Raw genomic sequence first — 115,343 nt, 5'->3', positions numbered from 1 at the left:
ACTTGGCAATTAAAAAGAAAAATAACTATAAATCATTGGTTAAAGGAAAGAACACAGAAGAAGGTTGGAAATTCTTTACCGCTGACAGTATTAATATCGCAAAAGCGACACAAAGTATGGGATTTCGCTATAAGAAAACTGGTAATGATTATACGCATGCAGCTACAGTTATCGTACTTAGCCCGGAAGGGAAAATTACCAGATATCTAAATGGAACCTACTTTCTTCCATTCGAATTTAAATTGGCCATGCTCGAGGCATCAAAAGGGCAAGCCGGGCCAACCATTAATAAAATATTACAGTATTGTTATTCTTATGATCCTGTTGGACAGGCCTATGTTTTAAATATTACAAAGATCACCGGCACAATTATATTGGTCATGGGTTTAATCATATTCCTCTTGCTGGTGATTAAAAAACCACGAAAAAAGAAAGTTTAACTACTGATTACAGATAAATACCAATACATATGTCAGAAACCGTAAATCAGCACACCGAGGTGAGTTACCTTGAATACAAAGGAAGATTCAAAGGGCTGTTTGCCTGGATTTTCTCCACGGACCACAAACGAATTGGTCTGCTCTATTTATACAGCATGTTAGTATTGTTTAGTGTAGCAGCATTACTTGGGCTTGCAATGAAAATTGAGCTCATAGCTCCAGGCAAGACCATTATGGATGCACAAACGTATAATAGTTTCTTTACATTGCATGGCATTACAATGATTTTTCTAATTGTTGTACCAGGTTTACCTGCTGTTTTCGGGAACTTTTTCCTACCAATAATGATTGGAGCAAAAGATGTAGCTTTTCCTAAGTTGAATCTTCTCTCCTGGTGGATCTATATAGCTGGGGCATTCATTGCATTATCTGCTCAATTTATTGGAGATGGGCCACCAGATACTGGCTGGACATTCTATGCTCCATATAGTTTTAGAACAGGTACCAACATGCTACCTGCAGTTACAGGCGCATTTGTATTAGGTTTTTCATCCATTGCAACTGGTATTAATTTTATCGTAACCGTACACAGAATGCGTGCTCCTGGTATGACCTGGATGAAAATGCCATTATTCCCTTGGGCACTTTACGGTACAGCTTGGATTCAAGTATTGGCTACTCCAATTGTAGGTGTTACCCTTTTAATGATTGTATTGGAAAGAACCATGCACATTGGATTTTTCGATCCTGCATTAGGTGGAGATCCGATCCTTTATCAGCACCTATTCTGGATATACTCTCACCCAGCTGTTTATATCATGATACTACCAGCAATGGGCATAATCTCAGAAATCATCCCAACATTTGCCCGTAAAACCATTTTCGGATACAAGGCCATTGTAGTATCTACGCTTGCCATTGCATTTGTAGGATACTTTGTATGGGGACATCACATGTTTACTTCAGGAATGAGTGGTACAGCTTTGTATACATTCTCCATATTAACATTCTTTGTAGCCATACCAAGTGCTATTAAAATCTTTAATTGGGTAGCCACCTTGCATAAGGCTTCAATTGATATTCAAACTCCTTTTTTGTGGGCACTTTGCTTTCTGTTTGTTTTTATGGTTGGTGGATTATCGGGAATGGTATTAGGAGCATTATCAACCAATGTTTACCTGCATGATACTGCTTTTGTTGTTGCACACTTCCACTTCATTGTATTCGGAGGAACAGGTTATGCCTTCTTTGGAGCCATTCATTACTGGTATCCAAAAATGTTTGGAAAAATGTACGATAAATCTTGGGCAAATATTGGTTTGGCAATATTCTTTACAGGATTTAATACCCTTTACCTACCAATGTTTTATTTGGGTATGACAGGTATGCCTCGCAGATATTACGACTATGTTGAAGAATTTCACGGTCCAAACATTGTATCATCACTTGGTGCTTTACTGATGATATCAGGTTTAATTATCATTATCACCAACCTTGTACGGTCTGCCAAATATGGAAAACCCGCCGAATCGGATCCATGGAAAGGCAAAACTCTGGAATGGACTGTAGCAAGTCCTCCTATCCTAGAAAATTTTGAACAAATTCCTACAGTAACTAAACACCCTTATGGATATGAATGATCATCAGGTACACATAGACGAGCATAGAGACGATGAAGGTGCTAAAACAGGTATGTGGATTTTCATTTTCACCGAACTGTTGTTATTTGGTGGACTATTCATTGTTTATTCGGTATATCGATACTTAAATCCTTTGGCTTTTCATTTGGCTGCCGAAGAGTTAAATACTACTCTGGGAACAATCAATACAGCCATTCTATTGGTGAGCAGTATGACCATTGCCATGTCAATTAGTGCAATTCAATACAAAAACAAAAGGCTTACACTGATTTTAATGACAATCACACTTTTACTGGCTCTGGCCTTTATGGTAAACAAATACTTCGAGTGGAGTGGTAAAATTTCACATGGTATTTATCCGGGAAGTATGACTTTACAAGAAGCAAGTAGAGGTGAATTGCTATTTTTCGGCTTGTATTACGCCATGACAGGCTTACATGCGCTTCATATTGTAATAGGTATGGCATTTATTGGCTATGTAATGCATTTGGTTGTTAAAAATGAAGTACAACACGATAATTTTGCCATACTGGAGAACAGCGGTCTGTACTGGCACCTTGTCGATTTAATTTGGATTTTCCTTTTCCCATTATTTTATCTCATTACCTAAATAAACAACTATGGAAAAAGACCAACATACACACATCGTTAAGTACAAAACATATGTATTTGTATTAATAGCACTGTTGGCCATGACATCTATTTCTGTAGCAGTAACAGGAATAAATTTAGGACCATATACAGTTACAGTTGCATTGCTCCTGGCAAGTTTCAAATCAATTTTGGTACTGCTAATTTTTATGCATTTAAAATTCGACAAAAAATTTTACGGCATTATGGTAGCAAGTGTGTTTATGCTGCTTGCCTGTGTTATAGTTATTACATTCATGGACTACTTATACCGATAGCTTATGTTTTCGAAAGGAATAGCGGATGCTTCAAATTTTGTTAAAGGTGTTGATACCTCATTTGTGGTGATTTTAGGAATTATTTTATTCTTTCTTATTGGAATCACTGTTGTAATGATATACTTCGTTTTTCGATACCGCAAGTCGAAACACCCAAAAGCCAAACAAATTCATGGAAGTGTTAGTTTAGAAATATTGTGGACAATTATACCAACTGCCTTGGTTATGGTAATGTTCTACTATGGATGGATAGGATACAAACCTATGAAAGAAGTACCTGATGATGCTTTTGAAATCAAAACTATTGGTAGAATGTGGAATTGGCAATTTGAATACAAAAATGGAAAAACTACCGATACTTTATATGTACCCATCAATCGAGCCATTAAACTTGATCTGGTGGCATTGGATGTACTCCATAGTGTTTACATTCCGGCCTTTCGACTGAAACAAGATGTTGTTCCAGGACAAAAACATATGATGTGGTTCATACCAGGCAGAGAGGGCGAATTTGATTTGTTCTGTACGGAATATTGTGGCTTGCGACATTCCTACATGCAAACATCCGTAATTGTTATGCCTCAGGAAAAATTCGACTCTTGGTATATCGATACAACTCAAACTGTACAGTTGATATCGGATAAACCAGGTGCCTTAGGACTTTCCATTGTGAAGAAAAATGGATGTTTAGCATGCCATTCCATTGATGGATCGAAGCTGGTTGGTCCAACTTGGAAAGGTTTATTTGGTAAGATAGAAACTGTGAAAACAGGTAAACAAAAAAGAGAGGTTGTTGTTGATAGTGCCTATATTTTAAATTCTGTCTACAATCCAAATGATGATATCGTAGATGGATATCAAAAAGGATTGATGCTATCCTATAAGAACGAACTTACCGAGGAAGACATTGGAGAAATTATTGAATTCATGAAAACTTTAAGCGAGAACAAGTAACATATGAACATACAAGCAAAAATAGCAGTCATACTGGAATTAGGGAAAGTTAAAATAGCAGTACCAATAGCCATATCGTGTTTTACAGGTTTTATTCTTTATACTCCTGAAATTTCCTGGCAAATGTTTCATGTTGTTTTTGGCATATTTTTGATTGTAATGGGAGCTTCAGCTTTGAATCATATACAGGAATACAAGAAAGATGCTTTAATGAAAAGGACTAAATTCAGGCCTATTCCGTCGGGAAAAATTAGCATTTCCGAAGCAGTAAGATGGAGTGTACTATTTCTTTTAACAGGTTGTGCATTTCTTGCCTGGGGTGGAAATATTTCCAGTTTATGGATTGCTATCCTTTCTATTTTCTGGTACAATTTGGTATACACACCCTTAAAACAATTTACAGCTTTTGCCGTAGTTCCTGGTGCTTTAAGCGGAGCTTTTCCTCCTTGGATAGGTTGGGTAGCTGCAGGAGGTGATTTACTGGCTCCTCCAATTTTGGCTCTCTCCTTCTTCTTTTTTATAGGCCAGATTCCACATTTTTGGCTTTTATTGATGCTATATGGCGAAGATTATAAACAAGCAGGTTTTAAAGTGCTGATTGATGTATTCACTTTTAGTCAGATTCGAAAAATCACTCTGATTTGGATGTTGTCAACCATAGTTGTAGCCTTATTACTTCCGATATTTAGAGTGATTTCATCTCCAATTCTAATTTGGTCTTTATTATTTCTTTCCTTATGGATCATACCAAACAGTTTTATTTTATTGAAGAAAGATGAACGATTGAACATTAAAAAGTTATTCCTTAGACTCAATCTGTACTTTTTACTGGTCATGATCATGATCAGTATCGACCGATTGTATTTTTAGAATCTGTTACTAAAATGTTATTAGTAATTATTTACTAGACTTTTACACCTATACTAATTAAATTTATAAATCAACTAAACCAAAATACGATGAAGAAAATATTAATTCTAATACTGACGTTGGGATTATTTGCAGCATGTCAGTCGAATACAAAAAAATCGGAGAAACCTGAAGAGGCAACAGCTAGCCAAGTTGTAGAATACCAGAAAATGGAATTTGATGTTACAGGTATGACATGTACTGGTTGCGAAAACACTGTAATAAATGGATTAAAACAACTAGATGGGGTTAAAGAGGTAAAAGCTTCTTATAAAAACAATAAGGTAACCATTATGGTTGAAAAAGATAAAGTTAACCGTGAAGAGATTGCACAAAAAATTGAAACGGTAGGCTATACTGTTAATGAATAAAAGTTTTTGTAAGTGCTATTTTGTGAATGTAGAATTACAAGATTTTTCTACTTTTTACCATTCTTACTTTCAAGACTTTCATAAAAAAGAGACATCTGAGATGAAATGTCTCTTTTTTATGCGGCAAAATTCCTATTGTCCAATTTCATTTCCTTGAAGCTCCACTTTGATGTACTCAATAATCTTCCAGCGATCTTCAGGCTTAATTTGTGGGCCGTGGGCTCCCATTACTCCAAATCCTACAGTAATCACATGAAAAAATTCTCCTCTGGGAGTCTTTTTTAAAATATCAGTAGTTAAATTTTTGGGTGCAAAAGGATATTTCCCACTTGTATATAAAAATCCTTTTCCATCTCCCTTTTCACCATGACAGTTGATACAGAAAATTGTAAAGAGTTCCTTTCCTCTTTCCACATCTTCGCTTGTCATTTCAACCATATTAATAACATTCTGTCCTGCCCAAATTCTATTTTCTGGTGTTTTCTCAAATTCATATGGAATCATCTCTCGCGGAATAGTTCCTTCAGCCGGTAATCTTAATGTTTTTCCATCAGCAAAATTCGGATTTGATGAATAAGCCTCATAAGCTCTGGACAGTTGCATATCAGGAAAATAAGAATACCCAGGATGATTGTTATCCTTATCACAAGAAGTCATTATGCCTGCTAACAAAAGCACAAAAACCGATATGTATGTTTTTTTTCTCATAATCAATTTATTAAAGTGATTAAATCAAGTTTCATAATGAAAACTTTCTTTGAGTAAAGGATCATTTTTAACCAACAATGGTGTTTTGGTCAATGAAGCTAATACCACATACAAGAATCCTCCCAGATACAAGGCTGCGAATCCTATTTCCACTAAGCCAATCTGTGCTTCATTTCCTATGGTTCCCGGAATCACAAGCATATAAATATTCAACCAGTGACCAATCAATACAATGATTGCCACGAAACTTAACCATTTCAAATTTCGTTTCGAATCTCTTGTCATTAATGCCAAAAACGGGAACAAGAAATTGATAATAAGCACTGTAAAAAATAGAACCGTGTGATCCTTTAATCGTGGAGCAAAGTATGCCGTTTCCTCAGGAATGTGACTATACCAAATCAAAAGGTATTGGGAGAACCACAAATACATCCAGAAAATACTGAAAGCAAACAGGTATTTCCCCATATCATGAATATGTTCCTTGTTGATATATTCCAAATATCCCTGTGCTTTCAAGAATGCAATCAGTAATATAATTGTTGCGATTCCGCACACAAACATTCCGATAAAAATAAACCAGCCAAACAAGGTACTAAACCAATGTGCATCAATGGACATGATCCAATCCCAGCTCATGGTTGAGCTGGTTATGGCAAAAAATACCATGAACAAAGCAGCCAATATTTTTCCCCTTTTATGATATTTCAAATCTGGATTTAAGTCCTGATGTAGTGTATTCTTTCTTAACAGATAGGTTAAACCAATCCATCCTAGAAAATAAAATGCCATACGAGCAAAAAAGAATGGAACGTTTAGGTAAGCTGCTTTTCCTTCTAGAATTGGATCATGTAAGCCTTCGTGAGTCCAGTGATACAAGTCGTGCATTCCAAAATAGACCAGAAACATTAATACTGCCGATATGGGTAAGAATTTGGTTAATGCTTCAGGAATCCGCTTTAAAGCCGTATACCAACCTGCATATGCAATTTTATGGAGAGCCAAGAAAACTCCTCCAAAAAGCGCTATAAACAAGAAATACAAGTTATTGATCAAAACATTGGCCCATAGCTCTTGTCTGTTGGGCGATTCGATAAAATAGCCCAAAATCAGCAAGAGAATCCCAACGCCCGCTATGGATAAAATTCCATATTGTGTTTTTCGCTTTAAAATATATTTGTCTTCCATCTTGGTATGATTTTGAAGATTATTTCTCAATCTCTTTCACTTTTATTTCTCGGGCTTCTTCCTTAGCCAGGATTTCATTTACCATCTCATCCTGATTTCCATCCTCATCCAAATCAATAATGATCATGAAACGATCATCTGTAATTCTTTCATCGTGTATCGGATTATTGGCGCCAGGTCCTAACTTAGAACGAATCAGGAATGCGAAAACCATCCCAAATGAAGCAAACAGGACCGTTAACTCAAAAGTTATAGGAATAAAGGATGGTATTGCAAAATGTGGCTTCCCACCAATAAATAAAGGATAATCTACAATAAATGCCCAGGCCTGAAAACCAAAGGCCAAAATACAACCAATGGCTCCCGAAATAAAACCTACCGTAGGTATATTCGACCGTTTAAATCCTAAAATTGAATCCAAACCATGAATTGGGAAAGGTGTCAAAACATCTTGTATGGAAACTTGCTTCTCTTTTAAGTCCTTTGCTGCCCTTAAAAGATTCTCCTCATCCTCGAAATATGCTGAAATATATCTCCTCATGTCACTAATGTTTTTCAGATTTATCTTTCTTGTCTCCTGAGCTCTTCAATACACTCTTCACTTCGGCAATGGCAATCACCGGAAATACTCGAATGAACAAAAGAAAGCAGGTAAAGAACAAACCAAGTGTTCCGATAAAAATTCCGACTTCCACTATAGTTGGTTCATACATCGACCAGCTTGATGGTAAATAATCACGGTGAAGAGAGGTTACAATGATTACAAATCGCTCGAACCACATTCCAATATTGATGAAAATAGATAGAATGAAAGTAAAAACAAGATTACGCCTAAGTTTCTTAATCCATAACAATTGTGGCGAAATCACATTACATGTCATCATAATCCAGTAAGCCCACCAATATGGTCCTGTTGCACGATTTAGGAATGCATATTGCTCATATTCTACTCCCGAGTACCATGCAATAAACAGCTCGGTGATATAAGCAATACCAACAATTGAACCAGTTGCTATAATGATCTTATTCATCGATTCGATATGACCGACGGTAATATAATTCTCAAGATTTAAAACCTTTCTGGTTATTATCAGCAAGGTTAATACCATGGCAAAACCAGAAAAGATGGCCCCCGCAACAAAATAGGGTGGAAATATGGTTGTATGCCAGCCAGGTATCACCGAGGTAGCAAAATCGGTACTTACAATACTATGAACAGATAATACCAAGGGTGCTGCCAAACCTGCCAAAATCAAACTGATTGATTCGTGTCGCTGCCAGTGTTTTGCTGATCCTGTCCAACCAAAGCTCAACAGTCCGTATATCCATTTCTTGAATTTAGATTTTATTCTATCACGAATTGTTCCAATATCAGGAATCAAACCAACATACCAGAATAACAATGACACTGTAAAGTATGTGCTAATGGCAAAAACATCCCACAATAAAGGAGAGTTAAAATTCACCCAAAGTCCACGCGTATTTGGATAAGGGAAAACGAAAAATCCCAGTAAAGGTCGTCCCATGTGAATTAATGGAAACAATCCTGCACACATTACTGCAAACAAAGTCATTGCCTCTGCGGAACGATTGATACTGGTTCTCCATTTTTGACGGAACAATAGTAAAATTGCCGAAATAAAAGTACCAGCATGACCAATACCAACCCACCATACAAAGTTGGTAATCCCCCATCCCCAACCAATGGTTTTATTTAGTCCCCAGGTTCCTATTCCATTCCAAATGGTATATCCCATCATAGCCAGTCCAAATAGTAAAGCAGAAACAGTTAAAGTGATACCTGCATACCATGCTTTACCAGGCTTACCTTCAATAGGAGCGGATATTTCGTCCGTTATTTTCTTGTAGGTCTTGTCCCCTGTTACAAGGGGCTCTCTTATAGGCGACACATACATAAGCGTGGATTTATGAGTGGTTCATTTTTTTATTTCTAATCTTTGTCAAATAGCTTACCGATGGTAAAGTGTGAATCTCTTCCAGTAAATGGTAGTTTCTCTTGCTTGAGGTTTCTTTTACCAATTTACTTTCTTTGTCATTTAAATCACCAAAAATGATTGCTCCAGAAGGACATGCCTGCTCACAGGCAGTTTTGATTTCTCCATCTTTCACTTTTCTGCCTTTAATTTTCGCATTCAGTTTCCCTTCCTGAATTCTTTGAACACATAAAGAGCATTTTTCAATTACACCTTTGGCTCTAACTGTTACATCAGGATTCAACACCATCCTCTTTAAATCAATAGTCATTTCAGCCACATCATGAAGATTGTTCGGAATCGAATCTGCTTTGGTAAAGTCAAACCAATTGAATCGGCGCACCTTATACGGACAGTTGTTTCCGCAATATCTGGTACCAATACAACGATTGTATGCCATTTGATTTAAGCCTTCGCTGCTATGACTGGTAGCTGCTACCGGACAAACATTTTCGCAAGGTGCATTATCGCAATGTTGGCACATTACTGGTTGGAAGGATACATCCGGATTAAATTCATCTCCCGAAAAATATCTATCTATTCTAATCCATGACATTTCGTGGGCACGAATTACTTCCTTTTTCCCAACTACAGGAACATTATTTTCTGCCTGACATGCTATTGAACAGGCCCCGCATCCAACGCAGGAGTTTAAATCTACAACCAATCCCCAATGATGATTTGGGAACTTTGGTTTTTCGTAAATACTTGCATTTTCATAGGTATGATGCGATTCATTCCCAGCCGCAGGATTCTTTTTATACTCTTCCAAGTCTGCTTCCCTAACTATGGCTCTGCCCTCCATCGAATGATGTGTCTGAGTCATGGCCAAATCGTACTTCTCTCCCGTTTTTATTAGGTTCACATTGTCAATAAAATCGACACTTGAATTATGTAGAGAATTTACATTTACACCAACATTCTTTCCTACAATACCACAAACCTGGCGTCCATAACCTTTAGCAACTGCAACGGTATTATAAGCTTGTCCAGGCAATACATAAACAGGAAGTTTCACTTTTGAATTTACCTCAACAACATCACCAGTTTCCATCATCAATTCACTGGCTAATTTTGGAGAGATACACAAGTAATTGTCCCAACAGATTTTACTTATCGGATCTGGCATTTCCTGTAACCAAGGATTATTGGCCATCCTACCATCTCCAATGGCTATTGATTCATAAACCTGTAACTCTATTCCTTTACTCTTTGGCTGTTTGGCAAGCTCATCAAGAATATTATTTATTCCACCATAATTAAACTTGGTATCGGAAACTGATTTTAGATTTGGTTCGAATACTCCTAGTTGTAAAGTATGGTTCCAATAAGTAACAAAGTTCGGATAAGTATTTTGCATCGGGAAAAAATTCTTTTCCCAATAGGCTTTTATGAATTTCAAATAGTCTGGATCTTCTCCAATCCAGCTTAATAGTGACGACTGAAATTGTCTTGTATTAAATAGAGGTCGAATTCCAGGTTGCATTAAACTGTACCGATTGGCCTTAGGCTCAAAATCATTCCAACTTTCCAAATAGTGATTATCAGGAGCAACAAATTTCATTAAAGATGTCGTTTCATTTGGCACCTCATCCAAGGCAATCGTAAATCCTATTTTTTTTAGTGCTAAAGCAAATTCGTCACCTTTATGGTAATCGAAAACAGGATTTACACCATAAGTTAGTAAAGCTTTAACCTTACCTGCTTTCATATCTCCAAGCAAATTCTTCATGTCTGAATCTATTGCTTTTGAAGTTTTCAGCTGCTTCTCAAATCTTAGTGTTGATCCATAATTTTCCAATTCATAATTTATCGCATTAACGATTAGCTGAACGTTTACATCATTAGATCCTGATATCACTAGAGATTTGCCTTTGTGAGACCACAGATCTTTGGCTATGCCTTGCATGTCACCGTATGTATTTAGAACTGTGTAAGTATCCTTGCCTGCCAATTTTAATATCTCATTGTAGAGCTGTGTAAGCAGGAGTTTTTGCTCAGAAGGTTTTACAGGAATCCTTTTATCGGCATTACTGCCCGTAAGTGACAACCTGGATTCTAATTGTATATGTTGAGACATAGAAGTATTGCCATCACTCAGTTTTCTCTTTTTTGTATACTGTCTGATATACTCAACCGGCATAAGCCATGTGCCAAGAAAATCTGCATCAAAACTTACAATCATATCGGCATAATCAAATCGATAATCGGCAATACCAGCTTTGCCAAAGCACATTTTGTTAGCTTGAATCAGTGCGGAATGTGATTGACTGTCGTACTGTACCCATTTTACATTTGGATATTGGGCAATAAACTTTTGAATAACACTTATTGTGCTTGGACTATAAACACTCGAAGTAAGCAATACAACTTCCTCATTGGCATTTTTTAAACGATTTAGCTCCTTTCTAACAAATTCATCCAGTTCCTCCCACAATAACTTTTCGTTTTCTTTCTGTGGATTCTTATAACGACTCGTATCATATAAATCTAAAACCGAAGCTTGTACCCTTGAACTGGTTCCTCCATTGGTAACTGTTGACAAATCATTCCCCTCAATCTTAATTGGTCTTCCCACCCGGGTTTTAATTAAAATGCTACAAAAATCACTTCCTTTTGCAAAGCTGGAAGCATAATAGTTGGCTTTGCCTGGTGTTATCTCCTCAGGCTTAATCAGGTAAGGAATGGCTTTCTGAACTGAGTTTTCGCAGCTAGCTACCACTGTACTAATGGCAAGACTGTATCCACAAAGTTTCAAAAAATCGCGTCGGTTGCTTTTGGAACCATTTTCATTCTTGTCGAAAATATCTAAGATCTGCTCCAGATTTCCTTTTGGCATAGGTTGATCCGAAATAGAGTTTTCTTTATTTTTAAGTTCAGTAAGGCTTTTCCAATATTTCTTCATAGGTAAACGATTATCAAGTGATACAAATTAGATGGTTAAGTTTTGCCCTAAGTCCTCTAGTAATGACAACGAGCACACTCCCTTCCTCCGATATCCGTTACTCTAACACTATCTATTGCTCCCGAGGTAAGTTGCTCGTGTAGCTCTTTGAATGATTCAGAATAGTATCCATTTTCGCGAAAATCAACTGCTGTTTTATCATGACAATCCAAACACCACCCCATAGAAAGATCTTCGACCTGTTTCAGCACATGCATTTCCTCGACTACTCCATGACATTCCTGGCAATCTCTTTTCCCAACATTAGCATGTTGAGCATGACTAAAGAAAACATGATCCGGAAGTTGATGAATGCGAATCCATTCAACAGAGGTGTTATTTTCAATGGCAGCATGAATCTTATTAATTTCAAACTTTCCTGAGTTGGTTCCCTCACGCACAATTAAATGGCAATTGAGGCATAGGTTCACATGAGGTATTCCTGCCGATTTACTTTCATCAACGGTAGTGTGACAATATCGACAATCTATTTTGTTATCAGTAGCATGTATTTTATGCGAGAATTTAATTGGCTGAATAGGGGCATAATTTTGCTTTCTTCCAAGAGCCATCGCACCTTCGGCAAGCATCTGAATCTGGTAACCAAACGCAAAAATAAAAATCAGTACAGGAATAATTTTATACTTGATTTTCTTCGTAAAGAAAAGATCCACCAAAGCCAATGTGATTAATGCACCTAAAAAGAAAAACAAAATTAGGTTGTTCACTTTTGGTTTTGTTTCATAAAGAACGCTGTTATTCAACTTCTGTAAATAGGATTTAATATATCCCAACTCCTCATCAGAAAAGGAATAGTCTTTATGAGACTTTTCCATTTTTTTTCCCAATGGAGACATTAAAACCGAGCGAAATTCATCAATGGATTTATTAGCAAAAGTTCCTGCAATGTCTTTGGCAGAAGGATTCCAGTTTAATGTATCGATGTAATTGATATTGTGACATGAAACACAAGATTGCCACTCCACAGGAGTTCTCGTTAATCCTTTAAACAATCTTTCGCCTCTCTTTTCACTATTTAAAAAGTAATCAAAATGACTGGAATGATCATCTTTTATTGTAGAATCGGCCTCACTAGCAAGAATTTGAAATGGGGCAAGCTGCAAAATAAATATGAACAAGGCACATGTTAATCTGTAGGGTTTACTCATAGGTCAGGCATTAATTACAGATAAGGTTATATTATAGCAATTCGCAATCGTGCAATGTCAAAATGATTGTTTCTGCTCTTCTCTCCCCCCTACAATTCATCAACATTTCAAGAAACAATCCAGGCGAATCTTTTTCTAAATGACTCGCTCTCTACCAAATATAACAATTTAAACTATTAAATCACAGCCTTTTCACATAACAAACTGCAATAATTAGCATGATAATAAAAGACTGCAGTGTCTTTTATTAGTGTTTCCTAAGAATCCCTGAATTTCAAAAAAAATTTAAAAAACCAGTTTCTAAATAATTTTTGTGTTTAAAAACGGCTACAAACAAAAAGATGCCTCATTAACATGAAGCATCTAATGCCTGAATTTCTTAAACCTTTAAAGGTCGTACTTGGAACTTTTCAATGTTCTGCCTAGCACTTTTAAATGTTGTACCTAGAACTTGTTCAAGTTGTAGGTACTACTTTTATAAATGGTACCTACCACTTTTTATTACTCCAGTAATGAGTCTAAAATTCCCCCACTACTCTCTTTCGAAGCATTTGGTCCTCCTGTGCTTAGCTGGTTCACCAACTTACGAATTGGCATAGATTGAATCCAAACTTTTCCTCTTCCACTAAGAGTTGCAAGAAAAAGACCTTCTCCACCAAACAGCATCGATTTCAATCCTCCTGATTGCTGAATATCAAAATTTACTCCTTCCTGATAACCAACTACACAGCCGGTATCCACGCGAAGTGTTTCTCCGTTCAGCTCATGCTCTATTAAAGTACCTCCTGCATGAATAAAAGCCATACCATCTCCCTGTAGTTTTTGCAGAATAAATCCTTCTCCTCCAAAAAAACCAGATCCAAGCTTACGATTGAAATGCATACTAATTTTTGTTCCCAATGCAGCACATAAAAATGCATCTCGCTGAACTATTACCGATCCTCCCAACTTTTCCAAATCCAAAGGAACAATAGTTCCCGGGTATGGAGCCGCAAACGCTACATGACTCTTTCCCACTCCATGATGAGTAAAGTGAGTGATAAAAATAGATTCGCCAGTTATTTTTCTTGATGCGGCACTTAATAACTTTCCGAACAAGCCTTTATCAGGTTCAGAACCATCACCCATTTTTGCTTCAAACTCAATGCCTTCTTTCATGTAAAGCATCGCCCCAGCTTCGGCAATTACCGTTTCGTTCGGATCCAACTCAATTTCTACCAATTGGATATCGTGTCCTTTAATCTTATAATCAATTTCGTGTGATCTCATATTTTTTCTTTTAAAGTTAACAGATTATTACACAAAATCTTTCTTCATGGATATCAAATTTTATTGAGTTTAAAGAGAAGCAATACTTATTTGGCAGTAAAGCAAGATAATCTGTAACTTTAATAGGCTTTTAATAACTAAATATTGCTGTCATGAAAGTTTTAATTACCGGAGGAGCCGGATATATAGGTACCGAACTGTGTCGAAAATTGAATCAAAATCCTAAAGTAAGCCATATTACCGTATTGGATAATTTAAGTAAGGATAATTACAACCTGTTCCTTCATTCTCAAATTAAGCCTGGAAAGGTAAAGTTTGTAAAGGGTGAACTTTTAGATTCGAGAACACTTGACAGTTTAATAAAAGAGGTTGATGTAGTATACCATTTAGCAGCGGAGAATACAAATGATGAAAAGCTGCACCAGATACACGAGCAAGTGAATAATTGGGGAACTGCCGAATTGATTTATGCTGTAGAAGAAAGTAATGTTAAACAATTTGTTTATCTGAGTTCAACTGAGGTATATGGTTATTCCAACCAAGAATATGATGTTTATTCCATGTTGGAACCAACTTCATCGCTTGGTAATTCGAAGTTACGAGGCGAACAACATGTAGAGCGGATTATGCCTAAAATCAACACCCAAATTATTCGCTTAGGAAATGTATTTGGTTATGGTGTAAGCATGAAAATGAAGGGCATTCTAAATAGCCTATTGTTCGATTCCCATTTTGTTGGCAAAATATCGATTCACGGCAGTGGCAATCAGAAACTACCCTTTATTTCTCTTGACAAAACAACAAACATTCTGGATAATTTGTTGGGCGGAAGATTAGATTCTGGAGTTTATAATTTGGTAGAGTATAATAAATCGGTTATGGAATTGGTGGAAAATATTCAAAAGAATCATCCTAATATAGAAATGAATTTCACCAATCAACATCTGGAATTACCACAGCAAATAGTGAAAATTGATGAACGAATCATGAAATTATACAATGGAGAAAAGTTAAGTTTTGAAGAAGAAATGATTGTTTTGAAAAATCACTTTGAAACTTCCAGTATTTAAAATGTCATTAGTAAACAAGGATGATTCTATAGAATTATCCTTGTTTGTTATTTAACTCTTAAATATTGTATTGTTGATTTTTCAGGATCTTTAGAGTCTGATCCTAATCCTATTGTGTCATTATTTATAAACTCAACTTTAAATTCCTTATTAGTCCCCAATCCATAAGTAGCAAATAATGCACTTCCTATTTTCTTCTCTGTTAATCTAAACTGTGAATTTGAAGACCTTTTAATATTAATAACCCATGTCTCGTTTGGTTCCACAAAAAATCTTACATACTTATTATCGTTTATCTCAACAACTTTACCAATTAAACTTCCTGAATCGGTTTTCTTTATCTCGATCCTGATACCTTCTAGCATCGATCTTCCTTTTAATTCCCAGGTTCCTATGAATTTATCCATTGAAACCTTTTTCATGCTTTCTGTATCACAAGAAGACATGCAAGTAAGCAGACTAGTAAGAAGAAAAAAATTAATAATTAGTATTCTGATTTTCATATTTCTATAATTAAATATTCTGTGTTAATTTCTTTACAAATCGATATTGATTAAAGAACTCTTTAGCAATCACACGCATAATCGTGTAAGATGGTATTGCCAGCATCATTCCAATAATTCCTGCCATACTTCCTGCCATAATAATTACAATGAAAATTTCCAGTGGATGTGCATTCACACTATTGGAATAAATTAAGGGTTGGAACAAAACGTTATCGATAATTTGAACACAAGCAAAAACCAATGCCATATATCCAAGCAATGGTAAAATTTCAGCATAAAAATCAGCATGTATATTGGTTGCAATTCCTATAATCATTCCGAATATGGCTCCAATTATTGGCCCAATGTAAGGAATCACATTCATTATTCCTGCAAAAAGCCCAATTACCACTGCAGTTCCAAAAGGCAAACCAACTATACTCAAGCCAATGGTAACAAGAAATCCAACCAATATTACTTCAAAGAATAACCCCACAAAGTAACGCATCAGTAGGTTTTTAATTGAGTCCAATACATGAAGTACCCCTTCTTCGTGTTTTGCTGGCACCATTAAAACTACACCACTGGTAAACAAACTGCTATCCTTTAAAAAGAAAAAGGTAATGAATGAAATGGAGAAGAGCGCAATAAATATGTTTCCCAATGTACCTGCCAGAGATCCAAATATCGATGACACATCAGAAATCTTTACAAAAGAGGTAAAATTATCAATTACAACAGCTTTCAGGTTAAAATTGTCTCCTTCCGCAGAATATTTTGCAATTAATGTTTCGAGATTTTTAATAGGTTCTTCCAAACTGCGAGCTGCCGCATTTACATCTATGGTAGATAATTCTTCGGCCTGATCAGCAACCATTGGGATAAAGGTTCGGAAAAATATTACCATTACAAACCAAAGTAATATCAAGGTAATTCCTGCAGATAAAGCAGGTGGGCAGGTCCATTTCTTGATTTTTACCTTGTTTAAAAAATCAACAACAGGTCGACCAATAAAAGATAATACTACCGAAATTAAAATGTAAGTAACAATATTACTAAAATACCAAACCATTATGCCTAATATGATTAGACCAATGGCTACCAAAATATATTTCCCTTTTCCGTTCATTCTTGAAAAGCAATTAAATGTGTAATATCAGTAAGGAATAACCGAACTTAAAAGTAAGAATTTTTATGACACAAAGGTCTAAAAAAGAAAAAGGCTCTCGATTTGAGAGCCTTTATTTTAATTCTTATCCTGATTATATTTTCAGCGGGTTCTTAACTTTCTGCTTCATTAAAGCAATATCAAGAACTTCCATAATCTCATCTACAAAATGGAATTTTAATCCTTTTAAGTAAACATCCTTAATTTCTTCGATATCTTTCTTATTCTGGTTACAAAGAATAATCTCCTTAATTCCAGCACGCTTGGCTGCAAGGATTTTTTCCTTAATTCCACCAACTGGTAACACTTTACCTCGTAAGGTAATCTCACCAGTCATAGCAAGATTTTTCTTCACTTTACGCTGTGTAAATGCTGAAGCCATTGCTGTTACCATGGTTACACCTGCTGATGGTCCATCTTTTGGAATTGCTCCTTCAGGAACGTGAACATGAAGATTCCACTCATCAAAGGCTTCTTTCTTAATGTCCAAAGAATCACAGTGTGCATGCAAGTATTCCTGAGCCAACAATGCAGACTCTTTCATTACATCACCAAGATTTCCTGTTAAGGTCAATTTTCCTTTACCTGCAGAAAGACTTGATTCAATAAATAGGATTTCTCCTCCTACCGATGTCCAAGCCAAACCAGTAACAACACCAGCATAATCGTTGCCCTGATACTTCTCACGGTTGAACATTTCTGCTCCCAAATACTCCTTCAAATCTTCTGTTTTAAGATTGATATCGTATTTTTCATCCATGGCAACCTTACGAGCCACTCTACGCATAATTTTAGCAATACGTTGATCTAATGCACGAACACCAGATTCACGAGTATATTTATCAACCACCTCAGCAATTACCTCTTTCGATATTTTAATGTGATCTGAGGTAATTCCATGATTTTCCATTTGCTTAGGAATCAGGTGACGTCGAGCAATTTCAACTTTCTCTTCCTGAATGTATCCACTAACATCAATCATTTCCATACGGTCGCGAAGTGGTGCAGAAATAGATCCAACATTATTCGCAGTTGCAACAAACATCACTTTCGATAAATCGTAATCTACCTCAAGGAAATTATCGTGGAAAGCATTGTTTTGCTCTGGATCCAATACCTCAAGCAATGCAGAAGATGGGTCTCCTCTAAAATCACTACCTACCTTATCGATCTCATCCAATATGAATACAGGATTCGATGATCCGGCTTTCTTCATGCCTTGAATGATACGTCCTGGCATTGCACCAATATATGTTTTTCTGTGTCCACGGATTTCTGATTCATCGTGCAATCCACCCAAAGACATTCTGACATACTTTCTGTTCAAAGATTCAGCAATCGATTTTCCCAATGATGTTTTACCAACCCCCGGAGGTCCGTAAAGACATAAAATTGGAGATTTCAAATCACCTTTCAACTTAAGCACTGCCAAGTGCTCAATGATACGATCTTTTACTTTCTCCAAGCCAAAGTGATCATTATCCAGAACTTTCTGAGCATGCTTTAAATCGAAATTATCCTCGGTATATTCATTCCAAGGTAAATCCAATAATTCCTGTAAATAATTCAACTGAACTGAATACTCAGCTGCAGCTGGATTCAATCTTTGCAGTTTCTTTAACTCTTTCTCAAATGTATTAGCTACTTCTTCAGACCAGTTCTTATCCTCGGCTTTTTCTTCCAGCTCCATGACATCCTGATCGTTTGGACTTCCGCCCAATTCATCCTGAATGGTTTTCATTTGCTGGTGCAACAAGTATTCTCTTTGCTGCTGATCCATATCAGTCTTCACTTTCGACTGAATATCATCTTTCAACTCCAAAACCTGAACTTCACGAACCAAATATTCAAGAAGTTTCATTGCCCTATCGCGAATATTATCAAACTCAAGCAATCTTTGCTTCTGACTATGTTTTATTTCTGAGTTACTAGAAATAAAGTTGATCAAGAACGATGAACCTTCGATGTTCTTAATTGCAAATGAAGCCTCGTTAGGAATTTGAGGTGATAACTTAATTACCTTTATGGCAATGTCCTTAACCGAAGAAACCAAAGCTTTGTACTCGTTATCTTCAACCTCAGGTCGCTGATCCTTAATTGTTCTGATACGACCTACATGAAATGGTTCTTCACTAATAATCGCTTCAAGCTCGAAACGTTTTTTACCCTGAAGAATTACCGTAGTGGTCCCATCAGGCATTTCAAGAATCTTGATAATTTGAGCCACGGTACCAATTTTATTGATATCCTCGAAGTGTGGTTCTTCAACATTCAAATCCATTTGAGAAGCTGCACCCAACATTCCTTTGTTGTTATAAACCTCGCGAACCAACTTCAACGATTTTTCTCTACCAACAGAAATTGGAATTACAACTCCTGGAAATAAAACTGTATTTCGAAGAGGTAGTATTGGCAAAGTGTCAGGCACCTGCAACTCATCCAATGCACTCTCATCCTCATCGGTTATAATTGGAATAAAATCCGAATCTTCATCCATCATATTCGACAAAACTATATCACTAATATTGAATTCTATCTTACTACTCATTATCTCGTCTGCCTTTCTTACATTATATCTGTAAAGGAAGTAAGTTTTTATTAAACTGATGTGACAAAATGTCGCTTCCTCTAAAAAAAAATTTGCTGCTATGTACTTGGCAATCCCTGTGCCAAACAAAAAAGTCCTCACGATTATTTGTAAGGACTCTTCTTTTATTCTCTAAAATGATTTTCTATAGTCTTTCGTCACTTCAAAAATGTGAGACAGAATCCTCTTTTCTACATCATCAAATTCCTTTCCCCTGCGTTTCATAACCAAATCGGCAACCTCAAAGGTTGCATTTAAACGATACTCTTTAAATCCATGATTTCCTCCCATAGAGAAGGACGGAATAAAATTGCGAGGGAAACCCGAGCCAAATACATTTGCACTCACCCCAATTACTGTACCTGTATTTAGCATGGTATTGATTCCAAGTTTGGAATGATCACCCATTATGGTGCCACAAAACTGTAGACCTGTTCTTGCAAAATTCTCAGTTACATAGTTCCATAGTTTAACCTGCGAATAATTGTTCTTCAGGTTAGAATTATTGGTATCTGCTCCAATATTACACCATTCGCCAAGAACCGCATTACCCAAGAAACCATCATGTGCTTTGCTTGAATAACCAAACAATACCACATTATTCAATTCTCCTCCACACTTACAATAAGGGCCAAGTGTTGTTGCGCCGTATACTTTTGCTCCCAATTTAAGCTCTGCATGTTCGCACATTGCCAAAGGTCCTCTAACCAAAACACCTTCCATGATCACAGCATCTTTACCAATATAAATTGGTCCTTCTTGTGCATTTAAGGTGGCAAATTCAATTGTTGCTCCTTCTTCAATAAAAATATTCTCCTTGCCCAACACATTCACCGTATCCGAAATGGTTTGAGATTCTCTTCCATCGGTAAGCAAAGCAAAATCCTGACGAAGGATTTTATCGTTTAATGAGAAAATATCGTAGGTTTTGTGAATTCGATCAAATTCTCCTGAGAATTCGATGGTATTCACATCTTCTAATTTCTCTTTTTGTACCAGTGCGATCTCATCTGCATTTAAGCAAGCTGCAATCACAATATCATTTGCGATTAAGAAATCTCCATCCTTTAAATTCTGAATAGCATCAATCAATTCCTTATTTGCTATAACAGATCCATTGATTAAAATGTTCGTATCCTCTTTTTGCAAAGGATATTTTTCGCTCAAATACTCTTGAGTTAAAAAGCTACATTCAGCATTTAATAAGCGTTCCCATTTCTCGCGTATGGTAGTAATCCCGATGCGAACTTCGGAAACAGGACGAGTAAATGTAAGGGGAAGCAATTCGTTCCATGCTCCATCATCAAAAAGAATATAATTCATTGCAGTAGTAATAGTAAATCCTGAAAGGATTCGTGTGTTTCAAATTTTATGTATGGTCAAAAATACAAAAAAAGAGTTGAATAACTTGCTTTAATAATACATAGCAATTCTTCGCTCAGAAATCTGCACAAAAAAAAAGCTCCGAATATCGGAGCTTTTTTTCTATAGTAATTTTTGATCTTACTTCTTGAACTTCTTGTAACGGTTCATGAACTTGTCTACACGTCCAGCAGTATCTACCAAAGTCATCTTACCAGTATAGAATGGGTGAGATGTATTAGAGATCTCTAATTTTACCAATGGGTACTCAACGCCTTCAAATTCGATAGTTTCTTTAGTGTTAGCAGTAGACTTCGCTAAAAAAACAGTTTCGTTAGACATGTCTTTAAAAGCTACCAAACGGTAGTTTTCCGGATGTATTCCCTTTTTCATTTTAAATATCCTTTAAATTTCTTATAATCTTCTTCCAATGGAGTGCAAAGGTAGATATTGTAATTTATTTTGCAAAGAATTATTTAATTATTCTGCACTTTCCTTCGCTTTTTTCCTCTTCGCCTTATCTCCTCTGTTTTCCAGAGGGATAATAGGTGTTCGATGAAAAGGCTTATTTGGATCGAAAAGATATCTGTAAGTGAAATGAGTCTTCATTTTAACCCCACCAACCGATTCGTAAATGGAAATCATTTTCGGATTAAAATCTCCAACCCACGACAGTTCCAGTTCATTGTAATGTGGTTTGCGTTGCATCACTTTGTCCATATGCCAGAAAATTGCCGATTCAACACCAAATCTTTGATATTTCGGCACAACTCCCATAATCGTAATACGAGCTCGAGTAATTGTTTTTCTTTTTAGATAATACAAGAACTTTAACTTGTTCCAGAGGTTAAATTTCCCATTCATCTTTATTAGGATCTGATTGATATCAGGCATCGCAACAAAAAACGCAATTGGTTTTCCTTCATGATAGGCAAACCAAATGAATTCCTCTTCAATCACTCCTTTCCCTTCTCTGGCAATCTTTCTAAGATCTTCAGGATCTATTGGTGAAAAATTATCATGAAATTTCCAGGCTTCATTGTATACCGCAATAATATCCTGTACATACTTTTCTGCATTATCATATCTGAAATGCTCAAAAGAAAAGCCTGGTTTCTTTGCAATCCACTCAGCTATTTTCCAGAATCGCTCCGGGAATTTCTTTCTTAAGTCAAGATGATAGCTATATTGTTCAAAGAATACTTTAAAACCATACTCTTCGAAAAACTCCTTGTAATATTTCTGATGATATGGCATTCCATATCCCTGAGGAATGAATCCATCTACCAATAATCCCCAGTGATTGTCGTTCTCTCCAAAGTTAACCGGACCATCCATGGCTTCCATGCCATTATCGCTTAGCCAACTTTTTGCAGTATCAAACAAAAGGAACGCTGCCTTTTTGTCATTGATACATTCGAAAAATCCACATCCACCTGTAGGTTGGTCATAGGTATGGGCTTTTTTCTCGTTTATAAAAGCAGCGATACGACCAATGGTATCTCCTTTCTCATCTTGCAGGATCCAACGAATTGCTTTACCGTGAGAAAAGAAAGAGTTATTATCCGGATTAAAAATCCCTTCAATTTCAGCATCTAACGGACGAGCATAGTTAGAGTCATTTTTATACAGCTTTCCAGCCAGGTTTAAAAACTCTGAGCGATGCTTCTGATTTGTAACTTCAATAATATTCACAAGAAACTTCTTAAATAATGGATATCCAAAATTAAATTAATCACGATTGGCAATTTTAGCCAACAATCTTAATAATTCAACGTACAGCCAAATTAAGGTTACCATTAAACCAAAGGCGCCATACCATTCCATATATTTTGGTGCTCCCGATTGAGCTCCTTTTTCTATAAAATCAAAATCCAAAACCAGGTTTAATGCTGCAATCACAACTACAAACAGACTGATACCAATGCTCAATAAACTTGAACCATAATAAAATCCATTTCCGATACCGAACATGTTCATGATCCAGCTTACCAAATAAAATAGCATGATACCACCCGTAGCAGCAACAATTCCTGCCTTAAATTTTTGAGTTACCTTGATTAAACCTGTTTTGTAAGCAAATAACATGGCAAATAAGGTTCCGAAAGTTAAACCTACGGCTTGCATTACGATACCCGGATATGTGGCATTCATTAGTGCCGAGATACCTCCTAAAAACAAACCTTCGAACAATGCATAAAAAGGTGCGGTATAAGGTGATGCTTTTGGCTTAAACACAGTTACCAGTGCCAAGATTAAGCCTCCAATAGCTCCTCCTATCATCCAAGGGTAAACCGATGAAGTAATTTCTCCAGTACTGGTTACTGAAACCATTCCCCAAGTGAAACTTGCAGCAGCTACCACAAAAAATAGCAACATTCCAATTTTATTCACCGTTCCATTAATGGTCATGGTTTCACCATAAACCTCAGCTCTCGAAGTTTGAAATATTTTTTCACTTAATACCGGATTGGAACTCTTTGTTAATGCCATATATCTTAGTTATTTATCTACAATAATTTTGTAGTTATGATATTATTTAGAGCCTCAAATTTACTCTGTTTAATTCTGATTTCCTAGATTTTTAATCCTTAAGCCTCTTAAATATTCTTAAAATAATCTACAAATCAAGCTCATATTGCAAATCGTCCCATATTTCCTGCCAATTTTCATCCCTGGCACGTAAGTCGTGAACCTTATTGCAAATGGTATCCGCTATCTCTTTGTTCACGCGAACCATTTTACCCAAACTTCTTTTCAACTGATTTCTCAAATAAAACTCATCGATATTGCTTGGAATCATCTCTACAAATTTGAACAACTCGTTTACCTTCACCTCATCCTTTTTCATTGCCAAGCGGCCTGAAATAATGATTGCGCACAATACCCTTTGGTAATCTTTCGATTGCAACCACTCAGGTATCAATTCATAAACATTTGGCATATTCAGGAATAAATTCATGCTTACCTGCTCTATCAACTCATTTGAATCCATTTCACCGAACCAACGATTGATTTGTTCTTCATTAACCAGTTCAGGTTCCTCCAACAAACTGGCCAGAATTTTTGTTTCGCGAAATGCTTTTGTCCAAAGTTTATGTGCCAGCAAATGATCTTTCGAATACCCACTTGCCAGCTCCCTAAGGTTAACGATTGTTGCCCCTAATGATTTTTGATAGTTCAAACCATATTTTTTCATTTCATGATGGGTTTCACCATTACGCAAAATTTGAACTTTCTTAAAAATTTCCTGAAAAACTACTTCTGTTTCCTTATCGTCGATAAAAAATTCCATTTTTTTTAATTTGTTAACTGCCTACAAAGGTAGACTTTATAATTCTTTGGAAATATTTTTTTCATTTTTATTTGGATGATATGTTAGGATTTCTCTATATTTGCACCGCTAACGCGAAAATGGTGGATGTAGCTCAGTTGGTTAGAGCGCTGGATTGTGGTTCCAGAGGTCGCCGGTTCGACCCCGGTCTTTCACCCTATTTTTTTATACTACATGGTGGATGTAGCTCAGTTGGTTAGAGCGCTGGATTGTGGTTCCAGAGGTCGCCGGTTCGACCCCGGTCTTTCACCCTAAAAGAAAAGCAGGTTCTTTTTTGAGCTTGCTTTTTTTGTTTATTCAAATTTAGTTTTTCCTCACACTTCAAAAAAATCATTTCAAAATACTTTAATCAAGTAAAAAAACTATATTGCAAGCCAATTTGATTTGAATATGAATCCGCAAAAAGACATACAAAAAACACGATTTGAAATGGAACAATACCTCATGTTCCTATATATTTTCTCTGAACTTTAGCTTCCTGCTCAGACGAAAGTTCGTGTTGTATTCTTTATTTATTCATTTTCATTGGCACGATGGTATCCATGTGCCTGTTAAATCATGTATCCGCAAAAATGGAAGCACTTTATGCATGGTTGAATTCATTACAAAACAAAAACAAGAATGAATTCAGTCAATGGCCCCTAATCAAGTGGGCAAACCCTTATGTTATCGAAGATTATCAAAGACAAAGAGAGTTCTTACTTCAGAATTTAAAAGACAACTTACTTTACAAGGACACAAAGCCTTACTGGAACTATATTTCGAAGGGTTGTGAAATATGTGCATCAGGGAAATGGAGCTGTTTGTTCATAACAAACAAATGTAACGCAAAGTGTTTTTATTGTCCAACCCAACAAACAAGAGACGAGAAACCTTCTACTCAAGGCCTGGACTTTGATGATCCTTATGAGTATGCATCCTACATTAATCATTTGGGTTTTAAAGGTGTTAGTTTTAGCGGAGGAGAGCCTTTTCTTTTCTTTGAAAGAACCTTGAAATACCTCAAAGTTTTAAGAGAAAAATGCAGCAAAGATCTTTACATCTGGATATATACAAATGGAATTCTTGTTGATGAATCGAAACTAAAGGCTTTGGCAAATTTAAATTTGAATGAAATTCGATTCGATATTGGGGCTACCGGTTTTTCTCTTGATAAAGTTCGAATGGCAAAGGATATTATTCCTAATATTACAATTGAAATCCCTGCAATTCCTGAAGAAAAAGATAAAATCATTGCTCTTTTACCAGAAATGATTGAGGCTGGGGTTCGTAATTTAAATTTACACCATTTAAGGCTTACGCAACACAATGCACCACATTTGGTAAAGCGTGAATATACTATAGACAGCGCAGAAAGACCTTTGGTAATTGAATCGGAGCTTGCTGCGTTGGAAATAATAAATGCAGCCAAAAAATCAGGACTTAATATTGGTATCAATTATTGTTCTTTTCACTATAAGAATCGATTTCAGAAAGCAGGATATCGAAACATCATAAGTGATAAATTACTTCCTGCAGCGAAAATAACCAAGAACGGATACATCCGTGATTACAAGGATCATTCTATAAGTTATTACTCAATCAAACTTTTTAATGATTCGGATGAAGTCCCATTTGCATCCTCTATTGAGATTGGTAAATACAAATACTCATACACTGTAACAAAAGTGTTTGAGGAAAATAAACTATCTTCAAAACAGATGGAAGCAATTGATGAACTATTAAAAAATGAACCTACTAGTCCACCAACTGATGTATTACTGTTTACAATATGGCAATTTGAATACATAGAAAACGGGCTTAGAGATTGGTAAGGTTAGATCATACCAGATTCTGCAATCTTATTTTTTAAGGCTATGAAGACAAAATACAAAGTCTCAAAGCAATGTTGAAAAATTAGTATTTCTATCAATAGGTTAATAAAATGAAACGTCCATGAGTAAATAATTATTAACTCACACACGAAAATGATTATTTACTCATGGTAAGTTCCATCTGGCAAAAACATGTAAAAATAAACAGATGAAATTACATATTCGTAAAGCAGTAATCAAAGATTTAGATTTTTTGGAAGAACTCGAAATGGATGTTTTCCCTGCTTTTCAACAAAATTTAAAACAAAATCTAAGGAAAGGTATCAAAAGTAATTTTCAGGAGGTATTTATCGTTGAAAAAACTTACAATGGACAGCAGGCATTGGGTTCAATATGTCTATTTAAATACAAGCATTCATTAAGAATTTACTCAATAGCAATTGCCCAAAAATATCAAAACAAAGGAATTGGAAATGAGTTATTAGAATTCATTAAAGACTTTGCAATAAAAAACAACTTTAAAAATATAATTCTTGAAGCCAGATCAAAGAATCAAAAACTAATTAAATGGTATGAATCAAGAGGATTTCAAATCGTAAAAAAAGTTGAGGATTATTACTTGAAAGGTGAAGATGCAATCAAAATGAAGCTATCTGTTGATAAATACACATTCTGTAAGAATGTTATAATTATCGATCAACCTTATAAATGGGAAGAAAATGCGATTAATGCTAAAGTGATTTCTGTTAAGGAATACATCAATAATCCAATATATCAAAACAATTCTGATTTTAGGATTTATAACTTATGTAGTTCCTATAAATATCAATCTTATGGGTATTATGTGTCGCTTTTAGCCTCAGCGAGAGGGCAGAGAATTATTCCCAATATTACAACCATACAGGATCTTAAGATTGCTAATGTTATTCAATCCATAGCCTTCGATTTAGATGAATTTATCAATAAATCTCTATCAGGCAAGAATCCAGAATTATTCTCTTTGAACATTTATTTTGGTCAAACACTTACAAAGGGTTATAAAAATCTGGCTAAAAAATTGTACCAGATCTTTGAGGCTCCTCTGTTTGAGGTAACTTTTGTAAAGAACGATAAATGGCTAATAAAAAAGATTAAAGTCATTAATTTTAAACACATCACAGAAAGTGAGAAAGAGGTTGTATATGAATTTGCCTCAAAACACTTTAGCAAAAAAAAACACAATTTTCCCAAATTGATTCACTACAAATACGATGTGGCTGTTCTAATTAATCCTGAGGAAGAAACGCCACCATCAAATCAGGAAGCATTGGAAAAATTTAAAATTGCTGCCAATAAGAAAAACGTTTACCTCGAGTTCATTACTAAAAATGATATTGGGAAGATTAATGAATTTGATGCTCTTTTTATTCGGGAAACAACCAACGTGAGTCATTACACCTATGAGGTATCTCGCTTTGCTTATGCTGAAGGCCTAGTTGTTATTGACGATCCCTGGTCAATTATGAAATGTTCCAATAAAATATTTCAGCATGAATTATTTCAGAAGAATAAGATCAATACGCCAAAAACAATTGTTTTGGCAAAAAACTCATTCAACAGTAAGCAATTAGATACTTTTTCCTATCCGGTTATTTTAAAGCAACCAGATAGTGCCTTTTCATTAGGTGTTATAAAAGTAAATAACAAAACAGAAGCCTTTGAGCAAATAACCAAACTCTTCGGTAAGTCGGACATGATCATTTGCCAGGAATTCCTTTTCTCGGAGTTTGATTGGAGAATTGGTATATTGGATAACCAAGCACTATTTGCATGCAAGTACTATATGGCTAAAAATCATTGGCAAATCTACAATTGGAAGAATTCTCCAGGCGAAGAATCTGGTGATTATGAGTCGGTTTCCATTTCTCAAGTGCCAGAGAAAATTTTAAAGGTTGCACAAAAGGCTGCATCACTCATTGGAGATGGATTATACGGTGTTGATTTGAAAATAGTAGATAATCAAGTATATGTAATCGAAGTAAATGATAATCCAAATATTGATACTGATGTTGAGGATTCAATCCTGAAAGATAAATTATATGACAAAATAATAGATTCTTTAGTGAATCGAATTGAAATTGCTAAAAACACTCGAAAAATAAGCTTGTGAAGTTGATTTCACATTTAGTAAAGCTGTTTTTATCATTGAGACTGAATATAAATTAACTCTCTTACAACGCATCACCTTATACAATTGAATAAGAGTGACGTATACAACTAAAATGAATATCAAATTTTAATAAAAAAGTAAAGAAATTTAACTATGACCTTAAATAAAGTAATAGTAGGAAGTGAAGAGTGGTGCTCTCTCCCACAGTTAAGAATTCCCGCTATCAAAGCACGTGTGGATTCTGGTGCAAAAACATCATCACTGCATGCGATTAACATTATGGCTTTCAAAAAAGATGGTGTTCCTTGGGTAAGCTTCGATGTTCATCCTTTACAGAACAATGGCAAAACTACAATTCACTGCGAAGCCCCCATTCACGACAGACGTAAAGTAAAAAGTTCAAGTGGATCAAGCGAAGTTCGGTTTGTGATTAAAACCATCCTGTCTATTGCTAATGATTCCTGGGAAGTAGAGATCACACTTACCAACAGGGATAGTATGGGCTACCGAATGCTTTTAGGTAGAGAGGCAATGTCAGGGAAAATGCTGGTTGATCCAGAAGCCTCATGTTTGTTTGGTTCTCATTCAAAAGAATCTCTGGATGAGTTTTACTTTACTCACATTATACAAAAGACTGGATTAAAAATAGGCTTATTAGCCAGCAATCCTGAATTGTATAGCAATAGGCGAATCATAGAAGCCGGACAAGAAAGAGGACACGAAGTTGAATTTCTAAACATTAAAGATTGTTACATCAAACTTGATGGGCAAAACCCGGAAATGCACTATAGAGGTGGACGTATCCTAAATGATTTTGATGCAATTATTCCAAGAATAAGACCAAGTGCAACCTTTTACGGATGTGCTTTGACTCGTCATTTTGAGGCAATGGGTGTTTACACATTAAATTCCGCTTCAGCAATTACTCAATCGAGAGATAAATTGTATGCTTTGCAACTTCTTATTAACAACGGACTTCCTATACCAACAACTGGATTTGCCAATTCGCCCCTAGACACAGATGAATTGATAAAAATGGTTGGTGGTGCTCCTTTAATTGTGAAACTTTTAGAAGGAACACAAGGCAAGGGCGTGGTGCTTGCTGAAACAAAGAAAGCTGCAGAAAGCTTAATCAATGCCTTTAAAAGTTTAAGAGCAAATATCCTTGTACAAGAGTTTGTAAAGGAAGCCAACGGGAAAGACATTAGATGCTTTGTGGTAAATGGAAAAGTGGTGGAGAGTGTAATGAGAACTGCAGCTCCAGGTGAATTCCGAGCAAATATACATATGGGTGGAACTGCTGCAATCACTAAAATAACCACACAAGAAAGAAAAATTGCTGTTTTGGCTGCCAAAACAATGGGACTTAAAATAGCAGGGGTAGATATCATCAGAAGCCAGTCAGGTCCATTGCTTCTGGAGGTGAACTCATCACCTGGTTTGGAAGGCATAGAAGGAGCATCAAATAAAGATATTGCCGGAAAAATGATTGAAGCGATTGAAAGAGCCTTGAAATACAAAAAATAAGCTGAAGTATCGCACAGATAACAAAAGCAAGTTCTGTTTGAACTTGCTTTTGTTGTATCATATTCCTTACAAATCTGCCTCTAAAATTAATTTTATAATACCGATTACTATACAATCCTGGTAGCTATCCCGAGCATCTTTAGCGTTTCTCTAAAAGTACTTTGAATATGTATCGGCATGATACCAGCGCATTTTACTATTTAAATGGTATAATATTTCTGTATATTTATTACTGATTGATTTTTAAAACCGTTTTGAATGGAAAATATGAGCAAGGACAGCATTAACCTCGAAGATATCGTTCAAGTTATCGTTGGATCATCGGCACTAACAATACCCGTAGCTTTCTCAGAGGAGTCATGGCAATTAAGCGAAACCTTACCTACTTTAAACATTATTATCATCCTGATATTATCCTTGCTATTTATAAACATTTACTCATTTGAAGGAATTTTTCAAGGCCAAATCAAACATAGATTATCCCATTTTGCATTAAGAACCATAATCGACTATGGCGTTACCTTTGTTGTGGTATTTATCATTCTTTTTGCTTTAAACCGAATGCCAATCCTGGAAGAACCGTTAATTGCATTCAAAAGAATCATTCTTCTTTCTTTTCCGGCATCGATGGGTGGTGTTATTGTAGACGGATTTGATAAAGAATAAAAAGCAATTTATACTTATATCTCAATCTATTCTTTGCTTTCATTCCTTTGCCTTAACAAATCTCTAATTTCTGTGAGCAACTCTATATCCTTAGGTGTGCTTACCGTTTCATCTTGCACATCCTCCCCTTTTCGCCTGATGTTATTAATTACCTTCACCACTGCAAAAATGACCAGAGCAATAATGAGAAAGTCCAAAGTAACCTGAATAAAGTTCCCATATTTCAACTCCACCAATTCCTGTATGATTTCTCCATTGGTATCCAACTGTTTTTCCTGCAAAACAATGCTAAGCGTCTGAAAATTGACCTTCCCAATTACCATACTAAATGTTGGCAATAGCACATCGTTAACCAGCGATGACACAATTTTATTGAAGGCAACCCCAATAATGATTCCAATGGCCATATCGAACATATTGCCTTTAATGGCAAATTCTTTAAACTCCTTTAGTATCTTCATTTCAATTTCATTAAGATCTTTATTCGCAGTTTTTAAGATATGAATATATTTCCAAACTATTGCTAATCAACTTAAAAGTGTGATTGGAAAAGGAAGCTAATTCACATTTACAATGCCGATATTTGAATGATTCATTTTTGTTCTGAGATGAAGCAGGCAGAAGCAAGTCCTAATCAAACGAATAAGCCAAAGAAAACACATTGGAATATCGGGCTATGGATTGGTCGCCAACATCGGTTAACGCATAATCCAATCGGAAATTTTTGTAGTTGATTCCCAAACCAAGGTTGGGCTGAAAGGTCCAGCTTTTGCTGTTGTCGAAATCTGTTTCTTCCTGGAAATTATTTACCCCTGCACGCAGGAAAATGAGCTTTTTAAAGGAAGCCTCGATTCCCATGTGTGGATCAATACTTATGGGATCGCCCTGTACCAAAACATTTCGCTTACCATCGAAAGTAAGATCGGTATTGAACTCGGCCAATAGGGCAAACTTTTCAGACAATTGAAACTCTCTGCTCACACCCAAAATCAACTTTGGCAAAGTTAGCTCGGTTGAATTCTCAGGTATTTCGTTACCAGTTACTGCAAACACCTCTTCCAACTGATCTGTTTTAAACACCCATGAATTGAAAGTGCTTGTAGCATCGCGCAAAAGTGCTCCAAATTTCCATGAAGATGTACTGTAGGTTGCTGCCAAATCGATTCCAAAGCCATAAGCCGAAGCAAAATCGCCGGTATGGCGGTAAATCAGTTTTACATTCCCTCCAACATTTAATCCTTTGATCCCCGTTTCTCTGGCATATGAAATCAGCAAGGCATAATCAGCAGCGGTAAAGGTTGTAATGCGATCGTAACGCAGGTTTCCATCTTTATCGATCAGCTCTAAAGTATTTGGGATATCATCCACCCCAAAACGGATAAAACTGAATGCTATGGCACTTTCTTCATTCAACTTTACAACCAATCCTGCATAATCGTAGGCCGATAATCCGCCAAAATACTCCGCATGCATAGCTGCCACATCGTATTTGTTGTCGATTTTAACCAATGAGGCAGGATTCCAGTAAGCTGCTTCAACATTCGATTGAGAGGCAACACTGGCATTTCCCATGGCAAAGGATCGGGCACCAACTCCTATTGAAAGGAATTCGTTACTGTAGGTAGGAGCCGAAGTTTGCGCCACTGACAAACGACAAAGTCCTAATAGTAAAAAGAGTGTGAGTAATACTCGCATATTGTACAATTCTAGAAACGTAAAAATAACATGCTTTTTTTAATCTGTAGCATAATTGGGGTGTAAATAAGTAAAATAGAGAATTTCCACTGGGTAGAAAGCTAAACATGCTAAGCATCTCCGAGATGCTAAGCATATTGTAAATGCAAACTTCTATACGGTTCTGTCAGAAAAGTTACAATAGGAAATAAGTCCAATTACACTCTCTAATTGTTTTGTCTGATCAGCAGAATCGAAAAATTCACTTATTTTTGTGAATCTATAAACAAAACAGAAAGCATGAGCATTGTAAAACACATCCCAAACACCATTACCTGTTTAAATTTATTTTCGGGCTGTACAGCAAGTTTATTGGCCGTTGAAGGTCATTTGGAATTGGCGGCAGCACTGGTTTTAGTCGCTTCGGTATTCGACTTTATGGATGGTTTGGCGGCTCGAGCGCTAAAAGCTTACTCGACCATGGGTAAGGAATTGGATTCGTTGGCAGATATGGTAAGCTTTGGTTTAACTCCTGGTTTAATTGCCTTTGGTTATCTTAAAATTGCAATTTTAGGAGATGCATCTGTCGATTTTAATCCGGATGAATTGAGCATTTCGCAAATGGCAATTCTTCTATCGGCATTTATCATTCCTGTTTTTTCGGCTCTTCGCCTGGCAAAATTTAATGTAGACGAAAGACAAACAGCTTCGTTTGTTGGTGTGCCTACACCTGCAAATGCCATGTTCTGGGCCTCGATTCCTTTGGTATTGTATTTTGGCGATTATCCTTTTATTGTAGAATGGTTAAGCAATCCTGTAATTATTATTGTAGCCATTGTAATTACTTCGCTTTTGCTAACGGCAGAAATTCCAATGTTTGCTTTAAAAGTGAAAAACCTAAGCTGGCAGGATAACAAAATCAGATACTTGTTTTTAATGAGTTTGGTATTACTGGCTATATTGGTAAAATGGCTTGTAATTCCACTTGTAATTTTTGTTTACATCCTGTTTTCGATAATTGATAATCTTACGAAGAAGAAATAAAAAACCATATAAACAGAAACGCCGCAAAGATGATTTGCGGCGTTTTTCATTTTAACCTTTTTCTGCTACTATTGGTTGTATTTTAATTCCTTTATTGGTTCTTCATTCTTCTTAAAATAATTTTCGAAATATCGATATGCCAACCAAACAATTAAAACAGCAATAAGAAATAACCCTATTCTCTCTACAGTTCCTAACCCTAACATCTCTGCCCATGAAGTAGCATCGGGATTTGATTTGCTAAGAAAAAAGGCCGTTCCATTATTCACAGCATGAATAACCATACAAAGTAGAAGCGATCTTGTTTTCCAGTATAGATATCCCATTACAATCCCTATTAAAAAAGCTACAACAAATTGCCATGGATTAAAATGTATAATCCCAAAAAATACTGCCGACCAAATAATCGCTTTCCAGGGATTATAGTTTTTTAGTAATCCATCAAGCACAATTCCTCTCATTAATAACTCTTCTAATATTGGAGCTGCAATAGCCACTGTTACAAATCCCCAAATATTGTCCTGCATCATGTTCTTAAATAAATCCATTAACCATTCAGGTGCTGGCACCCAACTTGTAATTTCAACATTTATTACTAACATGCTTAATGTAACAATTACCACCACAGGCAGAATAACCAGAGGGAATGGATTAAATGCAATGGTACTTTCATTTTTAGGATTTTTCTTTTTAAAGCTTATTGCAATAAAAATCATAATGCCTAATGGCACAACATAATTAACAAAACCCATAGGGCCTTGCAAAACATCTCCCAGTGCATACTGAATTAATCCAACAGGTATACTGTATCCAATCATAACCAGCAATAAAATTCCTATTATTCCCCACGATTGCTTAATGCTTGGATATGCGAATTCTTCCGTCTTAACAACTTCTTGTTGCTGTGTATTCAATTCTTCCATTTTATTTTTCTGATAATGTAGTGTTCTTTTTAATTACGACCTGTCCCTTTAATGAGGATAGCATATGAGTAAACAACTCTCTTAATTCTCTATAATAATCTTTACTGAAGAAAGTTTTTTTGATCTCGAAAAGAGTTCTCACCTGCAAGCTATTGGATTGTTTCTGATTGCTTATTAAATACTTCCCAAAACCATTGGAAAGTTTAATAACTTTTGACTTAGGACATTCCTCAATACTAAATTCTTCGGGAAGTTTAATATTAATTAGAATTGATTGATATCGGTGGTAGTTAAAATCAATGCGATATTGCCTATCCTCTTTTATAAATGGATTATCTGTAAAAACACTTGGGAATGGCTCGAAATAGATCATATCGCTTTCAAAATCCATTTCTGTCATTGGCAGATTACATGTAATTTCCAAAGGTTTATTTACGATATCAAGGTTGCGGCTCTCAACTGAATCCATATTCAATTCTACCTCCGATTCGTCAATCATTGTTTTCAAAAACTCCTCCAAACCATATTTATTGATTAACTGTCTTGATTCTACCGCATAATAACCAGTCTCCATAAGTTTAAACTCACAGCTTGGCTCATTCATATTTGTAAAATCATAGTTTAGCAACAACTGTTGGCGAGACTTTTTATAAGCCACCACCTTAACCCATCTAGCTCTATCTTTTTCGATCACCAAAGCCATATGATTTAAATCTTTCTCAGCCAGCAATTGATATGGACGGTAAGGCGAAGTAGCATTTAAAAACATTTTATTCCCAAATATTTCTACATAGGCTAAAGCCTGATTGAACTGGCTCATTAAAGGATAACCCGTTTGAAGAAGTCCCAAGTTGTTGGTACGAGTTAAAGCGGGCTCCGCTTTTATTCCAGCTTCTCTTAAAAGCAAAACCAATAAATAATTCATTTCGGAATTTGAAGCTACCTTTTCTTCTAAGATTTTTGGAGGAGTTTTTTTGGGGTATAAACGATATTCTCCATCCCACTTTACATGATTTCGAACATAGTCATATATTTTCTCTACTTTTTCCCAGTCATTTTCATCACCCTCTAAAATTTGCTCAACAATTTTTTTTGCATAGCCTTTTCTACCAAAAAAATCGAAAGCTTTTAAGTATTCGCTGGCCAATTTATCCCAAGTCGATTTTACGGTAACAAATTCAACTCCTCCAGCCATTCCATCGCCATTTTTATAATATCCCGTTAGCTGAAAACGAATTTGCTCAACAAAATCTGTATAATTATTCACATATGGCTCTTCCTTTATCGATTTTAAATGAGATAATATCCACTCATTACTACTTACCGAAGGATATTTAGCACTAAGCTTTTGTCCAAAGCTTACCATATTATATCTAAATGACTCAGGAATATTTACCTTAATGGAACTGTAATATGTCGGAATATCATTTTGAAAATACCATGTATCCAGGTAAGAGTAAAAATTGGAAACCAGCGCATATTTATATTCTATTATTGAACCTACTTTCACATTTGGCATTCCAAAACGCACAGCTCCATAGCTTTCATTCAAATCAACATCAAAAACAGATTTTCCATCCAGATCTGTTACCTCTTTGCCATTATCAGGATCAAAGTTTATGGTCTGCCCCTTAACCGAATTGATTTTTTCCAATCCATCTTTTCGCCAATATGGGAGTTCTACATTGGCTTTATCTAAACCTTCTTCCTTAAGAATTTTAATTCTCACATGATGATGGTAAATGATTGATCTATAACTTACATCAACTACACAGGTTTTGCTTAAAATAACGGCAACCGCATCCGTTTCGTAAGAACATTCAGACAGTAAGATTTCATCTTTTGAGAATTTCCCATACTTTATTCCTTTTGCATGAGAACAATAAGCCACCACCATCAGGCAGATTATGAACAGATAAGATTTAGTTAGAATTTTCATCAAGTGATTTTTTTGATCACCTGAAACTAAACAAAATCGAAAACTTTATGAACACATGTTCACAAAGAATGATTAAATCATAATAATATAGATTCGGTAAAAATAAAAGCTTGGTTAAAAAGTTTCTGCAAGCACTTTGAATTACTTTCTATTCATTACTTCATTCTGTCTAAGAATGGCTTCTTTATGAATCATTCTAAGAAGTTGAGTTATAAACTTCTCTGACAATCCCAGACTTTTTGCAAGATCAACTCCACGCTCACGAACCTTTTCCCATCGCTGAAGTTGCAGAATCGTCATATTCTTTTCCTTTTTGTATTCACCTATCTCTTCAACAATATTCATTCGCTGTGCTAGCAATTCAATCAACTGTGCGTCTACCGAGTCAATTTGACTTCTAAATTTTACAAGTTGGTCAATCTCTTCATCGCCCACTACATGTAACCTACAAACCAAACCTCTCAACAGTTGATTCAAGTCTTCAGGTGTTAATTGCTGATCGGGATCACTCAAAGCTTCTTCAGGACAAATATGACTTTCTATCATTAAACCATCCATATTTAAATCCATCGCTTTCTGAGCCATTTCGTGAATGTACTTTCTACTTCCTGCGATATGACTTGGATCGCAAATGATAGGCAAATTGTGGAAACGAGATTTTAATTCAATAGGAATCTCCCATTTTGGAATATTTCGCAGAATGGTTTTTTCGAATGGATAAAAGCCTCGATGAATTGCTGCAAGCTTTGAGATCCCTGCTTTATGTATGCGTTCTAAAGCACCAATCCAAAGGTTGATATCTGGATTAATTGGATTTTTAACCATTACTGGCACATTCATCCCTTGTAAAGCACTTGCCAATTCCTGAACGGAAAATGGATTTGATGTTGTTCGTGCTCCAACCCATAAAATATCAACATTATGGCGCAAACACATTTCAACATGTTTTGGCGCTGCCACCTCTACCATGGTTAACAAACCAGTTTCTTGCTTTACTGTATTCAGCCACTGCAATGCATCCAACCCTCTACCTTCGAAAGAATTTGGCCTGGTTCTAGGTTTCCAAACTCCTGCTCGAAATATCTGCACCTGTTTTGTGTCGCTTAAAGCCCTTGCAGTTGATACCAACTGCTCTTCAGACTCTGCACTACAAGGCCCACTAATCACTATTGGATGAGTATCCAATTTCTTACTGAACCAATTATGTATAGGTTTGATATTATCCAGTCCACTCATATCTTAAAAATTAGGATGCACAAAAATACATTTTTAGTTGATATCTAAAAACCCATATAAAATAATCGGCAATCATTAAACGATTGCCGATCAAATTATCTTACTCTTCCAATTTCGATTCAAACTTTTTTAAAGCATATCTTACTGCTTTATAACTTACATATATTAAGAGTGGCCATGTAAGAAGCCATATTATTGATGATAAATACATGATTCTCTATTTTTAGTATAAATGATCTTCACTTCTCAATTCTTCCAAGTCTAATTTTTTATTATTGATAGCTCTCCAGGCCCAAACAATATAGGCAATTACGAAAGGAACCATTAAGGATACATAGCTCATTGCCGTTAGAGTGTAATGCGATGAAGATGCATTCTGAATGGTTAAGGAAGACTGCAAATCAGCATTAGATGGATAAAAAGCAGTATGATTAAACCCTGCCAACAAGAAAAGTGCAAATACTACCAGAATTGTTCCTCCGCCAGTAAACCAAATTCCTCTTGTATATTTCTCAGCTAAATAAGATTTAATCAAACCAAACAGCACCAACACAACACCTGCAAGGAATAATATCAGCACCAATGGCATTGCAAGAAAATTGTGTAAGTATTTGTATGCTTCCATACTTACAACACCCGTTTCTGCATCAACTGCAAAACCATCCATAACCAATAAGCGAACGGCAAAAAATAAGAAAACCACTAAAAAAGGAATTCCACAATACAACAACTGCTTTTTCGATCGATTAAAAATTGCTTCATGCTCTATACTATTCATGAAATATAAGCTTCCCAACAAACGCGCCAAAAAGAAAACCGTTAAGCCCAAAGCTACATTGTGTAGGTTTAAAACGGCCTCTAATCCACCATAGGGATTTGCCCATTTTGATTGGTTCAATTCGTTTACGGTAAATTCTGCTCCATTAAAGAAAGTTCCTACCGCAGTTCCAATTAATATTGTTCCCAACAAACCATTGATAAACAAAAATACCTCAAAGGTTTTTGCTCCCCAAACATTTGAAGGTTTAGAACGAAACTCATAAGCTACTGCCTGAATGATAAAACAAAATAGAATAGCCATCCATACCCAATAGGCACCACCAAAAGAGGTAGAATAAAACAATGGAAATGAAGCAAACATTGCTCCCCCGAATGTAACAAGGGTAGTAAATGTAAACTCCCACTTTCGTCCTAGAGCATTAATTAAAAGTGTTCGTTCTTCGTCAGATTTTCCCAATCTGTATATTAAAGTCTGGCCTCCTTGAACAAACATTAAGAAAACTAAAATACTTCCTAAAAGTGAGTCAATCACCCACCAATATTGTTGCAATGCTAAATGTGATAAATTTTCAAACATGATTAATGCCCTCCATGATTTGGTCCTAGTTTTATTTGTTTCAACATGATTTTAATCTCAGCAATTAAAAGACCTGTGAAAACAATCAAAAACAAAAAGAAAGTGATCTGAACAGATGTTGTATCAATATTTGATACTGCACTAAGCGTAGGCATCAAATCTTGAATAACCCAAGGTTGACGTCCCATTTCTGCAACAATCCATCCACTTTGTGATGCTACATAGGCCAATGGAATACTCCAAATCGCAGAACGTAAAAACCATTTTTTACTAACAATTGATTCTTTATAAACGAACAATAAGGCCAATGTAAACAGCAGTAAAAACCACATTCCCAATCCTACCATGATGTGAAAGCTATAGAATGTTATCGAGATTGGAGGGACAATGTTGTATGGATCATCGAAATATCCGTAACCAAAATACTTAAAATTCTCGTTCAGCTCATTTAGAGAGGTTTGTGCCAAAGCTGCATTCTTATCTTTCTGAGCTTGCTTATAGTTTTTCAAAGCATGAATGGCCTTGCGTCCCATTTCTATTTTAGTTGCTACTGGCGGATGAATAACGCCGTCATTATCCGTATATCCATTAATCACATCATTTACCCCAGCAACAAAGGCATCGCCATCCATATATGCCATGTAAGAAAGCAAGTTTGGTATTTCCAATTTAAAATGAAAGTCCATCATATTGTCATTTCCACTTTCCGAACTAGATGACATTACTCCTATGGCCACCAATCCTGCTCCTTTCGAACCATCATACAAACCTTCCATAGCGGCAAACTTCATAGGCTGATCACGAACAATTTCGCGCGCTGAATTGTCTCCGGTCATTACAGTAAACAAGGAAGTAATTAAACCAAACACAGCTGCAACCACAATACTTTTCTTGGCAACAGTCACATTCAGTTTTTTCAATAAATACCATGCACTTACACCAATTACAAAAACTGCTGCTAAAGTATATGCCGATGAGATGGTATGTAAAAATTTATTAATAGCTGTTGGTGAGAAAAGAACATCCCAAAAGTTCACCATTTCGTTTCTGGCAGTATCAGGATTAAATTTCATTCCTACCGGATTTTGCATCCATCCATTGGCAACCAAAATCCACAAGGCTGAAAGATTTGATCCTACTGCAACCAACCATGTAGATATCAGGTGAAACTTCTTGCTTACCTTGTTCCATCCAAAAAACATCACTGCAATGAAAGTCGACTCCATGAAAAAAGCCATAATTCCTTCTACAGCCAAAGGAGCACCAAAGATATCTCCTACAAACCAGGAATAATTCGACCAGTTGGTTCCAAACTCAAATTCAAGAATAATTCCTGTAGCAACACCAATTGCAAAGTTGATTCCAAACAATGTCATCCAAAACTTTGTGATCTTTTTCCATTCCGGATTTCCCGTTTTTACATAGATGGTTTCCATTATGGCTATAATGAAAGCCAAACCCAATGTCAATGGTACAAATATCCAATGATACATTGCAGTTAAAGCAAATTGAGCTCTGGACCAATCGACCAATGACATGTCGAAGTTTTCAATCATATTACTATTTTTTAGGATTAGTTAATTGTTCAATCACGTAATCACCGCGATCCTTATCGTTAGTGTATTTTGTTTTTAGAAAATTTGGGAAAAAGAATAGCTTTAAAACAAAAAACATAATAAACAACTTCAGGATTATAATCAACCACACTTGTCTACTCCACGATTTTTGTCCAGCAAATCCCTCGTAATAAAACATCCATATTTTTTTCAGTGACAACAGTAGTTTCATAAATAATCATCGATTTTATGCGTTGCTATTCTTTTGTAAATCACCCTATAAATTAAAGACCTCATCGTCTTTTATTGCTTATCAATAAACTATTCAAATGTATACTATATTCCTAAGCATTCAAGCATTCCAACATAGATACTTTTTATAACCACATTTAAAAAATCAATAAACATTTAATAAACAGGCAATTGTACCCAGTGTGATATTTTACACATCTACCTGTTAATCTAGGTTTTAGGAATAACACAAACCCTATTTTCAATATAAAATGTCTTGAAAAAGATTATTTCACTAAATGTTGGTTTTTGACTTTACAAATAATTACATAAGCCAACAATAATCACATATTCAAGAGATTATACTCAATATTTTTAAAATCGAATTAAAATAATAAAAAAGAGAAGACCTATAATGAAGTCAAATTGCAACTGCAGGTTTTCGATATATTTCTTTATATTTGAGTTACAACGCAAACGTTGGTGAAACATAAAAAGATTAAACAAAAAGCCTTTAAAGTCAGTAAAATCAAGAGTTATTTATTCTTATTTAGAATGTTTTTAAAGAGCTATTGTTAGACTCAATTATTCCAATCAATTAGATGGCATAATTGATATTTTATTTGAAAACTAACCTTATATCATAATGAAAGAAGAAACATCAAACAACAGCAGAAGGAAATTCCTTAAAAGTTTTGGTATTTCAGTTGGTGCTGCAGGTGTTGTTAGTAGCTTTTCTCTAATTGGAGCAGCTAAAGCAGCAGCCAAAAAACCAGCAGAAATGGTGAATTTGCTTACACAAGACGGGCAGCTTGTGCAAGTGGATAAAAACCAATTGCGACCTACGGTTACTGAACCACTTGATGAACTTCAAAAAAGAGGTCGTGAAGGTATTCCTGGTAAATCATTTGTAATGGTGATAGACCTAAGCAAATGTCGCAATGCCAGAAAATGCATGGCGGCTTGTCAGAATCACCACCAGCTAAGAGCAGATCAGCACCATATCAATGTACTTCAAATGCAAGATGCTGAGCATACAGCTCCTTACTTCATGCCAAAACCTTGTCAGCATTGCGACAATCCTCCTTGCACAAAAGTGTGTCCTGTTGATGCAACTTTCAAGCGTCAGGATGGTATCGTACTTATCGACAACGAGAGGTGTATTGGTTGCCGATTCTGTATTGCAGCTTGTCCATATTCTGCTCGAATTTTCCAATGGACGGAACCTAAAGATTCTGAGAAGTACAAAGATCTTACTTATAATATTGAAGCCAACGTTCCTCAGAAAAAAGGTACTGTGAGCAAGTGTTTGTTTAGTGCAGACCGATTGCGTGAAGATAAACTTCCTTCATGTGTTTCTTCCTGTCCGAATGGAGTATACTACTTTGGAGACAGAAATGAAGATGCTGTGACCAACGGAACTACTGGTGAAACCGTTCGTTTCTCGAAATTAATAGAAGAAAACGCTGGTTATACTTTAATGGAAGAATTGGGTACTAAGCCTAGAGTATATTACCTACCTCCTAAAAACAGAGCCTTTGAGTTTAATGGCGACTTGCTAAATGAGGAGAATCTTCACTAAATATCAAATTAAACAATAGATAATTATTTGCCCTAAATAACTAAATCTTATGAATGACTTACCTAAACAGAAAGAAACAACTCTTTCGTTTGAAAAAATAAAAAAAGACATTCTACATCCAATGCAAAACCACAAAGGTCTTGAACTTTGGATTGTATTTTTGATCGCAGTAATTAGTGTTTGCGGTTGGGCCTATTACATTCAGTTAAAAGATGGATTAGGTGTAACTGGAATGCGAGATTACGTTTCATGGGGATTGTACATTGCCAACTTTGTATTCTTTGTAGCGGTTAGTTTGGTTGGGATGTTAATTTCCTCAATTTTAGGATTACTCCGAATCGATTGGATAACACCAATCTCCAGAATTGCAGAAATCATAGCCGTAGCCTTTGTGGCCGTTGCCGGTTTAGTAATTGTACTTGATATGGGGCGACCAGACAGAGTATTAAATGTAATGATTCATGGTCGTTTCCAGTCACCAATTCTTTGGGATGTTACGGTAATCACTACTTATCTAACTGTAAGTGCCTTGTTGCTAATTTTACCGATGATACCTGATTTGGCAATCTGTAAAAAAGAGCTTACCAAAGCTTCTCCAATCATGAAGAAGTTGTATAATATTCTTTCATTGGGATATATTAACACACCTGAACAGCATAAACATCTTCATAAGATGATTCGAACTTTAATGGTTCTAATCGTTCCAATTGGTCTTGCTATTCACACGGTAACTTCTTGGTTATTTGCAGCAACCTTGCGAAATGGTTGGGATACTACCATATTCGGACCTTATTTCGTTGCTGGTGCTTTTGTTGCAGGAGCTGCGGCCTTAATCATTGCCATGTATTTCTTCAGAGTAAATTACAAATTGTATGATTATATTACCGATTTACAGTTCGATAAAATGGGTAAGCTTTTGGTAGCGGTATGTTTGGTTTACTTATATTTCAACCTGAACGAATTTTTAGTTCCTGGCTATAAAATGAAAACAGGTGATGACGTGCACCTAAAAGAATTATTCTATGGACACTGGGCAATCATGTTCTGGTCTTCTCAATTGCTAGGAAATATTATTCCTATCATTCTATTGGTTTATAAAAAATTCAGAAAGCCTTTACCAATCATGATTATTTCATTGTTTGTATTGGCCGGAGCTTGGTTTAAACGATATGTAATTGTAATTCCAACATTGCTTCACCCTCATTTACCAATTCAAAATGTTCCAGAGAACTTCGTGCATTACTATCCTACTGCAATCGAAGTTTCGGTAACAGTATTAAGTTTTGCATTGGTACTGTTGATTATTACTGTACTTTCTAAAATTTTCCCAGTTGTTCCTATTGTAGAAACAGCGGAAAGCAAGGGAATTGAAGTTAAAATTGACGCCTAAACGAAAAGAATCATGAAGAATACAATTAAAAATATAGCTGCTTTATTCCTGATTTTTATTTTCTCAGGCTCATTAGCAAATGCACAGGGATGGTCGGTTCCAAGCTCTGCAAAGAAGAAACAAAATCCTTACGAAGCCACTGCCAAAAACATTAGCTCAGGTAAGAAAATATACAATCTTAACTGTAAGTCTTGTCATGGTGATCCAACAATGGCAAATATGCTACCGTTGGCACCTGTTGCTCCCACCGATTTAGGTTCACAAAATTTCCTTGTACAATCTTCAGATGGAGAAATTTACTACAAGGTAAATAAAGGACAAGGTGCGATGCCAACCTTCGAAAAAACCTTAAGCGATGAAGACAAATGGATGGTCATAACATTTTTGAGATCATTTGATAAAAACAAAAAAGAAAGACAACAAGTTGCTGAGATTAAAAATCCGGAAGTTACTGATGTTAAATTAGAACTAAAAGTTAATGAGGCTGAAAAAAACATGTCAGCCAAATTAAGTGGTGTTACTAAAACAGGGAAACGTGTAGGTTTACAAGGTATCGAAATGAGTTTCTTGGTAAAAAGAAGCTTTGGATTTCTTGATGTTTCGGGCGAAGATCCATACACCAACGAAAAAGGTGATGTTCAGATTCAGTTTCCTAAAGATCTTCCTGGAGACAGAGAAGGACAAGTTAATATGCTTGTTAAAGTAACTGATGATGCATTCTACGGAAAATTGGAAGAAGCCAGAGTTGTAACTCTGGGTGTACCAACTGATCCTGTTAATCCTCTTGATGAAAGAGCAATGTGGGGAACCAGGGCTAATGCTCCAATCTGGATTATTGTGACTTTTGTAGGTGGTGTAGTTGGTATTTGGAGTGTAATCTTTTTGGTACTGTTCCAAATGATTAAGCTGCCAAAATTGGCCAGTAAGAAAGATTAATTTGATTCTTCACTTTCTTCCTTTTTGGATTTTGAAGATCTTCCCAATTTATAAAGAAGATATCCAATACCAACAAGAAAGTGAAGAGCGGTTATCGCAACAACGATATAAATTAAGCTTGAATCTGTTCTCATAGTCTGAATTTAAATTACGTTCTGCAAGATGGCAAATATGCAGCAAGAAACAAAAAATCAAATTTGTGTGCACTGTGGCGACGACTGCGGCAAACATCCTGTTATGTGGGATGATAAGCCCTTTTGTTGCAATGGTTGTTCAACTGTATATCAGCTTTTGCACGAGAATGAACTATGTTCGTACTACGATTTTGAATCCAATCCTGGAATTAAAATCGAGAGCGGTAAATTTAAAGAGAAGTTTGCATTTCTTGATGAAGAAGAAATTGCCAATCAATTGTATGATTTTTCTGAAGGAAACATCCGTAAACTTACCTTATACATTCCGGCTATTCATTGTAGTTCTTGCATTTGGCTACTCGAAAATTTAAATATTCTCAATCAGGGTGTTTTAAAGTCGATGGTTAATTTTGTGAAGAAAGAGGTAAGCTTGACCTTCGATTCCGATCAAGTTAGTATTCGTCAGTTGGCTGAATTACTATCTTCTATTCACTATGTACCTGAAATTACTCTGGACAAGCTTCAGCAAAAACAAAACAAGGATGCCAACAAAAAATTGCTTTACAAAATAGGTATTGCAGGCTTTTGTTTTGGAAATATCATGCTGCTGAGCTTGCCCGAATACGTTCCGGGAAATGAATATTTGGAAACGCATTTCAAAAACTTCTTTGGAATGATGAATTTCTTCCTGGTTCTTCCGGTATTTCTGTATAGTGGTAATGATTACCTAGCTTCAGCATATAAAGCAATTAAACATCGCTTTGTAAATATCGACGTACCCATTTCACTAGGAATTTTGACTCTATTCATTCAAAGTTCGTATGAAATTTTTTCCGGTACTGGCGCTGGGTATATGGATTCCCTTACTGGTCTGATCTTTTTCCTATTGATTGGAAAATGGTATCAAAACAGAACTTACCAGGCTTTATCTTTTGAAAGAGATTATCGCTCCTATTTTCCTGTTGCCGTTAGCAAAATGGAAAATGGACAGGAAGTAAGCACCCCAATCGAGAAATTGAAAAAAGGTGATATTATTCTAATCAGAAATCAGGAATTGATTCCTGCAGATAGTATTCTCACCAAAGGTGATGCACAGATCGACTACAGCTTTGTGACAGGAGAATCGAAACCTGTATTTAAGGAAGCTGGTGATCAGATTTTTGCTGGTGGAAAGCAGATGGGTAGTGCAATTGAACTGACCATCGAAAAAGATGTAGTTCAAAGTCGCTTAACTCAGCTTTGGAATCAGTTTGATGAAGAAAATAGTGAAGCCTCAAAGCTGAATTCCTTAATTGACAAAATCAGTAAACATTTCACGATAATCATTATTGCCATTGCAGCATTAAGTGGATTGTACTGGCTATTTAATGACACTAGCAAAGCCGTTTTCGCATTTACATCAGTATTGATTGTAGCTTGCCCCTGTGCTTTGGCATTATCAGCTCCTTTTGCTTTGGGTAATACCATGAGATTAATGGGACGATTGGGAATTTATTTGAAAGGCTCGCATGTGGTTGAGAAATTAAACTCCATCACAAGTATTGTTTTCGATAAAACCGGAACCATTACCCAGGCTGATGAAGTGAAAATTTCCTTTGAGGGTGATAAGCTAACAACTGAAGATTATGTAGCGGTAAAGTCTTTAACCAGACATTCAACTCATATCTTAAGCTCTTCAATTTACGATCATCTAAAAGATATTAGTCCTGAGAAGGTGGAAGATTATCATGAACTCCCATCTATGGGAATATCTGGCTTTGTAAATGAACACGAAATCAAACTGGGTTCAGCTAAATTCATATCTGAAGGTATTTCAGAAAGCAAATCATTAACAACAGAAGTATACTACTCGGTTGATGGAAATGTAAAAGGTCACTTTACCTTAAGCAATCAATACAGAACCGGTTTATCAGACTTGATTAAAAATTTATCATCGAAATACGACCTGCATGTTCTTACTGGAGATAATGATGCGGAAAGAGAAAATCTTGAAAAAATTTTCCCTGCCTCATCTAACCTTCGTTACGATCAATCGCCGAATGATAAATTGGAATATGTCAACCAATTGAAGAAAGAAGGCAAAAAAGTACTGATGATTGGTGATGGATTAAATGATGCCGGAGCTTTAAAGTCAAGCGATGTGGGAATTTCAATTGCCGATGATGTTTACCATTTTTCGCCTGCATGTGATGCGATTTTGGAATCCTCAAAGTTCTCTGAACTAACTCGATTCTTATCGATAACAAAAAAAAGTATTTGGATTGTAAAATTAAGCTTCCTACTGTCGTTCTTGTACAATTTTGTAGGCCTTTATTTTGCCATACAAGGGATTTTATCTCCTATTGTAGCAGCATTGTTGATGCCCATTAGTTCCGTTTCGATTGTAGCCTTTACAACCATCACTACTAACTTAATTGCAAAAAATAAAGAATCAGAAAATAAAATTACAGACAATAAAAATATAGAGCAGAAAGCCTTTGCATCAGCAAAATCTGTTCAATTAAATTAATTAACATGAGTGTTTTGTTCGTTTTAATCGGTGTGAGTATGCTAGTGGCGGGAGGATTCCTAATTGGATTTCTATGGGCCGTTAAAAAAGGGCAATACGATGACTCCTACTCTCCTTCGGTAAGAATTTTATTCGAAGACAAAGAGAAGAAGGCAGAAGAATTATTAGATCTAGAAAATACAGCAAAGAAGAACCATAAATCTTAATTTAATGGAAACACAACATTTTTCGTACGATAACAAAATCGTTAAATATTTTGCCTACGCAACCATTATTTGGGGTGTAGTCGGAATGTTGGTGGGGTTATTGGCAGCCTTGCAGCTCGCTTTCCCGGTTTTTAATTTTAATTTGGAATACACCACTTTCGGACGTATTCGTCCAATCCATACCAATGCGGTAATTTTCGCCTTTGTTGGGAACGGGATTTTCGCAGCGGTATACTATTCGCTGCAGCGATTGCTAAAAGCCAGAATGTTTAGCGATAAACTAAGCTGGATTCACTTTTGGGGATGGCAGGCCATTATCGTTTCAGCGGCAGTAACATTTGTACTTGGGATCACTACAAGTAAAGAATATGCAGAGCTGGAATGGCCAATCGATATCGCAATTACCATTATTTGGGTGGTATTTGGATGGAACATGTTTGGTACAATTCTAAGACGTAGGGCCGATCACCTATATGTTTCCATTTGGTTCTACATCGCAACTTTTGTGACCGTTGCAGTGCTTCACATTGGTAACTCAATCGAGCTTCCTTATAGCTGGATTCAGTCCTACCCGGTTTATGCTGGTGTTCAGGATGCTTTGGTACAATGGTGGTACGGACACAATGCAGTGGCATTTTTCCTAACCACTCCTTACTTGGGATTGATGTATTACTTTTTGCCTAAGGCAGCGAATCGTCCGGTATATTCATACCGATTATCGATTATTCACTTTTGGGCATTGGTATTCCTTTATATCTGGGCTGGTCCTCACCACTTGTTATATACTGCACTTCCTGATTGGGCTCAATCGCTTGGAGTTGTATTCTCAATCATGTTGATTGCTCCATCGTGGGGTGGTATGTTCAACGGATTACTTACGCTTCGTGGTGCATGGGATAAAGTTCGCGATAGTGCAACCTTGAAATTTATGGTGGTTGCCGTAACAGCTTACGGTATGTCAACTTTCGAAGGTCCGATGATGTCCTTAAAATGGGTGAACTCATTAACACATTATACTGACTGGACAATTGCTCACGTTCACATTGGAGCAATGGGTTGGAATGGATTCCTGACTTTTGGTATGCTTTACTACCTATTTCCTAAAATGTGGAAGACCAAGTTGTATTCAGAAAAATTGGCCAACGCTCACTTCTGGATGGGAACCTTAGGTATGATTTTTTATGCATTGCCATTGTACTGGGGAGCCGTAGTTCAAACTTTAATGTGGAAAGAATTTACTCCTGACGGATTATTGGCTTATCCTAACTTCCTTGAAACCGTTACACAGATTCTTCCAATGTATCACGTACGTGTGCTAGGTGGATTACTATACTTTACAAGCTTGTTCTTAATGGTTTACAACCTATTTAAGACTGCTGCATCAGGTAAATGTTCGGATAATGAAGAAGCTTCGGCTCCTGCATTACATTCACCTAAGAAACGTGAAAAAGGTGAAGGTTTACACCGTTGGTTAGAGAGAAAACCTGTTCAGTTCATGGTTCTTTCTACTGTGGCAATTTTAATTGGTGGTGCTTTCGAGATTATTCCAACATACTTGATCAAGTCAAATGTACCAACCATTGAAAGTGTAAAACCATATACACCGCTTGAACTACAAGGTCGTGATATTTATATCCGAGAAGGATGTAATACGTGTCACTCACAAATGGTTCGCCCTTTCAGATCTGAAACGGAACGTTACGGTGAGTATTCAAAGGCTGGTGAATTTGTATACGATCATCCTCACCTTTGGGGATCGAAACGTACTGGTCCGGATTTGGCTCGCTCGGGAGTACCTGGAGGAAAAATGTACAAGACCAATGTATGGCATTACAACCACATGTTGGATCCTCAAAAGATGAATGCGCAATCAATCATGCCGAAATATCCTTGGTTGATTAAAGATGAATTGGATACATCATCTACTCCTGCTAAGATCAGAGCAATGATCACGCTTGGAGTTCCTTACGATGAAGAACCATATCCTGCAAACTACGATCAAGTGGCTAATGATGACTTGAAAAAACAAGCCAAAGAAATTGCTGCTGATTTGAACGCAAATGGAATTGATGTAACAAGCGACAAAGAAATTATTGCTTTGATTGCATACCTACAGCGTTTGGGTAGAGATATATCAGTTAAAGAATAAAAACAAGTAATAAGGATAAAGGATAAAGTAATTGGAGACATTGCTTTAACCTTTTCCCTTTGTACTTTAAAAGTATTAAGTATGAAATTAGTTAGTCATTACTTACAAGGCATATCAGATGTTGGGTTCTTTCCAAGTATCTCATTACTGATTTTCTTCCTGTTTTTTGCAGGAATGGTTTGGTGGGCTTTTAAGAAAAGTAACAAAGCCTACTTCGCTCAAATGGAAAGCTATGCTCTTGATGAAGATGATATGGATTCTTCTGAAATAAATAATAATTGACCCTAAATCTATAGCAATGGATAACGATAAATATATTGAAGAAAACAAACACCTGATTAGCGACCATGATTACGATGGTATCAGAGAATTGAATAATCCAATGCCAACATGGTGGCGATACCTATTCTATGCAACCATTGTATTTTCGGCAGTTTACATTTTCCGATACCATGTGTTTGGAGATGATTTGCAAATTGCGGAATACAATAAGGAAATCGCCTTGGCAGAAGCCAACAAACCAAAACCTAAGTTTGATGAAAATGCATTGGTTTTAATGACAGATGCCGACAACCTTGCCAAAGGAAAAGAGATTTACGACAAAAACTGTATTGCTTGTCACGGTGCAGTTGGGGAAGGAAATGCTATCGGACCAAACCTTACCGACAAATATTGGTTAAATGGTGGTTCTTTAAAAGATGTCTACCATATTATTAAAGTAGGTAAACCTCTAAAAGGAATGTTAGCCTGGCAAAATCAACTTTCACCTGAACAAATGCTACAAGTTGCTAGCTACACCATAAGCTTACAAGGAACTAATCCTCCAAATGCAAAAGAAGCTCAAGGTGAATTAGTAGAATAAAAAATAAGCTACAAGTTTCGAGTTACAAGCTTCAAGAAAATGAACTTGAGGCTTGAAACTTGACAGCTTGGGGCTGATCAATAAACAAAACAACATGGCTCCTGAAAATCCTTACAACACTTATCGTGATCAGTTGGCAACACTGAATGATAGTGGAAAAAGAAAATGGGTATATGCCCAAAAACCGAAAGGTAAACTTTACAATTACAGAAATATCGTAAGCTATACTCTACTTGCATTGATGTTCGGCTTACCATTTGTAAAAGTAGGTGGTGAACCCTTGTTTCTATTAAATGTTCTGGAGCGAAAGTTTATTCTATTTGGTGTAAGATTTTGGCCTCAGGATTTCCACATCTTTCTTTTTTCGATGATCACTCTATTTGTTTTCATCGTGTTTTTTACTGTTAGTTATGGTAGAATTTGGTGTGGGTGGACTTGTCCACAAACTGTTTTCATGGAGTTTATCTTCCGAAAAATTGAATATTTAATTGAAGGATCACACCAAGAACAAAGGAAACTAGATGCTCAATCACTCAACTTTGAAAAGTTCTGGAAGAAAAGCTTAAAGGCAATTCTCTTTTATGCTATTTGTTTCCTTATCACAAATACATTTCTGAGCTATATCATCGGAATAGATGAATTGTGGAAAATCATTAACGATCCTATATCAGAACATAAAGTTGGGCTTATCGTGGCATTAGCATTCTCGGGTGTAATGTACTTTGTATTCGCAAAATTACGCGAACAAGTGTGTTCAATGATTTGCCCTTACGGAAGATTGCAAGGAGTTTTGTTGGATTCGAATACCATTGTTGTAGCCTACGACTATAAACGTGGTGAAGAACGTGCTCCTCTTGAGGCCGGCGAAGATCGTGAAGCCGAAGGAAAAGGCGATTGCATAGATTGCTATCAATGCGTTGATGTTTGTCCAACAGGAATTGATGTGCGTGATGGTACACAATTGGAATGTATCAACTGTACTGCTTGTATTGATGAATGTAATTCGGTAATGGAATGGATCGGAAAGCCAAAGGGATTGATTCGTTTCGATTCTGAGAAAAATATCGCCGAAGGCAAAAAGAACAACTGGCCGATTCGTAAAATTGCTTATACAATTGTACTTACAGCTTTAATCGGAATTGTTATTGGTTTGTTTGCCTCAAGATCCGATTTGGAAGCAATCATCCTGCGTACTCCGGGTTTAATGTTTCAGCAGCAAGACAATGATAAAATCAGCAATATGTATAACTTTAAGGTGGTGAATAAAACTACCAAAGAAGTAGCTATTCATTTTAAAATTATGGATCACGAAGGTGAGGTTAAGGTAATTGGTGAAGACTTAAAAGCTGATGCAAGTTCAATAAAAGAAGGTGTGTTTTTCGCCATTCTCCCTAAATCAGAAGTTAAAGGTGATAAAGTACCTATTAGCATCGGAGTTTATGCTGGTCAGAAATTGATAGAAGAGGTGGAATTAACTTTTGTTGGTCCGAATTAATGGTCTGATAAAATATAGAGAGGGTTAAAAATGAAGAAATTGAATTGGGGAACAAAACTGGGAATCATGGCATCGATATACGTAATTGGTGTATTGATTTTTGTTGGATTTAGTACAACTCAAAAAATAAATCTGGTTTCGAAGGATTACTATCCTACTGGGGTGAAACATCAGGATCAAATCAATAAGATTAAAAATGCAGTACAGTTAGAAACGCCTGTTAGGATTGAACAAGTCGGTGATAATATTGAAATCACATTTCCTGCCAATATGAAATCTGGTGTAGAAGGTGATATTATTGTGTACCGACCTGCCGATTACGATTTGGACTTAAAATACAAACTAGCCTTAAACGATAGTGGCGTTTATATTTTAAACACAGATAAGCTGCTTAAAGGCAGATACACCATTAAATTAGATTGGGTGCATAATAACATTCCTTACTATAAGGAAGAGGCGATTTATTTGAGTAAGTAAAAAAATTAAAATGGTATATATATCAGCATTAACACTAGGACTTTTGGGCAGCTTCCACTGCGTTGGAATGTGTGGCCCTATTGCATTGGCAATTCCACTAAAAACCGATTCATGGTTAGCACGAATCTTTGGTGGGGTACTTTACAATTTGGGTAGAGCAATTACCTATGCGATTATGGGTGCCGTATTTGGGTTACTTGGTCGCGGATTGGTAATGAGTGGATTTCAACAGTGGGTGTCCATAATTATGGGAGCCATCATGATTCTTTCCGTAATTACACCATCAATCTATAAAAATCGATTCAATGCCGATAAAGGTGTGTTCTCGTTCGTAGGCAAATTAAAAATGTCCTTGGGAAAACTATTTGCCCAGCGTAGCTACGGATCATTATTGATGATTGGCCTACTAAATGGATTATTACCATGTGGCTTGGTATATTTTGCCATTGCAGGTGCTATCGCAACTGGATCTTCTGTTAGCGGTAGTCTATTCATGTTCATATTCGGTCTGGGGACTCTACCAATGCTCTTGGCAATTTCTCTTATCGGAAACATGATTACATTGGAACTTCGAAAAAAAATAACCAAACTGATTCCTTATGCAATTGTATTTATTGGCGTGTTATTTATTCTTCGTGGCTTAAGCCTTGGGATTCCATATCTAAGTCCTCCTGAAAAAGTAATGACAGTGCCTGTTGAAGAAGCTCAACAAGAAAAGCCTTCTTGTTGTCATTAAACAAGCTAGTGCCTCAATGTAATATATTTGGCATGCATAAAGACTTCTGGTGCCTGGGGTAAACCAATTCAATGTTAGGGAGCCATATTAAATGGCTTTCATTTGGCTTACCCTGACAGAATTAAATTTAAATAAGGTTTATACAAAATTTGAGACACTAGCCTGAAATATGCCAGCAACAAAGAGTAAGCTTAAAGAAATAGGCAGGAATTTGCAAGAAACAGCTTCTCAGCTTCAAGAAGTAGGCTTCCAACTCTAAGAAATAGAGTTCACTGCTCAATCTATTGACTTTCTGCCAGAAGAACTTGACTTCAAGTTCTAATCTATAGACTTCCACCTTCAAGATATAGAACCTTAAATTCAAGAAATGATATTCCAGTTTTAATCTTTATACTTTCGACTTCGAGAAATGGACTTTGAGAAGATATCGATGCACTTTCAAATTAATGTAATAGGCTTCATGTTCCAATCAATGCCCTTTCTGATCGATTCGGTACACTTTCAACTCTTGGAAATATACTTTCGAATCTAATCGATACACTTTTAGCTCCTAGAAATAGATCTTGAGGTTCATTCAATAGAGTTTATGACCTAAGAAGTTTTGTATATTTAAGCAGAATACTTAAACAATGGAATTCAAAAGCTCTTTATGGATAAAGTCGAAGAATACATCTACAATTTTGAGGGGGAACAAAGAGAAATTCTCTTGCAGCTTCATAACTTGATGATGTCTTTCCCTCACGTTGTAGCCAAATACCGATACAAAGTTCCGTTTTATTACCGCAAAGCCTGGATTTGTTATTTACTCCCTAATAAGAATGGCTCTGTAGACCTATCTTTTACCAGAGCCATTGAGTTCGCCGATGAGAACAAACAACTCGACTTCAGAGATAGAAAAATGGTTGGGAGCATTTGCCTTTCCAAACTTACAGATATCAATCAGGATGTAATGCTTCTCATTCAAGAAGCTCTTTTGATTGATGATACCGTTCCCTATACAAAAAAGTGGTTCGGCAGAGACAAGAAGTAACTATTCAGTAAAATCCAAGATATCACCAGGCTTACATTCCAATTCACGACAAATTGCCTCAAGCGTAGAAAAGCGAATAGCCTTAGCCTTGCCACTTTTAAGAATCGATAAATTAGCCACAGTAATACCGATACGCTCAGCAAGCTCCTTCGAACTCATTTTGCGTTTGGCTAGCATTACATCCAAGTTTGTTATTATTGGCATATCTATTCTTTTAAATGGTTAATTCGCTCTCTTCTTTTAGCTTTATTCCAGCTTTGTAGACTTCTGCGATTACTAAAGTGATAAGAAACGAAAGTATACCTAATAAATTAAAATAATCGGGATGTAAATGAATTAACTTACCCATCACATAAATGTCTTCCACAAGAAAATAAGAGAAAACTACAGCCACAAGAAATTGATATAAAATATATGCTAAAGTAATAAAAGCTATTTTCCTGATTCGCATATAATTTACATCTACAAAAAACTCTCTCATTGATTGGCTCACCGATAAAGTATGAAATATATCTTTAAATTGTTTTGTAACAAAAAAAGCACACAAAAACATCGCAATATTATTTAAAAAGGCTAAGAATCTATACCCCATATCACTAGTAATAAAAGATTCTGGCATTACTTCAACCATCCCGACTCCTTTAAATGCTGAATCTCCAATTAATGTATAATTTATAGGAAGTTCTAAATAACTACTTATCAAACTGAACTCTAATTGACTCGTTGAATCCCATCCAATAATTAAATTTAATGGAATGAAAACAATTGTTCCTGCCAAACCAAGAACACTAAGAATATAAAACAAATAAAACGTAGAATACAAGTGCTTCAATAATCGATTATTCTTTTTCATAGGATTAGATTTAGTATAGCTTACTAATACAAACCTAAGTAATTATTTTTTGTTTTTCAATTCTTTTTTATTGTTTTTCGATAATTTTATTTCCTTTTTCAATAATAAAAAAACTCTCAAGTTCCTATAAAACCTGTCCATATACTTATTTATTATTCCTCGATAATTATATGTAATTTCGGCTCAAATTTCTCAAGCCAACTGAAAATGAACAAACAGTCTCTTATGGTATATGCCAGTATTGTATTGGCAATGCTTTTTTGGAGTTTTTCTTTTGTATGGGTAAAAATTGTGTACTTGGTTTACAATCCAATCACAACAGTGTTTCTTCGCCTAAGTATCTCTTCTGCCTTATTATTTCTTATTGGCAAAAGTTTAAAAAGAATTCAAGGCGTTCAAAAAGAAGATAGAATCTATCTGGTTTTGCTCGCATTTTTCGAACCATTCCTATATTTCTTAGGCGAAAGTTTTGGGTTAAAACTTGTCTCTTCCACTCTTGGTGCAGTAATCATTTCAACCATTCCATTGTTTTCCCCAATTGCAGCCTATTTGTTCCACAAAGAAAGGATCAGCCCAAAAATTGCATTGGGAATTTTGTTTTCAGTAGTTGGAGTAGGAGTCATCATTTTCAATAAGCAATTCGACTTGGTAGCTTCCCCTCAAGGAATTGCATTAATGTTTGTTGCGGTTGCTGCGGCAATTGGCTATTCAATTGTACTAAAAAATTTGGCTACAAAATACAATCCGCTTACACTGATATCTTACCAAAATTTAATTGGTATCGCCTTCTTTTTACCATTGTTCCTTACCTTTGAATTGAATCATTTTTTGAATGCAGAACCTACAACCGAAGTATGGATTGCTTTAATTGAATTGGCTGTTTTTGCTTCCTCTTTGGCATTTATATTCTTCACCTATGGGTTAAAGCATTTGGGTATTAATATGTCGAATTTATTTATCAACGTAATTCCTGTATTTACGGCTATTTTTGCCTTTTTTGTATTAAACGAAAGTCTTACATTTCAAAAAATATTAGGAATTTCAATTGTGATATCAGGTTTGTTCTTATCGCAGGCCAAACTAAAATTCTCAAAAGTTAAGAAGTAATTTCATGAGCAAAATAAAGATTGATTTAGAGCAGTTGAAGGTAAAAGCCAAGAACACCGAGAGCGATACCAAAGAGTTTTTTGCCAAACTTAAAAAGAAGAAACCAAAACAATTGGATATCATTGTTCATGCACTTCACGATGAAGTCTTCGAAGAATTGGATTGTCTTGAATGTGCCAATTGCTGCAAAAGCATTAGCCCAATCATTATCGATAAAGACATTGAGCGTTTGGCCAAGCATTTGCGAATGAAACCATCCGAAGTAATTGATCAATACCTGGAAATGGACAATGACAACGACTTTGTATTTCGCGAAGCTCCTTGCCCATTCCTTATGCCCGATAATTATTGCATGGTATACGAAAGTCGCCCAAGGGCTTGCCGAGAATATCCACACACCGATAGAAAACGCTTTTACCAAATCCTAAACCTAACACTAAAAAACATACATTATTGCCCGGCAGTTTACGAGGTAACCGATCGATTAAAGAAGAAAAAAGATCAATTGTAAACTTTATCCGTATAAATTTCAATTCGGATTTATATCTTTAGATTTCCTAATATTAAACATGAACAGATCTCTTGTCTTATACCTAATCCTATTACTTTCCAGTCTTCAGGCATACAGTCAGTCGGCCGGAGAGAATATTTATGAATTCCTTAACTTGGGAAGCTCAGCTCGTGTAGCAGCTTTAGGTGGAGATCAAATCGCTTTGGGAAATGTGGATGCCGATTATGCCTTTTACAATCCTGCAGCTTTGCATCCTGAATTAGATCAGTCGATCAATTTGAACTATGTAAGTTATTTGGCCGATATCAATTATGGATATGCTTCATATACCAAAACCTATAAAGGTATTGGTACATTCTCGCTTGGAATGCACTACGTAAATTATGGAAAATTTACCGAGGCCGACGAATTTGGTAATATCAAGGGTAAATTTAAGGCATCAGACTATGCGCTTTTTATTAGTTACGGAAAACAAATAAACAAAAACCTTAGTGTAGGGTTAACCCTAAAACCCATTTACTCTTCTTTAGAAAAATACAATTCTTTTGGTTTAGCTACCGATTTAGCAATTATTTACGATAGTTCCGATAAACTTTTTAGAGCAGCATTGGTTGCCCGAAATTTTGGATACCAAATTAAACCTTATTACGGTTCGCACCGTGAAGATTTGCCTAATGAAATACTTATCGGGATGAGCACTAAACTGCAACACGCTCCTTTCCGATTTGCCCTCACCTATCGCCATTTGGAAAAATTAGATCAATCTTATCAATCCAATTTGAACAAAGTTGATGATGCTTTTTCATATCAATCATCGGAAGATGGATTTGTTGACAAGGCATTAAAACATTTAATTCTTGGTGCAGAATTTCTTCCTACAAAAAATTTCGCTGTTCGATTGGGATATAACTTCCAGCGCCGAGATGAATTGAGCGTAGAAGAAAAAAAGTCAACAGTAGGTTTCACCTGGGGTTTTGGCTTCAAAGTGTCACGATTTCGTATAAATTTTGCTTCCGCAAAATATCATCTTGCTGGTACAAGCAATCATTTTTCTGTTAGTACGAGACTTAGCGACTTTAATTTCAGATAAAAGCATTTTTGGAAAGCTGCATTGCAATCGTTTACAGACGAGTAGGCAGCATTTTTAGATCATGAATCCTATTTTTGATCGATTTTCTTACTACTTTTGTACGCAATTGCACAAACTTTTCCAGCAATACTAAATAATGAATATATCTGAAAAGAAATTAATTATAGCAATCGATGGCCACTCTTCGTGTGGTAAAAGCACTGTAGCCAAAGATTTAGCAAAAAAAATAAATTACACTTATATCGACAGTGGAGCAATGTATCGAGTTGTAACTCTTTTTGCAATGCGAAACGCTCTAATAAATAACGACAAGGTAGACGAGAACAAACTAAGTCATTTAATTGATCAGGTTTCAATATCATTCCAATACAATGATGAAAAACAACGTCATGAAACCTATTTAAATGGTGAATTGGTTGAAGATGAAATTCGTTCTTTAGCTGTATCAAACAACGTAAGCTTGATTGCAAAAATTAAGTTTGTTCGCGAAAAAATGGTTGCTTTTCAGCGCGAATTGAGCAAAGAAGGTGGCGTAATAATGGACGGTAGAGATATTGGGACTGTTGTATTTCCAAATGCCGATTTAAAAATATTCATGACTGCCGATGTTGAGGTAAGAGCAATCCGTCGATACAAGGAACTTAAGGATAAAGGCGAAGAAGTATCATTAAATGATATTCGTGAAAATGTGAAGAAGAGAGACTTTATCGATGAAAACAGAGATGAAAGTCCGTTGCGCAAGGCTGAGGATGCTATCGTTCTTAACAATAGCAAACTTAGCAAAGAAGAGCAATTAGATTGGATTGTTGAAAGAATGAACGAAGTCGTTTAATTATCTTTAAGAGAGAAGAAATGAAGATTGAAATCGATCCTAATGCAGGTTTTTGTTTTGGTGTAGTAAATGCTATAAACAAAGCTGAAGAATGTTTAAGTCAAGATGGTCAACTGTATTGCATTGGTGATATCGTTCATAATAGCATTGAGGTTAACCGTTTAAATGATTTAGGATTACAAACAATCGAACATGATGAGTTCAAAGGAATAAAGGAAAAGAAAGTACTGTTCCGTGCGCATGGCGAACCACCAACATCTTATCGAATTGCAAAAAAGAATAAGGTTGAAATAGTCGATGCCACTTGTCCTGTAGTTTTAAACCTTCAAAAAAGAATTAAGAAGGCATTCCGCGAACTTAAAGAAGTAAATGGTCAAATCCTCATTTACGGAAAAAAAGGTCATGCCGAAGTAAATGGCTTGGTAGGCCAAACCAATGGCAAGGCAATTGTTATTGAAACAACAAAAGACCTAAAATCAGTTAATCTGGATTTACCAGCAGAATTGTTCTCACAAACAACAAAAACTCTGGAAGGGTTTAATTTGCTTCGTGAAGAATTACAAAAAATAATGAAGGCTCCGTTTAAAGCTCATGATACAATATGTCGTAAAGTTGCAAATCGAGTGCCTCTAATAAAAGAGTTTGCGCAAAAACATGATGTAATTGTTTTCGTAAGCGGGAAAAAGAGTTCAAATGGAAAATTACTATTCGATGTTTGCAAAGGCATGAATCGAAATAGTTATTTCATATCAGAACCACAGGATATTGATGTTAGTTGGTTTGCCAATGCAAAATCTGTTGGTGTTAGTGGAGCAACATCTACTCCTGCTTGGTTAATGAACGAAATTACTGAAAAAATCAAACTTGAAAATAAAATAAATATTAGCATGTCAAGAATTAAGAAAATTGGTGTACTTACATCAGGAGGTGATGCTCCGGGCATGAACGCGGCGATTCGAGCAGTTGTTCGAACTGCAATCTTCAACAAACTTGAAGTTGTAGGTATTAAACAAGGTTATGAAGGTCTTATCAATGGTGATTTCAAAAAAATGAAATCTCATGATGTTAGTAACATCCTTCAAAAAGGAGGAACTATTCTTCGTTCCGCAAGAAGCGAGGAGTTTAGAACCGTAGAGGGAAGACAAAAAGCTTATCAGCAAATGCTTGATAACAAAATCGATGCTTTGGTAGTAATCGGTGGTGATGGTACTTTTTCGGGAGCTCGTATCTTTACACAAGAGCACGATATTCCAGTTGTTGGTATCCCAGGAACTATTGATAACGACTTATTTGGTACCGATTACACCATTGGGTATGATACTGCAATCAATACTGTAATTGATGCTGTTGATAAAATTCGTGATACGGCAAGTGCTCACAACCGTTTATTCTTTATTGAAGTAATGGGTCGTGATGCTGGTTTTATTGCTTTGCGCAGTGGTATTGCAACTGGTGCTGAAGCTATTTTGATACCTGAAAAAGAAACTCACGCAAAAGAATTACAAGCTTATCTTGAAAAAGGTTATAAAGAGCACAAGTCAAGTGGTATTGTAATTGTTGCTGAAGGTGACAAATCCGGAGGTGCGTACACTATTGCCAAAGAAATTGAAAAAGAACATCCTGAATATGACATTCGTGTATCAGTACTTGGTCACATGCAGCGTGGTGGTTCTCCATCAGCATTCGACCGTGTAACTGCTTCTACATTGGGTGTTGCTGCCGTTGAAGCATTGTTGGATGATCAAAAAAGTATCATGGTAGGAATGGTTCATGGTGAAGTTACTCATGTTCCTTTCAACAAAACCATTAAGAACAAAAAGAAAGTTAAGGATACATACTTGCGTATCAACGAAATCCTTTCTATCTAAAACCAATTGTTATACAAAATGAAGCTTTAGCGAGTTTTGTATTTACAATGGTTAATGCCGATAGACTTTTATAGGAGAATATTGAGAGATTCGAAAATAGTCGACATTTTAAAAGCAAATCGGTATAAGTAAAATTTGCGACAGCTTTTGTTCAAGTTATATTTCTTCTGATTGAGATTCCTGCCTTGGGATTTCAATCAGAACTAATAACTTTGGGGAAAATGCCTCAAAAATGAACAATAACCTAAATTTCGCAGATATTATACTGCCACTTCCATTGGCCGGTGTTTACACTTATTCTATTCCAGATGAGCTTAAAGACCAATTGGCCATTGGGAAAAGGGTAGTTGTTCCTTTAGGTACAAAAAAACTGTACACAGGCATTGTACAAACACTTCACAACAATGCCCCTACCGATTATAAGGTAAAAGACATACTGTCTTGTCTGGATGACTTTCCGGTAATTAATAATTTTCAATTAAAATTTTGGGATTGGATATCTCAATACTATCAATCAGTATTGGGCGATGTGTACAAGGCTGCAATACCTTCTGGTTTAAAATTGGAGAGCCAAACAAAAATTATCCTCAACGAAGAATTTGTTGCTGATAAAGCTCTTAGTAAAACTGAAGATCAAATCTTAAACATTTTAAGCAAATCGAAAGATGTTACTATTGCCAGTTTAAATCAGGCTACAGGATTAAAAAATACACTTCCACAAATAAAGTCACTGCTAGAAAAAGGCGCTGTGGCAGTGGAAGAACACATTTCATCTGGATACAAAGAGAAAAAAAAAGAATTTGTTAGTCTGCATTCAAATTTCACAGAAGAGGAAATTGGTGAATTATTGAATGGATTGAAACGAGCAAAAAAACAACAAGAATTACTTTATTCTTATCTAAATCTTTCCAAGCATTATTTTGAAGATAAACCTGTGAAAGTAAGCAGTAACGAACTCTTAAAATCAGTTGACGGCTCGAGAGCAATCCTGAAATCCTTGATAGATAAGAACATTTTAAAATTTTATTTCGAGAAATTAGATCGATTAGACTTTAGCTCAATCAATACAACAGGATTAAAGGAATTAAATTCACATCAAAAGATTGCAATAAATGAAATTCGAGAGAACTTCGAACACAAAAATTGCGTGCTTTTGCATGGTGTTACTTCAAGTGGAAAAACTGAAATCTATATTCATTTAATTGAAGAACAATTAAAGCTTGGAAAACAAGTTCTTTACCTACTTCCTGAAATTGCATTAACCACTCAGATCATTAATCGTTTAAAAGCGGTTTTTGGCAATAAAGTTGGTGTTTACCATTCAAAATTCAACGATTCAGAACGCGTCGAAATCTATAACAACATTCTGCAATCCGATTCTGATAATGCTTATCAGGTAATACTTGGCGTTCGTTCCTCTATTTTTCTTCCTTTCAGTAATTTAGGATTAATTATTATTGATGAAGAACATGAGAACACCTACAAACAATTTGATCCTTCACCAAGATACCATGCAAGAGATGCTGCTTTATATCTTGCCAACTTACATGGAGCAAAAACCCTTTTGGGAACCGCAACTCCAGCAGTAGAAAGCTATTACAATGCACAAACTGGTAAATACGGTTTGGTGGAATTATTCCAAAGACATCAGGAAATTGAAATGCCTGAAATCATAGTAGCTGATATTAAAGAAGCTCGAAGAAAGAAAATGATGAAATCGATTTTTTCGCCGGAATTGATGTCACACATGACAGATAGTTTGGAGAACAAAGAACAAATCATCTTATTTCAAAACAGAAGAGGATATGCCCCTTATTTGGAATGCAAATCCTGTGGTTGGGTTCCTCATTGTCCAAACTGTTCAGTAAGCCTTACCTATCATCGCCATAACAATTTGCTGGTTTGTCATTATTGTGGTCATGGTATGACACCTCCAAACAGTTGTGAGCATTGCGGCTCATCTGGGCTGGAAGATAGAGGATTTGGAACCGAAAAAATTGAAGAAGAACTTCTCTCCTACTTTCCTGAAGCCAGAGTTGGTCGAATGGATTTGGATACAACCCGAAAAAAAAATGCCTACGAAAAACTAATTTATCAATTCGAAAAACAAGAATTGGATATTTTGGTTGGAACACAAATGGTTTCGAAAGGTTTGGATTTTGATAATGTTGGTTTGGTAGGAATTTTAAATGCCGATTCTATGCTCAATTATCCAGATTTTAGAGCATATGAAAGAAGTTTTCAGATGATGGCACAAGTTTCTGGTCGTGCGGGTAGAAAAAAGAAAAGAGGCAAAGTATTGATTCAAACCTACACACCTGAACATGAAATTATTAAAAACGTAGTTAAAAATGACTATTTTGAGATGTATTCTTCGCAGATTACAGAACGTAAAGAATATATCTATCCTCCATTTTACCGCTTAATCAACATTAGTTTGAAACACAAGAATCAACGTTTGGTTAACGAAGCTGCCAGTTACTTTGCCAACTCACTTCGCAAAATTTTTGGGATTAGAGTATTTGGCCCACAATCTCCAGTTATAAATCGAATTCAAAATTCGTTTATTGTAAATATTCATTTAAAAATTGAAAAGAAAAGTTCACCTGCAAAGGCCAAATGGATTCTAAATCAACAAGCAAATTTCTTGAAAGAAATCGAAAAATTTAAAAGCATTCAAATCAATTTTGATGTTGATCCTATGTAATAACTTATCGAAATTAAGTGTTAAAAAAGCCTAAGGATTTTCAGCAATGTTTATCAACAAACGAATTTGTTTATCTTTGCTCAAATAACTTCGAAAATCGAATTATCGTGAACAAAATTGAACTTGAAAAAACTTTTGACAGTTTTTCTGATTATAATGTGCTAATTATTGGTGATGTAATGGTTGATGCCTATGTTTGGGGCAAAGTTGAACGTATCTCTCCAGAAGCACCTGTACCAATTGTTTCTTGTGTTAATCGTGAAAGTCGACTGGGTGGAGCTGCCAATGTTGCTCTGAATATCAAATCCATGGGAGCAAATCCTATTCTTTGCTCTGTAATCGGCAACGATGAGAAAGGACAAGAGTTCCTAAATCTTCTTACTAATATTCAAGATGAACAATATGGAATTGTTGTAAGCGATCATCGAAGAACCACAGTTAAAACTAGATTTATTAGCGATAATCAACACATTATTCGTGTAGATGAAGAAGATACTCACGAATTAGCTGACGAGATTGAAATTGAATTTATCGATCACATCAAAAGTTTAATTGACAAACACCAAATTCATGCTGTTATTTTCGAAGATTACGACAAAGGTGTAATCACCAAAAAGTTAATTGAAGAAATTACATCTCTTGCCAACGGCAAAAACATACCAATTCTGGTTGATCCTAAAAAGCGTCACTATTCAGATTATAAAAACGTAACTCTATTCAAACCTAACTTTAAAGAGTTTGTTGAGGGATCAAATCTTAAGCTTGAAAAGGGAGATATAGAGGGATTATTTGCAGAAGCTAAAAATTTCCAGAATAAAATGGGTATTAACAAGTTGTTAATAACACTTTCCGAACTTGGTGTTTTTATCAGCAATGAGAATACCTATGAACACATTCCTGCCGTTGTCCGTGAAATTGCAGATGTTTCGGGAGCTGGAGATACTGTAATTAGTGTTGCAACACTTTGTTTAGCGGCTGGTATGAATGCAAAAGAGATTGCAGCAATATCGAATTTAGCAGGAGGTATTGTATGCGAAATTCCAGTAGTTGTACCAATAGAAAAAGAACAATTGCTTAAAGAAAGTATTAAATTATTCGCACAAGTTTAAAATCATTTAAACCTTAATGTGCAATTATGAAAACAACTAACACTTAGACAGTTGACTTTACAAGGTTTTTACTATATCGCTTAAGTAATATGTTGATAATTTAATAGCTCTTGTTTGTATTTTAGACTGACTCAAAATTTTAAATATCGCTTAAAATTGTATCTTTGGAACTACATCAAAAAATTTAATTTAAATCCTTATAATAAGAATTGTTTATGGCTAAAATTATTGCTCTGGCGAACCAAAAAGGAGGGGTTGGAAAAACCACAACGGCTATCAACCTGGCTTCGAGCCTTGCCGTTTTGGAATATAAGGTACTGATTATTGATGCGGATCCACAGGCTAATTCAACATCAGGAATAGGTTATGATGTTCGTTCTATAGAGAATAGTATTTATGAATGTATAGTCGACGGAATTAATCCAAAAGAAGCAGTTCTTACAAGTGATATTGAAGGCTTTGATATTATTCCTTCTCACATTGATTTGGTGGGTGCTGAAATTGAAATGCTTAATCTATCAAATCGTGAAAAAATCCTTTCTAAAGTTATAGAAAAGGTTAGTCCTGATTATGATTTTATATTGATCGACTGTTCGCCTTCGTTGGGCTTAATTACCGTTAATGCACTTACTGCTGCTGATTCAGTAATTATTCCTGTTCAGTGTGAATATTTTGCATTGGAAGGTCTTGGTAAACTTTTAAACACAATTAAAATCATTCAATCGCGTTTAAATCCCGAATTGGAAATTGAAGGTTTCCTTTTAACCATGTACGATAGCCGTTTAAGATTGTCGAACCAGGTAGTTAGCGAAGTGAGAAAGCATTTTCAGGATATGGTATTCGAAACCATTATCCAACGAAATACTAAACTTGGAGAAGCACCAAGTTACGGAAAGCCTGCAATTCTTTACGATGCAGACTCGGCAGGTGCAATTAATTACTTAAATTTGGCTCGCGAATTGTTGCAGAACAACAACATGACTAAAATGAGTAATAAAGAAAAGATTATCAGCGAATAATATAATATTGAAAGAGTAACATGGCAAAAAAAAGCGCATTAGGAAGAGGATTAGGTGCATTAATCGAGGACGTTGATGAAGTACAGGTAAAACCAGAAAAAAGTATAAGCAACGAAATTGAAATTTCGAAAATCGAAGCCAATCCTTACCAACCTAGAACAAAGTTTGACGAGGAAGCTTTAAATGAACTTGCCCAATCTATTAAAGAATTAGGTATTGTACAGCCACTAACAGTTCGTAAAATCAATAATAACTCTTACCAGCTTATTGCTGGAGAAAGACGATTTAGAGCCGCAAAAATTGCTGGTTTGAATAGCGTTCCTGTTTATATTCGCCTTGCTGATGATGACAAAATGTTAGAATTGGCTTTGGTCGAAAATATCCAACGTGAAGATCTTGATTCTATCGAAATTGCCATTAGTTATCAAAGATTAATTGATGAAATTAAACTAACCCAGGAGAGTTTATCCGAACGTGTCGGTAAAAAACGCTCGACCATATCCAACTATTTACGATTACTTAAACTACCTGCTGAAATCCAAAAAGGAATTCGCGAGAAAAAGCTTTTAATGGGGCACGCAAGAGCTCTTGTAAATGTTGATGATCCTAAATCTCAGCTTAATATCTTTAAACTTACCGTTGAGAATGATTTCTCGGTGCGAAAAGTGGAGGAATTGGTTCGTGAATTAAACAAAGGAGATAAAGAGAAAAAAGCTCCTTCCAAAATTTCATTGCCTAAAGAATATGAGTCATTAAAGGACCATCTTTCGCAACATTTTAAAACTAAAGTTGATTTAAAGCGTACCAATAACGGTAAAGGAAAAATCATAATCCCTTTTAAATCGGATGATGATTTAGAGCGTATTTTAGCCGTTATGGACCAAATGAATTCGTAAATAGTAACATCTAAAATAATTAAAATTGAACAATTTACGCCCACTTTTAATTACAGTGGCGGTGTTGCTTGTTTTTATCTTAGCAGGAAATACTCAAACTCAGGCTCAGAAATTTACAGCAGATACCGTACAGGTGGAATCAAGTGTTAAAATACACTCTCCTCATAAGGCTACAATGTATTCGGTTATGCTACCCGGTTTAGGTCAGGCATACAATAAAAAATACTGGAAAATTCCCATCCTTTATGCAGGAATTGGGGCTACAATTTACGCCATTAACTGGAATACGAAAAACTTCAAAAAATATAAAAACGGGTTTCAAGATTTTTCTTTATATGTAGACTGGAAAAATCTTCCAGAAGCAGAAAAGGCTGTAACTGATGAACCTACGGGTAAAAGTTACGAAGAACTATATACAAAAGGTTTTGATTTTGAAAATTCACAAGCATCGTTCGACAAGTGGTTTAAAACCCAATTACAGAATAAAAAAGACTCTTTCAAACACGATAGAGATCTTAGTTATATTATTTTAGCCGGTGTTTACGTTTTAAATATCATTGATGCGGCAGTTGACGCTCATTTGATGAATTTTAATGTGAACGACGAACTTACACTTAGGGTGGAACCTGCAGTAAGCTACTCAGCCTTTACGGGCAATATGCTTGGATTTAGATGCCAGATTACTTTTTAGACGAGAGAGAGAGACAATGAGAAGAAAGATTTTTTTTATACCCTTAATTTTATTGGGAACTGCATTTGCATGCAGTACAATTAAGCCATCTACAACAATTAAAGAAGATAAAGTCGCAAGTGAAAATACACTATCTGAACTTGATACTGTAAGTACTGACATTGCAGTGAGCGAACCTGTATCAGAAACAGATACTTTGGCATTTCTAAAATTGAATAATGTTGATGTTCGATATGATCTAGATGATGATATCAACTCCAATTTTTCAAGTAATCTGGATAGCTTATTGCATCTTTGGTACATCAAAAATACAGATTCTAATTATAGTTCGGAAAGAGTAAATACCAATGTCACTTTAAGCGATTCTGTTTATATCCAGCGGTTACAACAAATCCCTTCTTTAATCGATTTATCTTACAATAAAATCGTTAAGAATTACATCAAACTGTATTCCGAAAAGAGAAGATCTCAAGTTGAATACATGATGGGATTATCAGAATATTATTTCCCGATTTTCGAAGAAATTTTAGATAAAGAAGGCTTGCCTCAAGAACTAAAATACCTTCCAATTATTGAGTCTGCTTTAAATCCTAAAGCATTATCACGTGCAGGAGCTAGTGGTTTATGGCAATTCATGTATGGAACTGGGCGAATGTACAAATTAGACATCAATTCATTTGTTGATGAAAGAAGAGATCCTGTAAAATCAAGTTATGCTGCGGTAAAATATTTAAAGGACATGTACAAAGTTTACGGCAATTGGCATTTGGTAATTGCTGCCTACAATTGCGGTCCTGGAAATGTAAACAAAGCCATTAGACGTAGTGGAGGCAAAAGAAATTATTGGGATATCTATTATAGACTACCTCGTGAAACCAGAGGATATGTTCCAGCTTTTATTGCGGCAATTTATACTTTCAATTACCACAAAGAGCACAACCTTTATCCAAAAAAATCAAATTTCCCAATTGCCTGCGATACATTAATGATTGATGAAACTTTACATTTCGATCAAGTTTCGAAAGTGATTAATATTCCTAAAGAGCAATTAAGGGATTTAAATCCCCAATATCGAGCTGATATTTTACCGGGAGGTAAAGCATATTCGCTTAAACTTCCATTAAAATTAACATCAAAATTCATTGATAATCAAGATTCTATTTTTGCATATAAGAAAGATTATTATTTCAGTCAAAAAGATAAGGTTGTTAATCCAAGCGACAGATATCAGAAATTTGCACATGTAGCACCTAAAGACAAGGCTAAAGTATATTACAAAGTAAAACCTGGTGATGCGGTAGGATTAATCGCTTCATGGTTTCACATTAGAACTTCAGACCTACGTTACTGGAACAACATCAGAAGAAACTTAATTAAAGTAGGACAAAAACTGGTAGTTTATGTTCCAAAATCAAAAGCTGATTATTATGGAAGCTTTAACAGCATGAGCTATGCTCAAAAACAAGCTACTTTGGGCAAGAGTGTAAGCACAACAACTACCGTTGCGAAAAGTACAACTGAAACAGAAGATGGTTCATACGTATACTATACCGTACGTAGAGGCGATAATTTCTGGACAATTGCTAAGAAATTCCCTGGTGTTTCGAACTACGATATTATGAAATTGAATAATATTAATGATGCTGGAAGCCTTAAAGTAGGACAAAAATTAAGAATTAAACGAAAGAGTTAAACAGACATATTTTATATAAAAAAAGCGAAGAAATATCTTCGCTTTTTTTATGTATTTTATAAACAAACACAACTAATTTATAAACAAATAGCTAATTGAATTATTTAAATCGTATTTAAATTAACAGATCCTACAATATCGGATAATATTAATAGACTGAAACTTACATCCGATTTCAAACCTAGGCCGATACATAATTGAATATTTTTTTTTGATTAGTGACTTTAATATAATTAAATTGCTTTCGATAAATAAAAACGGTAAGTTTTTATTTGTTCCCCGATTCATTGATATGCTAATTAGCTTCCGGCAAAATCTTTCCCCGATTTTCCGGAAGCCGGGAACAATAGAATTCCATTGTTATTTTATAAATCCAGGTCGCATCCTTTTGCTTCGCCTATTGCTTCTTCGTTTAAATCTTATTACTCCATATGCAATTAAAAGCACTACTGGGATTAAAAAGTTAAAGTACTTGATCATGAATACTTTTCCATCAGAAATTTCTTTCAACGGTCGCGACAACACTCCTTTTGTTCTTAAGCTCATTAAGCCTGAGTCATCTGAGAGCCAATCAATCGCATTGGCAAAAAGATTAATGTTATCTTTTTGAATCGGAATTTTATTTGCACCAAATCCATTTACAATAAAATTACCATCGCCAATTAAACAAATCTTGGCATCTTCTTCTCCGCCCATTGGTCCTGATAAAGCTGCCGCTACAACTAAATCAGGATAAAGAAAGTCTTGTGCTCTCCAATTTCTACCAATATTAAAGCTTATTGGCGCTTTCAATTTTCCTGATATTTTTGAGGTATAAGCCAATGGTTGATAATTCATTAAAGTATCACCAACATACTTTATCGGACTGGCAAATTGTAAAATCAGAGTTTCGATACCGTCTGTTATGCTATGATTTGTAAATTGGGAAATGACAGGCAAAAATGGAAAATTGATTTGCTGTGGAAATGAGAAAAATCCTTGTTGTTGGACGGTTACAGTACCACATTTTTTATCAACAATAAAAGAATCTTCAACATACAAGCCCTTATCTTCGAGCCATTTTTCCAAACCTGTGTTTACAGTAACACCAATACCATCATTCAACATTCCCCGAACACGTTCCATTGCAATCATCAACGATCCTCCTTTTTCAAGGTAATTATCAAGACTTCCCAATTGAGTTGGGGAAATCGTACCAGTTGGACCAATTAGCATCAAACATTTATATTTTTCCAAATCAGGTTCAGAAAGAAGATATACAGGTTTTACATCATATAGTATTGATAATTCATCCAATACTTGTTCGATAGCAGCAAATTCAGGTTCTCCATGTCCCATGATATAACCAATCTGGGGTTTGTCTTTAATGGTTAGCCTTTTGATTAAAGTAGACAAAGTATACTCCATAGCAATTCCAGGTTTAATTAATGGAATTGCTTCAAATTCATTGCCTACCTGAATTACCATGCCCAAAAAGACCCTTTGCACCGTCAACTGATCTTTTTCTCTTACTTCCAATGGCACCGGGTGGATTCCAGCTTCTATAGCTTCTTGCTCAAGTCCTTGGTTCTTATTCGGATTAATATATTCAAAATCGATTTTTCTATTACTATAATGACTGTACTCCGTTAATAAGTTTTTCAAATCCTTAACTGTTCTATTAACGTCTGTTGGCAAATCCTCAGAAATATACAAAGTGATAATGATCGGCTCATTTACCTCTTTTAGGATACGTTTTGTAGAACGATCCAAGGTATACCTTTTATCTTCGGTAAAATCGGCCCTAAGAAAAAACATCGATGAAAGTGAATTCAACACAATCAACAAGCCTGCTACCATTAGAATATTATATATGGCTTTTCTTCTTTTTATCATTTTAGTATCTAATACATTATACTTGAAGGTTTCTATTTGAAAGAATCATTTTAGACGAATACAAACAAAAGAATGAAATTGAAAAGAAATAGATTAGATCTTTTGTATCAACAACACCACGAGTAATTGACTCGAAATGTGTAGATAAACTCAAAAAACTAAACACACTTCCTGTAAACCCAACAAAATTCGCAGCCAAGACATCAAAAATGATATGAAAAAATATCCCGATAGACAATGCCGTTAAAGAAGCTACAATAGGATTCGAAAACAGGCAACTGGTTAACAATCCAATGCTTATATAAACCATACTCATCAAGAGTAATCCTAAATATCCTAAAATAATGGCCGAGTGATCGACAGGACCAATGCCCCACAATGTGAAATAATAGAACAATGTTGGCGTTAAAGCAATTCCTATTAATAAAAATGTTGACAAGAATTTTCCTAAGATTAATTGCCAATCACTCACAGGCTTGGTAAGCAATAACTCCAAAGTACCTGCCTTTAATTCTCCCGCAATAGATCTCATCGTTAATGCCGGAATAAAAATAAACAAGCTCCAGTAGGCAACTGTAAAAAATGTATCAAGACTTGCCTGTCCTAAAAAGAATACATCAGCACCGTAAATCCATGTAAAAAACCCACTAAAGCCAAGAAATATTGCAATTAGTACATAAGCTGTAAGCGAATCAAAAAAGGAATTTAGCTCTCGATATGCAATGTGAAATATTTGCTTCATAAATCTATTAATGAAGAGTTAACTGACGGAAAATATCTTCCAATTTCTTCTCGGTTGGTGTTAATTCCGAAATATAATAATTGTTTTGGACACATAAATCAAAAATAGCCTTCACCGAAGTTTCCTCCTTCAATGATTGCACCTCGAACAATTGTTTATCGATATCAATAAAATCCACAGAATCAATAGTATCTAAATTCAACAAATTTTCGAAAATATCATTTACGTCACCACCTTGAATGCCCAATTTCAAAATTTCATTCCCTGCAGCCTGTTTTCTTAATTCCTCGGCAGTACCATCAACAACAATTCTACCATTGTTGATAATCAAGATTCGATCGCAAGTAGCTTCCACCTCTGCAAGAATATGAGAGCTTAAGATTACTGTTTTTTCCTTACCAATTCTTTTTATTAGCTCTCTAATTTCAACAATCTGGTTTGGATCTAATCCTGTCGTTGGCTCATCAAGTATCAAAATTTCAGGATCGTGAATTAAAGCTTGGGCCAAACCAACTCTTTGCTGATATCCTTTGGAAAGTTCACTAATCAATTTGTGCTTTTCTCCCTCAAGTCCACAAATTCGGACCATATCTAAAATCCGTTCGGGAATTAAGTATTTAGGAATACCATGAATTTTCGCAATAAACTCTAAAAAATCAATAATATTCATATCCTGATAAAGAGGATTATTTTCAGGCAAATAACCAATATTCTTCTTTATTATTTCAGGATGCTCTTTTATAGAATAACCTCCTACTTTAACATCTCCCTCATCAGGATTAATATAACAGGAAATTGCTTTCATCGTGGTTGTCTTTCCTGCACCATTCGGCCCTAAAAAACCCAATACTTCTCCTGCTTTTACACGAAAAGAAACATTGTCTACAGCTTTTTGCGGGCCATATCTTTTAGTCAGATGCTCAACAACTATATCCATATTTAGAAACTTTCATTTGGAACCTAACAAATTTAAAAAAATCGACTTCTTTATGCTTGGAGAGTCAGCAATTTAACAATTATTAACAATTTGATAAAATCTATCGATTTAAAATATCCTATAAAAAAACACTATTTTTGCCAAATGATTAAAGCAGTGATTTTTGATATGGATGGGTTGTTGATCGACTCAGAACCATTTTGGCAAGAGAGTGAGAATTTGGTATTTAACTCATTGGGAATTAATACAAGCAAAAAAATGTTTGAAATTTTCATGGGAAAAAGAATTGATGAAGTCGTTGATGCCATGTGGGAAATTCAAAGCTGGAATCACAAGAGCAAACCTGAAGTTGTTGATGCCATCGTAAACAACGTAATTAATCTGGTTGAGGAAAAAGGAGAAGCATTAACCGGGGTGTACAAAATATTGGAAGACTTAAAGAAATCACCCTTAAAAATAGGTTTGGCTTCCTCATCGAAAATGAAAATTATTGAAACTGTACTAGACAAATTAAATATTCGAGAATATTTTGAAGTTATTCATTCTGCAGAGTACGAAGAATATGGGAAACCTCATCCACAAATTTTCATTTCAACCGCAAAAATGCTTGGTGTAAATCCAAATGAATGCCTGGTATTCGAAGATTCTTTAAATGGCGTTATATCGGCTTTGGCTGCGAATATGAAATGTTTTGCCATTCCCGAATCAGGAGCGTTGAATTTAAAAAAGTTTATTATTGCTAATAAAACCTTAAGTGATTTAAATGAATTTAAACTTACTGATTTAGAGAATTTATAATTGGATCTAGAATTTGGATAAAATTTTCCAACTGCAAATCTCCAGTTTCAATTTTATACTTTGCTTGCTCGTAAAAAGGTTTTCTTGAATTCAAGTGATTCTGGATATATTCCAGCAATTCTTCTTGAGTGAAGTTTTTTACAAGGGGGCGTTCTGTTTTCGAATTTGTGATTCGATCGCGCAATAATTCAGGAGTTCCCTCAATGTAAAGTGTGTCTCCCAAAGAATTCATTTCTTGCATGTTATTTTCATAACAAGGAGCTCCACCTCCTGTTGCTATAATCAGATTGTCAATCTCAGCAATAGACTGTAATGCACTTTTCTCTCTTTCTCGAAATCCTTCCTCCTTGTATTTGGCAAATATTTCCGGAATTGTCATTCCTTCAAGTTCTTCAATATGAGTATCCAAATCGATAAAACGAAGTCCGTAATGATTGGCAATCATTTTACCCCAACGCGATTTTCCACTCCCCATATATCCTACTAAAAATATTCGCATAACAATAAGAAAAAAACAGGTGTCTATGACACCTGTGTTATTACTATTTAATTTTTGTCATCTTCGGTTATAACCTCTTCAATAGCATCACGTTCCTCCTCTTCTTCCTGTATTTCATTCTCTCGTGGAAGTGGTTCAATTTCTTTAATATCGTAAATTTCGTAAATGCTTAATCGCTTTCCTCTAGCCTTGTATGATTTTACTCCAATAAACTCTTCTCCTTCTATAATTTCGCTTGGTCTATCCTCGTTTTTACCTCCAAACGAAATCTCAAACCTAGGATGTTTCTCATCCGTTAGAATCAATAATTTGTTCTCTGGATTATCACCAACAAAACCAGTTGGTTTACCATTCCCTTCCATGGTAAATCTCTTCAAATACCAATATTCCTGATCTGCATCGTAAAATACAGCAGACCATACTTTTTCAGCATCAAATTTTTCAATAATACTGATATCATCTGAATAATGATTGCTTAAATCGAAACTGGTAAAATGGAAAGAAGCTGGTCTGCTTACAACCAATATTCTGTCATCGCCAATAAATTCTCCCAAGAAATCACCTCGCTGATCGGTATTTAAACGCAACACATCTGGATCGAACCAAATTTTACGACCGCCAAGTGTTGAAACACCTTCATGTTTTAAAGTTATCTTATGCACATCGTTTCTGGAGAGAATATTTCCCATGGATGCACGTCCTTTTACAGCCAACTCGGCAAAATCAAACTCGAAGTTTAATTTTTTCAGTCTTGGTTTTGGCTTAAGAACAACTCGGATAATTTCCGCCTCTCCATTCGGATTTTCAGTAAAATAAAGAATTCTTGAACCTTCTGTCCCCTTGGTCAGATCATACTCCTTATCACGGGTAATACTTGTAACCGAGAAACGCTTCACATAGCAAATTCCACCACGTCCATCACGATAAGCTACATTGTAAATGGTTCTTTTATCATTCTTACGGAAAATAGCAATATGCAAGATATTTTTACCAATGAATGATTTTTCAGAAACTTTGGTTACGAAATAAGTACCATCTTTCCTGAATATAATTACATCATCAATATCCGAGCATTCACATACATATTCATCTTTCTTCAAGCCGGTTCCCATGAAACCATCTTCACGATTGATATACAATTTCTGGTTAGCAACAACCACCTTAGTTGCAACAATATTCTCGAAGCTTCTGATTTCTGTTTTTCTCTCTTTTCCTTTGCCATACTTCTTTTTAATGGCTTGGAAATAACGAATTGTGAAAGGAATAATATTTGCAATATGAACTTTTATTTCTTCAATCTCATCCTCGATTGATTTGATATAATCCTTGGCTTTATCAATATCAAATTTTGATATACGTTTGATTTTAATCTCTGTTAATCGCACTATATCATCCTGAGTTACCGCTCGCATCAAATGCTGGGTGTAAGGTTTTAATCCTTCATCAATGGTTTCAATGATTCCCTCCCAAGTTTCGCATTCCTCAATATCTCGATAAATTCTATTCTCAATAAAGATTCTTTCCAAAGATGCATAATGCCATGCTTCTTCCAGCTCACGCTTGCGTATTTCAAGTTCTAATTTCAGAAGTGCAACCGTATTATCCGCAGATCGTTTAAGAATTTCCGATACGCCAATAAACTTCGGCTTATCATCTTCAATAATACATGCATTAGGTGAAATCGAAGTTTCACAATCGGTAAATGCGTAAAGAGCATCAATGGTTTTATCCGAAGAAATGCCATTTCCTAAATGTATCAGGATCTCAACATTTTCAGCGGTATTATCATCAATCTTCTTAATCTTGATTTTTCCCTTATCATTGGCCTTAATAATTGACTCAATAAGACTAGATGTTGTTTTTCCATAAGGGATTTCAGATATTTTCAAAGTCTTGTTATCAACTTTTTCAATTCTCGCACGAACTTTAACGGCTCCTCCTCTTAAACCATCGTTGTAACGGCTAACCTCTACCATTCCTGCAGTCGGGAAATCAGGATAAAGCTCGAATTCCTCTTCTTTCAAATAAGCAATACAAGCATCAATTAGTTCATTAAAGTTATGCGGTAAAATTTTTGAAGCCAATCCTACAGCAATCCCCTCTACTCCTTGAGCCAACAACAATGGGAATTTTACAGGAAGCGTAATAGGTTCTTTGTTTCTACCATCGTAAGAAAGTTTCCAATTGGTAGTTTTTGGGTTGAACAAAACCTCTAAGGCAAACTTCGATAAGCGAGCCTCAATATAACGAGGAGCTGCTGAAGAGTCACCCGTAAGTATATTTCCCCAGTTTCCCTGAGTATCGATCAATAAATCTTTTTGTCCCAATTGAACCAAGGCATCACCGATAGATGCATCACCATGAGGGTGATACTGCATGGTATTACCAATAATGTTTGCCACTTTGTTGTAACGTCCATCATCCAATTGTTTCATGGCATGCAAAATCCTACGCTGAACTGGTTTTAATCCATCGTTCACGTAAGGTACAGCACGTTCTAGAATTACATATGAAGCATAATCCAAAAACCAATCCTGATACATACCTTTTAGGTAAGTAACATTTCTCATGGCTTCTGGTTGGGTACCGTTCAACTCGTTGTCCAACTCCTCCGGGTTCTCCATATCTTGTCTCTCTTCGCTACTCATAGAGATTTTTGGGTTTAATGGTTTTAGTTATTCGATTTACTGATTGTAGGTTCTGAATTCTTACAACTCGTCTTTCTCAACATACAAATTATCAATAATAAATGTCTGTCGTTCCGGTGTATTTTTTCCCATATAGAATTCCAACATTTTGGAAACAGAATCATCTTTTTTCATCACAACCGGATCCAATCTGATATCTTTTCCAATGAAGTTTTTGAATTCGTCTGGTGAAATTTCTCCCAATCCCTTAAATCGTGTAATTTCGGGCTTTACTCCCAAACGTTTAATTGCCTTCTCTCTTTCTTCATCAGAGTAGCAATAGTAAGTTTTTCTCTTATTTCTAACTCTGAACAAAGGAGTTTGTAAAATGTAAAGATGTCCTCCTCTTACCAAATCAGGAAAGAACTGTAGGAAGAAGGTGATCAACAATAACCTAATGTGCATACCATCCACATCGGCATCCGTTGCAATAATCACGTTGTTATAACGCAAGCCTTCCATTCCATCTTCAATATTTAAGGCTGCTTGTAGTAAATTAAATTCCTCGTTTTCGTAAACAATCTTTTTAGTCAACCCATAAGTATTAAGAGGCTTCCCTTTCAAGCTAAATACAGCCTGGGTATTTACATTTCTTGATTTTGTAATCGATCCACTGGCAGAATCTCCCTCGGTAATAAAAATTGAGGCTTCGGATTTTGATTCGTGCTTTGAATTAAAATGAACTCTACAGTCACGCAATTTTCTGTTGTGAAGACTTGCCTTCTTCGCCCTTTCCTTTGCGATTTTCTTGATTCCTGAAATTGCTTTTCGCTCTTTCTCGTTTTCAAGGATCTTTTTATGCAAGATGTCTGCAACCTCTGGATTTTTGTGCAAGTAATTATCCAAATTCGAAGTCACAAAATCCATGATAAAATTACGAACAGAAGGTCCATTTGGACCAATATCTTTAGAACCTAATTTGGTTTTGGTTTGTGATTCAAAAACTGGTTCTTCAACTTTTATACTAATTGCTGCAATTATTGAAGTTCTGATATCCGATGTATCGAAATCTTTCTTGTAAAAGTCGCGAACCGTTTTTACAACTGCTTCACGAAATGCTGCAAGATGAGTTCCCCCTTGGGTAGTATGCTGTCCGTTTACAAACGAATAATATTCCTCACCATATTGTCTGCCATGTGTAAGTGCGATTTCAATATCATCACCTTTCAGATGAACAATATCGTATAACCCCTCAGAGTTCATATTCTCTGTCAGAAGATCTAATAAACCATTTCTAGAAAGGAATCTTTCTCCGTTAAAGTATATCGAAAGACCTGCATTCAAATACACGTAATTCTTCAACATGGTTTGGATGTATTCCGAAATAAACCTGTAATTCGGAAACATCTCCTCATCTGGATGAAAAGTAATCTTAACTCCATTCTTTTCTTCCGATGGCTGAATTTCTTCCTCGTTTACAAGAACACCTCTCGAAAATTGAGCTTTTTTTACTTCTCCATCACGAAAAGATTCAATAATGAATTCATCAGATAAAGCATTTACGGCTTTAATACCTACACCATTCAATCCAACGGACTTTTTAAAGGCCTTTGAATCATATTTGGCCCCTGTATTCATTTTTGAAGTTACATCAATAACTTTTCCCAAAGGAATACCTCGTCCATAATCACGAACAGTAACTTTACGATCGGTAATGATAACCTCTATTGATTTACCAATACCCATTGCAAATTCGTCAATGGAGTTATCAATTACTTCTTTTAATAAAATGTAGATACCATCATCGTGGGAAGATCCATCGCCCAATTTCCCGATATACATCCCAGGACGTTTACGGATGTGTTCTTTCCAATCTAGTGTACGTATTGAGTCTTCAGAATATTTTGCAGTCATGAAAATTTCGCGTTTTTACAAATATAGCTAAAAGAACGATTCCTAAGAAAGTAGTTTATCAACAGGCTGTTAAAAGACAAGGATAATCATCTATTCAGAAAAGAACTGCTAAAACATATCCCTCTAAAAATCAATCAATATGATTAGAGCAATCAAAATGATTCCAAATTAAGAGAAAGCTTAATTTTATAAAAAACACGCACCAAAATTTAACAATAACCAATCCTCCGATGGAAATTTATCAATTATTGTTCTAAAAAAGAAGAATTAAAACAGTCCGTATTTTAACAGCTTTTTCACCACCAAACAAATGGTAATAATTTCTATAGAAGCCACTCCGATAATCAACAAGGCTGAAGAATAAGTTAGGGATTGAATATTTCGCCTACCTCTTGTTAATGGCCCTTTACGTGAGTTAGAAAACCACTTGGTTAATCGATAAACACCATATCCGAGTAGCAATCCTAAAATCATTCCCCCAATTACATCACCAGGAAAGTGAACTCCAAGATAAATACGAGTATAAACTACCAATAAAGACCAAGTAAATATGAATAATGTGTATAATTTATTTCTAAACAATAGCGATGTAAAAAGGGCAAAACCAAATGAATTTGTTGCATGAGAGGATACAAATCCATATCGACCGCCTTTGTAGCCGCTAACCAAATTTACAATTCCTTCCAAACTAGGATCATGACTTGGACGAAATCTTTCAAACACATTTTTAAATAGTTGTGTAGAAATCTGATCACACAAAAATATCAGTAAGAATGCACCTAAAATCCAATAGATGGATTCTTTTCCTTTCACTTTGTAAATCTGGAACAAAAGCAAAAGATATAATGGAATCCAAAATTCTTTGCGGGTAAAAAACATCATTACAACATCCCAAAATGGTGTATTGTGGCTATTTAGCCAAATCAAAAGCTCTTTATCCAATTGAATTAAGGTATCCATTCACTATTTATTTTATTCGTTAATTGCTTTCCAAATCATATCTTTTAGCTCCATGATTCCCTTTTGAGCGACTGAAGATATAAAAACACATGGTACATCAGGCAAATCTTGCTTAATTTCATCCATCAATTCCTCATCCAACATATCTGATTTGGTTATAGCAAGTAGTCTTTTTTTATCCAACAATTCAGGATTGAATTGCTTTAATTCATTCAAAAGAATTTTGTATTCGTTGTGAATGTCGTTACTATCGGCTGCCACCATAAACAGTAAGACCGAATTTCTTTCAATATGTCGTAAAAATCGCAAACCTAAGCCACGACCTTCATGTGCTCCTTCAATAATCCCAGGAATATCTGCCATTATAAAAGAACGATCATCGCGATATGCAACAATTCCAAGGTTAGGAACCAAGGTTGTAAAATGATATTCGGCAATTTTGGGTTTAGCTGCCGAAACTACAGAAAGAAGAGTAGATTTTCCTACACTTGGAAATCCAACCAATCCAACATCAGCAAGAACTTTCAGTTCCAAAATAACCGATCTTTCAACTCTTTCTCCTCCCGATTGCGCATATCTTGGAGTTTGGTTTGTTGAAGATCTAAAATTCCAGTTACCTAGACCTCCACGTCCTCCTTTTACTAAGACTTTCTCTTCTCCATCTTCGGTTACATCGAAAATAACCTCTCCGGTTTCAGCATCACGTGCAACAGTTCCCAATGGCACTTCAATTACTTTGTCTTCACCATCGAAACCTGTACTTCTACTTTGACTCCCCGATCCACCATCGCCAGCAAATACGTGACGACTAAACTTTAGGTGAATCAAAGTCCATAATTGTGCGTTTGCACGAATAATGATATGACCTCCACGACCACCATCACCACCATCAGGACCTCCTTTCATCGTTAATTTATCACGATGAAGGTGTGTTGAACCATTTCCTCCAGCTCCCGATCTACAAAAAATCTTTACGTAATCAACAAAATTAGATCCTGACATAGCTTTTATTTTCTATTGCACTTCAACAAATTCAGGTGTAAGAGATAGTTTTTCCTCAATTAGTTTAGAAATTCTGTCCAAAACCTCATCCATTGATCCCATAGCATCAACAGAATAGTAAACACCTGTTTTTTTGTATTCTTCTGCGATTGGCGCAGTAACATCATCATAAATTCGCAAACGCTTTTCAATTACTTCACGTCCGCTATCATCTGGTCGACCTGAAGTTTCGCCTCTTTTCAACAAACGTTGAATCAACTCCTCTTCTTCTACTTTTAGCTCGACCACAATATCAACAATACCATTTCGTTTGGCAAGCATTTCTGCAAAAACAGGAACCTGACCTACATGGCGTGGCATCCCATCATAAACAAATCCTTTCGATTCGCAATTTGAATCAATAAATTTCTCTACTATTCGATATGCCAACTTATCAGGAAAGAAGTTACCCCCATCAATTAGTCGCTTCGCTTCTAACCCTTCCGGTGTAGCTTTCTTTATTTCCTCTCTGCACACATCTCCAGTTGAAAGATGGATCAAGCCAAATCTATCTTGTATTAATTTAGATTGCGTACCCTTCCCTGAACCTGGAGGTCCAAACAAAACAATATTTAACATTATTTAATCAATTACAGTATAGATATCTGGTAGATTTCTTCCAATTCCATCATAATCCAAACCTCTACCAACAATAAAATCATTAGGAATTTCCATTCCAACATAGTGTAATTTCACATCTCTGATTAGAGCCTTTGGCTTGAACAACATTGTTGCTACCAACACTTCTTTTGCTTCATAATCTTTGATTTGCTCCAAAGTATTCGAAATTGTGATTCCAGTATCTACAATATCTTCTAACAATACAACTGTACGATCTTTCAAGTCTTCAGTAAAGCCCATTAATTTTTTTACTTTACCTGTAGTGTTTGTTCCCTCGTAAGATGACAAACGCATGAAAGTAATTTGTGCATTTTCAACAGTTATTTGTTTCATCAAATCTGATGCAAACATGAACGAACCATTTAAAATACAAATGAACAAAGGATCTTTTCCTGCTAATTCTTTATTCATTTTGTCAGCCATTTGGGCAATTACCTTATCAATTTCCTCTGCTGGAATTGATACACGAAATTCTCGATCAAGAAGTTTTACAGTTTTCATTAGTCTTTAATATTTGTCTTAGTTGTCCGACTTCCCCTGTCAGAATTTTTCTGAGTTATCGGGCGGTTAAGGCAATGCCCTAAGCTATCGTTAATGTAATTTTATCCTTATTCCTTTTAGGGAATAAAAAATGTTTCAACTCCATATGGAACATACATATTTTTTTTTCATTTTTACGCTAAAATTAGCGACGGATGCAGGTTCACATTCTGGAATTAAAACAATTCCTCATTTTGCTGCAAAAGTACAATTTTTTGTCATTTTATTTATTAAATCCACGAAAAAACCAAATGAAAGCGAAAGTTAGTATTATAATGGGCAGCACATCAGACCTGCCAGTTATGGAAAAAGCGGCAAAGGTTCTTAACGACTTCAAAATTCCTTTTGAAATCAATGCATTATCTGCACACAGAACTCCTGAACAAGTTGAAAAATTTGCAAAAAATGCAAAAGAAAATGGTATTCAGGCTATCATTGCAGGAGCAGGAATGGCAGCTCACCTTCCTGGTGTAATTGCAGCTATGACTTCAATTCCTGTAATCGGCGTACCGATTAACGCATCTCTTGATGGAATGGATGCACTTTTAAGCATCGCGCAAATGCCTCCAGGAATTCCAGTAGCAACAGTTGGAATCAACGGTGCAATGAATGCTGGTATTCTTGCAGCACAAATTCTTGCTGTAGGAGACGAAGACCTTCAAGAAGCTATAATTGAATTTAAAGAAGGATTGAAAGAAAAAATCGTTAAAGCAAACGAAGAATTATCGACTGTAAAATACGATTACAAAACTAACTAGGAAAGCATAATCCTATTTATAGAAATAAATCTGCATTTCGTTATGATATGCAGATTTTTTATTTTAATTTAACAATGATTTTCAATCTCAATCTACCAAAATAGAAGTAATAAAAATCAGAGCGCATCATAAAGCTAGGCTTCTACAAATTTAAGCTTAGCTTAATGATATTTGTATGTAAATATCCTATAAAACAGTTTTTAATATACTATGCGCACATTTTTATTATTCATTCTTTTATTCATCTCAATAAAAGTCTTCGGTTCAAACGAAAACAGGCCTGCAGGAGCACGATATTTTGCAATGGGAAATGCATCTGTTGCTCTCTATGATGAATGGTCAGGTTTCCACAACCAAGCTGGTCTTGCTTTGTTAAAGAAAAAATCTTTTGGTGCTTATTACGAAAATAGATTCACAAACAAAGAATTAAGCACAAAATCATTCCATATTAATGTCCCAAGTAAATTTGGATGCTTTTCTGGAAACTACACTCAATTCGGTTTTGAACTTTACAAAGAGTCTAAAATCGGACTTTCCTATTCAAGAGCTTTAGGAAAACACTTTTGGGCTGGTTTACAATTCAATCAGATAAGAAAGAAACTAAATACCGAATACGGATCACAATCAAAGTATACATTCGAATTTGGATTGTTAGCAGAAATTGCTTCCAATTTCTATATGGGTTTCCATCTTACCAATCCTACACAGGAGAACTTCAAAACCTGGGATTACGATGATAAAATCCCAACAGTAGGCCGATTTGGAATTTCATGGAAATTATCGAACGGAGCCATCATCAGTTCTGAAATATTAAAAAATTTAGATGATGACTTACAAGTAAAAGCAGGAATAGAATACCCTGTAAACGAAAAACTATTCATTCGGGCAGGAGCATACAATCACCCAAATTCAATAAGTCTCGGTATTGGATTTAATTTCTCTAACTTAAAAACAAACATCGCATTCTCACGACACCCTGTTCTTGGCTATACTCCTTCTGCCGATATCAGTTTTCAGTTTTAAAACCGAATCATGAAACGAATTCACAGCATACTATTATCGATACTATTCTTTTCTGGTTTAGGTATTTCTAATGCACAAAACACGGCAGGAGAACAAGATCTAATAGAACGAATCATTGAAAACATCGCAGAACAAGAGGAAGAAAGTCCAGATTACACCAATTTATTAGAGGAAATCACCAAATTGATTCAAAATCCATTAAACATCAACACGGCAAGTGTTCATGATTTGGAGAAGCTATACTTTTTAAACCAAAACCAGATAGAGCAATTAATTAAGTACCGCGAAAGAAATGGTGAGATACTTAGTATTTACGAAATACAATTAATTACAGGTTTCTCTGCTGAGTTGGTTAAAAATATAGCTCCTTTAATTTCCACAAAGGCAAATCCAAAACCAATCATCATTAAAAAAACACAACACCAACTCTTAATCAGAAGCGAACACAATTTTCAAAAAGAGGCTGGATATAACACAACCAGTGAGAATTCTAAATACCTTGGAGATCCATGGAAATATTACAGCAGATACCAAATGCAATCTCCTAATTCGGGAATAGACTTCGGGTTTACAGCAGAAAACGATAAAGGCGAACCATTCTTTAAGGATCAAAACTCTAATGGATTTGATTTTTATTCGGCTCATATTCAAAAAAAATCAAATGGACTTTTAAAACAGATCAACCTGGGCGATTATCAAATCAAATTTGGCCAAGGTTTAAGTTTGTGGTCAGGCATGGGCGGTAAAAAATCTTCCTTCACAACTCAAAATGCAAAAAAATCCCAAGGTGTCAGATCCTACAAATCAACTGATGAAAATCGATTTTTTAGGGGAGCTTCCATCATCATATCCCCTTTAAAAGGAATTGATATTGCTACATTTGTTTCTTATAAAAAGATAGATGCAAGTTCAGATGCTGACACCATTTCATCTTATGCATCTAGCATTATAAATACAGGTTTGCACCGAAACAGGAATGAGTTAGACAAAAAAGATGCTTTAAAAGAAAAATTGTTTGGTGGTTATTTTACATGGAATTTAAAGAATACACAATTTGGTGCTGCATTTATTCAATACTCCTATTCCCCAGAAATAAAAATCACCGAAAAAGCATATTCTCAATACAATTTTACGGGTAAGAACAATTACAACCTAAGCATAAACTATCAAACTCAAATCAATAATATTCATTTATTTGGCGAAGCTTCTCGATCAAAATCAGGTGGCATTGGAATACTGCAAGGAGCAAACATTCAAATTCACCCTCAATTCAATCTTGAGACTATTTATCGCAAATACGATAAGGATTTTCACGCTCACTACTCAAATTCCCTTTCGGAACAAAGTAGAAGCCAAAACGAAGAAGGAATTTACATCGGAATTAATTTTCATCCATTTCCTAAATGGAGCATAAAAGCTTACTACGATCAGTTTGAATTTCACTGGCTAAGATATTCGAGCAATTCGCCAACCAATGGCCACGAATATTTTTCACAAATTGAATATACAAACAGCGATAAATTATCGGTTTATTTCAGGTATAAACAAGAAAACAAGGCTGATAACGTTAATGCTGATTTTATAAATACCCCTGTTGAATTTGAGAAAACTCAATATCGCCTGCACCTATCGGCAAAGCCTGCAGCAAACTGGGAAATTAGAAACAGAATAGAGTTTACAAAACACAAACAAGGCGAACAGAACGAAAATGGTTTTCTCATTTATCAGGATTTGATTTATAGGTTTTCCCAATTTCCATTAAACATTAGTTTGCGATATGCATTATTCGATACCGATTCTTACGACACAAGAATTTATGCTTATGAAAATGACATCCTATATTCTTATTCAGTTCCAGCTTATTACAATAAAGGAAGTCGATTTTACTTCAATCTTAATTATAAAGTCAATAATAAAATTACCTTTTATGCCAGATATGCTCAAACAAAGTATTCCGATACGGAAAGTATTGGATCAGGTACCTCATTGATTCATGGCGAAACAAAATCTGATGTAAAACTTCAATTGAAATTTCGATTTTAGATTTTTTACAATGATTTTCTTATTGTACTTTCGAACTCTTAAAATTAAATGGCATAACACATCAAATCGTACCATGAAAAAGATCATCAACCCATATCGTTCTACTGAAAACGGAAAATGCTTTGGCTGTTCGCCTGACAATGAACAAGGCTTACAAATGGATTTTTTTGAAGATGGCGAGTATGTTGTTTCCCAATGGGAACCAAAAACTCACCTTTCTGGTTTTAAAAATGTTTTACATGGTGGAATTCAAACTACGATTCTAGACGAAATTGCTTGTTGGGTAGTATTTGTTAAATGTGAAACAGCAGGAGTAACTACAGCTCTAAATGCCAAATTTAAAAACTCAGCCTTTACAGATAAGGGAAATCTAACCATTCGTGGAAAACTAATTTCGAAAGACAGAAGATTTGCAACCATCCATGCTGAAATTCTTGATCCGGACGGAAAAGTGTGTTCTGAAGCTGAAGTTCAATACATGATTTTCCCTCAGGAAATGGCAATTAAGAAATTTGAATATCCAGGAATTGAGGCTTTTTACGAATAAAGTTTACACAATCTCACTTTCCAAATTGTATTTCGCCCATCGCTTTTCCGCCATCTATATAATATAGAATGAATTTATTTGGTGGATGGAATAATAAGAAATACCAAATTCAGTTCAAAAACAGCATTAAATCAGATTGTCTTTTATAGATAATCATGATGAAACTAGTAAGACCATATATATCTTAAAGTGATTTAAGCGTTGTGCAATAGATATTTAATGAACACAACAAACAGAGTAATATTATCGATTACTACAAATAGGAATGGATCTAAATGTTTCTTCATTACAATTTTAATTCATTTAAAATTAAAACTACATTTTTTTCATACACTTCAATCTCTTTAAATACAAGACTTCTGCAAGAATATCGATCTCGGAATTGAATTGAAACAATTTTGAAATTTAAAAAATTTACTATTTTTGCCGCTCATTTAAAAAATATCATCTGGGAAACTGGTAGTTCCCAATCAGGAGGTAACCTTCAGGATTGGGCCAAAAAACGAAAGGATGAAAAAGACCAATGCAGCTCGTAATATAGATCGAGTAAACATAGAATGTGCAATTAGCAAGTACGATACAGATCCTATCGAATTAGGAACTGAGCATGTACCTGAGAAGACTGATATGCATATTTGTCACGTCAACAAAACCCTTGTACCTTCTGAAAATAAAAAGGGAGCTGTTGTTGACTGCCTGCCTGATTCATCCGATTTCAAATCCAATTCCAATATACAACTTAGAGGAAACCAAAAGAGTAGTATGGTTACCTTGAAAAATATTCAAGAGTCTACCCTTTACATCTATAGTGGATATTCCTCCCATGACCTATTAAAAGATTCCCTTGTTTTTCTCGACTCTTCTACATTACAATTGGAGCATCTTCCGATTGGTGCAGAGTTAGGAGGCAAACAAGTTATAATAGATCCTATCGACCTTCACTCGATTACAAAAGCAACTCTTTGTCTAACCTCAAATCCTAAACTAAAGCTAGCATGTTAGATTTTAAGGCAATTATTTGGGATTACAATGGTACTTTACTCGACGATTTGTCGATTGGAGTGCTTAGCATTAACAAGATGCTGAACAAAAGAGGATTGCCTTTACTAACAACCGAGCACTATCGTGAGGTATTTACTTTTCCAGTGAAAAGTTATTACGAAGCGGTAGGGTTTGATTTTGAAACCGAAGATTGGGATAAAGCTGCAAATGAATTCATCAATCATTATACATCTTTATTGCCTCATTCAGGGATTTTTCCAGAAGCTGTTGATTTGCTAACTCATTTTAACAAAGAGGGCAAAAAGCAATTCATTTTATCAGCAATGGAACAAAACATGCTTAATGAGTCAACTCGAAACGAGAATATCATTAAGTATTTCGATGAGATATCAGGAATTGATAACATATATGCAAGTTCGAAAATTGACAATGGCTTACAATTGATGAAAAAACATGAATTAAAAGCCAGTGAAGTTTGCCTGTTTGGCGACACTACACACGATTATGAAGTTGCCAAGGAATTAAAATGCAATTGCATTTTAATTGCCTCAGGTCATCAATCCTATCAAAAATTAAAGGAGACTGGTTGCCCTATAGTTGTCAACCACTTAAAAGAGATCACAAAGAATTAAACAACCATTTATAAATTTTTTACTTAATTAAATTCTATTAAACAATCATTTAATTTATCATGAAAAAATTACTTGCTATTTTCGCTGTTTTGGTTTCTTTTGCTGCTAATGCACAAAACCTTCAATTACACCGCGATTTCGACCGTGGACACTTCACAACTACTTTTGAAATGTTCAAAATGGACAAGTGGGGTAACACTTTTACATTTATCGATTTTGATTACGATGCAGAAAACGGTATCAACCAAGGATATTTCGAAATTGCTCGTGTATTGAAAACAGAGAAAATGCCAGTTGGTTTACACATTGAGTACAATGGTGGTGTTGGTAGCGCTGAAACTCCAGACATGAACTTTGGCTACACCATTAACAATGCTTGGATTTTTGGTGTAAACTACGCAAAAGGTGGTGCTAAATCAGGATTCTCAACTTACGCAGGTTACAAAGCAATTAAAGATGCTGGCGAAGCAAACTTCCAAATTACAGGTACTTGGTATGTTAACTTCTTCGATGGCAAAATGACTTTCTCAGGTTTTGCTGATCTTTGGACTGAAAATGGTTTATCAGATGATACAGTATTCTTAACTGAGCCTCAAATCTGGTACAATGCAACTAAAAACCTTTCTTTTGGTAGCGAGATTGAAATCTCTAACAACTTTGCAGGTGACGATTTCGAAGTTCGTCCAACTCTTGCTGTGAAGTGGAATTTCTAATCAACAATTAAAAACTAGTAATCATGTTAGATAAGTTTTTTAACATTACCAAACAAGGGTCAACCCTCCGCACAGAGATTGTTGCTGGTATCACTACCTTCATGACCATGGCATACATCCTTGCGGTTAACCCAGATATTTTAAGTGCAACCGGTATGGATAAAGGAGCTGTTTTTACAGCAACTGCCATTTCGGCTATCATCGCAACTTTAGTGATGGCTTTGGTTGCTAAATTACCTTTCGCCTTGGCTCCTGGTATGGGGTTAAATGCATTCTTCGCATTTACCGTAGTATTAGGAATGGGATACAGCTGGCAATTTGCTTTAACTGCAGTGTTCCTTGAAGGTATCATCTTCCTTTTATTAACAGCTTTCAACATTCGCGAGCTAATTGTTAACTCCATTCCGTTGAACTTGAAACACGCCGTTTCGGTTGGTATCGGTCTATTTATTGCATTTATTGGATTAAAAGGAGCTGGCGTTATTGTTGATAATCCTGCTACATTGGTGTGTTTAGGCGATATGAAAAGCCCAAGCGTAATTGTAGGATTAGTTGGTATTTTGGTAACAGGTGTTCTTTTTGCAAGAAACGTAAAAGGATCTCTTTTAATTGGTATCCTTTTCTCAACCATATTGGCATTAATCTTAGGAGTAACTCACATGCCGGAAAACTACAAGTTTGTAAGTATTCCTCCATCAATATCTCCTATCTTTTTCCAATTCGATTTCTCTCAAATCTTCACCATTGATATGGCCATCGTATTGTTCACTTTCTTATTTGTAGATATGTTCGATACAGTAGGAACCTTGGTTGGTGTAGCTTCGAAAGCAGATATGTTGGATGAAGAAGGTCGTGTACCTCGTGTAAAACAAGCTTTATTTGCCGATGCTGTTGGTACATTCTTCGGATCTATCTTGGGTACTTCAACCGTTACAACTTATGTTGAGAGTGCTGCTGGTGTATCGGAAGGTGGTAAAACAGGTATGACAGCTCTTACAACGGCAGGTATGTTTGCTTTGGCATTGTTATTTGCTCCTGTATTTGTAATGATTCCTTCTGCTGCTACAGCTCCTGCTTTGGTAATTGTTGGTTTATTCATGATGTCGCCAATTTTGAAGGTTGATATGAACGACTTTACAGAAGCAATTCCAGCATTCCTTTGCATCATCATGATGCCATTGACCTTCAGTATTGCTGATGGTATTGTATTTGGGATGTTGTCGTTCGTCACATTAAAATTGCTTACGGGTCGTTACAAAGAAATTAGCCCGGTAATGATTGTTATAGCGGTGTTGTTTATTATTAAATTCTATTTTGCCTAATTGATAGCACAAAAATCAAAATAGAATTTTCCATATTCAAAATCCCTCTTTACTTAGGTAGAGAGGGATTTTCTTTTTACGATCTGCCTCTCATTTTGCAACATGCTATGCATGTTTAAATCTTATTATTGATGAAAAATATCACAAAATACCATCCTCTCGATAAAAACTGACCATCAACTTATTTCATCATTCGTGCACCTACTACTAGGGCAACAGCTTGTGCGACAACAAAGGATACTTTACCAAAGATGGCCAACAAAACCAATTCAAATACGGTAGGTATCAGTTTCGATACCGGAAATAAAAAAGCCCCTTTCCAGGGGCTTTATATATAAAAGGGATGTTAAAACCTAAATCAAGATTCAGGTTAACAGAATCAAATTTAATCAATTTTTAACAGAATACTTATTAAAAAGATAGATTATTTAAATAAACATCTCATTCACAATTATTCTTCTATCTTACTTCCCTTAATCGGATTCGATTTATCAGGTAAAATTAGGTTTAAAATAACACCAACAACCGAAGCCAAGCCAATTCCTGCCAACGAGAAGTTACCGTAAGAAATTTGTGCTCCACCAATACCAACAGTCAGTACAACTGAAACAATTACCTGGTTTCTGGTTTTTGTAAAATCTGTTTTCGCATCGATAAGAGTTTTAATACCAATACCTGCAATCATACCGAAAAGCAATAGCATAATTCCACCCAAAACAGCTTGAGGAATGGTTTTAAGGAATGCACTTACCTTACCAACTAATGAAAACACCAATGCTGTAATCGCTGCTATTCTTAACACTCTTGGATCGGTAACTTTTGTTAGTGCAATTGCACCTGTAACCTCTGAGTAAGTTGTATTTGGTGGTCCACCAAAAAATCCTGCAAAAGCAGTAGCAACACCATCTCCCAATAAAGTTCGGTTTAAACCTGGCTTTTTAACAAACTCTTTGTTTGCCACTCCACCAATTGCATACATATCGCCAACATGCTCAATAATCGGAGCAAACGCAACAGGAATCATATATAAAACAGCGCTCCAATTTAATTCAGGACGAACAAACTCAGGAAGTGCAAACCATGCTGCCTCTTTAATTGGTGTGAAATCAACTTGACCTAAAACTACTGATACAATGTATCCTACAACAATTGCAGAGAAAATAGGAATCAATTTCAGCATTCCTTTGGTGTAAACTACAATTAAAATAGCAGTTAACAATGCAACAGAAGAAATGATCCAATTGGTTTTAGCCATATTAACTGCAACAGGAGCCAAGGACAAACCTATAATCATGATAACTGGTCCAACAACAATAGATGGAAAAATTTTCTCGATAACTCTTAATCCCCAAATTTTGATGATTCCGGAAACCAAACCGTACACCAAACCTACCGCAATTAATCCAGATAAGGTTCCAGGCAAACCATATAATTCTGTTGCGGCTACAATTGGAGCAATAAAGGCAAAACTACTGCCTAAAAAAACAGGAACCATACCTTTTGTGATCAAATGAAAAATCAAGGTTCCGATTCCTGCTGTAAACAATGCGACTGCTGGGTCAATACCAACTAACAATGGGACTAGTACCGTTGCGCCAAAGGCAACAAAGAGAAATTGTACTCCCAAAATAATTCTTTTCGCGGGACTTTGGAATCCCGGAGCCGTAGCTTCTTGAGTAAGGATCATAAAATGGATTTAAAAATTCACAAATTGGCGCAAAGATAATAAGCTTCTCGAAACTGACAAATTCGAAAAGTTCAATAAATCAACGCAAAGGAGTGCATTAAATCAAAAAACTCAATTAGATCCTTGATTAGAAATCGTCAGCTAAAAAATCTTTTTTTCTTAAACAGACACAATCTAAGTAAGTTTTAAACAATAAGATATCGGAAATGAAGATTAGAATTTAATATCACGAACCATAAGTTGTGTTTCTACTTTTCCCATGTACTCATTTTCTTGAACTGAGTAACAAACATCGAAAGGAGAACCGCTAGATATCTTCGAATACAGATTACCCATCGAAAAAGCAATACCGCCTTTTACATCTCCTTCTCGGATATCATCAACAACCGAAAGTTTAAGATGCTCTTTATTTCTACCAACCGGGCGGCTATATCCATAATCCACTACCTTTTCGCTTATAAATACAGGTGTCATATTCTTAGGTCCGAAAGGCTCGAACTGTTTCAATACTCTGAAAAATTTAGGTGTGATATCGGAAAGTTTAATGCTGGCATCCACTTTTATCTGAGGAACCAACATATCATCTGTAATGTTTTCGCAAACATATTCCTCGAAACGTTGTTGGAAAGCACTAACATTTTCAATTTTCATGGTTAGGCCGGCAGCATACTTATGACCTCCAAAGTTTTCGAGCAAATCGCTACAAGCCGATATTGCATTGTACAGATCGAAACCATCCACCGAACGAGCACTGCCCGTTGCAAATCCATTCGACTCAGTAAGAATTACAGTTGGCTTGTAATAGGTTTCAATCATTCGAGAAGCCACAATTCCAATAACCCCTTTGTGCCAGTTACGATCGAACAAAACCGTACTCTTCTTTTCGAGCAAAGTTTTGCTTTTAGCTACACGTTCCAAAGCTTCATCAGTAATGTTATGATCCAACTCTTTTCGGTCCTCATTCAATCCATTTATGGTATCGCCAATTAAAGTAGCAGCCTCTTCCCTTTCGGCAATCAACAACTGTACCGCATGATTTCCCGATTGAATTCTACCTGCGGCATTAATTCTTGGACCGATTTTAAAGACAATATCATTAACGCTCAAATCTTTTGAAACGCCAGCCAATTTTAGGATTGTTTTTAATCCCAAGCGAGGTTTTTCATTCAGCCGCTTTAGCCCAAAGTAGGTTAAAACTCGATTTTCTCCTGTAATTGGGACAATATCTGATGCAATACTTACCGCCAATAAATCCAAAAGAGGAATTAGTGTTTCGAACTGCCAATTTTTTCTGATCGCCAATCCTTGCATCAACTTAAATCCAACACCGCAACCTGAAAGAACATCACAAGGATATTCGCAATCACTTCTTTTAGGATCTAGTACTGCAACTGCATCGGGCAAAGTTTCGTCTGGCGTATGGTGGTCGCAAATGATAAAATCAACTCCTTTTTCGCTTGCGTAAGCAATTTTTTCAATGGCTTTAATTCCACAATCCAATGCGATAACCAAACTGATATTATTCTCTGCTGCATAATCGATTCCAGTTTTGGAAATCCCATAACCTTCCGAGTAGCGATCAGGAATATAGTAGTCTATAAAATCGAAATGAGATTTTAGATATGTATAAACAAGAGCTACAGATGTGGTGCCATCAACATCGTAGTCGCCATACACCATCACACGCTCTTGCTTCTCCATGGCGATAACCAATCGGTCAACCGCCTTGGTCATATCTTTCATCAGAAAAGGATCATGCAAATCGTCGAGACTGGGACGAAAAAAAGCTTTGGCCATATCGAAGGTTGTGATTCCTCTCTGAACTAACAGATTGGCAATCACTCGGTCAACACCCAATGATTCCATTAGTGCGCCAACCGTTTCTTCATCGCCCGGCTCATTTATTACCCATCTCTTTTCCATATTTAAGATTTTAGCTAGCCAAATTAGTCAATTTCCAGCTTCATATCAAACAGATTTGCAATATGATTTTTTAAATTATGTTTTACCTCTTCAATATCAAGCTCTTTGCCTAGCTCTTTTTTTAATGAGGTTACACCTTTATCAACAAATCCACATGGATTTATGTAATCGAAATATTTCAAATCGGTATTCACATTAAAAGCAAAACCATGCATGCTAACCCATCGACTAACTCTAACCCCAATGGCACAAATTTTACGAACTTTCGGTGTATCGATATCCAGCCAAACTCCAGTAGCTCCATCCAATCGAGTACCTTTCAATCCATAATCTGCTATACAGTTGATTACGGCCTGTTCAAGGGTCTCAATGTATTTCTTGATTCCCATATCATAGGTTTCCAAATTTAGAATTGGATAGCCAACAATTTGTCCAGGACCATGATAAGTGATATCCCCACCTCTGTTTATTTTGTGAAAACTTGCTTCTTTTGCCTGCAGTTGCAGCATATTAAGCAACATATTCTGCTCTTTACCGCTTTTTCCTAAAGTATACACATGTGGATGTTCACAAAATAGCAAGTAATTATTGCTTAAGTTTTTTTCCTCTGCAGGAAGTTCAGAATTTGCTTGTCGCGATTGTAATACTTCCTGAAACAAGTTTTCCTGATAATCCCAGGCTTCTTGGTATTCAACCGAACCCAAGTCTCTAAAAATCGTATTAATCATTTTTTAAAACCTGCTTTAATTTAAGTGCATTAACGTGTTGTTCTGCGTGATATGATGAACGAACAAGTGGAGTACTTTCAACAAATGAAAAGCCTTTCTCCAATCCTACTTGCTTATATTTTTCAAATTGTTCTGGACTTATATATTCCTGAAGTTCCAAATGTTTACGGGTTGGTTGTAAATATTGACCTATGGTCATTACCTTAACTCCAACAGCTAACAAATCATCCATCGTTTGGTAAATCTCCTCTTCGGTTTCACCCAAACCAAGCATGATTCCCGATTTTGCAACAATTCCTGAATCGGCAATCTGCTTTAAGACTTTTAAACTAAGATCGTATTTTGCACGACTCCTAACCTCTGGTGTCAAGCGACGAACCGTTTCAAGGTTATGAGAAATTACTTCTGGATTTTCATTGATAACTCGCTGTACATCCTCTTCTTTTCCATTAAAATCCGGAATTAAAACTTCCATGGTAGTTCCCGGACAGGCAGCTTTAATCTCCTTAATGCATTCCGCCCAAATTTTTGATCCTCCATCTTCCAAATCATCACGATCCACAGAAGTTATAACCGCATGCTTTAGCTTCATCAATTTAATGGATCGTGCCAATCGCTTAGGTTCTTTTGTATCAGCAGGAAGTGGTTTCCCGGTAGGAACATTACAGAATTTACATGCTCTTGTACAAATATTTCCCAAAATCATGAATGTTGCTGTTCCATTTCCCCAACATTCTCCAACATTAGGACATTTTCCACTCGAGCAAATTGTATGCAATCCGTGTTCTTGAACAATGCCATTTACGTAGGCATAATCGTCACCTTTTGGCAGCTGTATTTTTAGCCAATCTGGCTTTCTTTTTATTTTCATCTCAACATTCTCCCTATTTCCGTCAATAATCTATTTTACAACCAATTATCAACATTAAAACTTCACAACAATTCATAATTCTTGCAATAAAATTTCAATTCATGCAAAGGTATTCGAAAGGATTGAATTAGCACTCAATTTAAAGGGCTTTTTAACTAGTTTTTGACACTGGATATTATTTTTATTCAATCTAAATACCGCTAATTGTGCTGCAATAATAAAAAATAAAAACCTCACTACCATGCATATTCAATTACAATTAAGAATTTTTAAGCAGATGATCTCATATTCTGTGTTTTGAATGCCCTAACTGCATAAAATTTTACAACTAGTTTATTTTTTTACAAGTATTTATAGCGATGAATTCACAAATTGCTCAGGTTATTATATCTTTGCACCCGAATAAACTTTATTGAGATTAAGATGAATGCGTTAGAACTTAGTGAACAAGAGATCATTAGAAGAAATTCCCTAAAGGAAATGCAGAATTTGGGCATCAACCCATTTCCTGCAGCACAATATCATGTAAATAATTATTCTACAGATATTCTGAAAGATTTCGATCCTGAAAAAAACAACCTACAAGAGGTTTGTATTGCAGGTAGAATAATGAGCAGAAGAATTATGGGTAAAGCTTCTTTTATTGAACTTCAGGATTCAAAAGGAAGAATTCAGGTATACATTGCCCGCGATTCTATTTGCCCTGAAGAGGATAAAACTCTTTACAACACAGTATTCAAAAAGCTTTTGGATATTGGAGATTTTATTGGAATTAAGGGATACGTATTTAAAACAAAGGTTGGAGAAACTTCTGTTCATACAACCGAAATGACAGTTCTTTCAAAATCAGTCCGTCCTCTTCCTATCGTAAAAGAAAAAGACGGAAAAGTATACGATGCTTTTAGTGATCCTGAAATGCGTTACCGTCAGCGTTACGTTGATTTGGTAGTAAATCCGGATGTAAAAGAAGTGTTTTTGAAAAGAACTAAAATCATTAACTCAATGCGCGAGTTGTTCAACAGCAAGGGATATCTTGAGGTTGAAACTCCAATTTTGCAAGCAATTCCAGGTGGTGCATCGGCTCGTCCATTTATCACTCATCACAATGCTTTAGATATTCCATTGTACATGCGTATTGCCAACGAATTGTATCTAAAGAGACTTATTGTTGGTGGATTTGATGGTGTTTATGAGTTTGCAAAAGATTTCCGTAATGAAGGTATGGACAGAACTCACAATCCTGAATTTACTGTAATGGAAATCTATGTAGCCTACAAAGACTACAACTGGATGATGGATTTCACCGAAGAGATGATTGAAAAAGTTGCTTTAGATCTTCATGGTACAACTAAAGTACAAGTGGGAGACAAAGAAATTGATTTCAAGCGTCCATTCAAACGTATTTCTATGATTGACTCTATTAAAGAGCACACTGGAATTGACATCAACGGAATGAATGAAGATGAACTTCGCGATGTTTGTAAGCAATTAAATATTGAGGTTGACGAAACTTTTGGTAAAGGAAAGTTAATTGATGAGATCTTTGGTGAAAAATGTGAAGGCAACTACATTCAACCAACTTTCATTACTGACTATCCAATCGAAATGTCTCCTCTTTGTAAAAAGCATAGAGATAATCCTGAGTTAACCGAGCGTTTTGAGCTTATGGTGAACGGTAAGGAAGTTTGTAATGCCTACTCTGAGTTAAATGATCCTATCGATCAGTTAGAAAGATTCCAAGAACAAATGAGATTAAGCGAAAAAGGAGATGACGAAGCAATGTTTATTGATATGGACTTTGTTCGTTCTCTTGAATATGGTATGCCTCCTACATCGGGTATGGGTATTGGTATAGACCGCTTAACCATGTTGATGACCAACTCTCATTCAATTCAGGATGTACTATTTTTTCCACAAATGAGACCAGAGAAAAAAGCTGCAGTTGATAGTGATGAAAAATTTATTGAATTAGGTATTGCTCCAGAATGGATGCCTATTATTCGTAAGGCAGGTTTTCAAACTGTAGAGGCTCTTAAAGAGGAAAAAGCTACCAAACTGCACCAAGATATTTGTGGTTGGAACAAAAAATTAAAAATGGGTTTAAATAACCCTAGTCAGGATGAAGTAAAAGCTTGGTTAGCTTAAGCTTATTTTATTAGGAAATATAACATGATCGGAGGTTGGGAATTTTTCCCTTCCTCCGATATTTATTAAATTAGAGATCTGTTACTTACAAAAACAACTCTCTATTTTAAAAAGACTTAGCAATAAAATATGAACGAATCGTCGAGAATTGCCATTATTGGAGGTGGTAGTTGGGCTACAGCAATCGCAAAAATACTTCGCGAAAATGACCTGAAGCTTAACTGGTACATGCGTAACCTTGATACCATCAAACAATTTAAACAACTTAGTCACAACCCAAGATATCTAACTGGAGTTGAATTCGATCTTAATCACATTGAGTTCTACAACAATTTGAATGAAGCAATTAAAAATTCGGATGTGATCATATTTGCAGTTCCGTCGGCTTTCTTAAAAGATGCTTTAAAGAAATTAACGGTTAGCTTAGAAGATAAGATTATTGTTTCGGCAATTAAAGGTATTGTTCCGGATGAGAATATGATTATTGGTGAATTCTTTAACGAACATTATAATGTACCATTAGATAGCATTGGTATTATTTCAGGACCTTGTCATGCCGAAGAGGTAGCTATGGAACGCTTATCGTATTTAACCATTGCATGTCAGGACACAAAAAAAGCGAGATCGCTGGCTCTTAACCTAGAATGTCCTTATATCAAAACTACTATTTCTGATGACATATACGGTACTGAGTATTCGGCCGTACTTAAGAATGTATTTGCAATTGCGGCGGGAATCTGTCATGGACTTCGTTATGGCGATAACTTTCAGGCGGTACTTATCTCCAATGCAATACAAGAAATTAAACGTTTTGTAGATACAGTTCACCCAATTACCCGCGACATTAAGAGTTCTGCTTATCTGGGTGATTTATTGGTAACATGCTATTCACAATTTAGCCGTAACCGCACCTTTGGTACCATGATTGGCAAAGGATATACTGTAAAATCGGCACAGCTTGAAATGCACATGATTGCTGAAGGATACTATGCTGTTAAATGTATCAAAGAAATCAACGAACACTACAACGTAAATATGCCAATTACTATGGCTGTTTACAATATTTTATATGAACGTATTTCTCCTACCATAGAAATAAAATTATTAACAGAAGATTTACGTTAGACTTAAATTTTAGCTGTATTTTTGCAGCATATATATATGTAAGAATTAACTTTTTAAATACAACTTTTACATTCTATATCTATCAAACTATTTGGAGGGGTATCGGTTCAGATAGAGGTAAAATGTAAGGCTTAATTTCTACACAATGGAACACATTAAATTGAGTATCGACAAATCTCTTGACTTTGTAAGTAAGGAAGAGATTTTTAAGTTTGAAGAAAGCAGTAAAAAACACCTTATTTCCCTTCACGAAGGAACCGGAAAAGGAAATGATTTTGTTGGTTGGGTTGATTTGCCTTCAAGAATTACTGAAGCAGAATTAAATGACATTGAAGCCACTGCAAAATCATTAAAGGATAAAGTTGAAGTATTGGTAGTTGTGGGTATTGGTGGTTCATACCTTGGTGCAAAAGCTGTTAATGATGCACTTGCTCACAGTTTTGATCACCTAAATTCTGGAGATGAAAACCCTTTGGTACTTTATGCTGGTCAGAACATTAGTGAAGATTACCTATACGAATTAACAGATATTTTGAAAAGCATCGAATTTGGTATTTGTGTAATATCAAAATCAGGAACAACAACAGAGCCTGCTATCGCTTTTCGTTTATTGAAAGAAATGTTGGAAGAGCAAGTAGGTAAAGAAGAAGCTCGTGAAAGAATCGTTGCCATTACTGATGAATCAAAAGGTGCTTTAAGAACCCTTGCTGATCAGGAAGGCTATAAAACATTTGTAATTCCTGACAATGTTGGTGGACGTTATTCTGTATTAACACCTGTTGGATTATTGCCAATTGCTGTTGCTGGGCATGATATTAAAGCCTTGGTAAAAGGAGCAAAATCAATGCAAGACTATTCGGTTGCAGCAGCTTTTGAAGAAAACCCGGCATTGCTTTATGCTGCTACCAGAAATGCTCTATACCAAAAAGGAAAAGGCATCGAAATTCTTGCCAACTACAATCCTAAACTTCATAATGTTGCTGAATGGTGGAAACAACTTTACGGCGAAAGTGAAGGTAAAGAAAACAAAGGTATTTTCCCTGCAAGCGTTGATTTCACTAGTGATCTTCACTCAATGGGACAGTATATTCAGGAAGGACAGAGAAACATTTTCGAAACTGTAATTTCTGTTGCTAAGCCAAACCACACTGTATTGATTCCTGAGGATAAAGACAATTTGGATAAGTTAAACTATCTTGCTGGAAAACGTGTTGATGAAGTAAATAAAATGGCTGAATTGGGAACTCAATTGGCTCATGTTGATGGTGGTGTTCCTAATCTAAAAATAGAAATGCCTCAACTTAATGAATTCTATTTGGGTGAGTTGCTTTATTTCTTCGAAATTGCTTGTGGTGTTAGTGGATACATCTTGGATGTTAATCCATTCGATCAACCAGGGGTTGAAGCATACAAGAGCAACATGTTTGCATTGCTTGAGAAACCTGGTTTCGAAGAAGAATCTGCAAAAATCAAAGAAAGATTATAAAATCTAAATTGATGATATCAAAAAGACCGGATCAGTCCCGGTCTTTTTTTGTATCGTAAATTTCCACATCTTCCTTCACCCTTTTGCCATCACAATAAATTCTTGCCTTCTTACCTGTAAATTGCCCCAGAAAAAATGAAGTTACCATTATTGGGTAGGTATACAACTCAAATCCTAATCCGAACAGTTTGCGAAACAAAACAACAAAAGGAATTGGAGCATGGATGGCAATAAACCACATCACCGAAAACTTTTTAAATCCCTGACGAACATAGCCAAATGGCATATTCAGCACATAGGTTGCCAATGCTGCCAATATCAAATTTAGTTCCATACGAACGAATATATCAATAATTATCGGCAAAATGCAAGCTACTTAAATAAATCATCAAATTTTAGATACATTTGTTTCCGTTATTCAAAGTACAATGAAATATAAATCTAAAGTCAAAGGTATTGCCCTTGCACTAACTGCAACCATAAGCTTTTCAAATGTTTACTTGTTTAGTAAAATGGCCATGAAAGATGTTGATTTGGCTTCTTTTGGGATCTTATGGTTTGGCTTGGCTTTAATTTACAACTTACTTTACAACCGATTTTTTACTCAACGAAAGGAATTAAAGAGTTTAACGAAAAAATCAAAGAGAATTCTTTTTTTCATTGGCCTATCTGAATTCATTTCAATAACGGCATTTTTTTTATCAATAAAACTCACCAATAATCCAGCTATTGTATCTTTTCTTGCCAACACCAGCCCTATTTTTGTAATTCTTATTGGCTTTTTGTGCTACCAGATCAGATATGGTTTTATTTCCATATTAGGCGTTATCATCACACTATCGGGTGTCTTTTTGATGAATATCACCAATTCGGAATTTGAATGGCAAACATTATTAACCCCAGCTAGTATTAGTGCACTTGTGTTTGCTCTATTCTACGGTATAAGTCTTGTTCTGGCAAGATCAGAAATTAAAAATATTCCAACTACAATGATAACTGTATGTAGAAACTTGTTTCTGTTTGTAGGATTCGCAATCTACCTGATTGTAAACTGGGAGTTACCAACTTATAGCATTCAATCTGTTTTCTATATTACAGCAGGTTCACTTTTAGGGCCATTTTTGGGAATCCTTCTAACATTTGCATCACTAAAATATGTTGATGCATCCATAACAACATTAATTGGCACATCGAGAAGTATTTTTATTGTTACTGGCGCCTTTCTTTTAATGGGAATACTTCCCAATGTGAATCAGCTGTTAGGTGGTTGCTTAACCATCCTGGGAATTTTAACCATTACCATGGCCGATATCATTTCTAAAAAGAAATAATCAAGCTAGTGCCTTACGCACTTGTACAAATAACTCTTCCTTACTGAAAGGTTTTGTAAGATATCCATCACAACTTGCTTTCATACATTTTTCCTCTTCCTCTTTAAAAACATAAGAGCTTTGGACGATAATTTTCGTTGCAATCACTGATTTTTTAATTTCATCTATACATTTCATGCTATCTCTGCCTGGAATATTTAAATCCATAATTAATAAATCAGGAGATAATTGCTTCAATCTATCAAGCATTTCAACACTATTTTCAGCAAATGATACCTCTATATCTTGATCTTCAAATAATTTTTTAACGTACAAAAATGAATTGTAATCATTCTCAGCAATAAGTACTTTCTTTGATCCTATCCGCTCTTTCTTATTTTCAGTACCATCATGTAGATTAAGAAGTTTCGATTTACCAACCGGTATTGTAAAATAGAATGTACTTCCAATTCCAACTTCTGATTCAAATCGTATTGTTCCTCCAAGTAACTCCACCAAACCTCTACTTATACTTAGTCCCAGACCAGCTCCTTCAATAAAATGTTCTTCGTCCCCTTGTCTAAATCTTTCAAATATTACCCCTTGTCTATTCTTTGGAATTCCAATGCCATCATCTTTTACATATATCTCTACAAATTCTTGATCATTAGATTCTATCATCTTGCATCCAATTTCGACTCTTCCAGATTCAGAAAACTTAATTGAATTTTCAATCAAATTGTCCAATATCTGTTGAATTCTCGTACTATCAGAATGCAATTTTAAACATTCAATCTCAGGATTTGATTTTATTGCCAATTCCAAATTGGGCTTACTTTTAATTAGATCACGATTCTTATGAATCTCCAGACTTTCTTTCATCAATGAGAACAAATAAAAATCAGCATTCTTGAGTGTAATTTGGCTCATTTCCAATTTGGAAAGATCAACAATATCATCAATTATCTGTACTAAACGATTGCCAGACTGTTGAATGATATTGACATACTGCATACGTTCTACCTCTTTGATTTCTGAATCAATTAAAAGTTCCGAAAATCCCATAATTGCATTCATTGGAGTACGAATTTCATGACTCATATTGGCCAAGAATATTGATTTTAATTTATCCGATTCTTCTGCTTTCTCTTTGGCCTTTCTGAGTTCTTCTTCAGCCTTTTTAATTTCTGATATATCTCTGGACACCCCCAAAACTCCCGTGATATTGCCAATAGAATCGTACATTGGAGTTTTTATAGTCTCTGTAAGAACCTCCTCATCTGTATTAACTGATTTGGCCAAATTCACAAATCGTATGGTATTAGCAGATTTTATTACTTCCAAATCTTTCTTAAAATAAAATTCAGCCATTTCAGGATTAATATCAATTTCAAAATCAGACTTCCCAATTAATTCTTCCTCCTTAACACCAATAAACTCCGCAAAATTATTATTGCAGGCCAAATATTCCCCTTCTGTATTTTTTAACCAAATCATTTCAGGAACTGTTTCCAAAATCGTTTCCAATCTGGCTCTCTCATTATCGATCTGCTTTAAAGCATTCTTTCTTATACTAATATCCCTTAAAATTGCCCAATAACCCACGATTTCATCCTGCTCATCTTTCATTAAATGAACTCTCAATTCAACGGGTACGATGGATCCATCTTTCTTTATACATTCCTTTTCATAAACTTGAGAACTTCCATTTATTAGAACTTCATTATTTATTATTTGTTCATCAATATGAATCCACTTTTGAGGCGTTATATTTTTAAAATTTGTACTTAACAAATCTTTTTCTGAATACCCTAATACATCTTGTAAAGCTTTGTTACCTTCGAGTATATTATACTCTATGTCCATAACAACATAAGCATCCGACATACTCCCATACAATCTTGAATATTTTTCTTCGGTTGAAGATAAGATGGTTCTATTATTCACATTTTGCATTTGTCGCTGCATAAACAATCCCAACAACATATTTACAATTGGATAAATTGTGAGAAGGGGTAGAACAAGATATGAGAGCGTAGAATAGATTTTTTCGGAAGGAAGAAGTAAGGTGCAAAACAACATTGCAATGTGCACAATCAATCCCATGAGTAATAATTCTACCCATTTAAGTTGATGGTCTACTCGGGTCAATAGCTCTCTCCATAAAATCCCTATTGTTCCAGAACAAATTATTACTGCTATTCCCATTATTATACCATCTCCTCCCATAAAAAATCTATAGGTACTGGTAATAAGCATAGCAATAACTGTTGGTATTGCACCAAAAAATAATCCTGATATTGAAAGAATAATAGACCTGGTATCAAAAACAATTCCCGCAGATCCCTTCCATGATGTCATCATTAGAATGATACCAATAGATCCAATAATACCACCAAAAAGAACTTGACGATATAGAGGGGATAATTTGGTTTTATTTACCCACATATACTCGCAAAAAATACTAAAACTTAATAATATAGCTGCATTTTGCACGAGTCCAAGAAGAATAGAGTCGTTCATAGATAATAATTCAGATAGTAGTTTTTAGTAATGTCTTTTATTGCTTATAAAATAGGACACAATAGCTTTTATACTCTAATTCCTTAAAAAGGTTATTATTAACAGAACTAATTTAAAGCATATATTTTAAACAATTTAAGCTAACAGTTATAATCCAAAAACATAAGAGGAACAGAAAAAAATCTGCTCCTCTTTCATCACCTTTAATCAATTATATAATCACTCAACAGTTTCTTCAACTAAATTATGATCTTTTACAAATTGGTTGATAATATGTGACATTTTTGGATAACCAATTTCTTCCAAATCATAATAAACACGCGTGTTTGGCTTCTTAATATTGATGATTCTATTTAAATCTATTGGAGTACCAATAATAACAGTATCGCAATCGCTGGCATTAATAGTAGCTTCAAGATCTTTTAACTGCTGATCCGAATACCCCATTGCAGGCAAAATATTCCCAATTCCTGGGTAAATTTCATAGGTCTCTTTTAATTTACCAACAAGGTATGGACGGGCATCAATTTCCTCTGCTGCACCAAATTTTCGTGCTGCAATTGTACCTGCTCCAATCTTCATTTCACCATGAGTTAAAGTTGGTCCATCTTCTACAATTAATACACGTTTACCACGAATCATTTCAGGATCGTCAACACTAATAGGAGAAGCTCCGTCTACAACCTGTGCTTTAGGATTTGCATAGGCAATACTTTCTCTTACCTCTTGAATTCCCTCAGGAGTAGCAGAATCCATCTTATTAATTACAACTACATCTGCCATTCTTAAATTAACCTCTCCTGGATAATAGCTTAATTCAGCTCCAGGGCGATGAGGATCGGCGACGGTTATTGTCATATCTGGCTTATAGAATGCAAAATCATTGTTTCCACCATCCCAAAGAATTACGTCACATCCATCAGGATCTTCTTCAGCAGCGCGAACAATAGCCTCATAATCCACACCTGCATAAATTACATTCCCTCTTGTAACATGTGGTTCATATTCTTCCATTTCTTCAACAGTACACTTGTGCTTTTTCAAGTCTTCTACAGTTGCAAAACGTTGAACCTTTTGGGCTACCAAATCGCCGTAAGGCATTGGGTGACGAATGGCAATTACTTTTAATCCTTTTGCCATTAATTCTTCAATAACTTTACGTGATGTTTGAGATTTACCGCAACCTGTACGAGTTGCAACAACCGCAATAACAGGCTTATGACTTTTAATCATTGTATCTCCAGGACCTAATAACTTAAAATTTGATCCTGCTGCATTAACAATTGCACTTACGTTCATAACTTTCTTATACGATACATCCGAATAAGAGAAAACGCAGTCATCAATACAATGTTCCTTTATTAATTTTGGCAGATCTTCCTCTGCGTAAATAGGAATTCCATCTGGATACAAAGAACCCGCCAACTCCGCAGGATATTTTCTTCCATCAATGTCAGGAATTTGAGCTGCTGTAAAAGCAACAACATTGTACTCTGAATTGTCTCTGAAATAGGTGTTGAAGTTGTGAAAATCACGACCCGCAGCACCAACAATAATGACATTTTTTTTAGCCATAATTTCTCCTTCTTTATTTAAAATTTCACATTAAGTTTATGAGTCTATAAAATTATTACTTTAAAGGAATTATGCTAATTTTATCGCATTTTAATCACTTATTTACTGCGTGTTGCTTAACACGATACAAAAACTTGACATTGATATAAATTAAACGTAACTTATTAGGTTAGACATTTATTTAAACTATTATAACCTCAGCAATCCATTCACCTAAATTGCTTTTTTGTATTTTTACTCCATGAATTTTTTAGCGCATTTGTATTTATCTGGCGATTCGGAAAAGGTGAGAGTTGGAAATTTTATTGGGGACTATGTCAAAGGAAAGAAATACGAAAAGTATCATCCTGAAATCCAAAAAGGAATCATTTTACACCGAAATATTGATCATTTCACAGATAAGCATCCTTTGGTACTCGATAGCTCAAAAAAGTTAAAAGAAGGCTATGGGAGATATTCTGGTGTAGTTGTTGATTTGATTTTTGATCATTTTTTGGCCAAATATTGGCAGGATTATCACACATTACCGATCAAAGATTTTGTAACAAATTCTCATGAAGCATTGATAAAAAACTACTTGTTACTTCCTAATAAAGTTAAACTATTTCTACCTTTTCTTATTCAGAGCAGAAGATTGGAAAGCTATGCAAATATTGATGGCTTGCAAACAGCTCTTGATATCATGGCCAGAAGGACCAGTTTACCTGATAATTCAGTTTATGCAATTAAATCACTGGAAGATAACTACTCGGATTTTGAAAATAAATTCAAACTATTCATGAAAGACATATTAAAATATGTAAGCAATGAACACCATATTAACGTAGCAACTCCAAACGGTTGGCATCCAAACGAAGGAAAATAAACAGTAAAATGGTAAAAGACCATAGTGACGAACCGCCGTAGCTAAAAAATGGCAAAGGAATACCAATTACAGGAGCTAAACCAATGGTCATCCCAACATTAATGGCCAGGTGAAAAAATAAAATACAGGCTACACCATATCCGTAAACTCGACTAAACGATGATCGTTGACGTTCAGCTAAAAATAACAATCGTAAAATCAACGTAAGTAATAAAAGCAATACAAGACTAGAGCCCACAAAACCCCATTCCTCACCAACAGTACAGAAAATAAAATCGGTACTTTGCTCAGGAACAAACTTAAATTTAGTTTGTGTACCATTCAAAAATCCTTTGCCTGAAAAACCACCTGATCCAATAGCAATCTTAGATTGGGCGACATTGTATCCAGCTCCATATGGATCCGATTCAATCCCTAAAAGTTCATTGATCCTGGTTCGCTGGTGTACTTCCAGAATATTTTCAAAGATATATCCAACCGAAAAAGTATAAAAGATACTAGCAAAAACAATTAGAATGGTCCAAGCAACATTTTTCAGTTTGTTTTTATAGGTATAAACCCAAAAAGGCACAGCACTTAATCCCAAAGAAATAATTAAAATAAGATAATTAGAAACATCTATTTTCAGTCCTTTAACAACCAACCACACTAATGCAAAACCTGCTGACAGCAACAATATCGCCTTTGCAAAAGCAGGCCACTTTAAACCATATGCTTTTGCAACAATAAGGCTTGTACAAACTATTATTAAAAGCACTGTGAACTTTGGCCATAACAAGGTAAACACAAATAACAAGGCTGCTATAAATGCGAGAAATAACACAATCCCCGATAATCCTTCTCGATATAGCACCAGCAAGAAAACAGAATATACCAATGCTGAGCCTGCATCACCTTGCAGTACAATTAATGCCATTGGAGCAAATAAAATCACTGCCGAAGTAATGAGCGATTTTATTTTGTGAATTTTAAAATTATACTGCGTAACATACCTGGAAATAGCCAAACAAGTGGCAAACTTTGCAAACTCAGCTGGCTGAAAGCGGATTGGTCCCAATTCGAACCAAGATTTTGCTCCTTTAATATCACGACCAAGTACCAAAACAGCCACGAGAAGAATTAGCATAAAAATATAAGTAGGATATGCAAAAGCGGAATAAAATTTACTTTCAACTATTAGAATCACAATAGCAAGTACAGCAGCAGCACCAATCCACATCAATTGCTTTCCATACCTTTGAGTGATATCAAAAATACTCTGATGTTCTTCATTATAAACAGCAGCGTAAATGTTAATCCATCCCAAAAAAACAAGCAAAGCATACAACAAAATTGTCCACCAATCTAAATTCTTTATTAAGCTTACTCTTCTGGTCATATCTATTTTTGCGATTTTTCTATTGTCAATTTCTACTCTTTTTCTGATTGGTTAATCAAATCAGCTTCAATCATTCTTTTTTCAATCCACTTTTTGCTATCAGAAATTTCTCCTCTTATATATTTTTCAATCATCAAACCTGCAATTGGCGCACCATATCGTGAACCCCATACCCCATTTTCTACATAAACTAAAATGGCAATTTTTGGATTTTCTCGTGGTGCAAAAGCAACGAATACCGAATGATCATCACCATGAGAGTTTTGAACGGTTCCAGTTTTACCACACACTCGAATGCCTGGTATTGCAGCTAAACCACCTGTACTACCTGCCCCTCCCGTCACAACCATCTCCATACCATCAACTACTGAAGGGAAATAGGAAGGATCAATACTAGTTTCATGTTTGGTAGTAAATTTTTCATCGATACCCTTTTCTTTACCTATTGATTTTACAATATGCGGAGTATAATAATGTCCATGATTGGCAATTGCAGCACACATATTGGCCATCTGTAAAGGAGTAACCAACAACTCGCCTTGTCCAATCGAAATGGAAATCATATTAAGAGCGCGTAAATTTTTTCTCCTATACTTCTTTTGATAATATTTTAAAGTTGGTATTCCACCCATAAATTCATTGGGTAAATCCGCTCCCAAACGTTCTCCTAATCCAAAAGACATCACATGATTTCGCCAAACATCGTAGCCATTATTTACTGAACCAAATTTTGGAGATTCTACAATATAACGGAAGGTATTTGCATAATATGCATTACAGGAGTGCATAATAGATTGACGCAAATCTAAAGGTGAAACATGAGCATGACATCCCATAGTAAATGATCCTACATGATAACCACTATGACATTCAAATCGGGTAAAAGGATTTATTACATTTTCTTGTAATCCAATTAAAGCATTAACCATTTTAAAAATAGATCCTGGTGGATATTGAGCCATCAATGTTCTATCAAACAAAGGTTTTAAACTGTCATTTTGTACCAATGCCCTGTAATTTTTACTCATAACTCTACCAACCAACATCTCCGGATCGTAACCTGGACTAGATATTTTAGCTAAGATTTCCCCGGTTGAAGGCTCCAGTGCTACTATACCTCCCTTTTTGTTCTGCATTAGGAGCTCTCCATACTCCTGCAGTTCAATATCCAGAGTAGATACCAAATCTTTTCCTGACACAGGTGACTTATCGAACTTTCCATCCCTGTAAGAACCTTTTATCCTGTTGTAAACATCTACCCAATAGATCTTTTTACCTTTCTCACCACGCAGTTCTTTCTCATAGGTTAACTCTATACCACTTTTGCCAATATAGTCTCCTTGGCTGTAGTATGGATCTGCATTTATTTCCTTATTATTTACCTCATTAAGATATCCCAAAGCGTGTGCCGCACTTTGACGGGGATACTTACGCAGTGTACGTGGTTGAACAAAGAATCCTGGAAATTTATAAAGTTTCTCCTGTAATACAGCATACTGTTCTGAAGAAAGCTGCTTCAAAAAAACAGATGCCCTACGGTAGGAGTAGTTCTTAGCCTTTTCTAACCTTTTAATAGCATCTAATTTCTCTATCCCTAGAAGAACACAAAAATCAAGAGTATCGAAAACTTTTACTTGCCTGGGAATAATCATCACATCATAAACTGCTTGATTATAAACCAGAAGCTCCCCATTTCGATCATAAATCAATCCCCGAGCAGGATATTGAGTTACCTGTCGTTGAGAATTATTTTCTGCTGACAATTTATAGGAATCATCTACAATTTGCAGATTAAAAAGTTTGATCATAAAAATGAGAACAACCAAAACAAAGATTCCTCCTATTACATATATTCTATTCGAGAAATTATTCATTTGATATAAGATTGATCTATTTTTTAAACATCAAAAACTGTGAGGTAATTATTAAGGTTAAAGTGAAAAATGCACTAAAAATTATACGCATAATGGTTTCACTAAAATTAGTAAATGAAAATGCTTCAACAACGAATAAGAAGCTGTGATGAGCTACAATTAAAGTTAATGAATACTTAAAGAACCAGGCAAAACCAAAATGTGCAATACCAGGATAAGTTCCCACTTCATAACCATCACGAAGCGATAAATAATTCAAGACATAAGGTCGAACATAGGCCATAAAAACACAGGCTGAAGCATGCATTCCAACTGTTCCGCTGAAAACATCAATACTAAATCCCAGAAAAAAAGAAAGTACCAATAGCAACCAATTGGGTATTTCAAATGGTAATAGTAAGATAAACAGAATATACATGTAAGGATTCACAAATCCACTTACCTGTATGTTGTTTAAAATTGCAACCTGAATTAATACAAGAACAACAAATCGGATGATATTTTTTAAAATGATGTTCATTCCGTTGCCTCCTCCTCTAATTTTAATCGCTCCTCTTTCATTAAATCACCCACAACTTTCACGTATGACAAACTTTTAAAATCATTTGATAGTAAGACTTTGATGTTCTGAAAATTATCACCAGAAGAAGCCATAACCTCATCAACCACTCCTAACTGAAGGCCTTCAGGAAAGATAGCTGAAAAACCACTTGTTACAATCGTATCGCCTTTGGCAATTTTAACATGAAATGGAATATCCTTAAGCATGGCTTTTCGATAATCTACACCATCCCAGATTAATGATCCATGATAATTATTCCCTTTTAGTTTGGCCGAAATTCTCAGTCTATCATTTAGGACTGAAATCACAGAAGCAAAATTATCTGAGACACTTTTTACAACACCAACTACACCATTATCAGTAACAACAGCCATTTCACGTTCAATTCCATGTATTCTACCTTTATTAATGGTAATGTAATTCAACTGCTTATTAACAGAGTTGTTAATAATTTTTGCTGTTCGATAAATGTATTGCTGCTTGTAAATTGTATCTATAAAAATGAAAGAAGAATCGGTTGTTAATTTATACGATGAGTGCAAAAGGTTTCTCAACCTTACATTTTCACGATTCAACTCCTCATTGGTTTGGGCTAACGAAAGGTAGTCAGTAACGGAGGATACTTTTTGATAGATTCCTCCGCTAATGGCATTACTTGAATTCAGGAATTCTGATTTTTGATAGTTGTTATAATTAACTAACAACAACAAACAAAATATTTCGAATACAATAAATAAAATCGTAAAATGAAATCGTACGATAAAGTGAAACAAATTCTTCATTCGAAAATCAATTCCTGGCTATTATATACAGTTTTGTTCCTGATTATCTTCTCAGGAACGAAAATTTATCTACATTTTTAAGGGCAATCCCTGTTCCACGGGCAACAGCTCTCAATGGATCTTCCGCAATATGGAAAGGAATATTAATCTTATCCGTTAACCTCTTATCAAGACCTCGCAACAAAGCTCCACCTCCTGCTAAATAGATACCTCTGTTTACAATATCGGCATACAACTCGGGTGGTGTTTGCTCCAAAGCGCTTAAAATTGCAATTTCAATTTTTGAGATTGATTTTTCAAGACAATGGGCAATCTCCTGATATGAGACTGGTACTTCAATTGGCAATGCTGTCATTTGATTTGGCCCCTGAACACGAAAATCAGCTGGAGGATCTTCAAGATCTGACAATGCAGAACCTACATGAATTTTGATTTCTTCAGCAGTTCTTTCACCAATTTTAATATTGTGCTGATGACGCATGTATTCCTGAATGTCTACCGTTAAATCATCTCCTGCAATACGAATTGATTTGTTGGTTACGATACCACCCAAAGAAATAACTGCAATTTCGGTAGTACCACCACCTATATCCACTACCATATTTCCTTCAGGAGCTTCAACGTCAATTCCAATACCAATAGCGGCAGCCATTGGCTCATAAATCATGTAAACATCTCTACCTCCGGCATGTTCCGATGAATCACGTACTGCACGCATCTCCACCTCAGTACTACCCGATGGAATACAAATTACAATTCTTAACGAAGGAGGAAACAATCGAGGTTTTTTGTTTATCATTTTGATCATACCTCGAATCATCTGCTCTGCCGCATTAAAGTCGGCAATAACACCATCCCTTAATGGACGAATGGTTTTCAGATCTTCGTGTGTTTTACCTTGCATCTGGCGAGCTTTCTCACCAATCGCAACCATTTTTTCGGTGCGGCGATCGAGAGCTACAATCGAAGGTTCGTCAACAACAATTTTATCATTGCAGATAATGATAGTGTTAGCGGTCCCCAAATCAATAGCAATCTCCTGAGTTAAAAATGAAAATAATCCCATATGGTAGCTATATCTCTGTTATCTTATTTTAGTTGCATTTGGATGCAGAAAGTAAATTCTGCATCCAAAATTGCAATTATCTTAGTGTTTAAAATGTCTCATTCCTGTAAACACCATAGCAATACCGAATTCGTCAGCTGCTTTAATTGAATCTTCATCCCTAATCGATCCACCCGGCTGAATAATTGCGGTAACTCCTGCTTTATGAGCTGCTTCAACACAATCCGAGAATGGGAAAAAAGCATCAGAAGCCATAACACTTCCTTGAATTCTTTCTGCTCCCTGACGAATTGCATTTTCCAAAGCCCAAATACGACTAACCTGTCCTGGTCCAACACCAGTTGTGGTTTTATCTTTTGCTAAGGCGATACCATTCGATTTTGCATGCTTCACTGTTTTCCACGCAAACATCAAATCTTCCATCTCTTTTTCAGATGGTTGTCTTTTGGTAACCACTTTTAATTCTTCTCCAATCAATTTCTGATCCTGATCCTGAATCAACAATCCGCCCAATACAGTTCTGCCTTTCATAGCAGTATAATCCGATTTTAGGATTTCTGGCAATTCCAAAAGTCTCAAATTCTTCTTCTTGGTTAGTATTTCAAGAGCTTCCTTGCTAAATGAAGGAGCAACAATTACTTCCAAGAAAATTCCACTCATGATTTCAGCAGTAGCTTTGTCAATTTCGCGGTTTGCTGCAACAATTCCACCGAAAATAGAAACCGGATCGGCATCGTAAGCTTTCTGGAACGCTTCAGCAATAGTTTCAGCACTACCAATTCCACATGGATTAGCATGCTTGGCAGCAACAACGGTTGGCTCCTCGAACTCTTTTAATGTTTCCAAAGCTCCATCGGTGTCACCAATATTGTTATACGATAATTCCTTACCGTGAATTTTATTTGCCGCAGTCAACGTTCCTTCTGTCTCCTGAATCTGAGTATAGAAAGCTGCATTTTGGTGCGGATTTTCTCCGTAACGAAGATCTTGTTTCTTTTCGTATGTAAGAGTTAAAGTTTTTGGTGATTTCACATTCAATTTTTTATTGAAATAACCAGAAATCAAAGCATCGTAATGTGCCGTGTGTTCAAAAACCTTAGCTGCTAAATATTCTTTTGTCTCTTTACTTGTTTCTCCTGACGCCTTTAATTCTTCTATTACTTTTGAATAATCTTCAGGATCGGTAATTACCGAAACAAAATTGTAATTTTTAGCTGCAGCTCTTAACATGGTTGGTCCACCTATGTCAATATTCTCAACAATATCTTCATGAGTTGAATCTGGATTTAGAACTGTCTGTTTGAACGGATAAAGGTTACAAACTACAATATCAATTGGTTCAATCCCCAACTCAACCATCTGTTTTTGGTGCATTTCATTGTCGCGAATAGCAAGAATACCACCTTCTACGTGTGGATGAATGGTTTTTAAACGACCATCGAAACACTCAGGAAATTTAGTCAAATCAGACACATCCATTACAGGAATTCCCTCTGCTTTAAACTTTGCAGATGTTCCACCTGTTGAAATAATTTCCCAACCCATTTCGGTTAGTTCCTTAGCAAACTCAACAACATTTGTTTTATCAAAAACACTGATAAGAGCTCTCTTCATAATTCTTTTTTTTGGAGGTATTTTATAAAATGGTATAAATTAATTTTCCTTGCGAAAAACTATCTCGGCTTAGCGATTTTACAAATCATTCATCTACAATAATTTACAAGATCTCCAGAAACCTCATGCAAAGTTAAGAAAAACCTAAAAAAATCCGACCAATGAAATTCTTTTTTGTTCAACTTTTTACAAATCAAAATTTATTGCTTCCAATTTAAAAATTATGACCTTTTTTTCAATTAAAGGGACATTAAAAAATAGGCTCCAATAGATAAATAAATGAACAAACCAACAATATCATTTAATGTTGTTATAAATGGTCCGGTTGCAACCGCAGGATCTACTTTCATCTTGTTCAACATTAATGGAATTACAGTTCCTGCAATTGCTGCAAAAATGATTACTGCAAATAATGCTACAGATATTGATAAAGTTAATCCTACAGAATTACTAGTCAAAAAATAAGTGCTTAAAAACAATAATAATGAACAAGTTAAGCCATTAATTAAAGCACCTCCCAACTCTCTCATTAATCTACTGAACGTACTCTCAAAACCCAATGAGTTATTTGCAATAGCTTGCACGATAATTGCCGATGATTGTACTCCAACATTTCCAGCCATAGCAGTAATCAAAGGAATGAAAAATGCCAATTTAGGTGTATGCTCAAGTCCTTTCTCATGAACTGATATTACCATTGCAGAAAAAATACCACCCACCAGACCAATAATAAGCCAAGGCAAACGAGCTCTTGTCTGAAGCCAGATGGAGTCGCTAGCTTCAACATCCTCAGCCAAACCCGATGCCATTTGGTAATCTTTCTCAGCCTCATCACGGATTACATCCACAACATCATCAATAGTAATCCGTCCCATCAAGCGTCCAATACTATCAACTACTGGAATGGCAACCAAATCATATTTCTCCATGATATGTGCTACTTCCTCGTCTTCCTCATCGGTGTGAACCGACATAACATCAGGTTGGTATATATTGATAATTTTGGCCGAAGTTGGACTCAGAATCATTCTTTTTAAGGACAATGTTCCTTTTAATATTCCATCATCGTCAACAACGTATACATAATAGATTTCATCAATATCTTCGGCTTGACGACTTAATTCCCTTAAACAAGTCAGAACGGTCCAGTTTTCATTTACAATAACCAACTCTTTCGCCATCAAACCTCCGGCAGTGTCTTCATCGTAATGCAGAAGGTCTACAATATCTCCGGCCTGTTCAATATCCTCGATATGAGAGAGAATTTCCTCTTGTTTTTCGTCTGATAAACCACCAATAACATCGGCAGCATCATCGGAGTCCATCTTATCTATAAACTTTTTAGCAACTACCTCCGCAGGTAATGCTTTCACAAAGCGATCTCTATCGTCTTCCTCAAGTTCTGCCAATACATTTGCGGCAGTTTCTCCGTCAAGTAATAGGTATAGGAATGTTGCCTCATCAATACTTAGTTCATCGTAGATTTCGGCAATATCTGCTGGATGCAATTCTTCCATTAAACCAATTGCCTCAGCTTCATTCTTTTCTTCGATTACTCTTTTAATTTCATCGATATATTCGCGAGTCAATTCAAATTGCATAACAATAAATTTTAGGTGTAATTTTTATTCTCTTAACTGCATATTCAGTAACTCCTGAATTTTATTGGTCAAGTATACAAATTGCTCAATGCTTAACTGTTCTGGTCTTTTTGCCATTAAGTCATCCTCCAACTTGTATTCTCCCAATATTGATTTCAAAGAGTTTCGTAAAGTTTTACGGCGTTGATTAAACCCCGTCTTCACGACTCGAAAGAATAATTTTTCATCGCACTCTAAATTAGAAGTTGTATTTCTCACCATTCTGATAACAGCAGATTTTACCTTTGGAGGTGGATCAAATACCTTTTCGCTTACAGTAAACAAATACTCTATATCGTAGAATGCCTGCATTAAAACACTCAATATTCCATACGTTTTATTTCCCGGAACAGCACTCATACGTTCAGCAACCTCTTTTTGAATCATTCCAACAACTTCAGGAATTTGATCACGATGCTCAAGAATTTTGAAAAATATTTGTGATGATATATTGTATGGGAAGTTTCCGATTACTGCAAATGATTCATTAAAGATCTTTGATAAATCATACTTTAAAAAATCCTCCCCAATAATACGATCGGATAGATTTGGATAGTTTTCTTTTAAATAAGCTACTGATTCGGTATCGATCTCTACTACGTGCGTTTCGAATGCATCGTTTTGCAATAAATATTGTGTCAAAACACCCATTCCAGGACCAATTTCCAAAATCTTAGAAACATTATCAGCCTTTAAACCTGCCACAATTTTTTTTGCAATATTGAGGTCTTTTAAAAAGTGTTGCCCTAGATTTTTCTTCGCCCTAACGTATCCCATACCTATCCTTTTTATTCTCTTTTAAACAAGCAGCTATGATTAACGGAAGTTAAAAACGGCAGCTTTTCAAAGGAGATTTCAAACATTTACTTATTTTTGTAGCTACATTTAATGATCGGCAAAATTAGGACTTAATACCGAATAAGTCGGTATTCGTGCCGAAAAATTAATCATTGTTAGTTTTTTCTGAAAAAATTCTAACATTAAAAATATCAAAATTGAAGAAAAAGCTCGCAAATACTCTTAAATTTTTAATCTTCTTTTCAATAGGTGCATCTTTATTTTGGATCACTTACAGAGATCAAAATCCATCGGAATTA

At 35.6% G+C, this 115,343-nt stretch carries 102 protein-coding genes and 2 tRNA genes (2 of these 104 cut by a window edge); 53 read left to right on the top strand and 51 right to left on the bottom strand.

Annotated features, from left to right (window positions below):
* From ACKPCA_RS17910 to ACKPCA_RS17880, 7 genes are all read left to right on the top strand, one after another.
* Positions 1-440, top strand: partial view of an SCO family protein gene (locus ACKPCA_RS17910; RefSeq protein ID WP_321280291.1) — the 3' portion only. The gene continues 343 nt to the left of window position 1, outside the view; 440 of the gene's 783 nt are visible here — the last part of the coding sequence; the start codon falls outside the window, past its left edge; the stop codon is at positions 438-440.
* Between the two features lie 29 nt (positions 441-469).
* A complete protein-coding gene (locus tag ACKPCA_RS17905; RefSeq protein ID WP_321280290.1) occupies positions 470-2,080 on the top strand; it encodes a cytochrome c oxidase subunit I in 1,611 nt (536 codons plus the stop codon).
* On the top strand, positions 2,073-2,690 hold the full coding sequence (locus ACKPCA_RS17900) for a cytochrome c oxidase subunit 3 family protein (protein WP_321280289.1): 618 nt from the start codon (positions 2,073-2,075) through the stop codon (positions 2,688-2,690). Before ACKPCA_RS17905 ends, ACKPCA_RS17900 begins: the two co-directional genes overlap by 8 nt.
* A 10-nt stretch (positions 2,691-2,700) precedes the next feature.
* A complete protein-coding gene (locus ACKPCA_RS17895) occupies positions 2,701-2,988 on the top strand; it encodes a cytochrome C oxidase subunit IV family protein (RefSeq protein ID WP_321280288.1) in 288 nt (95 codons plus the stop codon).
* A gap of 3 nt (positions 2,989-2,991) precedes the next feature.
* On the top strand, positions 2,992-3,942 hold the full coding sequence (coxB, locus tag ACKPCA_RS17890; RefSeq protein WP_054722557.1) for a cytochrome c oxidase subunit II: 951 nt from the start codon (positions 2,992-2,994) through the stop codon (positions 3,940-3,942).
* A 3-nt stretch (positions 3,943-3,945) separates the two neighbouring features.
* A complete protein-coding gene (locus tag ACKPCA_RS17885; RefSeq protein ID WP_321280287.1) occupies positions 3,946-4,812 on the top strand; it encodes a protoheme IX farnesyltransferase in 867 nt (288 codons plus the stop codon).
* 89 nt (positions 4,813-4,901) lie between these two features.
* Entirely contained in the window at positions 4,902-5,222 is a 321-nt protein-coding gene (locus ACKPCA_RS17880; protein ID WP_054722552.1) for a cation transporter, read from the top strand.
* Positions 5,223-5,354: 132 nt separating this feature from the next.
* On the opposite strand, the gene ACKPCA_RS17875 is transcribed toward ACKPCA_RS17880, so the two are convergent.
* The 7 genes from ACKPCA_RS17875 to ACKPCA_RS17845 form a co-directional block, all read right to left on the bottom strand.
* Positions 5,355-5,930 carry a c-type cytochrome gene (locus ACKPCA_RS17875; RefSeq protein ID WP_321280286.1) on the bottom strand — a complete coding sequence of 192 codons (576 nt, stop codon included), beginning with the start codon at positions 5,928-5,930 and terminating at the stop codon, positions 5,355-5,357.
* Positions 5,931-5,954: 24 nt separating this feature from the next.
* Positions 5,955-7,118: a hypothetical protein gene (locus ACKPCA_RS17870; RefSeq protein WP_321280285.1), complete on the bottom strand. Its 1,164-nt coding sequence runs from the start codon at positions 7,116-7,118 to the stop codon at positions 5,955-5,957.
* A gap of 19 nt (positions 7,119-7,137) precedes the next feature.
* Positions 7,138-7,659 (bottom strand): DUF3341 domain-containing protein, encoded by a 522-nt coding sequence (locus ACKPCA_RS17865; RefSeq protein ID WP_321280284.1) that lies wholly within the window; start codon positions 7,657-7,659, stop codon positions 7,138-7,140.
* 4 nt (positions 7,660-7,663) lie between these two features.
* A complete protein-coding gene (gene nrfD, locus ACKPCA_RS17860) occupies positions 7,664-9,034 on the bottom strand; it encodes an NrfD/PsrC family molybdoenzyme membrane anchor subunit (RefSeq protein WP_321280283.1) in 1,371 nt (456 codons plus the stop codon).
* 10 nt (positions 9,035-9,044) lie between these two features.
* Positions 9,045-12,017: a 4Fe-4S dicluster domain-containing protein gene (locus ACKPCA_RS17855; protein WP_321280282.1), complete on the bottom strand. Its 2,973-nt coding sequence runs from the start codon at positions 12,015-12,017 to the stop codon at positions 9,045-9,047.
* 56 nt (positions 12,018-12,073) lie between these two features.
* Positions 12,074-13,225 (bottom strand): cytochrome c3 family protein, encoded by a 1,152-nt coding sequence (locus ACKPCA_RS17850; protein ID WP_083464765.1) that lies wholly within the window; start codon positions 13,223-13,225, stop codon positions 12,074-12,076.
* Between the two features lie 501 nt (positions 13,226-13,726).
* On the bottom strand, positions 13,727-14,494 hold the full coding sequence (locus ACKPCA_RS17845; protein ID WP_054722538.1) for a TIGR00266 family protein: 768 nt from the start codon (positions 14,492-14,494) through the stop codon (positions 13,727-13,729).
* Between the two features lie 152 nt (positions 14,495-14,646).
* Between ACKPCA_RS17845 and ACKPCA_RS17840 the strand changes: the two genes are divergently transcribed.
* On the top strand, positions 14,647-15,564 hold the full coding sequence (locus ACKPCA_RS17840) for an NAD-dependent epimerase/dehydratase family protein (RefSeq protein ID WP_321280281.1): 918 nt from the start codon (positions 14,647-14,649) through the stop codon (positions 15,562-15,564).
* Between the two features lie 47 nt (positions 15,565-15,611).
* Here ACKPCA_RS17840 and ACKPCA_RS17835 read toward each other — a convergent pair whose 3' ends face one another.
* The 8 genes from ACKPCA_RS17835 to ACKPCA_RS17800 all read right to left on the bottom strand — a co-directional run bounded on the left by ACKPCA_RS17835 (position 15,612) and on the right by ACKPCA_RS17800 (position 24,461).
* Positions 15,612-15,971: a hypothetical protein gene (locus ACKPCA_RS17835; RefSeq protein WP_321280280.1), complete on the bottom strand. Its 360-nt coding sequence runs from the start codon at positions 15,969-15,971 to the stop codon at positions 15,612-15,614.
* A gap of 106 nt (positions 15,972-16,077) precedes the next feature.
* Entirely contained in the window at positions 16,078-17,178 is a 1,101-nt protein-coding gene (locus tag ACKPCA_RS17830) for an AI-2E family transporter (protein ID WP_054722530.1), read from the bottom strand.
* A gap of 133 nt (positions 17,179-17,311) precedes the next feature.
* Positions 17,312-19,765, bottom strand: a complete 2,454-nt coding sequence (gene lon, locus ACKPCA_RS17825; protein WP_321280277.1) for an endopeptidase La — start codon at positions 19,763-19,765, stop codon at positions 17,312-17,314.
* A gap of 171 nt (positions 19,766-19,936) precedes the next feature.
* Positions 19,937-21,127: a GlmU family protein gene (locus tag ACKPCA_RS17820; RefSeq protein WP_321280275.1), complete on the bottom strand. Its 1,191-nt coding sequence runs from the start codon at positions 21,125-21,127 to the stop codon at positions 19,937-19,939.
* A 180-nt stretch (positions 21,128-21,307) separates the two neighbouring features.
* Positions 21,308-21,559, bottom strand: coding sequence for a type B 50S ribosomal protein L31 (locus ACKPCA_RS17815; RefSeq protein WP_054722526.1), 252 nt, complete (start codon positions 21,557-21,559; stop codon positions 21,308-21,310).
* An 87-nt stretch (positions 21,560-21,646) separates the two neighbouring features.
* The gene (locus tag ACKPCA_RS17810) at positions 21,647-22,861 is read right to left on the bottom strand and encodes an N-acetyltransferase (protein WP_321280273.1); all 1,215 of its coding nucleotides are present in this window, start codon (positions 22,859-22,861) and stop codon (positions 21,647-21,649) included.
* Between the two features lie 36 nt (positions 22,862-22,897).
* Positions 22,898-23,659, bottom strand: coding sequence for a Bax inhibitor-1/YccA family protein (locus ACKPCA_RS17805; protein WP_321280271.1), 762 nt, complete (start codon positions 23,657-23,659; stop codon positions 22,898-22,900).
* Positions 23,660-23,786: 127 nt separating this feature from the next.
* Positions 23,787-24,461, bottom strand: a complete 675-nt coding sequence (locus ACKPCA_RS17800) for a DNA alkylation repair protein (RefSeq protein ID WP_321280270.1) — start codon at positions 24,459-24,461, stop codon at positions 23,787-23,789.
* A 121-nt stretch (positions 24,462-24,582) separates the two neighbouring features.
* Here ACKPCA_RS17800 and ACKPCA_RS17795 point away from each other — a divergent pair.
* The 6 genes from ACKPCA_RS17795 (at position 24,583) to ACKPCA_RS17765 (ending at position 30,656) form a co-directional block, all read left to right on the top strand.
* Positions 24,583-24,658: transfer RNA gene (locus tag ACKPCA_RS17795), tRNA-His, on the top strand.
* Between the two features lie 18 nt (positions 24,659-24,676).
* Positions 24,677-24,752 (top strand) — tRNA-His (locus tag ACKPCA_RS17790).
* Between the two features lie 320 nt (positions 24,753-25,072).
* On the top strand, positions 25,073-26,314 hold the full coding sequence (locus ACKPCA_RS17785) for a radical SAM protein (RefSeq protein WP_321280268.1): 1,242 nt from the start codon (positions 25,073-25,075) through the stop codon (positions 26,312-26,314).
* Between the two features lie 208 nt (positions 26,315-26,522).
* Entirely contained in the window at positions 26,523-28,463 is a 1,941-nt protein-coding gene (locus ACKPCA_RS17780) for a GNAT family N-acetyltransferase (protein WP_321280267.1), read from the top strand.
* A gap of 153 nt (positions 28,464-28,616) precedes the next feature.
* A complete protein-coding gene (gene rimK, locus ACKPCA_RS17770) occupies positions 28,617-29,990 on the top strand; it encodes a 30S ribosomal protein S6--L-glutamate ligase (protein WP_054722519.1) in 1,374 nt (457 codons plus the stop codon).
* A 258-nt stretch (positions 29,991-30,248) separates the two neighbouring features.
* Complete coding sequence (locus tag ACKPCA_RS17765) at positions 30,249-30,656, top strand: DUF2391 family protein (protein WP_321280265.1); 408 nt, start codon at positions 30,249-30,251, stop codon at positions 30,654-30,656.
* Positions 30,657-30,682: 26 nt separating this feature from the next.
* Here the strand turns inward: ACKPCA_RS17765 and mscL are convergent, their stop codons facing one another.
* Positions 30,683-31,117, bottom strand: a complete 435-nt coding sequence (mscL, locus tag ACKPCA_RS17760) for a large-conductance mechanosensitive channel protein MscL (RefSeq protein ID WP_321280264.1) — start codon at positions 31,115-31,117, stop codon at positions 30,683-30,685.
* A 169-nt stretch (positions 31,118-31,286) separates the two neighbouring features.
* Positions 31,287-32,351: a putative type IX sorting system protein PorV2 gene (locus ACKPCA_RS17755; RefSeq protein ID WP_321280263.1), complete on the bottom strand. Its 1,065-nt coding sequence runs from the start codon at positions 32,349-32,351 to the stop codon at positions 31,287-31,289.
* Positions 32,352-32,630: 279 nt separating this feature from the next.
* Here ACKPCA_RS17755 and ACKPCA_RS17750 point away from each other — a divergent pair, with 279 nt between their 5' ends.
* Positions 32,631-33,374, top strand: coding sequence for a CDP-alcohol phosphatidyltransferase family protein (locus ACKPCA_RS17750; protein WP_321280261.1), 744 nt, complete (start codon positions 32,631-32,633; stop codon positions 33,372-33,374).
* A gap of 68 nt (positions 33,375-33,442) precedes the next feature.
* On the opposite strand, the gene ACKPCA_RS17745 is transcribed toward ACKPCA_RS17750, so the two are convergent.
* From ACKPCA_RS17745 to ACKPCA_RS17720, 6 genes are all read right to left on the bottom strand, one after another.
* Positions 33,443-34,297, bottom strand: a complete 855-nt coding sequence (locus tag ACKPCA_RS17745) for a CPBP family intramembrane glutamic endopeptidase (protein ID WP_321280259.1) — start codon at positions 34,295-34,297, stop codon at positions 33,443-33,445.
* 1 nt (position 34,298) lies between these two features.
* Complete coding sequence (locus tag ACKPCA_RS17740; protein ID WP_321280257.1) at positions 34,299-36,236, bottom strand: DUF3857 and transglutaminase domain-containing protein; 1,938 nt, start codon at positions 36,234-36,236, stop codon at positions 34,299-34,301.
* A gap of 141 nt (positions 36,237-36,377) precedes the next feature.
* Complete coding sequence (locus tag ACKPCA_RS17735) at positions 36,378-37,472, bottom strand: chorismate mutase (RefSeq protein WP_321280256.1); 1,095 nt, start codon at positions 37,470-37,472, stop codon at positions 36,378-36,380.
* A gap of 223 nt (positions 37,473-37,695) precedes the next feature.
* On the bottom strand, positions 37,696-38,829 hold the full coding sequence (cydB, locus tag ACKPCA_RS17730) for a cytochrome d ubiquinol oxidase subunit II (protein WP_321280254.1): 1,134 nt from the start codon (positions 38,827-38,829) through the stop codon (positions 37,696-37,698).
* Between the two features lie 2 nt (positions 38,830-38,831).
* A complete protein-coding gene (locus ACKPCA_RS17725; RefSeq protein WP_321280253.1) occupies positions 38,832-40,385 on the bottom strand; it encodes a cytochrome ubiquinol oxidase subunit I in 1,554 nt (517 codons plus the stop codon).
* Positions 40,386-40,389: 4 nt separating this feature from the next.
* Positions 40,390-40,584, bottom strand: coding sequence for a DUF4492 domain-containing protein (locus tag ACKPCA_RS17720; RefSeq protein ID WP_211334452.1), 195 nt, complete (start codon positions 40,582-40,584; stop codon positions 40,390-40,392).
* 678 nt (positions 40,585-41,262) lie between these two features.
* Here ACKPCA_RS17720 and ACKPCA_RS17715 point away from each other — a divergent pair.
* Genes ACKPCA_RS17715 through ACKPCA_RS17705 form a run of 3 tightly spaced genes read left to right on the top strand, consistent with a single transcriptional unit; the run spans position 41,263 to position 44,524 of the window.
* Entirely contained in the window at positions 41,263-42,198 is a 936-nt protein-coding gene (locus tag ACKPCA_RS17715) for a 4Fe-4S dicluster domain-containing protein (RefSeq protein WP_054717021.1), read from the top strand.
* A 49-nt stretch (positions 42,199-42,247) separates the two neighbouring features.
* Entirely contained in the window at positions 42,248-43,588 is a 1,341-nt protein-coding gene (gene nrfD / locus ACKPCA_RS17710; RefSeq protein ID WP_321280250.1) for an NrfD/PsrC family molybdoenzyme membrane anchor subunit, read from the top strand.
* A 12-nt stretch (positions 43,589-43,600) separates the two neighbouring features.
* Positions 43,601-44,524: a c-type cytochrome gene (locus ACKPCA_RS17705; protein ID WP_321280249.1), complete on the top strand. Its 924-nt coding sequence runs from the start codon at positions 43,601-43,603 to the stop codon at positions 44,522-44,524.
* On the opposite strand, the gene ACKPCA_RS17700 is transcribed toward ACKPCA_RS17705, so the two are convergent.
* Positions 44,521-44,658, bottom strand: coding sequence for a hypothetical protein (locus ACKPCA_RS17700; protein WP_321280248.1), 138 nt, complete (start codon positions 44,656-44,658; stop codon positions 44,521-44,523). The two genes, ACKPCA_RS17705 and ACKPCA_RS17700, sit on opposite strands and share 4 nt — an antisense overlap.
* Before the next feature lie 37 nt (positions 44,659-44,695).
* On the opposite strand from ACKPCA_RS17700, the gene ACKPCA_RS17695 reads away from it, so the two are divergent.
* From ACKPCA_RS17695 to ACKPCA_RS17655, 9 genes are all read left to right on the top strand, one after another.
* Positions 44,696-47,167, top strand: a complete 2,472-nt coding sequence (locus ACKPCA_RS17695; protein ID WP_321280247.1) for a heavy metal translocating P-type ATPase — start codon at positions 44,696-44,698, stop codon at positions 47,165-47,167.
* Between the two features lie 5 nt (positions 47,168-47,172).
* The gene (gene ccoS / locus ACKPCA_RS17690) at positions 47,173-47,373 is read left to right on the top strand and encodes a cbb3-type cytochrome oxidase assembly protein CcoS (protein ID WP_054717010.1); all 201 of its coding nucleotides are present in this window, start codon (positions 47,173-47,175) and stop codon (positions 47,371-47,373) included.
* Positions 47,374-47,377: 4 nt separating this feature from the next.
* The gene (gene ccoN / locus ACKPCA_RS17685) at positions 47,378-49,522 is read left to right on the top strand and encodes a cytochrome-c oxidase, cbb3-type subunit I (RefSeq protein ID WP_321280246.1); all 2,145 of its coding nucleotides are present in this window, start codon (positions 47,378-47,380) and stop codon (positions 49,520-49,522) included.
* Between the two features lie 81 nt (positions 49,523-49,603).
* Positions 49,604-49,804: a cbb3-type cytochrome oxidase subunit 3 gene (locus tag ACKPCA_RS17680; RefSeq protein ID WP_054717007.1), complete on the top strand. Its 201-nt coding sequence runs from the start codon at positions 49,604-49,606 to the stop codon at positions 49,802-49,804.
* A 16-nt stretch (positions 49,805-49,820) separates the two neighbouring features.
* Positions 49,821-50,384: a cbb3-type cytochrome c oxidase N-terminal domain-containing protein gene (locus tag ACKPCA_RS17675; RefSeq protein WP_321280245.1), complete on the top strand. Its 564-nt coding sequence runs from the start codon at positions 49,821-49,823 to the stop codon at positions 50,382-50,384.
* A gap of 52 nt (positions 50,385-50,436) precedes the next feature.
* Positions 50,437-51,879 (top strand): cytochrome c oxidase accessory protein CcoG, encoded by a 1,443-nt coding sequence (gene ccoG / locus ACKPCA_RS17670; protein WP_321280244.1) that lies wholly within the window; start codon positions 50,437-50,439, stop codon positions 51,877-51,879.
* Positions 51,880-51,909: 30 nt separating this feature from the next.
* Positions 51,910-52,356 carry a FixH family protein gene (locus ACKPCA_RS17665; protein WP_321280243.1) on the top strand — a complete coding sequence of 149 codons (447 nt, stop codon included), beginning with the start codon at positions 51,910-51,912 and terminating at the stop codon, positions 52,354-52,356.
* Between the two features lie 10 nt (positions 52,357-52,366).
* On the top strand, positions 52,367-53,092 hold the full coding sequence (locus ACKPCA_RS17660) for a sulfite exporter TauE/SafE family protein (RefSeq protein WP_321280242.1): 726 nt from the start codon (positions 52,367-52,369) through the stop codon (positions 53,090-53,092).
* Positions 53,093-53,741: 649 nt separating this feature from the next.
* A complete protein-coding gene (locus ACKPCA_RS17655) occupies positions 53,742-54,122 on the top strand; it encodes a DUF1801 domain-containing protein (RefSeq protein ID WP_321280241.1) in 381 nt (126 codons plus the stop codon).
* Here the strand turns inward: ACKPCA_RS17655 and ACKPCA_RS17650 are convergent, their stop codons facing one another.
* Positions 54,123-54,326 (bottom strand): helix-turn-helix domain-containing protein, encoded by a 204-nt coding sequence (locus tag ACKPCA_RS17650; protein ID WP_110361114.1) that lies wholly within the window; start codon positions 54,324-54,326, stop codon positions 54,123-54,125.
* 10 nt (positions 54,327-54,336) lie between these two features.
* Positions 54,337-54,975, bottom strand: coding sequence for a DUF2975 domain-containing protein (locus ACKPCA_RS17645; RefSeq protein WP_321280240.1), 639 nt, complete (start codon positions 54,973-54,975; stop codon positions 54,337-54,339).
* Between the two features lie 207 nt (positions 54,976-55,182).
* Between ACKPCA_RS17645 and ACKPCA_RS17640 the strand changes: the two genes are divergently transcribed.
* From ACKPCA_RS17640 to ACKPCA_RS17590, 11 genes are all read left to right on the top strand, one after another.
* Positions 55,183-56,082 carry a DMT family transporter gene (locus tag ACKPCA_RS17640; RefSeq protein ID WP_321280239.1) on the top strand — a complete coding sequence of 300 codons (900 nt, stop codon included), beginning with the start codon at positions 55,183-55,185 and terminating at the stop codon, positions 56,080-56,082.
* A gap of 4 nt (positions 56,083-56,086) precedes the next feature.
* Positions 56,087-56,593: a YkgJ family cysteine cluster protein gene (locus tag ACKPCA_RS17635; RefSeq protein ID WP_321280238.1), complete on the top strand. Its 507-nt coding sequence runs from the start codon at positions 56,087-56,089 to the stop codon at positions 56,591-56,593.
* Between the two features lie 58 nt (positions 56,594-56,651).
* Complete coding sequence (gene porQ / locus ACKPCA_RS17630) at positions 56,652-57,683, top strand: type IX secretion system protein PorQ (protein WP_321280237.1); 1,032 nt, start codon at positions 56,652-56,654, stop codon at positions 57,681-57,683.
* Between the two features lie 136 nt (positions 57,684-57,819).
* Complete coding sequence (gene cmk, locus ACKPCA_RS17625; protein WP_321280236.1) at positions 57,820-58,515, top strand: (d)CMP kinase; 696 nt, start codon at positions 57,820-57,822, stop codon at positions 58,513-58,515.
* 20 nt (positions 58,516-58,535) lie between these two features.
* On the top strand, positions 58,536-60,383 hold the full coding sequence (pfkA, locus tag ACKPCA_RS17620) for a 6-phosphofructokinase (protein WP_321280235.1): 1,848 nt from the start codon (positions 58,536-58,538) through the stop codon (positions 60,381-60,383).
* A gap of 232 nt (positions 60,384-60,615) precedes the next feature.
* A complete protein-coding gene (gene priA, locus ACKPCA_RS17615) occupies positions 60,616-63,090 on the top strand; it encodes a replication restart helicase PriA (RefSeq protein ID WP_321280234.1) in 2,475 nt (824 codons plus the stop codon).
* A 107-nt stretch (positions 63,091-63,197) separates the two neighbouring features.
* A complete protein-coding gene (locus ACKPCA_RS17610; RefSeq protein ID WP_321280233.1) occupies positions 63,198-64,199 on the top strand; it encodes a bifunctional heptose 7-phosphate kinase/heptose 1-phosphate adenyltransferase in 1,002 nt (333 codons plus the stop codon).
* 215 nt (positions 64,200-64,414) lie between these two features.
* The gene (locus ACKPCA_RS17605) at positions 64,415-65,218 is read left to right on the top strand and encodes a ParA family protein (protein WP_054716975.1); all 804 of its coding nucleotides are present in this window, start codon (positions 64,415-64,417) and stop codon (positions 65,216-65,218) included.
* 20 nt (positions 65,219-65,238) lie between these two features.
* A complete protein-coding gene (locus ACKPCA_RS17600) occupies positions 65,239-66,114 on the top strand; it encodes a ParB/RepB/Spo0J family partition protein (RefSeq protein ID WP_321280232.1) in 876 nt (291 codons plus the stop codon).
* A 25-nt stretch (positions 66,115-66,139) separates the two neighbouring features.
* Positions 66,140-66,805, top strand: a complete 666-nt coding sequence (locus tag ACKPCA_RS17595; protein WP_321280231.1) for a DUF5683 domain-containing protein — start codon at positions 66,140-66,142, stop codon at positions 66,803-66,805.
* 16 nt (positions 66,806-66,821) lie between these two features.
* Complete coding sequence (locus tag ACKPCA_RS17590) at positions 66,822-68,498, top strand: lytic transglycosylase domain-containing protein (RefSeq protein ID WP_321280230.1); 1,677 nt, start codon at positions 66,822-66,824, stop codon at positions 68,496-68,498.
* Between the two features lie 360 nt (positions 68,499-68,858).
* On the opposite strand, the gene ACKPCA_RS17585 is transcribed toward ACKPCA_RS17590, so the two are convergent.
* Genes ACKPCA_RS17585 through ACKPCA_RS17575 form a run of 3 tightly spaced genes read right to left on the bottom strand, consistent with a single transcriptional unit; the run spans position 68,859 to position 72,052 of the window.
* Positions 68,859-70,373: a GldG family protein gene (locus tag ACKPCA_RS17585; protein WP_321280229.1), complete on the bottom strand. Its 1,515-nt coding sequence runs from the start codon at positions 70,371-70,373 to the stop codon at positions 68,859-68,861.
* 16 nt (positions 70,374-70,389) lie between these two features.
* Positions 70,390-71,115 (bottom strand): ABC transporter permease subunit, encoded by a 726-nt coding sequence (locus ACKPCA_RS17580; protein ID WP_321280228.1) that lies wholly within the window; start codon positions 71,113-71,115, stop codon positions 70,390-70,392.
* Positions 71,116-71,122: 7 nt separating this feature from the next.
* Positions 71,123-72,052 (bottom strand): ATP-binding cassette domain-containing protein, encoded by a 930-nt coding sequence (locus ACKPCA_RS17575; RefSeq protein WP_054716953.1) that lies wholly within the window; start codon positions 72,050-72,052, stop codon positions 71,123-71,125.
* Positions 72,053-72,196: 144 nt separating this feature from the next.
* On the opposite strand from ACKPCA_RS17575, the gene hxpB reads away from it, so the two are divergent.
* Positions 72,197-72,850: a hexitol phosphatase HxpB gene (gene hxpB / locus ACKPCA_RS17570; protein WP_321280227.1), complete on the top strand. Its 654-nt coding sequence runs from the start codon at positions 72,197-72,199 to the stop codon at positions 72,848-72,850.
* On the opposite strand, the gene ACKPCA_RS17565 is transcribed toward hxpB, so the two are convergent.
* From ACKPCA_RS17565 to hpt, 7 genes are all read right to left on the bottom strand, one after another.
* Positions 72,828-73,349: a shikimate kinase gene (locus ACKPCA_RS17565; RefSeq protein WP_083464552.1), complete on the bottom strand. Its 522-nt coding sequence runs from the start codon at positions 73,347-73,349 to the stop codon at positions 72,828-72,830. The two genes, hxpB and ACKPCA_RS17565, sit on opposite strands and share 23 nt — an antisense overlap.
* Positions 73,350-73,396: 47 nt before the next feature.
* Positions 73,397-75,997: a DNA gyrase/topoisomerase IV subunit A gene (locus tag ACKPCA_RS17560; RefSeq protein WP_321280226.1), complete on the bottom strand. Its 2,601-nt coding sequence runs from the start codon at positions 75,995-75,997 to the stop codon at positions 73,397-73,399.
* Between the two features lie 60 nt (positions 75,998-76,057).
* Entirely contained in the window at positions 76,058-77,890 is a 1,833-nt protein-coding gene (locus ACKPCA_RS17555; protein ID WP_321280225.1) for a DNA topoisomerase IV subunit B, read from the bottom strand.
* A 267-nt stretch (positions 77,891-78,157) separates the two neighbouring features.
* On the bottom strand, positions 78,158-78,850 hold the full coding sequence (locus ACKPCA_RS17550) for a phosphatase PAP2 family protein (RefSeq protein ID WP_321280224.1): 693 nt from the start codon (positions 78,848-78,850) through the stop codon (positions 78,158-78,160).
* Positions 78,851-78,862: 12 nt separating this feature from the next.
* Positions 78,863-79,852 (bottom strand): GTPase ObgE, encoded by a 990-nt coding sequence (gene obgE, locus ACKPCA_RS17545; protein WP_054716935.1) that lies wholly within the window; start codon positions 79,850-79,852, stop codon positions 78,863-78,865.
* A 12-nt stretch (positions 79,853-79,864) separates the two neighbouring features.
* Complete coding sequence (locus ACKPCA_RS17540; RefSeq protein WP_054716932.1) at positions 79,865-80,470, bottom strand: adenylate kinase; 606 nt, start codon at positions 80,468-80,470, stop codon at positions 79,865-79,867.
* Between the two features lie 3 nt (positions 80,471-80,473).
* Entirely contained in the window at positions 80,474-81,013 is a 540-nt protein-coding gene (gene hpt, locus ACKPCA_RS17535) for a hypoxanthine phosphoribosyltransferase (RefSeq protein ID WP_054716929.1), read from the bottom strand.
* A 290-nt stretch (positions 81,014-81,303) separates the two neighbouring features.
* Between hpt and purE the strand changes: the two genes are divergently transcribed.
* From purE to ACKPCA_RS17495, 8 genes are all read left to right on the top strand, one after another.
* Entirely contained in the window at positions 81,304-81,810 is a 507-nt protein-coding gene (gene purE, locus ACKPCA_RS17530) for a 5-(carboxyamino)imidazole ribonucleotide mutase (protein WP_054717084.1), read from the top strand.
* A gap of 210 nt (positions 81,811-82,020) precedes the next feature.
* The gene (locus ACKPCA_RS17525; RefSeq protein ID WP_321280223.1) at positions 82,021-82,833 is read left to right on the top strand and encodes a PorV/PorQ family protein; all 813 of its coding nucleotides are present in this window, start codon (positions 82,021-82,023) and stop codon (positions 82,831-82,833) included.
* A 9-nt stretch (positions 82,834-82,842) separates the two neighbouring features.
* A complete protein-coding gene (locus ACKPCA_RS17520; RefSeq protein WP_321280222.1) occupies positions 82,843-84,876 on the top strand; it encodes a helix-hairpin-helix domain-containing protein in 2,034 nt (677 codons plus the stop codon).
* 73 nt (positions 84,877-84,949) lie between these two features.
* Complete coding sequence (locus ACKPCA_RS17515) at positions 84,950-85,423, top strand: PaaI family thioesterase (protein WP_321280221.1); 474 nt, start codon at positions 84,950-84,952, stop codon at positions 85,421-85,423.
* 510 nt (positions 85,424-85,933) lie between these two features.
* A complete protein-coding gene (locus ACKPCA_RS17510) occupies positions 85,934-86,425 on the top strand; it encodes a YbaK/EbsC family protein (RefSeq protein WP_321280220.1) in 492 nt (163 codons plus the stop codon).
* Positions 86,419-87,057, top strand: a complete 639-nt coding sequence (locus ACKPCA_RS17505) for an HAD family hydrolase (protein WP_054716915.1) — start codon at positions 86,419-86,421, stop codon at positions 87,055-87,057. The genes ACKPCA_RS17510 and ACKPCA_RS17505 overlap by 7 nt, the downstream gene beginning before the upstream one ends.
* 59 nt (positions 87,058-87,116) lie before the next feature.
* Entirely contained in the window at positions 87,117-87,770 is a 654-nt protein-coding gene (locus ACKPCA_RS17500; RefSeq protein ID WP_054716913.1) for a DUF5020 family protein, read from the top strand.
* Positions 87,771-87,793: 23 nt separating this feature from the next.
* Positions 87,794-89,092: an NCS2 family permease gene (locus ACKPCA_RS17495; RefSeq protein WP_054716908.1), complete on the top strand. Its 1,299-nt coding sequence runs from the start codon at positions 87,794-87,796 to the stop codon at positions 89,090-89,092.
* A 451-nt stretch (positions 89,093-89,543) separates the two neighbouring features.
* Here ACKPCA_RS17495 and ACKPCA_RS17490 read toward each other — a convergent pair whose 3' ends face one another.
* The 4 genes from ACKPCA_RS17490 to lipA form a co-directional block, all read right to left on the bottom strand.
* Positions 89,544-90,779: a uracil-xanthine permease family protein gene (locus tag ACKPCA_RS17490; protein ID WP_321280219.1), complete on the bottom strand. Its 1,236-nt coding sequence runs from the start codon at positions 90,777-90,779 to the stop codon at positions 89,544-89,546.
* Positions 90,780-90,992: 213 nt separating this feature from the next.
* Positions 90,993-92,702 carry a single-stranded-DNA-specific exonuclease RecJ gene (gene recJ / locus ACKPCA_RS17485; RefSeq protein ID WP_321280218.1) on the bottom strand — a complete coding sequence of 570 codons (1,710 nt, stop codon included), beginning with the start codon at positions 92,700-92,702 and terminating at the stop codon, positions 90,993-90,995.
* Positions 92,703-92,725: 23 nt separating this feature from the next.
* Entirely contained in the window at positions 92,726-93,430 is a 705-nt protein-coding gene (gene lipB / locus ACKPCA_RS17480) for a lipoyl(octanoyl) transferase LipB (RefSeq protein ID WP_321280217.1), read from the bottom strand.
* Positions 93,423-94,301: a lipoyl synthase gene (gene lipA / locus ACKPCA_RS17475; RefSeq protein ID WP_321280216.1), complete on the bottom strand. Its 879-nt coding sequence runs from the start codon at positions 94,299-94,301 to the stop codon at positions 93,423-93,425. The genes lipB and lipA overlap by 8 nt, the downstream gene beginning before the upstream one ends.
* A 423-nt stretch (positions 94,302-94,724) precedes the next feature.
* On the opposite strand from lipA, the gene lysS reads away from it, so the two are divergent.
* From lysS to ACKPCA_RS17460, 3 genes are all read left to right on the top strand, one after another.
* A complete protein-coding gene (lysS, locus tag ACKPCA_RS17470) occupies positions 94,725-96,446 on the top strand; it encodes a lysine--tRNA ligase (RefSeq protein ID WP_054716885.1) in 1,722 nt (573 codons plus the stop codon).
* A gap of 129 nt (positions 96,447-96,575) precedes the next feature.
* Positions 96,576-97,571 (top strand): NAD(P)H-dependent glycerol-3-phosphate dehydrogenase, encoded by a 996-nt coding sequence (locus ACKPCA_RS17465; protein ID WP_321280215.1) that lies wholly within the window; start codon positions 96,576-96,578, stop codon positions 97,569-97,571.
* Positions 97,572-97,716: 145 nt separating this feature from the next.
* Positions 97,717-99,057: a glucose-6-phosphate isomerase gene (locus tag ACKPCA_RS17460; protein WP_054716881.1), complete on the top strand. Its 1,341-nt coding sequence runs from the start codon at positions 97,717-97,719 to the stop codon at positions 99,055-99,057.
* Positions 99,058-99,088: 31 nt separating this feature from the next.
* Here the strand turns inward: ACKPCA_RS17460 and ACKPCA_RS17455 are convergent, their stop codons facing one another.
* Entirely contained in the window at positions 99,089-99,391 is a 303-nt protein-coding gene (locus ACKPCA_RS17455) for a hypothetical protein (protein ID WP_174888098.1), read from the bottom strand.
* A 94-nt stretch (positions 99,392-99,485) separates the two neighbouring features.
* Between ACKPCA_RS17455 and ACKPCA_RS17450 the strand changes: the two genes are divergently transcribed.
* Positions 99,486-100,388 carry a DMT family transporter gene (locus tag ACKPCA_RS17450; RefSeq protein WP_321280214.1) on the top strand — a complete coding sequence of 301 codons (903 nt, stop codon included), beginning with the start codon at positions 99,486-99,488 and terminating at the stop codon, positions 100,386-100,388.
* Here the strand turns inward: ACKPCA_RS17450 and ACKPCA_RS17445 are convergent, their stop codons facing one another.
* Together ACKPCA_RS17445 and ACKPCA_RS17440 are read right to left on the bottom strand one after the other, a co-directional pair.
* Positions 100,389-102,890 (bottom strand): PAS domain S-box protein, encoded by a 2,502-nt coding sequence (locus ACKPCA_RS17445; RefSeq protein ID WP_321280213.1) that lies wholly within the window; start codon positions 102,888-102,890, stop codon positions 100,389-100,391.
* 219 nt (positions 102,891-103,109) lie between these two features.
* Positions 103,110-104,465: a cyclic 2,3-diphosphoglycerate synthase gene (locus ACKPCA_RS17440; protein ID WP_321280212.1), complete on the bottom strand. Its 1,356-nt coding sequence runs from the start codon at positions 104,463-104,465 to the stop codon at positions 103,110-103,112.
* A 241-nt stretch (positions 104,466-104,706) separates the two neighbouring features.
* Here ACKPCA_RS17440 and ACKPCA_RS17435 point away from each other — a divergent pair, with 241 nt between their 5' ends.
* Positions 104,707-105,330 carry an acyl carrier protein phosphodiesterase gene (locus tag ACKPCA_RS17435; RefSeq protein ID WP_321280211.1) on the top strand — a complete coding sequence of 208 codons (624 nt, stop codon included), beginning with the start codon at positions 104,707-104,709 and terminating at the stop codon, positions 105,328-105,330.
* Here ACKPCA_RS17435 and rodA read toward each other — a convergent pair.
* From rodA to rsmA, 8 genes are all read right to left on the bottom strand, one after another.
* On the bottom strand, positions 105,284-106,708 hold the full coding sequence (rodA, locus tag ACKPCA_RS17430; RefSeq protein ID WP_321280210.1) for a rod shape-determining protein RodA: 1,425 nt from the start codon (positions 106,706-106,708) through the stop codon (positions 105,284-105,286). The two genes, ACKPCA_RS17435 and rodA, sit on opposite strands and share 47 nt — an antisense overlap.
* A gap of 32 nt (positions 106,709-106,740) precedes the next feature.
* Entirely contained in the window at positions 106,741-108,582 is a 1,842-nt protein-coding gene (gene mrdA / locus ACKPCA_RS17425; RefSeq protein WP_321280209.1) for a penicillin-binding protein 2, read from the bottom strand.
* A 16-nt stretch (positions 108,583-108,598) separates the two neighbouring features.
* Positions 108,599-109,102: a hypothetical protein gene (locus ACKPCA_RS17420; protein ID WP_054716861.1), complete on the bottom strand. Its 504-nt coding sequence runs from the start codon at positions 109,100-109,102 to the stop codon at positions 108,599-108,601.
* Positions 109,099-109,926, bottom strand: coding sequence for a rod shape-determining protein MreC (gene mreC, locus ACKPCA_RS17415; protein WP_083464551.1), 828 nt, complete (start codon positions 109,924-109,926; stop codon positions 109,099-109,101). Before mreC ends, ACKPCA_RS17420 begins: the two co-directional genes overlap by 4 nt.
* A 43-nt stretch (positions 109,927-109,969) precedes the next feature.
* The gene (locus ACKPCA_RS17410) at positions 109,970-110,992 is read right to left on the bottom strand and encodes a rod shape-determining protein (protein ID WP_054716855.1); all 1,023 of its coding nucleotides are present in this window, start codon (positions 110,990-110,992) and stop codon (positions 109,970-109,972) included.
* An 81-nt stretch (positions 110,993-111,073) separates the two neighbouring features.
* The gene (gene purH, locus ACKPCA_RS17405; RefSeq protein WP_321280208.1) at positions 111,074-112,606 is read right to left on the bottom strand and encodes a bifunctional phosphoribosylaminoimidazolecarboxamide formyltransferase/IMP cyclohydrolase; all 1,533 of its coding nucleotides are present in this window, start codon (positions 112,604-112,606) and stop codon (positions 111,074-111,076) included.
* Positions 112,607-112,845: 239 nt separating this feature from the next.
* Positions 112,846-114,207 (bottom strand): magnesium transporter, encoded by a 1,362-nt coding sequence (gene mgtE, locus ACKPCA_RS17400; protein ID WP_321280207.1) that lies wholly within the window; start codon positions 114,205-114,207, stop codon positions 112,846-112,848.
* A 24-nt stretch (positions 114,208-114,231) separates the two neighbouring features.
* On the bottom strand, positions 114,232-115,023 hold the full coding sequence (rsmA, locus tag ACKPCA_RS17395; protein WP_321280206.1) for a 16S rRNA (adenine(1518)-N(6)/adenine(1519)-N(6))-dimethyltransferase RsmA: 792 nt from the start codon (positions 115,021-115,023) through the stop codon (positions 114,232-114,234).
* A 218-nt stretch (positions 115,024-115,241) separates the two neighbouring features.
* On the opposite strand from rsmA, the gene ACKPCA_RS17390 reads away from it, so the two are divergent.
* A protein-coding gene (locus ACKPCA_RS17390) for a lysylphosphatidylglycerol synthase transmembrane domain-containing protein (protein WP_321280205.1) crosses the window boundary here: on the top strand, positions 115,242-115,343 show its 5' end (the start). The gene runs 918 nt beyond the window's last position; the window shows 102 of its 1,020 coding nt (coding positions 1-102); the start codon lies at positions 115,242-115,244; its stop codon lies beyond the right edge, outside the window.

The organism is Marinifilum fragile, assembly GCF_963677365.1.
Classification (GTDB): Bacteria; Bacteroidota; Bacteroidia; order Bacteroidales; family Marinifilaceae; genus Marinifilum; species Marinifilum fragile.
Note: the sequence above shows the minus strand (reverse complement) of the source record. Positions and strands in the feature narration are given on the sequence as shown.

Coding starts and splice junctions, on each gene's coding strand:
- ACKPCA_RS17855 (WP_321280282.1), bottom strand. CDS start 12,017: ATGAAGAAATATTGGAAAAGCCTTACTGAACTTAAAAATAAAGAAAAC.
- ACKPCA_RS17440 (WP_321280212.1), bottom strand. CDS start 104,465: ATGGCTAAAAAAAATGTCATTATTGTTGGTGCTGCGGGTCGTGATTTT.
- ACKPCA_RS17515 (WP_321280221.1), top strand. CDS start 84,950: ATGAAAAAGATCATCAACCCATATCGTTCTACTGAAAACGGAAAATGC.
- rimK (WP_054722519.1), top strand. CDS start 28,617: ATGACCTTAAATAAAGTAATAGTAGGAAGTGAAGAGTGGTGCTCTCTC.
- porQ (WP_321280237.1), top strand. CDS start 56,652: ATGAACAGATCTCTTGTCTTATACCTAATCCTATTACTTTCCAGTCTT.
- ACKPCA_RS17540 (WP_054716932.1), bottom strand. CDS start 80,470: ATGTTAAATATTGTTTTGTTTGGACCTCCAGGTTCAGGGAAGGGTACG.
- ACKPCA_RS17785 (WP_321280268.1), top strand. CDS start 25,073: ATGGAAGCACTTTATGCATGGTTGAATTCATTACAAAACAAAAACAAG.
- coxB (WP_054722557.1), top strand. CDS start 2,992: ATGTTTTCGAAAGGAATAGCGGATGCTTCAAATTTTGTTAAAGGTGTT.
- ACKPCA_RS17465 (WP_321280215.1), top strand. CDS start 96,576: ATGAACGAATCGTCGAGAATTGCCATTATTGGAGGTGGTAGTTGGGCT.
- ACKPCA_RS17525 (WP_321280223.1), top strand. CDS start 82,021: ATGCGCACATTTTTATTATTCATTCTTTTATTCATCTCAATAAAAGTC.
- ACKPCA_RS17640 (WP_321280239.1), top strand. CDS start 55,183: ATGAACAAACAGTCTCTTATGGTATATGCCAGTATTGTATTGGCAATG.
- ACKPCA_RS17815 (WP_054722526.1), bottom strand. CDS start 21,559: ATGAAAAAGGGAATACATCCGGAAAACTACCGTTTGGTAGCTTTTAAA.
- ACKPCA_RS17500 (WP_054716913.1), top strand. CDS start 87,117: ATGAAAAAATTACTTGCTATTTTCGCTGTTTTGGTTTCTTTTGCTGCT.
- ACKPCA_RS17885 (WP_321280287.1), top strand. CDS start 3,946: ATGAACATACAAGCAAAAATAGCAGTCATACTGGAATTAGGGAAAGTT.
- nrfD (WP_321280250.1), top strand. CDS start 42,248: ATGAATGACTTACCTAAACAGAAAGAAACAACTCTTTCGTTTGAAAAA.
- ACKPCA_RS17505 (WP_054716915.1), top strand. CDS start 86,419: ATGTTAGATTTTAAGGCAATTATTTGGGATTACAATGGTACTTTACTC.
- ACKPCA_RS17725 (WP_321280253.1), bottom strand. CDS start 40,385: ATGATTGAAAACTTCGACATGTCATTGGTCGATTGGTCCAGAGCTCAA.
- lon (WP_321280277.1), bottom strand. CDS start 19,765: ATGAGTAGTAAGATAGAATTCAATATTAGTGATATAGTTTTGTCGAAT.
- ACKPCA_RS17820 (WP_321280275.1), bottom strand. CDS start 21,127: ATGAATTATATTCTTTTTGATGATGGAGCATGGAACGAATTGCTTCCC.
- purH (WP_321280208.1), bottom strand. CDS start 112,606: ATGAAGAGAGCTCTTATCAGTGTTTTTGATAAAACAAATGTTGTTGAG.
- ACKPCA_RS17550 (WP_321280224.1), bottom strand. CDS start 78,850: ATGGATACCTTAATTCAATTGGATAAAGAGCTTTTGATTTGGCTAAAT.
- ACKPCA_RS17460 (WP_054716881.1), top strand. CDS start 97,717: ATGGAACACATTAAATTGAGTATCGACAAATCTCTTGACTTTGTAAGT.
- mgtE (WP_321280207.1), bottom strand. CDS start 114,207: ATGCAATTTGAATTGACTCGCGAATATATCGATGAAATTAAAAGAGTA.
- recJ (WP_321280218.1), bottom strand. CDS start 92,702: ATGGAAAAGAGATGGGTAATAAATGAGCCGGGCGATGAAGAAACGGTT.
- ACKPCA_RS17510 (WP_321280220.1), top strand. CDS start 85,934: ATGAAAAAGACCAATGCAGCTCGTAATATAGATCGAGTAAACATAGAA.
- rsmA (WP_321280206.1), bottom strand. CDS start 115,023: ATGGGATACGTTAGGGCGAAGAAAAATCTAGGGCAACACTTTTTAAAA.
- lipA (WP_321280216.1), bottom strand. CDS start 94,301: ATGAAAATAAAAAGAAAGCCAGATTGGCTAAAAATACAGCTGCCAAAA.
- mscL (WP_321280264.1), bottom strand. CDS start 31,117: ATGAAGATACTAAAGGAGTTTAAAGAATTTGCCATTAAAGGCAATATG.
- ACKPCA_RS17880 (WP_054722552.1), top strand. CDS start 4,902: ATGAAGAAAATATTAATTCTAATACTGACGTTGGGATTATTTGCAGCA.
- ACKPCA_RS17555 (WP_321280225.1), bottom strand. CDS start 77,890: ATGACTGCAAAATATTCTGAAGACTCAATACGTACACTAGATTGGAAA.
- ACKPCA_RS17845 (WP_054722538.1), bottom strand. CDS start 14,494: ATGAGATCACACGAAATTGATTATAAGATTAAAGGACACGATATCCAA.
- ACKPCA_RS17750 (WP_321280261.1), top strand. CDS start 32,631: ATGAGCATTGTAAAACACATCCCAAACACCATTACCTGTTTAAATTTA.
- cydB (WP_321280254.1), bottom strand. CDS start 38,829: ATGTTTGAAAATTTATCACATTTAGCATTGCAACAATATTGGTGGGTG.
- ACKPCA_RS17520 (WP_321280222.1), top strand. CDS start 82,843: ATGAAACGAATTCACAGCATACTATTATCGATACTATTCTTTTCTGGT.
- ACKPCA_RS17665 (WP_321280243.1), top strand. CDS start 51,910: ATGAAGAAATTGAATTGGGGAACAAAACTGGGAATCATGGCATCGATA.
- ACKPCA_RS17590 (WP_321280230.1), top strand. CDS start 66,822: ATGAGAAGAAAGATTTTTTTTATACCCTTAATTTTATTGGGAACTGCA.
- ACKPCA_RS17445 (WP_321280213.1), bottom strand. CDS start 102,890: ATGAACGACTCTATTCTTCTTGGACTCGTGCAAAATGCAGCTATATTA.
- ACKPCA_RS17410 (WP_054716855.1), bottom strand. CDS start 110,992: ATGGGATTATTTTCATTTTTAACTCAGGAGATTGCTATTGATTTGGGG.
- ACKPCA_RS17600 (WP_321280232.1), top strand. CDS start 65,239: ATGGCAAAAAAAAGCGCATTAGGAAGAGGATTAGGTGCATTAATCGAG.
- ACKPCA_RS17655 (WP_321280241.1), top strand. CDS start 53,742: ATGGATAAAGTCGAAGAATACATCTACAATTTTGAGGGGGAACAAAGA.
- ACKPCA_RS17650 (WP_110361114.1), bottom strand. CDS start 54,326: ATGCCAATAATAACAAACTTGGATGTAATGCTAGCCAAACGCAAAATG.
- ACKPCA_RS17495 (WP_054716908.1), top strand. CDS start 87,794: ATGTTAGATAAGTTTTTTAACATTACCAAACAAGGGTCAACCCTCCGC.
- ACKPCA_RS17755 (WP_321280263.1), bottom strand. CDS start 32,351: ATGCGAGTATTACTCACACTCTTTTTACTATTAGGACTTTGTCGTTTG.
- ACKPCA_RS17450 (WP_321280214.1), top strand. CDS start 99,486: ATGAAATATAAATCTAAAGTCAAAGGTATTGCCCTTGCACTAACTGCA.
- ACKPCA_RS17705 (WP_321280249.1), top strand. CDS start 43,601: ATGAAGAATACAATTAAAAATATAGCTGCTTTATTCCTGATTTTTATT.
- ACKPCA_RS17575 (WP_054716953.1), bottom strand. CDS start 72,052: ATGGATATAGTTGTTGAGCATCTGACTAAAAGATATGGCCCGCAAAAA.
- ACKPCA_RS17875 (WP_321280286.1), bottom strand. CDS start 5,930: ATGAGAAAAAAAACATACATATCGGTTTTTGTGCTTTTGTTAGCAGGC.
- hpt (WP_054716929.1), bottom strand. CDS start 81,013: ATGAAAACTGTAAAACTTCTTGATCGAGAATTTCGTGTATCAATTCCA.
- ACKPCA_RS17695 (WP_321280247.1), top strand. CDS start 44,696: ATGCAGCAAGAAACAAAAAATCAAATTTGTGTGCACTGTGGCGACGAC.
- hxpB (WP_321280227.1), top strand. CDS start 72,197: ATGATTAAAGCAGTGATTTTTGATATGGATGGGTTGTTGATCGACTCA.
- ACKPCA_RS17490 (WP_321280219.1), bottom strand. CDS start 90,779: ATGATCCTTACTCAAGAAGCTACGGCTCCGGGATTCCAAAGTCCCGCG.
- ACKPCA_RS17720 (WP_211334452.1), bottom strand. CDS start 40,584: ATGTTTTATTACGAGGGATTTGCTGGACAAAAATCGTGGAGTAGACAA.
- ACKPCA_RS17605 (WP_054716975.1), top strand. CDS start 64,415: ATGGCTAAAATTATTGCTCTGGCGAACCAAAAAGGAGGGGTTGGAAAA.
- ACKPCA_RS17715 (WP_054717021.1), top strand. CDS start 41,263: ATGAAAGAAGAAACATCAAACAACAGCAGAAGGAAATTCCTTAAAAGT.
- ccoS (WP_054717010.1), top strand. CDS start 47,173: ATGAGTGTTTTGTTCGTTTTAATCGGTGTGAGTATGCTAGTGGCGGGA.
- ACKPCA_RS17900 (WP_321280289.1), top strand. CDS start 2,073: ATGAATGATCATCAGGTACACATAGACGAGCATAGAGACGATGAAGGT.
- ACKPCA_RS17735 (WP_321280256.1), bottom strand. CDS start 37,472: ATGAGTGGACTGGATAATATCAAACCTATACATAATTGGTTCAGTAAG.
- ACKPCA_RS17565 (WP_083464552.1), bottom strand. CDS start 73,349: ATGCGAATATTTTTAGTAGGATATATGGGGAGTGGAAAATCGCGTTGG.
- cmk (WP_321280236.1), top strand. CDS start 57,820: ATGAATATATCTGAAAAGAAATTAATTATAGCAATCGATGGCCACTCT.
- ACKPCA_RS17455 (WP_174888098.1), bottom strand. CDS start 99,391: ATGGAACTAAATTTGATATTGGCAGCATTGGCAACCTATGTGCTGAAT.
- ACKPCA_RS17870 (WP_321280285.1), bottom strand. CDS start 7,118: ATGGAAGACAAATATATTTTAAAGCGAAAAACACAATATGGAATTTTA.
- mrdA (WP_321280209.1), bottom strand. CDS start 108,582: ATGAATAATTTCTCGAATAGAATATATGTAATAGGAGGAATCTTTGTT.
- rodA (WP_321280210.1), bottom strand. CDS start 106,708: ATGACCAGAAGAGTAAGCTTAATAAAGAATTTAGATTGGTGGACAATT.
- ACKPCA_RS17585 (WP_321280229.1), bottom strand. CDS start 70,373: ATGATAAAAAGAAGAAAAGCCATATATAATATTCTAATGGTAGCAGGC.
- ACKPCA_RS17635 (WP_321280238.1), top strand. CDS start 56,087: ATGAGCAAAATAAAGATTGATTTAGAGCAGTTGAAGGTAAAAGCCAAG.
- ACKPCA_RS17420 (WP_054716861.1), bottom strand. CDS start 109,102: ATGAACATCATTTTAAAAAATATCATCCGATTTGTTGTTCTTGTATTA.
- pfkA (WP_321280235.1), top strand. CDS start 58,536: ATGAAGATTGAAATCGATCCTAATGCAGGTTTTTGTTTTGGTGTAGTA.
- ACKPCA_RS17560 (WP_321280226.1), bottom strand. CDS start 75,997: ATGAGTAGCGAAGAGAGACAAGATATGGAGAACCCGGAGGAGTTGGAC.
- ACKPCA_RS17835 (WP_321280280.1), bottom strand. CDS start 15,971: ATGGATAAATTCATAGGAACCTGGGAATTAAAAGGAAGATCGATGCTA.
- ACKPCA_RS17865 (WP_321280284.1), bottom strand. CDS start 7,659: ATGAGGAGATATATTTCAGCATATTTCGAGGATGAGGAGAATCTTTTA.
- ACKPCA_RS17765 (WP_321280265.1), top strand. CDS start 30,249: ATGGAAAATATGAGCAAGGACAGCATTAACCTCGAAGATATCGTTCAA.
- ACKPCA_RS17740 (WP_321280257.1), bottom strand. CDS start 36,236: ATGAAAATTCTAACTAAATCTTATCTGTTCATAATCTGCCTGATGGTG.
- ACKPCA_RS17905 (WP_321280290.1), top strand. CDS start 470: ATGTCAGAAACCGTAAATCAGCACACCGAGGTGAGTTACCTTGAATAC.
- ACKPCA_RS17580 (WP_321280228.1), bottom strand. CDS start 71,115: ATGAAGCAAATATTTCACATTGCATATCGAGAGCTAAATTCCTTTTTT.
- ACKPCA_RS17745 (WP_321280259.1), bottom strand. CDS start 34,297: ATGGAAGAATTGAATACACAGCAACAAGAAGTTGTTAAGACGGAAGAA.
- lysS (WP_054716885.1), top strand. CDS start 94,725: ATGAATGCGTTAGAACTTAGTGAACAAGAGATCATTAGAAGAAATTCC.
- ACKPCA_RS17700 (WP_321280248.1), bottom strand. CDS start 44,658: ATGAGAACAGATTCAAGCTTAATTTATATCGTTGTTGCGATAACCGCT.
- ACKPCA_RS17840 (WP_321280281.1), top strand. CDS start 14,647: ATGAAAGTTTTAATTACCGGAGGAGCCGGATATATAGGTACCGAACTG.
- obgE (WP_054716935.1), bottom strand. CDS start 79,852: ATGTCAGGATCTAATTTTGTTGATTACGTAAAGATTTTTTGTAGATCG.
- ACKPCA_RS17850 (WP_083464765.1), bottom strand. CDS start 13,225: ATGAGTAAACCCTACAGATTAACATGTGCCTTGTTCATATTTATTTTG.
- ACKPCA_RS17645 (WP_321280240.1), bottom strand. CDS start 54,975: ATGAAAAAGAATAATCGATTATTGAAGCACTTGTATTCTACGTTTTAT.
- ACKPCA_RS17830 (WP_054722530.1), bottom strand. CDS start 17,178: ATGAACGGAAAAGGGAAATATATTTTGGTAGCCATTGGTCTAATCATA.
- mreC (WP_083464551.1), bottom strand. CDS start 109,926: ATGAAGAATTTGTTTCACTTTATCGTACGATTTCATTTTACGATTTTA.
- ACKPCA_RS17435 (WP_321280211.1), top strand. CDS start 104,707: ATGAATTTTTTAGCGCATTTGTATTTATCTGGCGATTCGGAAAAGGTG.
- ACKPCA_RS17680 (WP_054717007.1), top strand. CDS start 49,604: ATGAAATTAGTTAGTCATTACTTACAAGGCATATCAGATGTTGGGTTC.
- ACKPCA_RS17895 (WP_321280288.1), top strand. CDS start 2,701: ATGGAAAAAGACCAACATACACACATCGTTAAGTACAAAACATATGTA.
- nrfD (WP_321280283.1), bottom strand. CDS start 9,034: ATGTATGTGTCGCCTATAAGAGAGCCCCTTGTAACAGGGGACAAGACC.
- ACKPCA_RS17660 (WP_321280242.1), top strand. CDS start 52,367: ATGGTATATATATCAGCATTAACACTAGGACTTTTGGGCAGCTTCCAC.
- ACKPCA_RS17800 (WP_321280270.1), bottom strand. CDS start 24,461: ATGGAATTTTTTATCGACGATAAGGAAACAGAAGTAGTTTTTCAGGAA.
- ACKPCA_RS17805 (WP_321280271.1), bottom strand. CDS start 23,659: ATGGCATTAACAAAGAGTTCCAATCCGGTATTAAGTGAAAAAATATTT.
- lipB (WP_321280217.1), bottom strand. CDS start 93,430: ATGATTAATACGATTTTTAGAGACTTGGGTTCGGTTGAATACCAAGAA.
- purE (WP_054717084.1), top strand. CDS start 81,304: ATGAAAGCGAAAGTTAGTATTATAATGGGCAGCACATCAGACCTGCCA.
- ACKPCA_RS17675 (WP_321280245.1), top strand. CDS start 49,821: ATGGATAACGATAAATATATTGAAGAAAACAAACACCTGATTAGCGAC.
- priA (WP_321280234.1), top strand. CDS start 60,616: ATGAACAATAACCTAAATTTCGCAGATATTATACTGCCACTTCCATTG.
- ACKPCA_RS17780 (WP_321280267.1), top strand. CDS start 26,523: ATGAAATTACATATTCGTAAAGCAGTAATCAAAGATTTAGATTTTTTG.
- ccoN (WP_321280246.1), top strand. CDS start 47,378: ATGGAAACACAACATTTTTCGTACGATAACAAAATCGTTAAATATTTT.